Source organism: Cellvibrio japonicus Ueda107, from assembly GCF_000019225.1.
GTDB classification, from domain to species: domain Bacteria; phylum Pseudomonadota; class Gammaproteobacteria; order Pseudomonadales; family Cellvibrionaceae; genus Cellvibrio; species Cellvibrio japonicus.
On the sequence record NC_010995.1, the window covers coordinates 2,388,944 to 2,504,286 of the forward strand.

97 protein-coding genes and 1 riboswitch (2 of these 98 running past the window's edge) are annotated in these 115,343 nt (G+C 51.1%); of the genes, 31 read left to right on the forward strand and 66 right to left on the reverse strand.

Annotation, left to right across the window (positions count from 1 at the left end):
- Positions 1-110, reverse strand: partial view of a cytochrome c biogenesis heme-transporting ATPase CcmA gene (gene ccmA, locus CJA_RS10050; RefSeq protein ID WP_012487676.1) — the beginning only. The gene continues 556 nt to the left of window position 1, outside the view; the window shows 110 of its 666 coding nt (coding positions 1-110); the start codon lies at positions 108-110; its stop codon lies beyond the left edge, outside the window.
- A 283-nt stretch (positions 111-393) separates the two neighbouring features.
- On the opposite strand from ccmA, the gene fliK reads away from it, so the two are divergent.
- Positions 394-2,103 (forward strand): flagellar hook-length control protein FliK, encoded by a 1,710-nt coding sequence (fliK, locus tag CJA_RS10055; protein ID WP_041551432.1) that lies wholly within the window; start codon positions 394-396, stop codon positions 2,101-2,103.
- 12 nt (positions 2,104-2,115) lie between these two features.
- On the forward strand, positions 2,116-2,418 hold the full coding sequence (locus tag CJA_RS10060) for an EscU/YscU/HrcU family type III secretion system export apparatus switch protein (protein WP_012487678.1): 303 nt from the start codon (positions 2,116-2,118) through the stop codon (positions 2,416-2,418).
- A 21-nt stretch (positions 2,419-2,439) separates the two neighbouring features.
- On the opposite strand, the gene CJA_RS10065 is transcribed toward CJA_RS10060, so the two are convergent.
- Both CJA_RS10065 and ald read right to left on the reverse strand, forming a co-directional pair.
- Positions 2,440-4,902, reverse strand: a complete 2,463-nt coding sequence (locus CJA_RS10065) for an EAL domain-containing protein (protein ID WP_041551433.1) — start codon at positions 4,900-4,902, stop codon at positions 2,440-2,442.
- Between the two features lie 129 nt (positions 4,903-5,031).
- Positions 5,032-6,141, reverse strand: a complete 1,110-nt coding sequence (gene ald / locus CJA_RS10070) for an alanine dehydrogenase (protein WP_012487680.1) — start codon at positions 6,139-6,141, stop codon at positions 5,032-5,034.
- Positions 6,142-6,437: 296 nt separating this feature from the next.
- On the opposite strand from ald, the gene CJA_RS10075 reads away from it, so the two are divergent.
- Entirely contained in the window at positions 6,438-6,950 is a 513-nt protein-coding gene (locus CJA_RS10075; protein ID WP_012487681.1) for a hypothetical protein, read from the forward strand.
- Positions 6,951-6,972: 22 nt separating this feature from the next.
- Here the strand turns inward: CJA_RS10075 and ttcA are convergent, their stop codons facing one another.
- Positions 6,973-7,881 (reverse strand): tRNA 2-thiocytidine(32) synthetase TtcA, encoded by a 909-nt coding sequence (gene ttcA, locus CJA_RS10080; protein ID WP_012487682.1) that lies wholly within the window; start codon positions 7,879-7,881, stop codon positions 6,973-6,975.
- 87 nt (positions 7,882-7,968) lie between these two features.
- Here ttcA and CJA_RS10085 point away from each other — a divergent pair, with 87 nt between their 5' ends.
- From CJA_RS10085 to bioA, 4 genes are all read left to right on the forward strand, one after another.
- Positions 7,969-8,166 (forward strand): hypothetical protein, encoded by a 198-nt coding sequence (locus CJA_RS10085; protein WP_012487683.1) that lies wholly within the window; start codon positions 7,969-7,971, stop codon positions 8,164-8,166.
- A 123-nt stretch (positions 8,167-8,289) separates the two neighbouring features.
- A complete protein-coding gene (locus CJA_RS10090; protein ID WP_012487684.1) occupies positions 8,290-9,081 on the forward strand; it encodes a flagellar brake protein in 792 nt (263 codons plus the stop codon).
- Positions 9,082-9,233: 152 nt separating this feature from the next.
- Positions 9,234-10,808 (forward strand): methyl-accepting chemotaxis protein, encoded by a 1,575-nt coding sequence (locus CJA_RS10095; protein ID WP_012487685.1) that lies wholly within the window; start codon positions 9,234-9,236, stop codon positions 10,806-10,808.
- A gap of 87 nt (positions 10,809-10,895) precedes the next feature.
- Entirely contained in the window at positions 10,896-12,212 is a 1,317-nt protein-coding gene (gene bioA, locus CJA_RS10100; RefSeq protein WP_041551434.1) for an adenosylmethionine--8-amino-7-oxononanoate transaminase, read from the forward strand.
- A 63-nt stretch (positions 12,213-12,275) separates the two neighbouring features.
- On the opposite strand, the gene CJA_RS10105 is transcribed toward bioA, so the two are convergent.
- The 5 genes from CJA_RS10105 to adk all read right to left on the reverse strand — a co-directional run bounded on the left by CJA_RS10105 (position 12,276) and on the right by adk (position 17,469).
- The gene (locus CJA_RS10105) at positions 12,276-13,283 is read right to left on the reverse strand and encodes a tryptophan--tRNA ligase (RefSeq protein ID WP_012487687.1); all 1,008 of its coding nucleotides are present in this window, start codon (positions 13,281-13,283) and stop codon (positions 12,276-12,278) included.
- Between the two features lie 90 nt (positions 13,284-13,373).
- Positions 13,374-14,405, reverse strand: a complete 1,032-nt coding sequence (locus tag CJA_RS10110) for a cyclic nucleotide-binding domain-containing protein (protein ID WP_012487688.1) — start codon at positions 14,403-14,405, stop codon at positions 13,374-13,376.
- 195 nt (positions 14,406-14,600) lie between these two features.
- Positions 14,601-15,938 carry a M18 family aminopeptidase gene (locus CJA_RS10115; RefSeq protein ID WP_012487689.1) on the reverse strand — a complete coding sequence of 446 codons (1,338 nt, stop codon included), beginning with the start codon at positions 15,936-15,938 and terminating at the stop codon, positions 14,601-14,603.
- Positions 15,939-15,994: 56 nt separating this feature from the next.
- A complete protein-coding gene (gene tsaB, locus CJA_RS10120) occupies positions 15,995-16,729 on the reverse strand; it encodes a tRNA (adenosine(37)-N6)-threonylcarbamoyltransferase complex dimerization subunit type 1 TsaB (protein WP_041552225.1) in 735 nt (244 codons plus the stop codon).
- Positions 16,730-16,815: 86 nt separating this feature from the next.
- Complete coding sequence (gene adk, locus CJA_RS10125) at positions 16,816-17,469, reverse strand: adenylate kinase (RefSeq protein WP_012487691.1); 654 nt, start codon at positions 17,467-17,469, stop codon at positions 16,816-16,818.
- Between the two features lie 351 nt (positions 17,470-17,820).
- Between adk and CJA_RS10130 the strand changes: the two genes are divergently transcribed.
- Positions 17,821-18,291 carry an Lrp/AsnC family transcriptional regulator gene (locus tag CJA_RS10130; RefSeq protein ID WP_012487692.1) on the forward strand — a complete coding sequence of 157 codons (471 nt, stop codon included), beginning with the start codon at positions 17,821-17,823 and terminating at the stop codon, positions 18,289-18,291.
- Between the two features lie 121 nt (positions 18,292-18,412).
- On the opposite strand, the gene CJA_RS10135 is transcribed toward CJA_RS10130, so the two are convergent.
- From CJA_RS10135 to CJA_RS10145, 3 genes are all read right to left on the reverse strand, one after another.
- Positions 18,413-20,050 (reverse strand): methyl-accepting chemotaxis protein, encoded by a 1,638-nt coding sequence (locus CJA_RS10135; RefSeq protein ID WP_012487693.1) that lies wholly within the window; start codon positions 20,048-20,050, stop codon positions 18,413-18,415.
- Between the two features lie 65 nt (positions 20,051-20,115).
- The gene (locus CJA_RS10140) at positions 20,116-21,582 is read right to left on the reverse strand and encodes an NAD-dependent succinate-semialdehyde dehydrogenase (protein ID WP_012487694.1); all 1,467 of its coding nucleotides are present in this window, start codon (positions 21,580-21,582) and stop codon (positions 20,116-20,118) included.
- A gap of 3 nt (positions 21,583-21,585) precedes the next feature.
- Positions 21,586-23,319, reverse strand: a complete 1,734-nt coding sequence (locus CJA_RS10145; protein WP_012487695.1) for a potassium/proton antiporter — start codon at positions 23,317-23,319, stop codon at positions 21,586-21,588.
- Positions 23,320-23,500: 181 nt separating this feature from the next.
- On the opposite strand from CJA_RS10145, the gene CJA_RS10150 reads away from it, so the two are divergent.
- On the forward strand, positions 23,501-25,495 hold the full coding sequence (locus CJA_RS10150; RefSeq protein WP_012487696.1) for an exoribonuclease II: 1,995 nt from the start codon (positions 23,501-23,503) through the stop codon (positions 25,493-25,495).
- A gap of 24 nt (positions 25,496-25,519) precedes the next feature.
- Complete coding sequence (locus CJA_RS10155; protein WP_012487697.1) at positions 25,520-25,984, forward strand: EVE domain-containing protein; 465 nt, start codon at positions 25,520-25,522, stop codon at positions 25,982-25,984.
- Positions 25,985-26,051: 67 nt separating this feature from the next.
- Here CJA_RS10155 and CJA_RS10160 read toward each other — a convergent pair whose 3' ends face one another.
- From CJA_RS10160 to CJA_RS10175, 4 genes are all read right to left on the reverse strand, one after another.
- A complete protein-coding gene (locus CJA_RS10160; RefSeq protein ID WP_012487698.1) occupies positions 26,052-26,639 on the reverse strand; it encodes a hypothetical protein in 588 nt (195 codons plus the stop codon).
- Positions 26,629-27,870 (reverse strand): RHS repeat-associated core domain-containing protein, encoded by a 1,242-nt coding sequence (locus CJA_RS10165; RefSeq protein ID WP_262369313.1) that lies wholly within the window; start codon positions 27,868-27,870, stop codon positions 26,629-26,631. Before CJA_RS10165 ends, CJA_RS10160 begins: the two co-directional genes overlap by 11 nt.
- Positions 27,871-27,950: 80 nt before the next feature.
- Positions 27,951-28,403 carry a hypothetical protein gene (locus tag CJA_RS10170; protein WP_041551436.1) on the reverse strand — a complete coding sequence of 151 codons (453 nt, stop codon included), beginning with the start codon at positions 28,401-28,403 and terminating at the stop codon, positions 27,951-27,953.
- Positions 28,404-28,407: 4 nt separating this feature from the next.
- Positions 28,408-30,462, reverse strand: coding sequence for an RHS repeat domain-containing protein (locus CJA_RS10175; protein WP_012487700.1), 2,055 nt, complete (start codon positions 30,460-30,462; stop codon positions 28,408-28,410).
- Positions 30,463-30,534: 72 nt separating this feature from the next.
- Between CJA_RS10175 and tnpA (CJA_RS10180) the strand changes: the two genes are divergently transcribed.
- Genes tnpA (CJA_RS10180) through tnpC (CJA_RS19765) form a run of 3 tightly spaced genes read left to right on the forward strand, consistent with a single transcriptional unit; the run spans position 30,535 to position 32,794 of the window.
- Positions 30,535-30,849: an IS66 family insertion sequence element accessory protein TnpA gene (gene tnpA, locus CJA_RS10180; protein WP_012486020.1), complete on the forward strand. Its 315-nt coding sequence runs from the start codon at positions 30,535-30,537 to the stop codon at positions 30,847-30,849.
- The gene (gene tnpB, locus CJA_RS10185) at positions 30,846-31,196 is read left to right on the forward strand and encodes an IS66 family insertion sequence element accessory protein TnpB (protein WP_012486019.1); all 351 of its coding nucleotides are present in this window, start codon (positions 30,846-30,848) and stop codon (positions 31,194-31,196) included. Before tnpA (CJA_RS10180) ends, tnpB (CJA_RS10185) begins: the two co-directional genes overlap by 4 nt.
- Before the next feature lie 38 nt (positions 31,197-31,234).
- Positions 31,235-32,794 carry an IS66 family transposase gene (gene tnpC, locus CJA_RS19765; RefSeq protein ID WP_049765381.1) on the forward strand — a complete coding sequence of 520 codons (1,560 nt, stop codon included), beginning with the start codon at positions 31,235-31,237 and terminating at the stop codon, positions 32,792-32,794.
- Between the two features lie 838 nt (positions 32,795-33,632).
- On the opposite strand, the gene tnpC (CJA_RS10195) is transcribed toward tnpC (CJA_RS19765), so the two are convergent.
- The 8 genes from tnpC (CJA_RS10195) to guaB all read right to left on the reverse strand — a co-directional run bounded on the left by tnpC (CJA_RS10195) (position 33,633) and on the right by guaB (position 44,878).
- Positions 33,633-35,216 (reverse strand): IS66 family transposase, encoded by a 1,584-nt coding sequence (tnpC, locus tag CJA_RS10195; RefSeq protein ID WP_012487702.1) that lies wholly within the window; start codon positions 35,214-35,216, stop codon positions 33,633-33,635.
- 38 nt (positions 35,217-35,254) lie between these two features.
- On the reverse strand, positions 35,255-35,605 hold the full coding sequence (gene tnpB / locus CJA_RS10200) for an IS66 family insertion sequence element accessory protein TnpB (protein ID WP_012485814.1): 351 nt from the start codon (positions 35,603-35,605) through the stop codon (positions 35,255-35,257).
- Positions 35,602-35,916 (reverse strand): IS66 family insertion sequence element accessory protein TnpA, encoded by a 315-nt coding sequence (gene tnpA / locus CJA_RS18675; protein WP_012485813.1) that lies wholly within the window; start codon positions 35,914-35,916, stop codon positions 35,602-35,604. Before tnpA (CJA_RS18675) ends, tnpB (CJA_RS10200) begins: the two co-directional genes overlap by 4 nt.
- Positions 35,917-35,984: 68 nt before the next feature.
- Positions 35,985-39,392 carry an FG-GAP repeat domain-containing protein gene (locus CJA_RS10210; protein WP_012487703.1) on the reverse strand — a complete coding sequence of 1,136 codons (3,408 nt, stop codon included), beginning with the start codon at positions 39,390-39,392 and terminating at the stop codon, positions 35,985-35,987.
- Positions 39,305-39,883, reverse strand: coding sequence for a SpvB/TcaC N-terminal domain-containing protein (locus tag CJA_RS20015; RefSeq protein WP_148208847.1), 579 nt, complete (start codon positions 39,881-39,883; stop codon positions 39,305-39,307). Before CJA_RS20015 ends, CJA_RS10210 begins: the two co-directional genes overlap by 88 nt.
- 170 nt (positions 39,884-40,053) lie before the next feature.
- Positions 40,054-41,598, reverse strand: coding sequence for a succinylglutamate desuccinylase/aspartoacylase family protein (locus CJA_RS18680; RefSeq protein ID WP_148208848.1), 1,545 nt, complete (start codon positions 41,596-41,598; stop codon positions 40,054-40,056).
- Positions 41,599-41,733: 135 nt separating this feature from the next.
- Positions 41,734-43,311, reverse strand: coding sequence for a glutamine-hydrolyzing GMP synthase (guaA, locus tag CJA_RS10220; RefSeq protein WP_012487705.1), 1,578 nt, complete (start codon positions 43,309-43,311; stop codon positions 41,734-41,736).
- Positions 43,312-43,402: 91 nt separating this feature from the next.
- Entirely contained in the window at positions 43,403-44,878 is a 1,476-nt protein-coding gene (gene guaB / locus CJA_RS10225; RefSeq protein WP_012487706.1) for an IMP dehydrogenase, read from the reverse strand.
- Between the two features lie 214 nt (positions 44,879-45,092).
- On the opposite strand from guaB, the gene xseA reads away from it, so the two are divergent.
- From xseA to CJA_RS10245, 4 genes are all read left to right on the forward strand, one after another.
- Positions 45,093-46,466, forward strand: coding sequence for an exodeoxyribonuclease VII large subunit (gene xseA, locus CJA_RS10230; protein WP_049765435.1), 1,374 nt, complete (start codon positions 45,093-45,095; stop codon positions 46,464-46,466).
- 23 nt (positions 46,467-46,489) lie between these two features.
- Positions 46,490-46,606, forward strand: a riboswitch (TPP riboswitch).
- Between the two features lie 74 nt (positions 46,607-46,680).
- A complete protein-coding gene (gene thiO, locus CJA_RS10235) occupies positions 46,681-47,784 on the forward strand; it encodes a glycine oxidase ThiO (protein WP_187422465.1) in 1,104 nt (367 codons plus the stop codon).
- A gap of 12 nt (positions 47,785-47,796) precedes the next feature.
- On the forward strand, positions 47,797-48,000 hold the full coding sequence (gene thiS, locus CJA_RS10240; RefSeq protein WP_012487709.1) for a sulfur carrier protein ThiS: 204 nt from the start codon (positions 47,797-47,799) through the stop codon (positions 47,998-48,000).
- 1 nt (position 48,001) lies between these two features.
- A complete protein-coding gene (locus tag CJA_RS10245) occupies positions 48,002-48,796 on the forward strand; it encodes a thiazole synthase (RefSeq protein ID WP_012487710.1) in 795 nt (264 codons plus the stop codon).
- Positions 48,797-48,830: 34 nt separating this feature from the next.
- On the opposite strand, the gene CJA_RS10250 is transcribed toward CJA_RS10245, so the two are convergent.
- The 17 genes from CJA_RS10250 to gyrA form a co-directional block, all read right to left on the reverse strand.
- Positions 48,831-49,580: an HD domain-containing phosphohydrolase gene (locus tag CJA_RS10250; RefSeq protein ID WP_262369314.1), complete on the reverse strand. Its 750-nt coding sequence runs from the start codon at positions 49,578-49,580 to the stop codon at positions 48,831-48,833.
- Between the two features lie 6 nt (positions 49,581-49,586).
- Positions 49,587-50,216 carry an HD-GYP domain-containing protein gene (locus tag CJA_RS10255; RefSeq protein WP_012487712.1) on the reverse strand — a complete coding sequence of 210 codons (630 nt, stop codon included), beginning with the start codon at positions 50,214-50,216 and terminating at the stop codon, positions 49,587-49,589.
- Between the two features lie 39 nt (positions 50,217-50,255).
- Positions 50,256-51,152 (reverse strand): AEC family transporter, encoded by an 897-nt coding sequence (locus tag CJA_RS10260; RefSeq protein WP_012487713.1) that lies wholly within the window; start codon positions 51,150-51,152, stop codon positions 50,256-50,258.
- Positions 51,153-51,335: 183 nt separating this feature from the next.
- Positions 51,336-52,649, reverse strand: coding sequence for an ammonium transporter (locus CJA_RS10265; RefSeq protein ID WP_012487714.1), 1,314 nt, complete (start codon positions 52,647-52,649; stop codon positions 51,336-51,338).
- Between the two features lie 448 nt (positions 52,650-53,097).
- A complete protein-coding gene (gene ihfB / locus CJA_RS10270) occupies positions 53,098-53,391 on the reverse strand; it encodes an integration host factor subunit beta (protein WP_041551438.1) in 294 nt (97 codons plus the stop codon).
- Between the two features lie 155 nt (positions 53,392-53,546).
- Positions 53,547-55,223 carry a 30S ribosomal protein S1 gene (rpsA, locus tag CJA_RS10275; RefSeq protein WP_012487716.1) on the reverse strand — a complete coding sequence of 559 codons (1,677 nt, stop codon included), beginning with the start codon at positions 55,221-55,223 and terminating at the stop codon, positions 53,547-53,549.
- Positions 55,224-55,454: 231 nt separating this feature from the next.
- A complete protein-coding gene (locus CJA_RS10280) occupies positions 55,455-56,867 on the reverse strand; it encodes a mannose-1-phosphate guanylyltransferase/mannose-6-phosphate isomerase (protein WP_012487717.1) in 1,413 nt (470 codons plus the stop codon).
- A gap of 38 nt (positions 56,868-56,905) precedes the next feature.
- On the reverse strand, positions 56,906-57,793 hold the full coding sequence (galU, locus tag CJA_RS10285; protein WP_012487718.1) for a UTP--glucose-1-phosphate uridylyltransferase GalU: 888 nt from the start codon (positions 57,791-57,793) through the stop codon (positions 56,906-56,908).
- A gap of 60 nt (positions 57,794-57,853) precedes the next feature.
- Positions 57,854-59,203 (reverse strand): phosphohexomutase domain-containing protein, encoded by a 1,350-nt coding sequence (locus CJA_RS10290; protein WP_012487719.1) that lies wholly within the window; start codon positions 59,201-59,203, stop codon positions 57,854-57,856.
- A gap of 202 nt (positions 59,204-59,405) precedes the next feature.
- Positions 59,406-60,071: a (d)CMP kinase gene (cmk, locus tag CJA_RS10295; protein ID WP_012487720.1), complete on the reverse strand. Its 666-nt coding sequence runs from the start codon at positions 60,069-60,071 to the stop codon at positions 59,406-59,408.
- 44 nt (positions 60,072-60,115) lie between these two features.
- Positions 60,116-60,826, reverse strand: a complete 711-nt coding sequence (pyrF, locus tag CJA_RS10300; protein WP_041551439.1) for an orotidine-5'-phosphate decarboxylase — start codon at positions 60,824-60,826, stop codon at positions 60,116-60,118.
- Positions 60,827-60,919: 93 nt separating this feature from the next.
- Positions 60,920-61,228, reverse strand: coding sequence for a ComEA family DNA-binding protein (locus tag CJA_RS10305; protein WP_012487722.1), 309 nt, complete (start codon positions 61,226-61,228; stop codon positions 60,920-60,922).
- A gap of 205 nt (positions 61,229-61,433) precedes the next feature.
- Positions 61,434-62,852 carry a sulfate adenylyltransferase subunit CysN gene (cysN, locus tag CJA_RS10310; protein ID WP_012487723.1) on the reverse strand — a complete coding sequence of 473 codons (1,419 nt, stop codon included), beginning with the start codon at positions 62,850-62,852 and terminating at the stop codon, positions 61,434-61,436.
- Positions 62,853-62,897: 45 nt separating this feature from the next.
- Positions 62,898-63,806 carry a sulfate adenylyltransferase subunit CysD gene (cysD, locus tag CJA_RS10315; RefSeq protein WP_012487724.1) on the reverse strand — a complete coding sequence of 303 codons (909 nt, stop codon included), beginning with the start codon at positions 63,804-63,806 and terminating at the stop codon, positions 62,898-62,900.
- Between the two features lie 106 nt (positions 63,807-63,912).
- Positions 63,913-64,827 carry a prephenate dehydrogenase/arogenate dehydrogenase family protein gene (locus CJA_RS10320; RefSeq protein WP_012487725.1) on the reverse strand — a complete coding sequence of 305 codons (915 nt, stop codon included), beginning with the start codon at positions 64,825-64,827 and terminating at the stop codon, positions 63,913-63,915.
- Positions 64,827-65,936 (reverse strand): prephenate dehydratase, encoded by a 1,110-nt coding sequence (gene pheA, locus CJA_RS10325; RefSeq protein WP_012487726.1) that lies wholly within the window; start codon positions 65,934-65,936, stop codon positions 64,827-64,829. Before pheA ends, CJA_RS10320 begins: the two co-directional genes overlap by 1 nt.
- Positions 65,937-65,976: 40 nt before the next feature.
- A complete protein-coding gene (gene gyrA, locus CJA_RS10330; protein ID WP_012487727.1) occupies positions 65,977-68,628 on the reverse strand; it encodes a DNA gyrase subunit A in 2,652 nt (883 codons plus the stop codon).
- 312 nt (positions 68,629-68,940) lie between these two features.
- On the opposite strand from gyrA, the gene CJA_RS10335 reads away from it, so the two are divergent.
- From CJA_RS10335 to CJA_RS10350, 4 genes are read left to right on the forward strand one after another with little or no spacing between them, the layout of a single operon-like run.
- A complete protein-coding gene (locus tag CJA_RS10335; protein WP_049765436.1) occupies positions 68,941-70,284 on the forward strand; it encodes a TRZ/ATZ family hydrolase in 1,344 nt (447 codons plus the stop codon).
- A 32-nt stretch (positions 70,285-70,316) separates the two neighbouring features.
- Complete coding sequence (ubiG, locus tag CJA_RS10340) at positions 70,317-71,039, forward strand: bifunctional 2-polyprenyl-6-hydroxyphenol methylase/3-demethylubiquinol 3-O-methyltransferase UbiG (protein ID WP_012487730.1); 723 nt, start codon at positions 70,317-70,319, stop codon at positions 71,037-71,039.
- Positions 71,040-71,045: 6 nt separating this feature from the next.
- Positions 71,046-71,717, forward strand: coding sequence for an HAD family hydrolase (locus tag CJA_RS10345; protein ID WP_012487731.1), 672 nt, complete (start codon positions 71,046-71,048; stop codon positions 71,715-71,717).
- Between the two features lie 40 nt (positions 71,718-71,757).
- The gene (locus CJA_RS10350) at positions 71,758-72,525 is read left to right on the forward strand and encodes a YciK family oxidoreductase (protein WP_148209008.1); all 768 of its coding nucleotides are present in this window, start codon (positions 71,758-71,760) and stop codon (positions 72,523-72,525) included.
- A 56-nt stretch (positions 72,526-72,581) separates the two neighbouring features.
- On the opposite strand, the gene CJA_RS10355 is transcribed toward CJA_RS10350, so the two are convergent.
- The 16 genes from CJA_RS10355 to CJA_RS10430 all read right to left on the reverse strand — a co-directional run bounded on the left by CJA_RS10355 (position 72,582) and on the right by CJA_RS10430 (position 88,934).
- A complete protein-coding gene (locus tag CJA_RS10355) occupies positions 72,582-72,986 on the reverse strand; it encodes a DUF2802 domain-containing protein (protein WP_148208850.1) in 405 nt (134 codons plus the stop codon).
- 16 nt (positions 72,987-73,002) lie between these two features.
- The gene (locus tag CJA_RS10360; protein WP_012487734.1) at positions 73,003-73,491 is read right to left on the reverse strand and encodes a chemotaxis protein CheW; all 489 of its coding nucleotides are present in this window, start codon (positions 73,489-73,491) and stop codon (positions 73,003-73,005) included.
- Between the two features lie 157 nt (positions 73,492-73,648).
- On the reverse strand, positions 73,649-74,659 hold the full coding sequence (locus CJA_RS10365) for a chemotaxis protein CheW (protein WP_012487735.1): 1,011 nt from the start codon (positions 74,657-74,659) through the stop codon (positions 73,649-73,651).
- Positions 74,659-75,483 (reverse strand): ParA family protein, encoded by an 825-nt coding sequence (locus CJA_RS10370; RefSeq protein ID WP_012487736.1) that lies wholly within the window; start codon positions 75,481-75,483, stop codon positions 74,659-74,661. Before CJA_RS10370 ends, CJA_RS10365 begins: the two co-directional genes overlap by 1 nt.
- A 223-nt stretch (positions 75,484-75,706) precedes the next feature.
- Positions 75,707-76,591, reverse strand: coding sequence for a flagellar motor protein MotD (gene motD, locus CJA_RS10375; RefSeq protein WP_012487737.1), 885 nt, complete (start codon positions 76,589-76,591; stop codon positions 75,707-75,709).
- 10 nt (positions 76,592-76,601) lie between these two features.
- A complete protein-coding gene (locus tag CJA_RS10380; protein WP_012487738.1) occupies positions 76,602-77,348 on the reverse strand; it encodes a flagellar motor protein in 747 nt (248 codons plus the stop codon).
- Positions 77,348-78,505, reverse strand: coding sequence for a protein-glutamate methylesterase/protein-glutamine glutaminase (locus CJA_RS10385; protein ID WP_012487739.1), 1,158 nt, complete (start codon positions 78,503-78,505; stop codon positions 77,348-77,350). The genes CJA_RS10380 and CJA_RS10385 overlap by 1 nt, the downstream gene beginning before the upstream one ends.
- 61 nt (positions 78,506-78,566) lie before the next feature.
- A complete protein-coding gene (locus CJA_RS10390; protein WP_012487740.1) occupies positions 78,567-80,846 on the reverse strand; it encodes a chemotaxis protein CheA in 2,280 nt (759 codons plus the stop codon).
- Between the two features lie 76 nt (positions 80,847-80,922).
- On the reverse strand, positions 80,923-81,726 hold the full coding sequence (locus tag CJA_RS10395) for a protein phosphatase CheZ (RefSeq protein WP_012487741.1): 804 nt from the start codon (positions 81,724-81,726) through the stop codon (positions 80,923-80,925).
- Between the two features lie 35 nt (positions 81,727-81,761).
- On the reverse strand, positions 81,762-82,145 hold the full coding sequence (gene cheY, locus CJA_RS10400; RefSeq protein WP_012487742.1) for a chemotaxis response regulator CheY: 384 nt from the start codon (positions 82,143-82,145) through the stop codon (positions 81,762-81,764).
- Positions 82,146-82,363: 218 nt separating this feature from the next.
- On the reverse strand, positions 82,364-83,107 hold the full coding sequence (locus CJA_RS10405; protein ID WP_012487743.1) for an RNA polymerase sigma factor FliA: 744 nt from the start codon (positions 83,105-83,107) through the stop codon (positions 82,364-82,366).
- 49 nt (positions 83,108-83,156) lie between these two features.
- Complete coding sequence (locus CJA_RS10410) at positions 83,157-83,981, reverse strand: MinD/ParA family protein (RefSeq protein ID WP_041551440.1); 825 nt, start codon at positions 83,979-83,981, stop codon at positions 83,157-83,159.
- Between the two features lie 187 nt (positions 83,982-84,168).
- On the reverse strand, positions 84,169-85,752 hold the full coding sequence (gene flhF / locus CJA_RS10415; RefSeq protein ID WP_012487745.1) for a flagellar biosynthesis GTPase FlhF: 1,584 nt from the start codon (positions 85,750-85,752) through the stop codon (positions 84,169-84,171).
- Positions 85,753-85,797: 45 nt separating this feature from the next.
- Entirely contained in the window at positions 85,798-88,008 is a 2,211-nt protein-coding gene (flhA, locus tag CJA_RS10420; protein WP_012487746.1) for a flagellar biosynthesis protein FlhA, read from the reverse strand.
- A 111-nt stretch (positions 88,009-88,119) separates the two neighbouring features.
- Positions 88,120-88,374 (reverse strand): hypothetical protein, encoded by a 255-nt coding sequence (locus CJA_RS10425; RefSeq protein WP_041551441.1) that lies wholly within the window; start codon positions 88,372-88,374, stop codon positions 88,120-88,122.
- Between the two features lie 5 nt (positions 88,375-88,379).
- Positions 88,380-88,934 (reverse strand): DUF2058 domain-containing protein, encoded by a 555-nt coding sequence (locus CJA_RS10430; protein ID WP_041552238.1) that lies wholly within the window; start codon positions 88,932-88,934, stop codon positions 88,380-88,382.
- A gap of 224 nt (positions 88,935-89,158) precedes the next feature.
- Here CJA_RS10430 and cfa point away from each other — a divergent pair, with 224 nt between their 5' ends.
- From cfa to efp, 3 genes are all read left to right on the forward strand, one after another.
- Entirely contained in the window at positions 89,159-90,340 is a 1,182-nt protein-coding gene (gene cfa / locus CJA_RS10435) for a cyclopropane fatty acyl phospholipid synthase (RefSeq protein WP_148208851.1), read from the forward strand.
- Between the two features lie 75 nt (positions 90,341-90,415).
- Positions 90,416-91,588 (forward strand): elongation factor P maturation arginine rhamnosyltransferase EarP, encoded by a 1,173-nt coding sequence (gene earP, locus CJA_RS10440; protein ID WP_012487750.1) that lies wholly within the window; start codon positions 90,416-90,418, stop codon positions 91,586-91,588.
- A gap of 136 nt (positions 91,589-91,724) precedes the next feature.
- A complete protein-coding gene (gene efp, locus CJA_RS10445; protein WP_012487751.1) occupies positions 91,725-92,291 on the forward strand; it encodes an elongation factor P in 567 nt (188 codons plus the stop codon).
- A 70-nt stretch (positions 92,292-92,361) separates the two neighbouring features.
- On the opposite strand, the gene CJA_RS10450 is transcribed toward efp, so the two are convergent.
- The 5 genes from CJA_RS10450 to rlmKL all read right to left on the reverse strand — a co-directional run bounded on the left by CJA_RS10450 (position 92,362) and on the right by rlmKL (position 98,814).
- Positions 92,362-92,901 (reverse strand): NUDIX domain-containing protein, encoded by a 540-nt coding sequence (locus CJA_RS10450; RefSeq protein WP_012487752.1) that lies wholly within the window; start codon positions 92,899-92,901, stop codon positions 92,362-92,364.
- Between the two features lie 188 nt (positions 92,902-93,089).
- A complete protein-coding gene (gdhA, locus tag CJA_RS10455) occupies positions 93,090-94,436 on the reverse strand; it encodes an NADP-specific glutamate dehydrogenase (protein WP_012487754.1) in 1,347 nt (448 codons plus the stop codon).
- A 486-nt stretch (positions 94,437-94,922) separates the two neighbouring features.
- Complete coding sequence (locus CJA_RS10460) at positions 94,923-95,243, reverse strand: cold-shock protein (RefSeq protein ID WP_012487755.1); 321 nt, start codon at positions 95,241-95,243, stop codon at positions 94,923-94,925.
- A 456-nt stretch (positions 95,244-95,699) separates the two neighbouring features.
- Complete coding sequence (locus tag CJA_RS10465; RefSeq protein ID WP_012487756.1) at positions 95,700-96,542, reverse strand: hypothetical protein; 843 nt, start codon at positions 96,540-96,542, stop codon at positions 95,700-95,702.
- 16 nt (positions 96,543-96,558) lie between these two features.
- Positions 96,559-98,814 (reverse strand): bifunctional 23S rRNA (guanine(2069)-N(7))-methyltransferase RlmK/23S rRNA (guanine(2445)-N(2))-methyltransferase RlmL, encoded by a 2,256-nt coding sequence (gene rlmKL, locus CJA_RS10470; RefSeq protein ID WP_012487758.1) that lies wholly within the window; start codon positions 98,812-98,814, stop codon positions 96,559-96,561.
- 296 nt (positions 98,815-99,110) lie between these two features.
- Here rlmKL and rmf point away from each other — a divergent pair, with 296 nt between their 5' ends.
- Positions 99,111-99,335, forward strand: a complete 225-nt coding sequence (rmf, locus tag CJA_RS10475; RefSeq protein ID WP_012487759.1) for a ribosome modulation factor — start codon at positions 99,111-99,113, stop codon at positions 99,333-99,335.
- A 76-nt stretch (positions 99,336-99,411) separates the two neighbouring features.
- Here rmf and CJA_RS10480 read toward each other — a convergent pair whose 3' ends face one another.
- The 4 genes from CJA_RS10480 to CJA_RS10495 form a co-directional block, all read right to left on the reverse strand.
- Positions 99,412-100,440: a quinone-dependent dihydroorotate dehydrogenase gene (locus CJA_RS10480; RefSeq protein WP_012487760.1), complete on the reverse strand. Its 1,029-nt coding sequence runs from the start codon at positions 100,438-100,440 to the stop codon at positions 99,412-99,414.
- A gap of 83 nt (positions 100,441-100,523) precedes the next feature.
- Positions 100,524-100,745, reverse strand: coding sequence for a DUF2835 domain-containing protein (locus CJA_RS10485; RefSeq protein ID WP_041551443.1), 222 nt, complete (start codon positions 100,743-100,745; stop codon positions 100,524-100,526).
- Between the two features lie 102 nt (positions 100,746-100,847).
- Entirely contained in the window at positions 100,848-103,445 is a 2,598-nt protein-coding gene (locus tag CJA_RS10490; RefSeq protein WP_012487762.1) for an alpha-amylase family glycosyl hydrolase, read from the reverse strand.
- 205 nt (positions 103,446-103,650) lie between these two features.
- Positions 103,651-108,501: an NAD-glutamate dehydrogenase gene (locus tag CJA_RS10495; protein WP_012487763.1), complete on the reverse strand. Its 4,851-nt coding sequence runs from the start codon at positions 108,499-108,501 to the stop codon at positions 103,651-103,653.
- A 172-nt stretch (positions 108,502-108,673) separates the two neighbouring features.
- Between CJA_RS10495 and CJA_RS10500 the strand changes: the two genes are divergently transcribed.
- The 6 genes from CJA_RS10500 to CJA_RS10525 all read left to right on the forward strand — a co-directional run.
- On the forward strand, positions 108,674-109,633 hold the full coding sequence (locus tag CJA_RS10500; protein WP_012487764.1) for an AAA family ATPase: 960 nt from the start codon (positions 108,674-108,676) through the stop codon (positions 109,631-109,633).
- Positions 109,634-109,637: 4 nt separating this feature from the next.
- A complete protein-coding gene (locus CJA_RS10505) occupies positions 109,638-110,597 on the forward strand; it encodes a DUF58 domain-containing protein (RefSeq protein WP_012487765.1) in 960 nt (319 codons plus the stop codon).
- Positions 110,598-110,610: 13 nt separating this feature from the next.
- Complete coding sequence (locus tag CJA_RS18685) at positions 110,611-111,171, forward strand: DUF4381 domain-containing protein (RefSeq protein WP_049765437.1); 561 nt, start codon at positions 110,611-110,613, stop codon at positions 111,169-111,171.
- Positions 111,164-112,120 carry a VWA domain-containing protein gene (locus tag CJA_RS10515; protein WP_012487767.1) on the forward strand — a complete coding sequence of 319 codons (957 nt, stop codon included), beginning with the start codon at positions 111,164-111,166 and terminating at the stop codon, positions 112,118-112,120. Before CJA_RS18685 ends, CJA_RS10515 begins: the two co-directional genes overlap by 8 nt.
- Positions 112,117-114,111, forward strand: coding sequence for a VWA domain-containing protein (locus tag CJA_RS10520; protein WP_012487768.1), 1,995 nt, complete (start codon positions 112,117-112,119; stop codon positions 114,109-114,111). Before CJA_RS10515 ends, CJA_RS10520 begins: the two co-directional genes overlap by 4 nt.
- A 78-nt stretch (positions 114,112-114,189) precedes the next feature.
- Positions 114,190-115,343, forward strand: the 5' portion of a protein-coding gene (locus tag CJA_RS10525) for a BatD family protein (protein ID WP_222862900.1). It continues 553 nt past the right edge of the window; the window shows 1,154 of its 1,707 coding nt (coding positions 1-1,154); its start codon is at positions 114,190-114,192; its stop codon lies beyond the right edge, outside the window.

Sequence of the window (115,343 nt, forward strand, 5' to 3'; positions counted from 1 at the left end):
TGAAGAATCTCGCCAGCGCCTAATGCCATGGATAAACCCGTGAATAGCAAACGCTGATCTCGCTCCAGAGCGAGATTACGGATTTCCAACAGGGGTGAGGATTGGCTCAAAAGTATCTCTCAATCAGGGTTGCTAACAGGTGCACGGTCGTTATTGGTTATACCTGATCTGCTTCGGCGGTCGCGAAAAGGCTTTACTGTACTCGCCCATATAAGATTCATATCGGCGCCAGTCGCTACGAGCATTCAGTTATCGCATATTTTGCCGCTATACTCACGGGCGAGCGGCGATTATAAACACCTCGCCCGACCCTGCGCAGCTGTAAATCGCATTTTTAACGGTTGCGCTATAAATATCCCTGCAGACACCTTTTACTCCTGTGGATTAGTGCCCATGGATCTCAGCAAAGTCAACGAGAGCCTGCTCAATAACCTGCAACAGCGCCAGGTAGAGCAAGTGCAGGTACTGAGCAAGGTGCTGGGCATTAAACTGGGTGATCAATTTCTGGCCCAGGTACAGCAATTAACCAACGTCACTGGTGAAGAGCGAGCCCAATTGCTGTCCCGGATAAACCAGCAATTACAGCAAGTTAACCAGGCATCAACCAGCCCCGCCGCCAAAGCGCTGGTTAACCAGCTACTCGCCCAGCAGGCGCTGGTGCAGTCCACGCCATTGCACTGGGTTAACCTGCAGGCATTAGCCAATCCATCCAACACATCGCCCGTCAATACATCGCTGGCCAATAAGCTGGCCGGCCTTGTGCTTTACACCAACCTGCCATTGGATACAGGCCAAACCCTACTGCTTAAGCTGGACGCCAACCACCGCCTGGTTATCCAGGGCGCACTGGCCACCGGGGTACAAGCGCAGTTGCCAGGTTTAAGTAGCCAGCCACTTTCCGTTGAGCAATTAAAAATCCTGTTAACCCAAGTAAAACCATTACCCATTCCGACTGCAACCAATCCCCCCACCCTACCCACAGATCCAAAGGCATCATCCCTGGAGGGGCTGCGGAACAGTTTGCTAAATCTCCTGCCGTATAAAGACCAGCAGACAGGGTTGCTCGATCAGCTGGAACAATTCATCCAGCAGACACGCCAGATTCCGACACAGGAGCGAGGCAATTGGCTATCGAGCCAGCTGCAACAGGCATTAAATAGCCTCGCCAACCAATTGCGTAGCGAACCACAATTGACGCATCCCAAATTACTGGGAGAAGCGCTGCGCAATAACGGGGTTTTCTTCGAGCATAAACTTGGCCAACTGGCAACCGGCAACACCGGTAATGCACTAACCAGCAAGACCAGGGGCGGAGAAAATGGAGCAGGCATAACCAATAACCCTGGACCTGGTAGCGGAGGCAAAATACCCAATATCCAGCCGCTGGTACGACAGGACGTAAAAGCCGGGTTGTTAAACCTGCTGCACTTGTTGGAAACCGAACTCACCAGCCTCGCCCTACCCGTTACACCAGGTCAACACCCACTTAACACTCTGGGCACGCAACCAACATCACCATTAGCAAACCTATTTGTATTGCTGATGGGAATGCATAGCGCCGGAGGACAGGATGCGCGCACCGACCACAAAGTATTACGCCAGCAATTACTGATGTTATTACACCAGCAAACCCTGGGCAGCCTTGCCAAGATTCAACTGCAACAACTCCATGCACTCAATTACCAGCAGGAACAGGCGGACACACCATTGCCTGGGCAATCCTTCCAACTGGATATTCCCCTCCGCCAGGGGCAGGAACTGCAACATTTGCAACTGCTGCTGGAATACCACTGGGTTGACGATGAAACCCGGGAACAACAGGAAACAAACAACAAGGTTCGCCAATGGCAAGTCATGCTGAACTTTGATTTATCCAGTGTTGGCAAATTCTATGTACAGCTGACCCTGCTGGGCGAAAACCTCTCCGCCAATTTTTGGGCGGAGCGCCCTGCCACCCTGGAAAAAACACGGGCAAGGCTCGCACAATTGCAAACACAATTGGAAAAGGAAGGATTGATGATCAAAAGCCTGCAATGCCTGCAGGGCTTGCCACCACAACCCAAAATGTCCCTCGGTTATGCACTGGTGGATGTTAAAACCTGAGAAAAGTCCTCCATGAAGACATCACAACAGGCTAAACCGGCGAAGGCTGTCGCACTCTTTTATGATGGAGTCAATGCGCCCCAGGTGACGGCAAAAGGTGCTGGTAAGGTTGCCGAGGAAATTATTGCCATCGCACAGGAACATGGCGTTCCTTTGTGTGACAATCCATCGCTGGTGGATTTATTGGTCAACCTGGAATTGGGCGATGAGGTTCCCGAAGCACTTTATATTGCGGTGGCCTATATCATCGCCTTTGCGTATCAACTGGAAGGAAAGACAGCGGAGGATATCCCCTCCGCAAAACCCGCACTTTAAGAACCTGTATCGGCATGGATGTCAGGCAGGTTCGAGAATACGCTGCTGATCCGTGCGCAAGATAGATTCAAATACTGCCAACTCAACCGGCATACTGAACAAATAGCCCTGATAAAAATGGCAACCAAAGGCCTTCAGGATCGCCAGCTGCTCCGCTTCCTCAACCCCTTCCGCCACCAATTCCATATCTAACAAGTTACCCATGGTAATGATGGTTTCCACCAATACCCGATCGTTGCGATCGACAATAATATCGCGCACGAACCCCTGGTCGATCTTCAGGGTGCTGACCGGTAAGCGTTTAAGATAACTGATGGATGAATAGCCGGTGCCAAAGTCATCCAGCGAGAAACTGATCCCTTTGTCGCTCAACAGCGTCATGGTGGCGATAGCGTCTTCTACCCGCTGTATCACTATGCCTTCGGTAATTTCCATATCCAGGGAGTTGGGTGGGATCGGGAAGCGCTCGATGGTATCAATCACATCCTGCACAAAGGCCGCGCGGCGGAACTGGCGCGGACTGATATTAATACTGAGTTTCATGCCCTCGTGCCAAAGCCCTTGTTCTGACCATTTCACCAGGGTTTTACAGGCATCCTCCAGTACCCACTGGCCAACATCGATGATCATGCCGGAGGTTTCAAGTACAGGGATAAAATCCACCGGGGATACCATACCCTTGGTTGGATGCTTCCAGCGCAAGAGCGCCTCGGCTCCCACAACCCGGCTGGAGATCACATCCATCTTGGGTTGGTAATAAAGCTCAAACTGCCCTTCCTCCAATGCCCGGTGCAGGTCACCTTCCATCACCAGCTGGCGGCTGACTTTATCGGCCATTTCCTCATTGAAAAACTCAATGGAATCACGGCCCTTTTCTTTTACCTGGTACATCGCAGTATCGGCATAACGCAACAATTCATGTACCGAATTGTTTTTATCCGGATAAACCACCACACCCACACTACAGGTCACGCGCAACTCCATGCTGTCGTAAACATAGGGCTGGGAAATAATACTGCGGATTTTTTCACTGATTTCACCGGCGCGCAGTGCGGCAGTTTCCATGTTTTGATCCAGCACGGTAAGCACTACCACGAACTCATCACCGCTGAGGCGAGCCACCAGATCCTCTTCGCGTACAGACTGCTGCAAACGCGTTGCCACGACTTCAAGCACCTTGTCGCCCACCGGATGGCCCAGGGAGTCATTGATATTTTTGAATTGATCCAGATCGATAAACAACACCGCCCCGTAATAGCCGTGACGCTCAGCGCGGCGCAATTCATGCTCCAGGCGCTCCACCAGTTGTACCCGATTCGGTAAACCGGTCAGTGCATCATGGTGTGCCATAAATTCCATTTTGGCCTGGGCATTTTTACGCTCGGTAATATCTACCGATACAATCAGCGCTACTTTTTCATCGTAAAATGCCAGTGGCATGATGTGTGTTTGCAAGAACAGTTGCTTGCCCGAGGCGGTGATAAAACGCTCTTCTATCACATCCAGCTCTTCATTGCCGCGAATCACGCGATAATCGTTTTGTAGCATGGTGTCTATATCAAACACCGAATTTTTCAAAAGTTGGCGCACATGCAAATTGCGCATTTGCTCGGGGGTATACCCCAGCTCATTGGCCAGTGCCTTATTGGCAAACAGGTAGTAGCCGGCAATGTTGCGCGCGCCAATCATAACGGGCAAGTGATCAATAATCTGCCGCAAATGCTCCTCGCTCTTGCGCAGGGCAAGCTCAACGGCACGACGCTTGGCAAGGGATAATTCCACCACATCAAGCAATTGGTTAAAGCTGGCAATCAATTGCGCCAATTCATCCTTGCGTTGCGAGGGTAAGGGAGTCAGGCGATTTACCCCGGGATGATCGGGGTTAATGCTGTTGATTTCGCGCGACAGGCGCACCAGGGGTTTGGTCAGGGTGAAATAGAAAACAAAAAACAGCAGTAATACCAAAAACATATTGCGAAAAATACCCGTCAGCATTCCCGTTTTGGAGCGGTTGTAAAAACCCTCCAGGGCCATATCCATGTCTACATAGAAGCGGATGCTTCCGGCAGTGCCATCGGTATAACCGGGCAATAGCAAGGTGGCAGTATATTCGCGGGTATTTTCACTGATCTTGCCGGTCAGCCAACGGGTCGGTAAATCCGGACGGGGGCTACTCCCCTGCGCGAGGATATTGCCGGTGTCATCGTAGATCACTACCTCATAGATAAAACCATAGCGTAATAGCCCATTAACCACCTCGTAAGACAATTCATCATCCAGGGTGGATACCGAGCGAACTGCCGGTGGCGTGGCCACCTGGATCACCCGGTCAATCAGGTTTTCCAGTTCTTTTTGCTGGTTGAGATAATCCAGATAGAGCTGGATGGAGCTGAGCAAAAAACTCAACACAAAGGCGAGAATGATGCCGATCTTGGCAAGCTGGAATGAGATGCCGTTAAAAAAGGATGGGGCTTTGTCTCTCATTGACGATGGGTTTCCAGGAATCGGTATCGTTGGCGTGCTGCTACTGACGGCTGAGTATAGTGCAATATTCAAATTTAGACGAAACGCTATAACTTTAGACCATATAAAAAATCAGTAACGGCCTACTTCTTATACAACACGCTCGATGGGTTGATAGCGCTTATTTAATGCTGAAGCCACTGTCGGGTGAGTTACCGCACCTCGACAAACATTCAACCCCTGGGCAAATCCTGCATCGGATTTGAGAGTATCCAGTCCCGCCTTCGCCAAACGCTGTACATAATCGAGTGTTGCATTAGTGAGACCAAGCGTTGCGGTGCGGGCAACTGCACTGGGGATATTGGCGACACAGTAATGAATTACCCCCTCCTCCACATAGGTCGGATTTTGGTGGCTGGTCGGGCGTGAAGTTGCAAAACACCCCCCCTGGTCTATAGCCACATCGACCAGGACACTGGCCGGACGCATGCGGGCAATATCGTCCCGTTCCAACAACCTGGGTGCCGCATCGCCTGCATTGAGTACCGCACCAACAACCAAATCCGCCCCCTGTACCAACTCCGCAATCCTGGTCCGGGTAGCATATTCAGTTTGCAAACGACCACGCCAGAGTTCATCCAGCTGGCGCAAGCGCCCGAGTGATGTATCGACAATGGTGACCTGCGCCCCCAATCCCAATGCCATAGCCGCCGCCTGGGAACCAACCACACCGGCCCCCAGGATCACGACTTGCGCGGGAGCAACACCGGGAACACCACCCAATAGAATCCCCTTTCCCCCCTGCGCCACCTCCAGGTGATGGGCGCCAGCCTGGATGGCCATGCGTCCGGCAATTTCTGACATGGGCGCTAACAGGGGTAAACGCCCCTGGGAATCCCTGACCGTTTCATAGGCGATACAACTGGCGCCCGAATCCAGTAGCGCCGAAGCCATCACAGGATCAGCGGCTAAATGCAGGTAGGTAAATAACACATGATGAGGTTGCAACAGCGAATATTCAGAGGGCTGGGGTTCTTTTACCTTGACGATAAGCCGGGCGGACGCATACACCTCCGCTATGGACGCTGATAAATGCGCACCTGCCCGCTGATAATCCATATCGCTAAAACCTGCGGCAATACCTGCACCTGTTTGAACCAGTACCTGATGCCCCAGGCGGGTTAATTCCGCCACCCCCGCCGGTGTCATGGCTACGCGATTTTCCCCCGCTTTCACTTCTTTCGGTACACCCAAATGCATGAAGACCTCCGCAAACACCCTTGTTTTCAAAGCACATTTAAGACCCTGTAGTTCGAGTATAGCCAGCCATGGATGGCAGTGCCTGCATCAGGGTAAGGATTACATCTGCCACCAGGGCGGACTGGCATGACCTATGCTGCACACTATTCAACCAGGAAAATACGCCAAAAAACGGTACAAAAAATCACCACTTAGTGGTTTACGTGCTAATAGATGACGAAAATTGTCACCCAAGTTATTTATTGTCACGCAATATGAGTGGTACTGGGAATCAGGTATTAATAAAGCGAGCGATCATGATCAATCACGCTGCCGAGCTGCAAGAGTATGTTATCCGTCCCTGCCTGAAGCACTTGGGGATAGAAGATCCGGCGATGGAATTGTTATTGTTGGGCACCGCCGCCAGGGAATCGTCGCAAGGTTTTCAATGTTGCTGTCCGGTCAGCGGGGGGCTTGGTCTCTATCACATCACCCCGGAGCGGCACCAGCAGGTTTGGGATCAAATACTGATCCGCAGTCCCGATATGGCGTCCAACGTGCGTGGGCTTGCCAGCCAGCAGGGGTTCCTCAAAGCACCGCACCAGGAGCTGGTGACCAACCTGCTCTATGCCACGGCAATCGCCTGGGCTATTTACTGGGGGGCAAACGTCTCATCTGCTGACCTGAAGGATGTTACGGCCATGGCCAATACCTGGGCCAGGGATTTTGATAATGGCAGCCGACAGCAGGATGGGAATTACAGTGTTGCCAGCTTTCTGCACAGCTATCGCAAATGGATATTACGCGATAAGCGTATGCGTGCTGCCTGATCCCGCTTTTCCTGCTCACCTATCAATGGATGTCCAACACATCCACATACTGAACCACCTCTTCTTGTGCCGGGCGATGCCAGTTGGGTACTGCACAGGCATCCGACGCATCCTCCACGGCGGTGGCGGTTTTATCGATGGCCAGGTTAACGAAATCAAACAATTCCAGATCCCCCAACTGCGATGGCTGGACGTTGCGGATTGCCGTGAAGATCGTCTCTGTGCGCCCCGGAAATTGACGCTCCCAGGCGTGCAGCATCTCTTTTACTGCCTGGCGCTGAAGGTTTTCCTGGGAGCCGCAAAGGTTGCAGGGAATGATCGGAAAACCTTTCAATCGGGCAAACTCAGCAATATCTTCCTCTGCACAATACGCCAGGGGGCGAATCACGATATTGCGCTTGTCATCAGACAAGAGTTTGGGCGGCATGGCTTTAAGCTTGCCGCCATAGAACATATTCAGGAACAGGGTTTCAATGATGTCATCGCGGTGATGGCCCAGGGCAATCTTGGTCGCCCCGATTTCATCGGCAAACCCGTAGAGGGTACCGCGTCTCAGGCGTGAGCAAAGACCGCAGGTTGTTTTCCCCTCCGGCACTACCTCCTTCACAATGCTGTAGGTATCGCGCTCAATAATATGGAAAGGTACGCCCAGCTGCGCCAGGTAATTGGGAAGTACATGTTCGGGAAAGCCCGGTTGCTTTTGGTCCATATTCACCGCAACCAGCTCAAACCTGATCGGCGCGGTTTGTTGCAAACTCAATAGGATATCCAACATGGTGTAGGAGTCCTTACCGCCGGACAGGCATACCATCACCTTATCGCCATCCTCAATCATGTTGTAATCCACAATGGCACTGCCCGTCTGGCGGCGCAGGCGCTTTTGCAACTTGTTGAATTCGAGGCGATCTTTGCGTTGATTGAGACTGGTCATGCCGGGTACCCTGGAGTTACTGGCAAGCCGGGCCCATAGGCAGCCCGACTTGAAACAAGGCGCGCATTGTACGGATTTTAAGCCCCGGTGGAAAACGAATCCGATAAAGAGAAAAACGAATCCGGCAAGCTTGCCGTTACCTTCCCCCAGCAGGTTATTTTCAGCACAACGCCCGGCAAGGATTTGCCGCCATCTGCGCGAAACTTTCAACCGGAGCAACCCAATACCGATTCAGGTGACAATCTGCCGAATACCGCTATACACCAGCAATGGTGCGGCCTATGATCAATCCACATCCATAAATAAGTATGTTCGCGGCGGGGATTGCCCCAATAAATAGCCGGCTGGCATAGCGCTTGCTCCAGTGAATTCCGGATAGCCACTCTCGTGCAGGTTCAGGAGTTGACGATGTCGATTTTCAAAAAATGGTTTAACAAAGTCCCCTCCCGGGGTATGGCAGAGAGTCACCTCCCTGAAGCTGATACCAACCTTAGCCTGGCCAGCCATATTCCCGACCAATACCTGGTGCTCTGGCAACTCTATAAACAACGCCAACTGCTGGAGATACGCCTGGGCTCTGCCAGCCGTACCTATCAGTCCATGATCCTTGCCCTGGATATAGAGCGAGGCCTGATGTGGCTGGATGATTTATTCCCCCAACAGCTTATCCTGGACACAGGGGATGAAATTACCATCCGCCACCATCGCCAAAGCGAGCAATTGCTTATTCGCACCCACATTACGGCCCTCGGCAGCACTTATGGCGCCAGCGGCCTGGCAGTTCCCTTACCGGAACAGGCACATTACACCGCGCGACGCGCCTCCGCCCGTTTTCACGTTGCCAGCGAAACACCGATCCTGGTCAGAATCCGCACGCTTGGCCAGGACCCCTGCTGCGGAACCCTGCAGGATATTTCCAGCGGCGGTATCAAACTTCATGTCGCCGGTAACCTGCTGCCGCATTTACGCCACGGCGTACAACTCCCCTTGTGCGAGTTTCGACTCAACGATGAGTTGCAAATCCACTGTCGCGCACGCGTTTGTGCCTTTCGCCTGATGCGCGCTCCCTATCGCTGTACACAAATCAGCCTTGAGTTTCTTGATTTGCCGGTAGAAAAACGCATTGCCATTGAACATTACCTGCAATGGGCAAATCAGCAGACAGCACCTGCCAACCAGCGGCGCTTCCGGGTTGCCTAATCCACAGGCAGGTTCAATAAGCCCTTAAATTTATTGAGGAAAATTTCCATACTTTTTGCGCCAGGCATCTACACTGAAACAACAAAACCGCTAGCGTTTGTATTCTCCGCCATGCCATAGCATGGCGATTGCTTCACCCAAGGAATTACTTTATGCGTAACAATGGTCCAGTCACCGGGCGCGAAGTCCGCTTCAACGTCGATGAAGAACTTGTCTCTTCTACCAATACTCGTGGTGACATTCAATTTTGCAACGATGTTTTCCAGCGCATTTCCGGCTTTAGCCACGAAGAACTGATTAACCAGCCACATAACCTGATCCGCCATCCGGATATGCCTCCGGCAACCTTCGGCATGATGTGGGGAGCCCTTAAAGCGGGCAAACCCTGGATGGGGATTGTCAAAAATCGCTGTAAAAACGGCGACCACTACTGGGTCGATGCTTATGTCACACCGCTCAAGCAAAGTGGGCAAATTTACGGTTATGAGTCAGTGCGCGCCAAGGCTGATGAAACCATCCGCCGCCGTGCAGAAGTCGTCTACAACCGCCTGAACCAGGGCAAACCCGCTTACTCGGCCCTTGAAAAACTTTGGCACCTATGGGGTAACAGCCTGTTGATTGCATTGGGTGCCTGGGTGTTATTGCTTTTAACCACGTTACTCACAGGCAGCCTGAGCCTGAATACAGGTCTCGCCCTGGTATTGCCAGCCCTGCTCATCGGGTTCGTCGCACATGTCATGCAACAGCAGCGGATACAGCCGGCCCTGCGCTATGCACGCTCCATTATTGAAGATCCCTTTGCAGCTTATATCTACACCGGGCGGGCAGATGGCCTGGGCGAAATCCAGTTCTCGCAAATGGCCATACGCGCGCGCCTGCGCACTGCACTCGGACGTTTCCGCGAATCTGCAAACGAATTGCATCATAAGGCGGAGGATGCCCATTACCACGCCAATAAAACCCACACGGGCATGACCGAGCAGCAGCGCGAAACCGGCAATGTCGCCAATGCCATGCAACAAATGGCTCTGGCGGTACAGGAAGTCGCTACCGGCGCAACCCAAACCTCTACCGCAACCGGCCATGCCATTGATGAGGTTGATAAGGGACACCAGGTTATTGAAGGCGCCAAATTATCGATTGATGATCTTTCCCATACCGTCAGCAACCTCGGCCAAGTGCTGGCCAAGCTCTCGGAAGACAGCGGCAAGATTGCCAGTGTGGTCGACGTCATTCGCAGCATCGCCGAGCAAACCAATTTACTGGCACTCAATGCAGCAATTGAAGCTGCACGTGCAGGCGAACAAGGCCGAGGCTTTGCCGTGGTGGCCGACGAAGTGCGCTCACTGGCCCAACGTACCCAGGAATCTACCGGCCATATCCAGGAGATCATTGGCAACCTCGCCAAGGCCACCCAGGATGCCAGCAGCAACATGCAAAACTGCCTCAACCTCGCCGATCGCAGCGTAAGTGAAATGAGTAATGTGCGCGCGGCCCTGGGGACGATTGCCGACTCGGTCAATACCATTGACCAGATGTCACACCAAATTGCCGCCGCCGCCGAAGAGCAATCCTCCATGGCCATGGAAATCGAGCGCAATACCTCAGCCATAGCGCGTATCTCTGACCAAAGCCAGATTGAAATTGAGACGGCCGATGAATTGAACAACGAAATGGCACAGTTATCCCAGCGACAATTGGATTTAATTGTGCGTTTCAACTACTGATTGTAGATTTCGTAAAGGACTACAGGATTTTATCGCCAGTCTTGGCTATGATCCGGTCAGCAATACGAGGAATGATTGAGTTATCCCATGACCGAAAAAGCTGTATCGACGACACCACTCTCCCCGGATGAACTTAACCGTCTGGATCGCGCTCACCTCTGGCATCCCTACACCTCCTTTACCAACCCACCACCGGTAACACCGGTGATGGGTGGCGAAGGGGTTTATCTGCATCTCGCCGACGGTCGCAAACTGGTAGATGGTATTTCATCCTGGTGGAGCGCTGTGCATGGCTACAACCATCCAGTGCTCAATAAAGCCGTAACTGACCAACTGCACAAAATGGCCCATGTGATGTTTGCCGGCATTACCCATGAACCGGCCGTAAAGCTGGCTGCCACATTGGCACGTATCACACCCGAGGGCCTGAATAAGGTCTTTTTCTCTGACTCAGGCTCTGTTGCCGTAGAAGTTGCCATGAAAATGGCCGTGCAATACTGGCACTCACAGGGCCAATCCCAGCGCACCCTGTTCCTTAGTTTTAAACGCGGTTATCACGGCGATACCTTTGGTGCCATGTCAGTGTGCGACCCTCACTCGGGCATGCATCATATGTTTCACCATATGCTCAGCCACCAGTTGTTTGCCGATGCACCGGCAACAGGTTTTGAGGAGCCATTCCAGGAATCCCACATCGCCAAATTCTCCCAGATGATCCAGCAACATCGCCAGAAAATTGCAGCGGTGATCCTGGAGCCGATTATGCAGGGCGCGGGAGGCATGCATTTTTATTCACCGCAGTTCTTGCAGCGGGTGAAACAGCTCTGCGACCAACACCAGATCCTGCTGATTGCCGACGAAATTGCTACCGGTTTTGGGCGTACCGGAAAACTCTTTGCCTGTGAACACGCCAGTATCAGCCCGGACATTATGTGTATTGGCAAAGCCCTCAGCGGCGGTTATATCACTCTCGCAGCAACCCTGTGCAACGACAGGGTTAGCAGTGGAATATGCCAGGGCGATTACAGCGCCCTGATGCATGGTCCCACCTACATGGCCAATCCCCTCGCCTGCGCTGTTGCCAATGCCAGTATTGACCTGCTCATGAAAAGCGACTGGCAACAAAAGGTTAAGCGAATCAGCGAGCAACTCCATCACGAACTGATGCCCTGCCGGGAGTTTTCCTATGTGAAGGATGTGCGAGTGCTGGGGGCCATTGGTGTTGTAGAACTGGAAAAACCGTTTAATACCCATGAGCTAACCCAGGCTTTTGTTGCCCAGGGTGTTTGGGTCAGACCGATGGGACAGGTTATTTACCTGATGCCGCCTTTTATTATCAACCCGGAAGAGTTAAGCAAGCTCACCGCTGCAGTAGCCAAAGTGATTGCCAATATGGCGAAGTGATGTGCCGCCGAATAAAAATGGGCCTGATGGCCCATTTTTATTCGAGTCGAGTCAAGGGCACGGTCAACGAATCGGGCGAATACCTACGGCATCGCGCACCTTTCCCAACAGCGGCTTACTGTAAGCACGCGCCTTGGCCGCACCAGCCTGCAACACCTCTTCGACGTGGGCGGGATTAGCCAGCAGTGCTTCGTATCGATCGCGCGCCTCTGCCAATTGTCCATTAACCAGCTCAAACAACTGGCGCTTGGCCTCTCCCCAGGCAATACCCTCCGCAAATTGCTGGCGCATAGCAGCAGTTTGCTCCGGCGTCGCAAAGGCCTGCCAAATCTGGAATACCGGTGAGGTATCCGGGTCTTTGGGGTCGCCCGGCTCAAGCAGATTTGTCAGGATTTTATTGATGGATTTTTTCAACGGTTTTTCAGGTAAAAACAACGGAATAGTATTGCCATAGCTTTTACTCATCTTGCGCCCATCCAAACCTTGCAACACAGCGACATTGTCATCGACCAGCGCTTCGGGCAATACAAAATGCTCACCGTAATGGTGGTTGAAGCGGGCCGCTATATCGCGCGCCATCTCAATATGCTGGATTTGATCCCTGCCAACAGGCACCTTGTGGGCATTGAACATCAAAATATCCGCTGCCATCAGCACCGGATAAGAATAGAGTCCCATGGTAATCCCATAATCCGGGTCTTCACCTGCCTCCTGGTTGGCATCCACGGCAGCTTTATAGGCGTGAGCGCGATTCATCAACCCCTTGGCGGCCATGCAAGTTAATACCCAACAGAGTTCAGGGATTTCAGGAACATCCGATTGGCGATAAAAAATTGCATTATCGGTATTCAAGCCCAGGGCTAACCAGGTTGCCGCAATTTCACGGGTAGACTGCTGCACCTGCGCCGGATCCTGGCATTTGATCAGCGCATGGAAATCCGCCAGGAAATAAAATGACTGAACATCGGCGCGTTGGCTGGCTGTAATAGCGGGACGAATGGCGCCCACATAGTTTCCCAGATGAGGAGTACCCGTGGTGGTAATACCGGTGAGAACACGTTGTTTGGTCATGATGGGGCTTCTTACTTATTCGGTACAAAATAACAAGGCCGCCATCATACAGGCATAGGCTGTAAAAGCCAGCCTGATGACAGTGGCGAGCTAAAGCCCGGCGTAATACTGATCTGCATTTTGCAGGATGAGCGTATCCAGCCCGGCCTGGGTTAATAATTGCACCGCAACATCACAGCGACGCCCGGAATCATCGGTTACGACATACACCATACCCGAATCCAGTTCACGCAATTGGGCGCGCAATTGATTGAGGGGAATGTTGCGACTGCCAGGCACAGCGGCAAAGCGGCGCTCCAGTGACAAGCGCACATCAACAATTTGATAGGTTATATTTTCCGGTGGATGCTTCAGCTGCTCGACAGTGATAAATTTTTGTACCGGCTGCTGCAACAACTCGCGGAAATCCTCTTTCTTAAGCACCTTAAGCTTGCCCGGTGTCAGCATTTTGATAGTGGCGTTACGGGTGGTATCCCCTACCAGCGCCTCCTCGCCGAAATAATTACCCGGGCGCAAGGCCGCCAGTATCTGGCCGGAAGTATCCAGTACCACAGCGCTCCCGGACTCAAGCACATAGAAAAATTCGCCCCGTTCCCCCTGTTTGATAACAATTTCATCGGCTTGTACTTTCTGGGTGCTAAAACGCAAAAACAGCTGGCGAATATTGGCCGGCGGCAACTTGGTAAACAAAGGAGCCTGCAACAATGCAGACATCCAGTCGTTATCATCATCGCTCCCCACCAGGGTGTCATTAGCGGCATTCTGGCCATCGCCGCTCTCACTCCAGGCCATGACCAAATCGAGGAAGTCGCTATCAACCGCCAACAGGGTAACCGGTGACTTGGCGACAGCAGAAACCTGTGTGGGCTGGCTCATATTCAAGGGAGAGCGGCGCGACTCACTGGAGGGATTCAAGGTAGCAATCTGGAAAGCCGAATCAATCAGGTCAACCGTGCCACTGAGTAAATAAAGCTTCTCCGGAAAGGGGCGGCCCCGCTTAAAAATAATGGAGCCTTTGGGAAACTCGCGCAAAACCGCTTTCTCGGCTACCTGCACCAGGTACTCATGCGAAAGTGTATTGAAAGGTGTAAATGATGAGAGTACATCAAGGCTGATCGCCATGGTTAAAACTCCGGCAGCACCTGTGTTGGAAGATTATGAACCATAAAGGTCAATATAGGACAACAGGCGACAATAAAAGACAGCATGGGTCAAAAACTGCCGGGAATTATAATCAGGGCACTCTTACGATGCCCTGATTAGCTCACAGGATTTTGGACTGGTTCACACGTGATCTGATTTATATAGCGAAAAGGATTAAACACTCACCTGTGCCACCGGCGGCTTGTTAAACCTGAAAAAGGCTACAGCGGCTTTATAGAGGAGCCAGGCATCCCTGGTACCGGCCAGCTCGCGGATGGAATGCATACCAAAAGTGGGAACACCGACATCCAGGGTCTTAACACCAACCTCGGAAGCCACAATCGGACCAATCGTACTGCCACACCCCATATCAGTCCGCGCCACAAAACTCTGTAGCGGAACCTCCACCTGCTCGCAGAGCATACGGAAGATTGCACTGGTCTCACTGGTAGTAGCGTAACGTTGATTAGCATTCACCTTGATAACCGGGCCGCGATTCAGCAAAGGCCCGTGTTTTTCATCATGCTTTTCCATAAAGTTAGGGTGTACGCCATGGGCATTGTCAGCCGAAATCATCATCGAGCGCTCGATAACCCGCACGCGGGTATCCACCTCAGGCAACAAACGCTCCAGGAAATTCTGCAACATAGGCCCTTTGGCGCCACAACAGGAAGCACTACCCACCTCTTCATGATCAGTGCATACCAGTATGCTGGAAACCTCAGGATCAGCTTCAAGTAATGCGCGTAACCCCGTATAGCAGCTCAATAAATTATCAAGGCGAGCACTGGCAATAAATTGCTGTTCAAGGCCAATGACCGCCGCTGCCTGGGTGTCATACAGGCTAATCTCGTAATCCAGCACCTCAGTAACCCCTGCCTCAGGATGCTCATGTTGTACTCGGGCCAAAAGAATGGTGCGAACGTCTGGTGGACTTGCATCTTCTGTATCCAGCTGCAGCAATACCGGCACTATATCTTTCTGGGCATTGATGCTGCGATTGCTATTCGCCTCGCGATCCAGGTGAATAGCCAGGCTGGGTACCACGGCAACCGGGTCTTTGAAGTCAACTAACAGGCTGAATACTTCACCCGCTGCACGGCGACAGGTGACACGCCCCGCCATGGATAAATCCCGGTCGTACCAGGGCGCCAACAAGGCACCGCCATACACCTCTACCCCCAACTGGTAATAACCACGGCGATTCAATTCCGGGCGGGGCTTGAGCTTAAGGCAGGGGCTGTCGGTATGGGCTCCAAACAGGCGAATGCCCGTGTCCAGCAATGGCCGACGACCATAGACAAACGCAATAATGGACGAATCATTGCGTGTCACCCAATAGCGTCCGCCTGGTTTAAGTGCCCAGGCATCTGCTTCGCGCAAGGGTTCAAAACCGGCTGCCGATAAGACTGCAGACAGATTACTGGTGGCATGGAAGGGGGTGGGTGATTGGCTCAGGAACTCAAGCAATCCCTGATTGAAATCAGTGGGGAGTAATTGTGGCTGGATCATAGTCTTGCCTTAGGGTCTTTCACTGCTGGATAAAAATGATTCGCCGACTGCGGCTATCAATCCCGGTCGAGAACTAACGCCTGCTCGCGGATACGCTGGCGCTTTTGCCAGGATACGGAATCGCGCAAGTAAACCGGTTGGACAGCATGGATATCCTGAGTCCTGCCCGCTTCCACTACAGACACCGCCAAGAGCGCAATCTCTTCCGCGCGGGGCTGTATATCCAGCAAACAAGCTGTTGCCTGCCTGGAAGCCAGCGCCTGCATAAGAGGATAGTGCCACCCCGGACCGGCGGCTATAAACGGAGGCAGGTTTACCAGCGAAGCATGGGCCATAACATCCACAGGCTTCATCACATGCTCGCCACTGGGGTTGGCCAGGCTGTCATTACCGGCATATTCGAATAATCCCCAATACACCTCATCCATACGCGCATCCAATGCAACCATTACCGGACCCCGCCACTCAGGATGTTGGCGATACACCTGCAATGCCATAGCTTCCAGGGTTGAAACGGGAACAACGGGAATGCCTGAACCATAGGCCAGCCCTTGTACAATGCCCATACAGATCCGCAATCCAGTAAAGGAACCAGGGCCACGCCCGAATGCAATTACATCCACCTCGGACACGCTGATTCCCTCTTCACCCAACACCTCATCAACCATAGGCAACAAGCGTTGGGTGTGGCTTTTAGTGGCTATTTCATGGCGAATACCCAATTTTCCGTCACGATTGAGCGCGACCGAGCAGGCATCCGTCGAGGAGTCCAGGGCGAGAATCAAACTCATGGCAGGTGAGTCCACAACCAAAAAACACATCCGGAAAATAAAATAGGCTCCGTAGAGCCCATTTTCAGTACATCAACAGAGACCTGTTAACGCAATACATCAAGCAACTGCTGGCGAATGCTATCCACACTGCCGATACCATTAATGCGGGTATATTTGGGGGCTTTGACCTTACCTTCCGCTACCAGCTTTTGATAAAAGCCAACCAGGGGTTCCGTTTGTTCGTGATAAACCGCCAGACGCTTACGCACAGTTGCCTCATGGTCATCAGGGCGCTGCACCAAAGGCTCACCGGTAACATCATCGTGACCTTCAACCCTGGGGGCATTATGGATGATGTGATAAACCCGGCCAGAGGCTTCATGCACACGGCGGCCACTCAGGCGCGCAACGATTTCCTCGTCGGGAACATGAATCTCAATCACATGATCGATATGGACATCCGCTTCCAGTAAAGCTTCAGCCTGGGGAATAGTCCGGGGAAAACCATCAAACAGAAAACCATTGGAACAGTCGCTGGAGCTAATACGCTCTTTCACCAGGGCAATAATCAAATCATCAGAGACAAGGCCACCGGAAGCCATAATATCCTTAGCCTGCAAACCAAGGGGAGTACCCGCCTTAACCGCCGCCCGCAACATATCGCCCGTGGAAATTTGCGGAATACCAAAATGCTCCATTATCAATTGTGCTTGTGTTCCCTTGCCCGCACCCGGCGCGCCCAACAGTATTACTCTCATTTATGGATTGCTCCTCAGTCTTATTTTCGCGCTAACAGGTGTAAAGCTTCGTCGCTCAAACCTTTCTTGACCCGACAAATTAAATGTCAAATCAAGCCCCGGGACCCTGCCGATAGGGGTTGATCCGCTGGAATGCCCCGATAAAAGAGGCGTTACGATACACGTCAAGCCATGCAATCACAATACACCCTGTTTTGTGACCCAGTGCTGCCTTATGGGGATTTATATGCCAGCATCGGATATTCCTCGTCCGATCCCCTAAAACACATGAAGTACATCCTCATTTTATTGCCAGAAAGTGACACTCATCCTAGAATATGAGTCAAAGCCCCCGACCACTAGGATAAAAACATGGCACAAACCATAGAACTCGATGATTATGATCGCAAAATACTGCGCGCCCTCCAGGAAAATGCAGATTATTCCATGGCAGATCTGGGCAATATGATTGGCCTCAGCCACACGCCGTGCTGGCGCCGCCTCAAGCGGCTGGAAACGGAAGGGGTTATCCGCGGCAAGGTTACCCTGCTCGACCCCAAACTGCTCAATCTGGGGGTGACTGTACACGCCTATATCACGATCAAAAACCATGATGCCAGTTCACTGGAAGCCTTTGAAACGGCCGTGCAAGCCATTCCCGAAGTGGTGGAATGCTATTCCACCAGTGGTGAAAAAGATTATGTACTGCGGGTGGTGGTAGAGAGTGTCGAGCATTACGAACGGCTGATGAAACAAACCCTGATCCATTTGCCCAATATAGGCTCCATTAATTCTGCCTTTGCCTTGAAACAAGTAAAGTTCACGACGCAATTACCTATTTAGCCTTGCCTGTTGGTTCAAAAACCCTTTGCCAATTTTCCAGAAGACCGGATTGATAACCTCAGCCCCATACACAAAAGGCGCCCGCAGGCGCCTTTGTTGTCAGATTATTCCCAATACCTTATTAAACGCGAAACTGGCCAACCAATTGCCTCAGGTGTACCGATAAAGCATTCAACCTTTGGCTTTGTTCTGCTGTCTTGGAGGCATCCTTGGCTGTTGTCATCGCCAGATCATTAATCTGGACCAGGTTTTTATCAATTTCCGCCGTCACTGAACTCTGTTGCTCGGCAGCTGCAGCGATTTGCAAGGTCATGTCTGATATGGTTTTTACGGAAGAACCAATACCGGCCAGGGATTTACCGGCTTCATTGGCTGAGGTCACCACTTCATCCGACATACTGGCACTGGAGGACATGGCACTGACAGCCTGTTGCACACCCGTCTGGAGCTGCCCCAGCATCCCCTGGATATCCTGGGTTGAATGCTGGGTCCGGCTAGCCAATGTCCGCACCTCATCCGCAACCACTGCAAACCCCCGCCCCTGCTCGCCGGCGCGGGCGGCTTCGATTGCCGCATTCAATGCCAACAAATTCGTCTGTTCCGCCACACCGCGAATTACATCGATCACCGAGGTTACCTTTTGCGCCTCAGATTCCAACTGGCGCATGGTTTCCGCTGCTTGTGAAATGCGTGCAGCCAACCCTTGAACCCGCTCAACAGCCTGTTGGATACGCACTTGCCCCTGATCCGTTGTCGAGGCAACATCTTTGGTGTTTTGTGCAGTATCGCCGGTATTGCGTGCAACCTCCTGGATAGCCACGGTTAGTTCATTCACTGCCGTCACCACCATGGTAATTGCCTGACATTGCTGGTCAGCCGCTTGCTGGCTCGTAGTAGAAACCTCTAACAGGGACTCTGCAGCCCGCGATACTTCATTAGTATTGTGCAAAACGTCAGCAATAATACCTTGCAGCTTTGCCATAAACTGATTGACGTGCTGTGCCAACTGCCCTACCTCATCGCGGCTGTCCACATCAATACGAATGGTTAGGTCGCCATCGCCCTCGGCGATGTTCTGGATACGATCGCTAATACGATTCAGCGCCCGAATGACCAACAAAGGTAAAAAGACGACCGCCAGGGCACTGACCAAAACACCGAGGATCACCATGGTAAGCAGCTTGGCTGAAATGGCATGGGTCTCAGCCTCTGTTTGCCGGGTGAACAATTCCACATGCTCCAGGCGTTTTTCCTGCAACTCATCCAGATAGTTACGTACATCGCTGAACGCATTCGCAGCGCTGCCATAAGAGCGCTCAAGGGCCTGAGCCCTGGTACTAGCATCACCCGCGCGAATCAGACGTAACACCTCATCAGCCTCTCCGCGCCAAATCTGGTAACGGCGTAAAAACTCATTGCGCTCTGCAGTCGTTGAGGTATCGGATAGTTTCAGGGACTCCAGCACGCGGTCATGGGTCTGCTGCGCGTTATCCAACTGCTCTTTAAACAGGGCCGGATCATTATTGTTTAATTGCAGGAGACTGCGCTCCGCCACCAATGCCTGGTACAAATCGCGATCGGCTTGAATCATCAGCTGGATTTCAGGGAGATTGATAACCGCAATTTTTTCTGTGTTTTGCGTCAGGCGCTGGCTGGTATTGATTGCAAATATACCCAAGGCCAGCACAAGCAGCAGCAGGATGCTGAGTGGGAGAGTAAGCTTCCAGCGAAAGCTCAGGTTTTGGTACCAGGAAAACATAAGCCACCTCGATTATTGTCCATTTGTAGTTTTGGTGTGCATTAAGCGTAGTCGAGGTTTTGCAATCAGTTGTCCAAGTCCTCACAGATATATTTTATGGACAGGTAATCATCAAGCCCGTACTTTGACCCTTCCCTGCCCCAACCGGATTGTTTGACTCCCCCAAAGGGAGCCATTGCGTTGGAGATAACCCCGGTGTTCAACCCCAACATGCCGGTTTGCAGCTGTTGCGATAACCGCCAGCAACGCGTCCGATCCCGGGTATAAGCATAGCTAGCCAGACCATAGTCAGACGCATTCGCCAATTCGAGCACCTCATCTTCCGTATCAAAAGCGATCAAAGGTACAACCGGACCAAAAATTTCTTCAGAAGCCAGTACAGAATTTACCGGAACATCGCGCAATATTTGTGCTGGATAAAAATATCCCTGCTTGACCAGTCCTGCACTCAGGGCTTGGCTATAGGCAAGGGTGGCGCCCTCGGAAAGTGCAGCCTGTACAAGGTCGTGAACCTTTTGCTGAGCTTTGGGGGAGATCAATGGCCCAAGGTTAACCCCTTCTTCAAGGCCATTGCCAATATGCAGCTTTTCAACCGCTGCGATTAAACGCCCCAGGAATACCTCATAAATAGATCGCTGCACATAAAAACGATTGGCGCATACACAGGTCTGCCCCGCATTGCGGAATTTACTCGCAATAGCGCCGCTAACAGCCGCGTCAATATCGGCATCTTCAAACACGATAAAAGGTGCATTGCCACCCAACTCCAGTGAAATGCGTTTTACCTGGGATGCTATCTGACTGATCAGCTGTTTACCCACCGCCGTAGAGCCGGTAAAGCTAAGTTTTTGTACCTGGGGGTGATGGCAAAATACCTCCCCCAACGCCTGGGACCGGGTACTGGGAAGCACATTGATTACCCCATCAGGAATACCCGCCTCTTGAGCCAAATAAGCCAGTGCCAAAGCCGACAAGGGTGTTTCAGCCGCTGGCTTGGCAACCAATGCACACCCAGCCGCAAGGGCCGGTGCCATCTTGCGAGCCAGCATTGCATTGGGAAAATTCCAGGGCGTAATTGCCGCGACAACACCGACAGGTTGCTTGAGGGTCAGGATACGTTTTCCCCCATCCGGTGGCGGGATGACATCGCCGTATACACGCCTTGCCTCATCGGCAAACCAGTCAATGTAGCTGGCGCCATAGGCAATTTCAGCCTCAGCTTCTGCCAGCGGTTTACCTTGTTCCAGGGTTAGCAAATGTGCCAAATCGCGCTGGCATCGGGTAACCAGCCCAAACCATTTACGCAATAGATGGCAGCGTTGTTGAACGGGGATTGCGGCCCATCCAGCTTGAGCATGAGCCGCAGCCGAGATAGCACTCCCGGCATCATCTACAGAGGCATCTGCCACCTCGATAATTATCTTTCCTGTTGCGGGATTGAGAACGGGAAAGGTACTCGCCGCACTGGCATTGCGCCATTCACCGGCGATAAAAAGTTGGCTTTTGAGCAGTTCCGGCCTAACTGCAGACATCATCTAATCCTTGCCGGAAGGCTTGGCTAATGGCCTGACACCTATTTTGCGCACATGGTTACCTTCTACTTCAGCGATGGTCCAGGAGATGTTGCTCCATTCTGCATGGTCGCCCACAACCGGCTTGCCACCAACCAAATGGGTAACCAGCTCACCGATGGTTTTGTACTCCTCATAGCCTTTCATCTCCAGTGCATACAACATCGCCAGGTCAGCCAGCTCTGCTTCGCCCTGGATAATAAAATCACCAAAGAAGCTCAGGTCCATATTGCGTTTGGGCGCCTCGCTGAACAGACGCCCCAATTCCGACAAATCTTCTTCATGGCCAATGACACAAAGAATATCCCCCGCCATCAAGCGCGTACTTCCGGTAGGGTGCAGCAACTCTTTTCCACGAAACAAAGCGGCAATCCGGGTATTCTCCGGCATATGCAATTCGCGCAGAGCAGCATTAATACACCACTTTTCGGCACCTAACTTATAAATAAACAATTCCCATTGGCTCGCGACATTAATCTCAAGCCCAGCCCTGGAATATGGAGATGGAACCGATGGCACCTCCACATGTGCCAGCTTGGCCGCAAACCCAAGGGTTGTCCCCTGTAACAGCAGGGAAACCAGCACAATAAAGAACGCCACATTGAAGAAGAGTTGAGCATGCTCCAGACCTGCCATGAGCGGGAACACTGCCAAAATGACAGGAACAGCACCACGCAGCCCTACCCAGGAAATAAACAAACGCTCTTTCAAATTGAACGAGCGGAAAGGCGCAAGACCAATAAAGATCGACAGAGGGCGTGCAAACAGAATCATCCACAGTGACAGCAGAAGAGCCGGTACGGCAATCGGCAGCAGATGGCTGGGTGTCAGCAACAAGCCCAACACGAGGAACATACCTATCTGGCTGAGCCAGGCCAAACCATCAAACATATGCAGGATGCCATGGCGATTGCGAATGGGGCTATTTCCCAAAAACAAGCCACAAACATAAACCGTGATAATCCCACTACCGCCGATTACACCTGACAACGCAAACAACATAATACCGCCGCTGACAGCCAATAGAGGATAGAGGCCATCAGCAATATGGATTCGATTAATAATTTGCAATAACAACCAGCCACCCGCCAAACCCAACGCAATACCAACACCAAATTGCTGGATAAAGCTGGTCAAGACTCCCCAGCTAAATCCGGTTTCACCGGCCGCTATCATCGCAATCAGGGTGACGGTAAGAAAAACAGCCATGGGGTCGTTGGTACCCGATTCTATCTCCAGGGTAGAACCGACACGCTCATTGAGCCCTTTACCATTTAGCAGGTTAAAAACAACGGCAGCATCCGTAGAACCCACAATGGCACCAATTAACAGGCCTTCCAGCAAGCTCAAATCAAACAGCCATGCTGCCGCGATACCCGTGAGGCCCGATGTGATAACAACGCCCACTGTCGCCAGGGACATAGCCGGCCAGAGCGCCACCCGGAAAGTAGCCACCCTGGTACGCATTCCCCCATCCAGAAGAATAATGGCCAGCGCCAGGTTACTGACCAGGTAAGCCACTGAATAATTATTGAAGACGATACCCCCGGGGCCATCCACACCGGCAAGCATCCCAACGCCCAGAAAAATCACCAGGATAGGCACACCCACCCTGGTAGACAGCGAACTGAAAAGAATACTGGCAGCAACCAGAATAGCCCCGACAAACAATACTTGATTAACAGTAGTAGCGTCCAAAAATTTGCCCTTTTTTCAATGGGTTAAGTAAATACAATCAAAAAGCATGCCGAATTGTAACCCGATTATGGTTCCACATGTCAAAAAGCTGATCAAATATTCTGCCAATACGAATCCGGAATGCGGCAGCCGCAGATTCCCGCTATAATCGCCGGCCTTGTAAACTCTGTACGCCCTGCCCATGCTCAATAACGACGCCCTACAGCAACTGGCATCCCTCAAATCTAGCCTTGTTGCTCAAAAAGATATCGCTCAAGGCACCATAAGAACGACAACAAAACGCTTTGGTTTCATCCTGCTCGATGATGGCCGGGAAGCCTTCCTGGATCCGGAACAGATTCTGCGGGTATTACCTGAAGATCGCGCAGAGGCAGAGATCACCACCAACGCCAAAGGCCAATACGAAGCCAAGCTCACGAAATTACTGCATTCCAATTTGCAGGAATTTGTAGGTCGCTATGTCAGTAAGGGCACAAATTTTTTTGTTGAGCCGGATCTTGTCCACTTTAATCGCTGGTTATTTGTCCCGCCACAGGATCGCAAAGGCTTAACTGAAGGCGACCTGGTTCATTGCCAGGTTGCTCGCCACCCCTTTCACTGCGATGGAAAAGCCCAGGTACATATCCTTAAGCGCTTGGGCAATGTTGATGAACCAGGCATCGAAAGCCGCTATGCGATAGCCCGTTTCCAATTACCCTGTGAATGGCCTCCTGCTGCACAAAACCAAGCCAGCAGTATTCACTGGTCACCCTTGGTATTTGAAAACAATGAAGAGGATTTAACCCAGCTTCCCTTCGTTACCATAGATTCTGAAAGCACTCGCGATATGGACGACGCGGTTTGTATCCAGGCTACCGAGCATGGCTGGGAATTATTCAGCGCTATTGCCGATCCGACCAAGCACATTGATTTTGATAGCCCGCTGGAGCAAGCTGCACGGGAGCGCGCCAGTACCCATTATATCCTTGGCAATACCCTGACCATGTTGCCAGTCGACCTGTCCCAGGACACCTACTCGCTCGTCGCGGAACAAAAACGTCCCGCCTTAGTATGTCGTATACACATCAGAAACGACGGTCATATTGAATCCTTTGCATTTTCAGAGGCAGTCATTCGCTCTCGCCAAAAACTCAGTTACCAGGGTGTCTATGATTTCCTGACAACAGCGGCTGAAACCAACCTGAGTGATGAACTGCGTACACAACTGACCATGCTGCGCGATTTTGCCCTGGCTCGCAGCCAGTACCGCCAGCAACACAATTTATTGATGGAAGAAAAGCCGGACTATCAATTTATACTCAACGAACAGAAAAAAATTGAGCGCGTCGAAAAACGTGATCGCACCATTGCGCATCGCATCGTCGAGGAAGCCATGCTTGCCACCAACCTCTGTGCAGGCGAATTATTCAGCCAACACCCAGGCTATGGCATTTTTTCCGGTCATATAGGCTTCAGACCCGAGCGCGTTAATGATGCGGTGGCACTCATTCAGGAAGATCGCCCTGACCTTTCCCCGGGCGACCTCAGCCAACTGAAAGATTTTCTGAATCTGTTCCGCGAGCTGCGCCAGAATCCAGGCCAGCACCCGGCTAATGCAGCGCTCCACTCCCTGCTACAACGGCAATTACAAGCAGGTGCCCTTTCACAGGAGCCGGTTCCCCACTTTGGCTTGGGATTTAATGCCTATGCGATGGTGACATCCCCCATTCGCCGCTATAACGACTTTTTCAACCACTTGGGTATCAAGCGACTGCTGCGTGGTGAGCCACCACTGGCACTGGATAACCTCGTTGAATTTGTTGAAAGGCTGCAACATAAGTTAAACCTTGGCCGCCAAGCCTGCCGTTTTACCGAAACCTGGTTGGCATGCCAATACATGAACCAGCATATCGGCAGTGTACACACGGGTAACATTGCTCTTGTCAATTCCACAGGTATCGGTGTGCGCCTGGATGATTGGGGTATGGAAGGATTCATTCCATTAGTACCACGCGACAGCGACATCAAAGCCCAATTTGACTCGCGCCGCCTCAGTCTCAACGTCAATGGCAACACTTATAAATTGGATGAAGTCGTACAAGTTGTTATCGACGAGGTCGATGTCAGCAAACGCCGCGTTGCCCTGTCTCTGGTTGACGAAGCCACCGCTGCAAGATTGCGTGCCTGGCTGGAGTAATTTGCCGCAAGGAGAATATTGGCTATGACAGAAAAACACTACTGGCTATTCAAGGCAGAGCCACATATCTACGGTATTGAGCATCTGGCTGCCGCCCCCCAAAAAACGGGGCGCTGGGATGGGATTCGAAATTACCAGGCACGAAATTTTTTGCGCGACCAGGTTGCCGTTGGTGACGAAGTATTTATTTATCACAGCAGCTGCAAACAGGTAGGTATTGTAGGGACTGCCAGGGTGGTAAAAGCCGCCTACCCCGACCCCACCCAATTTGATCCGGAAAGCCCCTACTACGATCCCAAAGCGACTCCGGAAAATCCACGCTGGGTCTCGGTAGACATAAAACTCAGCAACATATTTTCACGTTTAATACCACTCGCTGAAATCAAGGCACAGCCAGCCTTGGAAAATATGGTGTTACTTAAACAAAGTCGGCTATCAACACAACCGGTGTCTGCCCATGAGTGGAAAATTGTTCACTCATTAATTTGAAAATAAAAGCCATTAGCCCATAATGTATTCATTGGGATTGTCCAGTTTTGGTGGTGGGGATCAATGGCTAAAACAGACCAAATTGTCCACACTCCTTATCACTCTTGAATACAAAATTCTTTTCCAATTTTTTATCCAGTGGACCAACGCCATACTTCCAATGTTCTTCATATAAATCAGGCTCTTTATCTTTGTATGCTATAAATGCTTTTAGGTCGATATCCAAGGAGGTTATCTTCTCTTTCTTTAAGCCATCCTTGTTCATCAGGTAATCCAATTTTAATACTGTACTATCCAGCTTGCTATTGAGCACACTAACTAAAAAAAATATTCCTTTGCTGCTTGCCTTACAGCCAAAGCCGGAATATCTGAAATAGCTGTCTTCTATACCAACCAATACAGTATGACCAAGGTATTTTGAACCATTCCAACCGTTAGCAATTTTTACTTTAAAATCTGTTCTGAAAACATCCCCCGTCATATATATCCGAATTCCGTATCGTGATGCATTTTCTGGAGTAATATTAATTTCACTGTAGCTTTGACTTACTCCCATAACATATGAAGACTTATCAAGTGCACTAGCCAATTGAACAGTTAATAAGCAAAAAAATATTAAAATTAAAATTTTAACAAAATTAGTTTTATTGACCATTTTTATATTTCCTATAATTTAGAACAGCTTGATGCCCTGCTTCATATGCATAGCTGTGTTCAGCTTTTGGATACTGATAATGATTAACTTCATGAGCTATCACATTAATTGCTGACTCAAGATTAGAATATTCCCCTTTAACATTAAATTTTAATGGACTTTTATATGTTTTAATTGATTCGTGCGTGGCACTGCGATAGATAGTGATTGATTCTGTTCGTGAGTTGTATAAACCATTAACAATAAATTTTCCTGTTTTTTTAGCATGATCTATAGCTTCAGCCCAGTCATCTGCAGTAAATTCTCTCGGTTCAACAAGATTTCCATTCTCATCAAAGTAAGCAACCATATACCCATCTTTATATTTTGCTTTACTTGCAAAGGATTTTTTTTGCCTAATTAATTCCTTTTGCGCTGCCTCAAAAGTTTCAACACCTTCCTTTCCATTGGGTTCTTTAACTGTTCCATTTGCATCTGCTTGATTACTAGATGCTATTCCACCTGCCTCATATTTGCTCATCCCCCACTGCATAGCAAATGCAAACGCCGCACTCGCCGCTCCATTACGAAACTTCCCTCCCGTCATCTCCGATATCGTTCCACCCACAACTGTCGCAACCACAAATCCACCAGGACCATTACCAAACCGGCCTCCCGCAAAGGTACCCAGGCCAGCCGAAATAAAACCATGCCCAAACTCGCCACCCGATATCATACTGGAGGCACCGCCCAAGACAGCACCCGCAACCAGGCGGGCAGCTTTCTCTACCGCATTACCCACGGGCATTCCCGACATGGCACCAGCCGTCACTCCCACTACAAACGCCAACCCAAGATTACCTGTCGCTCCATAGGTCGAACCAAAGGCTGCTCCCGCACAAATCGCTGCATTACCTGTCACACAACCCGCAACACTCGCCAATTGTGCCAACCAGCCAATATTATTCCTTTTGGCATAATCGCCCACCGCATAACTTATAACAGCAGCCGCCACAAAATTCCAAAAATAGCCACTCGGGTCTGTGGCACTCAATGGATTATTCCGTACATAGCTATAACGATTGTAACTTTGCGTATCCGATACTGCCTGGATAAACGGGTCTGCTTGCATAAAACGCGACAGGCGCGAATCAAATATCCGCCCGTTCATATGGATGAGGCCAGAATCATCCAACATCTCGTGACCCGTATAACCACGTTGGGTAATCGGCTGGGTGTAATTAGCCAGCACCAAGCTATTTGAGAAAAATACAAATTAAATCTGCCACTAGATTTATCGAAGACAACTTCACCATTCCAAAGCCATTATATTTATTTATCTTCAATCAGCTTTACATCAAAGGTTTTATTCTTATAAATCTTCACAAAAAGATATTTTAATGGGAGATTGCTTTTATCCCGCCTACTGCCAGAATGATCATTCTCCTCATCTGCCTCGATAAAAATATGCACGGCCTCACAGTCCTTATAATCTTTTGAGAATGCACAACTTACATAAACATTATCAGCATAAACACGCTTAATATTTAAACCGCTGAAAATATCCTGTATACCCAATGGATCTCCAGCCATAAATATAGCTGGAGCTGATGCACCTCTGAAGGATGAAAAACTCAACAACAGTTCTAAATTCCACTGTTTAACTCTATATACATAAGAAATATTACTTGGCGAAATAGGCTCTGGAAATGCAACAGAATTTGAAAAAGCAGATTCTGATAAAAAAAAAGTAAAGAACAAAGTTTTAAATATTTTCAGTTTCATTTTATCAGCACCCAATTGTGAACCCAGATCCGTACTCGATTGATCTTACATTTTGTTTATAACATTGAATGATAGACTCATGATGCCCCTGCACATCAAACTTACTATAACCAAATTCTGCAGCATGGTTGTTTTGCCACTCATAAGCACGCATTTCACTCTTAAAGTGTCCAAGAGTGCCCTCCCATTCCGCACCAGTGGTTACACCAGCTGCAAGCATATCCGCAATATGTATGTATTCATGTGCTAACGTGAAGGCAATACGAGCATCAGAAACAGAACTCACGAACTTTTTATTGAGTCGTACATTATTAATATCTACAAGTTCTGCAGCATTACGTGATTCAACGTCACCAACCCTAACGTTCAATACATGGTCTTTAGGGGCTCCCTGAGTATATCCCAATTCCTTAACACCTTTGTGGATACGATCAAGCCGCTGCTGAGTGGTTTCATTCGTAGGAGCAGGATTTTTTTCTTCATACTCCAGCCACTTCGCTGCAACCTTATTTTCTCTCACAGAAGATACCGCCCACTGCATCGCAAATGCAAATGCCGCACTCGCCGCGCCATTCTTGAACTTCCCTCCCGTCATATCCGATATCGTTCCACCAACAACTGTCGCAACCACAAATCCACCAGGACCACTACCAAACCGGCCTCCAGCCAACGTACCCAGACCCGCTGAAATAAAACCATGCCCAAACTCGCCACCCGATATCATACTGGAGGCTCCGCCCAATACAGCGCCTGCAACCAGGCGTGCTGCTTTCTGTGCCGCATTACCCACAGGCATTCCCGACATGGCACCAGCCGTCACTCCCACTACAAACGCCAACCCAAGATTACCTGTCGCTCCATAGGTCGAACCAAAGGCTGCTCCCGCACAAATCGCTGCATTACCTGTCACACAACCCGCAACACTCGCCAATTGTGCCAACCAGCCAATATTATTCCTTTTGGCATAATCGCCTACCGCGTAGGTCACAACAGCTGAAATCACAAAATTCCAAAAGTACCCACTGGGATCTGTCGCATTGAGTGGGTTGTTGCGGACATAACTATAGCGGTTATAGCTTTGGGTATCTGATGCCGCCTGGATAAACGGATCTGCTTGCAAGAAACGACTGGTTTTTTGATCGTATATCCGGCCATTCATGTGGATGAGGCCAGAATCATCCAACATCTCGTGACCCGTATAACCACGTTGGGTAATCGGCTGGGTATAATTGGCAAGCGACAGGCTCGATGCTGAGAATGATCCGCTCCAGTTCTCCGCACTCCGCCTGTTACCCCAGACATCAAAGCTCGCTGTATGGGTAATAGTGCCTGTATTATTAACAACAACATCCAGTGACCCCAGGTGATCGTTATAAACAAACGATTTATCGGTGCGCTGGATTCCGTAACTAATCCCGCTTCCATTGGTTGTCGCCGTAGTGCGCAGGGTGTAAATCGCTCCGGCGATATAACGTTTCCACTCTACGATGCCGCTGCCATGCACTTCAATACGCTCCACATTCCCCAAATACTGCGTATAGGTTTTCTGTAAACCTTTGGTGTCAATGCGTTGCCAGCGGGAACGGTCAGGGCCGTAATTGAACTCTGTAGTGGTTGTACCCTTGGCAATACTCGTCGGCTGGTCGTAACTGCTGTAGACAATACTGCGACCATAACCACCCACCTGATTGCCGTTATTATCGTAAGTATAGGTACCATCATTGGTAGTTGACGTTACTGCATGGGAACCCTTGCCAGAATAAGTGTAGTTGCCCACACCTGCTTTACGCGTAATATTGCCCAACCCATCATACTCAACATCCTGGTTCGCTACGGTGAGGGAACAACTGCCAACCAATGTGCTTGCATAGCTTTTGATTAAACGATTCAGTCCATCGTAACAAAAACTTTCCTGCAAATTTTTCCTGGCAGTACGACCAATGTTCGAACTTTGGTTCCAGCGGGATTTAAGATTGCCAACAACATCCCACTCATAACTTACATCCTGAATAGGTAAAAGTGCACCGGCAAGGCTGGATTTTTGATTTTTCGTAAGCACCTAACCAACAGCACTCTACCTACAATTCCATTTTTCAACTAGCGTACAGCCTCCCAACCAATAGGAGGCTTTATGAAAAAACGCACGCGTGACCAATGGCAGGAACTATTTACACAGCACAATACCAGCGGTGTATCAGCAGCAGAGTTCTGTAAACAGCATAATCTGTGCCCCAAATACTTCAGTCTGCGCCGCAAGCAATTGGTGAGGGCGGTTGGTAACATGGAAACCGGCTTTGTTCGTGTTAACGTGAAACCGGAAACGAAGCCTGGTGTTTCCGGGGTGATGACAAGTGCCCTGGTCATTCACAGTAACGCTGGCAAGCTGGAATTCGGTGTATTGCCACCCCCCCAATGGCTGGCCCACTGGCTCAGGGAGCTGGCATGATCCAGTGGGAAGATGTACCGGTCTATGTCCATCGTCTGCCGGTGGATTTTCGTAAATCGATTAACGGGTTGAGTGTACTGGTGCAGGAATCCATGGGTCTGGATGCATTTTCACCCGCCGTGTTTGTGTTTGGTAGTCGCAGCCGCAACAAAATCAAAATCCTGTATTGGGATAAAACCGGGTTCTGCCTGTGGTACAAGCGGCTGGAAAAAGATAAATTCAAATGGCCACGCCGGGGTGATGCTGTGTTATCACTGACTCACGAACAGTTTGATTGGCTGTTGCGCGGGTTAGATATTGAAAAGCTTCAACCACACACAGAAAAATATTTCTTCTCGGCGAATTAGTGCTATCAACCTGCGCAGGTTTTTTATAAGATGTGTGGATGGAAAACAAACCCGATCTTCTGCAAGAAAATATTGATCTGCAAAAAATAGTTGCCGATAAAGACGATATTATTTCAGCGCAGGAAAAATCCCTTCAAAACAAAGAAAAACGTATTCGTATTCTTGAAGAATATATCCTCTCGCTCCAGCAAAAACAATTTGGCAGCTCCAGTGAAAAGCAGGACGTGATCCAGTCGGAGCTGGTGTTTACCGAGGCGGAAGATACAGCGGAAGCTGAAGTCCCTGAGCAAGCCGATGCATTTGCCGATGCCACGGTGGTGGCAGAACACAAGCGCAAGAAAAAACGTGCATCTATTCCCAAAGAGTTACCCCGCATCGAGATTATCCATGATCTGCCCGAGGGTCAAAAATGTTGTCCGCACGATGGTGCTGAATTAAAACCTATCGGTTTTGAATCCCATGAACAATTGGACATTATTCCCGCCAGTGTTCGGGTGTTACATCACAAGCGTTTGAAATACGCTTGCCCGTGTTGCGAAAACTATCTTGTGACTGCAAGGAAACCTTCGCAACCCATTGAAAAAAGCATCGCCTCACCCGGCCTTCTGGCCCATATCGCCACGCAAAAATATGTGGATGCCTTACCGCTGTATCGCCAAACGGAGATCTTCAAACGTATTGGCGTGGAGATGGATCGTACGACACTTGCCAACTGGATGGTTCGCTGCGGCGCCATCGTACAACCATTGATTAATCTGATCCATGAAAGAATGTTGGAGCAAGCGATTCTTCATGCAGATGAAACGCGAGTGCAAGTATTGAATGAAACGGGGCGTGCGGCTGAAACGCAAAGCTTTATGTGGGTATTGCGCAGTACACAACCGGCTTGTGCAGCGGTGCTCTACCACTATGACCCCACACGCAGTGGTAAGGTGATCACGGAATTGCTGCATGATTTTGATGGCGCTCTCATGACCGACGGTTACGCGGCTTATAACGCACCCTGTGAAAAAAATAGTATTACCCATTTAGCCTGTTGGGCGCATGCGCGGCGAAAATTTATCGAGGCACAAAAAATCCAGAAGGCGGGAAAAACCGGCAAAGCAGATCAGGCGATTGCGTTTATCCAGCAGCTTTATGGAATAGAAAAATCGATAAAAGACAAAACGCCGGAAGAAAAATATCAGCTGAGGCAAACACAATCGCTGCCGATGTTACAAAAAATAAAAGCCTGGTTAGATAAAAGTATAGCCCATGCGCTACCACAATCGTTAATTGGAAAAGCGTTGCATTATCTGCATGAGCAATGGCCAAAATTGATTTGCTATGTGGAGTCGGGGGATTACCCGATAGATAACAATGCGGCGGAGAATGCCATTCGTCCGTTTGTGATTGGGCGTAAAAACTGGCTCTTCTCTGCCAGTCCCAAAGGGGCCGCAGCGAGTGCGAATTTATACAGCGTGATTGAAACGGCCAAAGCGAATGGACTTGAGCCCTATACCTATTTGCGAAAAGTCTTTTCTGAACTTCCGCAGGCTACGAGCCTTGAGCAAATCGAGGCATTGTTGCCATGGAATGTCAAAAGTGGTGTTGATTAGGCGCTTACGATTTTTCAGTACACCGGTACGATCATCATAGACATAAGTCACAACACCAGCACCACCGTTGTTACGCAATTCTTCTTTTACCTGACCGCGCGCGTTGACCGATACCGTTTTTTGCAAGACATCACCAGTGGCCAAATCCCTGATTTGCTCGCTATAACCATAAGCATTGAACAATGTGGTAGTCCCACTATTGCTGGAAACCAAGCCGTTCAATACGTCTCGCGTCTCATACACTCGACCGACAGAATCGTATTTCACCGAGTTGATATAGCCCTGGCTGTTATTGGGCAGATAGGTGACCGTATCCGTGACACGTGATGAATTATCATAGGTGTAGGTTTGGCAATAGTTGCTACCACCACACGTTTCATTTACTCCACCATAACTGGTTACTACGGCGGTAAGCCTGCCCTGGGTTTTTAGTTGGGCAGTTGATTCACCATAAACCTTGTCGTAATACCATTTGGTATGCGTATCTACAGCGCCGCCAGTAAATTTGTCTGTGCGGGTTACCATGCGCCCTAAGGCGTCATAATCCATAGACTGCACTTGTTTCTTGGTATCGGTTTGCTCAATCAGCTCTCCAAAATCGTTGTAGCGATAAAACCACCAACCAGCCAATTTAGATGAAGCCGGTGATGCCAGGTAATCGTCTACTTGATCACAAGCCACTGTCGCATTACCCAGAAAACCGCCCTTATCCGGATCATGCATGGCGATTTTTCGCCCCAAACCGTCATAACACATTTGCACTTTAACGGTCTTATTACTTGCCGCTGTTGTAGCACTGGTCAAATTACCCAGAGCATCATATCCATAGGGTAAACGCCTAACTAACCCCATCCTTGTAATTCCACGGTAATAATGCCTCGATCTGTTCGAGGCTTGTCGCATTGGGTAATTCAGTGAAGATTGTTTTTAAATACCCATAAGGCTCCAGCCCATTGGCCTTGGCGGTTTCAATCACACTGTATAAATTTGCACTCGCCGTGGCCCCTTTGGGACTTGTGGAGAATAGCCAGTTTTTTCGCCCAATCACAAACGGGCGGATTGCATTCTCCGCTGCATTGTTATCAATCGGATAATCCCCCGATTCCACATAGCGAACCAGCTTCGGCCATTGTTCATGCAAATAATGCAATGCCTTTCCAATCAACGATTGTGGCGGTGAATGTGCCAAGCTTTTATCCAGCCAGACTTTTATTTTTTGTAACACCGGCAGCGATTGTGTTTGTCTCAGTTGATATTTTTCTTCCGGCGTTTTGTCCTTAATCGCCTTTTCTATTCCATAGAGCTGCTGGATAAACGCAATCGCTTGATCTGCTTTACCGGTTTTTCCCTTCGCCTGGATTTTTTGTGCCTCGATAAACTTGCGACGCGCATGTGCCCAACAGGCTAAATGGGTAATACCCTTTTTTTCACAAGGTGCGTTGTAAGCTGCATAGCCATCGGTCATGAGTGCGCCATTAAAATCACGTAGCAATTCCGTGATTACTTTTCCACTGCGTGTCGGTTCGTAGCGATAAAGCACTGCTGCACACGTGGGTTGCGTACTGCGCAATACCCACATAAAACTCTGTGTTTCAGCCGCACGACCGGTTTCATTCAACACCTGCACACGCGTTTCATCCGCATGAAGAATCGTTTGTTCCAACATTCTTTCGTGCAGCAAGTTAATTAATGGCTGCACCAGGTTTCCACAACGGATCATCCAGTTGGCGAGTGTAGTGCGATCCATCTCCACACCAATACGTTTGAAAATGTCCGTCTGGCGATACAGCGGCATGGCATCTACATATTTTTGCGTGGCAATATGGGCCAACAGCCCGGGTGAGGCGATACTTTTTTCAATCGGTTGTGCGGGTTTCTTTGCGGTCACAAGATAGTTTTCGCAACAGGGGCAGGCGTATTTCAATCGTTTGTGATGTAACACCCGAACACTGGCGGGGATAATGTCTAATTGTTCGTGGGATTCAAAACCGATGGGTTTTAATAACGATCCATCGTGCGGACAGCATTTTTGATCCTCAGGCAGATCGTGGGTAATCTCGATACGATGTAGCTCTTTGGGAATGGATGCACGTTTCTTCTTGCGTTTATGCTCCGCTACAACAACCGTGTCATCGGCAAAGGCATCCACTTGTTCAGGGGCTTCGGCTTCCGCGGTATCCTCCGCTTCGGTAAAGACCAGCTCCGCTTGAAGCACTTCCTGCTTTTCACTGGAACTGCCAAATTGTTTTTGCTGAAGCGAGAGGATGTATTCCTCAAGGAGGCGAATGCGCTTTTCTTTGGCGTGAAGGGATTGTTCTTTTTCTTGAAGGGATCTCTCATGCAATGAAATAATGTCGTCTTTATTCGCAACTATTTTTTGCAGTTCGATATTTTCTTGCACAAGGTCAGAAATATTTTTCATGGGTATATTTTATAAAACCCATGCACAAGTTGATAGCACTAATTCGCCGAGAAGAAATATTTTTCTGTGTGTGGTTGAAGCTTTTCAATATCTAACCCGCGCAACAGCCAATCAAACTGTTCGTGAGTCAGTGATAACACAGCATCACCCCGGCGCGGCCATTTGAATTTGTCTTTTTCCAATCGTTTGTACCACAGACAAAACCCGGTTTTATCCCAGTAGAGGATTTTTATTTTATTGCGGGTGCGATTGCCAAACACAAACACGGATCGGGAAAATACCTCCAGTGCCATGGACTCCTGCACCAAGACACTCAACCCATTAATGGATTTGCGAAAATCCACCGGTTGCCGGTGTACGTATACCGGCACATCATCCCACTGGATCATGCCAACGCCCTGAGCAATTGGGCCAGCCACTGAGGTGGCGGTAGTGTGCCAAATTCAAGCTGGCCTACATGATGGCGAATGGTCAGTGATGCAGCCTTCACACCAGAAGCTTCGTGCGGTATTTTGGGCTTTACTTTTACACGAACAAAACCGGCTTCCTCTTTACTGGCCATCTTTGCCAATTGTTTGCGGCGCAAGCTGAAGTATTTGGGGCACAGCTCGTTCTGCTTACAAAAAACGGCTGCTGATACACCGCTGGCGTCGTGCTGCGCAAACAGTGCTCGCCATTGTTCTTCGTTACGTTTTTTCATAAGGCCTCCTGGTGAATTTAGGAAAAGTACCTTAGTAAAAAAACAATTAACTCGATAGATGGGGTTAGTTAGGCGCTTACTCCATAGGTAATAGTCCCACCCAGATGATCAGCTACCTTGACTACATGCCCCAGACTATTTTTTTCTTCAATACGTGTTTGCCCCAAGGCATTGGTAATGATGGTTTTATATCCGTCATAGACAGTTGTTGTGATACTGGTATCAGGTGCAATCAGCTTTACTACCCGCCCAAGCAAGTCATATTCAAATACCGACCAATAAACCGGGTCACCAGAGAAATAAGGTTCACTCTTGCGAGCAATGCGCCCCTGCCGGTCATACTCGGTATCGACGTAACTTTCCCTACCATCGAACATCACCCTGCTGGAACGAACAATCCGCTCCAGCCTGTCGAAGTAATCGGTTGACTTTCCTCCACCGCTGGCCAGGCTTTCTACGCGATACCTGGCTCCCGCTGGGCATACCACTGAGGAACCATCGCAGAATGCCCTGTTAACATGGCTCCAGGCGCCTGTGCTATCACTACGCTGATACTCCCTGCCATCGACGGTATAGAGAATATTGATCAGGACACCATTGGTATCCTTGATTTGCGTAGGCAGACCAAGTGTATTACGTGTAACAACGCCTGAAACCAAATTGCCTAAACTATCCTTTGTGGTCTCCACAAAACGCCTGCTTGAATCATAAACAGTTTCTGTTTTTCTGGTTTGTGGTACACCAGGTTTAACAGTGGCGGTCTTGCGTGCAACAGTGGGGTTACCCACATTATCGTATTCATAGGATACCGCCAGCTGATTAACACCTGGCTCTATGATTTCTGTCTTTAGCATACCCGGCCAGGTGTCCGATTGACCATAATATTCAAATTGGGATAGTCGAGTTACTGCTGGAGAATTATTTTTGGTGGTTTCAGTTCTCGTACTTTGTAAACGCCCCCGGCGCTTCTCCCAAACACTGGAGTAATAGGTGTTGAAGGTTGTTTTGACGGAGGTGTTAGCACTTCCTGATGCGATAGCCATTATCTTGGTAACATTGCCATACTCATCATAATCTGTATCGGTCTCGACAGTTTGTAAGCTCGCCCCCTGCGCCAGGCCATTATTATTAAGACCATAATTTACCTCTTTCACTTTATCCAGAAAGACACGATAAATCCCATTATTAGCCTCATCGCGTGCCGAAGCCCAAGTATTATCAGCCTCGGACAAAATGATGGGCTGACCTGCAACCAAATTGCCGCTATACACTTTTGTTTTCAGAGGCATTCCAAGATACGGCCAGTCCTGATGATAGGATGTTTCCGTTTGTATACCAGTTTGCAGATCTATTGTTGTTAATTTTTCAAACCCCAGGAAACCACGCCCGCCCGCCTGCGCCCGTGCATGATGGTAACGATATAAGGTACGCGCTTTAAACGCAGGATCATTTGCTGCCGGCATACTCCTGTCGACCGACGTAACCACATAGTTGGGACTCCCTACCACTTCCAATACGGGAATGGAATAGTCCGGCACAGGTGCTGAAGCACCAAGGTAGGAAAATGGGTTGTTCATTTGCTGGTAAAAGCCAACAACATCTACAGAATTACTAAAGGTTTTAATACAGGTAGTGATCGATTGATTGTAAGTTAATGGATAGCAAGAAGTTGTTATCTGTTGCGAACTATTAACCCCCCAGATTGTGGAGTAATGATCACCAGAAGCATTTAGCCTTTTATAATCAATAGATAACTCACGATTCAAGCCATCCACGACGCCAGTTAACAGCCAAGGTTTTTTATAGGAGTTTATACTTGGTAAAGATCTTTTAAGTGTAATGCGTGTATTGTTAGAGCCTGAAATCGGTGAAAGCTGAATGAGATCAATCCAACCATCACCTGTTGCATCCAGAAACTGGTAGGTATCGTCAGACGTGGTCTGGCCAGACAAAAGAGGATATTGGGTAGAAAAATAATCATAATCTTCAGTATGAGAATTCCACAAACCATACCTTATCATCTTGTTAAAAGTATCATTCCAAACAACATCCAAATATCCGTCCTGGTTAATATCAACACGCTGAACACCAGAAATAGATGTCGATGCAAAATTTACAGAGAAATTTATCGGGTCGGAAAATCCAGCGCCAGTGTTTAATTGAAAAGAATTACCACTAACTTTATCCGGCAATCCATCACCATTAATATCTATCGGTTTCTCTGCAGTAATAAAAGAAAAAAACTCAAAATCGGGACTATCGAACTCGCCTTTGGTAATAAAGATAGCATCAGCTGTTATTGTTGTTATTTGGGGAGGGTAGGTATTGTACTGTGTAACAGTCCTACGCAGCCTAAGAACAATATCCACTCTGCCGTCACCATTATAATCAGCAGATTTTTCCGGATATGAACTATCAATTGTCCATGGACTTGATGAAATGGCCGGAGGAACATTACCTAATGGAATGGTTAACTCTTTCATAAAGGAAAACTGATATCTCATGTTACTTGCATGAGACGCAGCATTATCCCTGGGAACAAGCTTATAAAGCTGCAGTTTTTTCGCACCATCAATAAAATAGGCATCCGTCAAGCCGTCGCCAGTAAGATCCACAAATCCAACATGCCTATTTTGAAAAGGAATTCCAGGAGCAATCCCAAAAGTCCACTCACCTGTAACCATCGGCTGAGCTACCAGAGCATGCCATCTATTATCATAACTTCTAACCAATAAGTCTTGGCGACCATCAGCATTGTAATCAATAACATGCAATGTGGTATCACTGGGCAAATTCCCATAAAAAACTCTTTCATAAGATTTTTGCAGGTATCCCACGCCAGTACCCAGTGCAAATTTGACAACATGCTTGTAAGCAAAGTCAGCTGCATTGATTGGATATTGACTAACCCATGCAATATCCAGAATTCCATCACCATTAATATCAAAAAATTTATAATCTATAAGATTTTCAACATCCAAACTACTGCCCCCGTTACTGGATATTTGGTAATCTCTTTCGGGCGTATACGAGAAGCTCATTCGTGGATAACAGTCAGTTCCAAAACATTCTTCAACCTGATCCAATCGTTCAGCCAGTGATTTAGCGGGTTTTGTTTGATAATAAAAATTATAGGTACGTTCCAAGGCATTATTGTTATAGGTTTTAATATTGGTCAGCTTCTTTGAATAACGATATGAATAACCACTGATGTAAACCCTATAGGTGTCAGTACGATCTGCATAGTCAAACACTATTGATGCTTTGGCATTAGTGCTGGTATTTACCTGGGCATAGGCATAATTAATTCGTTTGATACGCTGACCGGTGGTGTTATCACCTTCGTACACATAATCAATGCGGTTACCCAGATTATCCTTAAAACGACTTAATGCCCATGCCAGATTGGAAGTACCTGTAACCTTGGAATCAGCTGTACCGCCAAAGGTACTGGTTGAACCATCCTTTGCTTCCACCTCAAAATAATCAGGATTACCTGTCGCCCCCCCCTGGCAGTCACCACAACATAAGCGTCAATCTCGGTTTTATATGTACTTCCTGCCGCACCATAGCTGCCAGACACCAACATAAGTCGTTGTCCATTCAGACAAAAGCGATCACTCTCGCCCCAACTCAATGGAAATGCAGCAGAGTCTTGCAAAAGGGTCTGGCGACATCGGCTAATGCCACCTAAACCGCTTAGGTTCATACCATAACCCACTAATCCAGCCCCTCCCTGACTGCTGTAATTAATCGATAACTGCGGTGCAACACCTGCAACACCAGAGGGTGAAAGAATAGGAATGGTATAAGTGGCCGCCCCAGACTCATCGACACGAAAGCTACTCGCTGTTGCGCCAACAGGAACTACTGATCCAGAACTAGAGGGAGGTAAAGATTGGGCGCTAACATGAACACACCCAAGAATAAGAATAATAGTAGTGAAAAAATTAGCCCACGAAAACATTCTCGAAATCCTTGACTTATAGAAATTATAAAATTGATCAGGGGACTTAATCAGAAAGGCATAGCGGTAGATAAAACAACTTCCCCTGTTTTTATTCCTGCGGAAATTTACTATTGGCAACTAAGAACGTTAATATTAATCTCATATATAAATTAACAATTAGATTTTCTCTAACCATCTGCCATCCGATCCTGAGCCTTGCTTACACCGGTTTCCGGTTCTTGCATATCATCTGTGGGATCTACACCGGCATCATCGCCATCTTCTTCATCAACTTCCGGTGCTGGTGGCTCATTGAGCTGGCTTTCCTCGATCAGGATCGACTCCGGTGTTTGTATGCCTATGTGATAAGCCGCAAACCCCGGCAGCACTACCTGGTCCAGAGCCATCCCCAATACACGGCCATCATAGGGTGAGTAAATACTGGTACGGGCATTGGTGATGGGATCAGTCACGGTTCCCAGTAATTCGCCCTCTTTCACTCGCTTGCCCAAGGTGACTTTACTGAAAAGGATTCCGCTCTGGTTGGCCCGCACCCAAACGGATCGGTAATACACAGGGGCAATTCGGTTCCAGCGCCGCTGCTTGCCATACATACCCGTTTTGGCAAGCAGTGTATTAATCGCCGCAACACCGGCAACGACAACATCACTTTGCATTGCCATAGGCTCACCCGCTTCCAGTGTCACTGAGGGAATGCCAGCGCGCACGGCGGCAGCACGCAAGGAATTGGGATTGCCGCGACTGTTTAACACCGCAATATCGCCAAAACTTTGCGCAAGGCGTGCGACATTCTCATCGGCCAGGTCAGCCCTTAATTGTGGCAAGTTGGTGCGGTGAAACGAGCCGGTATGCAGATCCACTAATGCATCACAGTGAGTGATTACACGGGTAAAAAATGAATGGGCAAGCCGGGATGCAGAACTGCCATAGGTATTACCGGGAAAATAGCGGTTCCAGTCGCGGCGATCGGGCAAATAGCGGGAATTACGACGAAACCCCATGATATTTGCCACAGGAACACCAATGATCGTCCCCGTTAATTTGGAAGGTTCGATACTAAAAACCACTTGGCGAATCATCTCGATGCCATTCAACTCATCGCCGTGAATGGCACCAACCAAGCAGAGTGTTTTTCCCGGGCTTGCACCATTCACCACCAGAACCGGTGTTGCTTCACTAAAGCCACCAACCGCAACATCGGAATTCCAGGTTAGGCGAACATAACTATTAGGGTTGATTTGTGTATCCAGGATTGTTTTAGTGCCCAGCAAGGTTTCCATATCAACCAACTTGTTGACCTCAGGCACTTCAGCTGCAAGGCCAGCGTCACTTGAGTTAACAGAACCATCAACTGATGATACAGATGAAACACTGGATGCAGCTTGTGCGAGCGGGTTTTCTACAGGGCTTACCGCCGATGAAGCGTAACCATCAACACTGGAAGATGCATTGGCAAGACTGCTACTCGCATGTACCGATGCAGTGGTACCTGCTGCCGCAAGGGTCAGCATTTCCAGTTTTTGCTGCGGCTCTTGTGCAATAACCTGTGTCGCCACAGAAGATGCCTGGAGCAGTTCCTTGCTATCAGAAGCAACTGCCGTTTCCGTAGTTACCGCAACAGCCTCAGGGGTTTGGTTTACCGATGGAATGGACAGAGAGGGTTCATCAACAGCGGCAGATGCATTAACAGATGACTCCGCGGCAGAAACCATTGCCAATCCAAATCCGACAACAAAACACAAGCTCGTATTAATAAAAGACAGAATTCTTGGCATAAACAGGTCACAGAAGAATTTATTGTTACCGCCTGGCACAACACCAGGCGGTCAGACAGCTTCCTGCCATATTTATTCCCATTCAATGGTAGCGGGCGGTTTGCTCGATACGTCATAGCACACACGCGACACACCGGAAATTTCATTGATAATCCGATTGGACACTTTTTCCAACAGTTCGTAAGGCAGGTGAGCCCAGCGCGCTGTCATAAAGTCGACCGTCTCTACCGCGCGCAGTGATATGACCCATTCATAACGGCGACCATCACCGACAACACCAACCGACTTGACCGGCAGGAAGACAGCAAATGCCTGGGAAGTTTTGTGGTACCAATCGGCTGCGCGCAACTCCTCCAGAAAAATAGCATCAGCTTCGCGCAGAATATCGGCATATTCTTTTTTCACTTCGCCAAGAATACGTACCCCCAAACCCGGGCCCGGGAATGGATGGCGGTACACCATGTCATAGGGCAGGCCCAACTCCAAGCCAATAGCGCGGACCTCATCTTTAAAAAGTTCACGCAGGGGCTCCACCAATTTAAAGGCCATGTCTTCCGGCAAACCACCGACATTATGGTGGGATTTAATCACATGGGCTTTGCCGGTTTTGGCGGCGGCGGACTCGATCACATCCGGGTAAATGGTACCTTGGGCCAACCACTTCACTTCTTGTAATTTGGTCGCTTCAGTATCAAATACATCGATAAAGGTACCGCCAATGATTTTGCGTTTTTTCTCCGGGTCACTCACACCAGCAAGCTTGCCCAGGAACAGCTGTTCCGCATCCGCACGAATCACGCGCACACCCATGTTTTTGGCAAACATGTCCATCACCTGATCGCCTTCATTTTTGCGCAGCAATCCGTTATCCACAAACACACAGGTGAGCTGGTCGCCAATAGCACGGTGTAACAACGCTGCCACTACAGAAGAGTCTACCCCACCGGAAAGGCCCAGCAGCACTTTATCGGTACCGACTTGTTCGCGCACCTTTTTGATAGCGTCTTCTACAATATTGGCAGGGGTCCAGAGCTTTTCGCAGGCACAGAGTTGCAATACAAAGTGCTCAAACAAACGCTTGCCTTGCAAGGTATGGGTTACTTCCGGATGGAACTGCACACCGTAGAATTTTTTCGCCTCGTTATACATGCCGGCAATGGGGCAGGAGGGCGTAGACGCCATCAGTTCAAAACCTTCCGGCATTTTGGTGACTTTATCACCATGGCTCATCCACACATCCAGTAACGCAGAGCCATCCTGATCCACATGATCTTTAATATCCTGCAACAATGAGGACTGACCATGAGCCTTGATCTGTGCATAGCCGAATTCACGAATAGCGGAAGACTCTACCCAGCCCCCCATTTGCATCGCCATGGTTTGCATACCGTAGCAAATACCCAGGACAGGAACTCCCAGTGCAAATACCGCTTCAGGTGCTCGGGGTGCCTCCTCTTCCGTGGTAGATTCAGGACCGCCGGCGAGGATAATCCCACTGGGCTTATAAGCACGGATTTCATCGTCGCTCATATCCCAGGCGCGAATTTCCGAGAAAACACCGATTTCGCGTACGCGGCGCGCAATCAGTTGAGTGTATTGCGAGCCGAAATCCAGGATCAGAATTCGCTGGGCGTGTATATCGTGAGTCATGCTAGTTCCTGAGTAAAAAGAAAAAGGTTTCGCGGCTTAAATGAAAAACTCGGGCAAGCCCGAGTTTTTCGTGTTGCGGAGCAGTTGCTGATTAACGCCCGCCAATCGGATAGTTAGGTGCTTCTTTGGTGATCTGCACATCGTGCACATGGCTCTCGCCCATACCGGCAGCAGTGACACGCACAAACTCCGGCTTGGTACGCATGGATTCAAGGTCGGCACAGCCGGTATAGCCCATTGCTGAACGCACGCCTCCCATCATCTGGTGCACTATGGCTGCCAGTGGGCCTTTATAGGGCACCCGGCCTTCGATGCCTTCGGGTACCAGCTTTTCAGCGCCGGCGCTGGCATCCTGGAAATAACGATCACTGGAGCCTTGGGTTTGCGCCATAGCTCCCAGAGATCCCATACCCCGGTACGCCTTATAGGTGCGTCCCTGGTAGAGTTCGACTTCGCCCGGGGCTTCCTCGGTACCGGCAAACATGGAGCCCATCATCACCGCGTGGGCACCCGCGACTATGGCTTTTGCAATGTCACCCGAATAGCGAATACCACCGTCCGCGATGGCGGGAACCCCTGTACCTTTCAGTGCGGCAACTACATTGGCGATCGCAGAAATTTGCGGCACACCTACACCGGATACGATACGGGTAGTACAAATAGAACCGGGACCAATCCCGACCTTCACGGCATCAGCGCCCGCCTCTACCAGCGCCAGGGCTGCAGCACCGGTCGCAATATTGCCGCCAATCACTTGAACGTCGGGGTATTTGGTTTTAATGGCACGCACACGATCCAATACGTTTTTACTGTGGCCGTGGGCAGTATCCACCACCAGCACATCAACACCTGCTTCAACCAGCGCATCAACACGCGCATCGGTATCGCGGCTGGTGCCCACACTGGCACCGACACGCAGACGGCCCTCCGGGTCTTTGCACGCACTGGGGTATTTTTCGGCCTTGTTGATGTCCTTAACGGTAATCAGGCCACGCAGCTCGAACTTGTCGTTTACTACCAGCACTTTCTCAATGCGGTGTTTGTGCAACAAGTTGCGCACTTCTTCGGGAGTGAAGCCTTCCTTCACGGTGACCAGTTGGTTTTTGGGGGTCATGATGCTGGATACACTGGCATCCAGGTTGGTTTCAAAACGCACATCACGGCCAGTGACTATGCCCACCAGATCGCCCTTATGCAGCACAGGCACACCGGAAATATTGTTTTTGCGTGTCAGTGCGATCAGCTCGCGAATAGTCGCCTCGGAATCGATAGTGATGGGGTCCTTCACCACGCCGGCTTCAAATTTTTTCACCGCGCGCACTTCGGCAGCCTGCTGCTCGATAGGCATGCTTTTGTGGATGATGCCAATACCCCCCTCCTGCGCAATAGCAATAGCCAGGCGCGCTTCGGTAACGGTATCCATTGCGGCAGAAATCAGCGGAATGTTCAGTTGAATGCGGCGTGTCAATTGGGTTTTCAGTGACACATCCTTGGGGGTAACCTCGGAAAGGCCGGGCACCAGCAACACATCATCAAACGTGAGCGCTTCTTCAACAATTCGCAACATACTTCAACCCAACCTCTGCAGGATTCAAATCCGGTCGACTGCCAGTTCGCTAAAGGCCGGGATCCCAAAGCCCTTATGCAGCAGTATTTTGTCCGGTAAAAATAAACGCGGGATTATACCGGCTCACCCGCCATGGGTAAACACAAGATCTTGTGCTGGCAACAGGTTTTCGGGCAAGACAAGACGCAGGCATAGGCCCTAGAATGTGCACCCTATGAGCCATCAAGACCTGTTTACATCGACCCCTGCACACTTTTCCCCCGAGCGGGAAATCATTAGTGTCAGCCAACTCAATCGCCGCGCCCGTCAGCTGCTGGAAACCCAGTTTCCGCTGCTGTGGGTAGAGGGCGAGTTGTCCAATGTATCCATTCCCTCCTCCGGCCATTGGTACTTCACCCTCAAAGACGACCAGGCCCAGGTGCGCTGCGCCATGTTCCGCAACCGCAATATGCTGGTGCGCTTCAAGCCCCAACAGGGACAACAGGTACTGATCCGTGCACGTGTTAGCCTGTACGAAGGGCGCGGCGACTATCAAATTATCGTGGAACACATGGAGGAAGCCGGTACAGGGGCCTTGCAGCGCGCCTTCGAGCAGCTTAAAGCGCGCCTCGGCCAGGAGGGTTTATTCGACCCCGCCTATAAAAAACCACTACCCGGCCTGCCCGGGCGCATAGGGGTTATCACATCCCCTACTGGCGCTGCCATTCGCGATATTTTGAGTGTACTGGAACGGCGTTTTCCTGCTATTCCCGTTACCCTTATCCCGGTCGCCGTGCAGGGCAAAGAAGCTGCGCCGCAAATTGTGCGCGCCCTTGAGCTGGCCAATCGCAGCGGACTGTTTGATGTGCTTATAGTGGCGCGTGGCGGCGGTTCCCTGGAAGATTTATGGCCATTTAACGAGGAGATAGTCGCACGCGCCATCTTTGCCAGCCGGGTTCCTGTCATCAGCGGCGTAGGCCACGAGGTGGACTTCACCATTGCCGATTTTGTCGCTGACCTGCGCGCCCCTACACCATCGGCTGCGGCAGAACTGGTGGTACCCGATGGTAACGACTGGCTGGATAAATTTATCGGTTTTGAAGTGCTGCTGGAGGAAGCCATGTTGCGCAAATTGCGCCATTGGCAGCAGCGATTAACCTGGCTGCGCCAGCGCCTCCGCCACCCGCGCGAGCGGCTGGAGCAGCAGGGCCAGCGGCTCGACAACCTGGAACTGCGCCTCAAAGCCCATATCCAGCACCAGTTGGGTAACTACCGGCATAAGCTTGAGCAACTACGCTTGCGCTTGCAGCCCCATCATCCACAGGTGCGTATTGTGCGCCTGCATGAAAAACTCGCACAGCAACAACAGCGCCTGGTATCGCTGCAAAAACAACAACTCCAGGGATACAAACAGCGCTTTAACGCAGCCCTGCGCCTGCTGAATACCCTCAACCCATTGAATACCCTGGAGCGCGGCTACTCCCTGACCAGCCATGCCGAGAGCGGCCAGCTGATTTCCAGCAGCAAGCAAATCGTCACTGGCGAACTGGTTAAAACCCGCCTGGCAGAAGGCGAACTCATCAGCCGCGTTGAACGCACCTTGCCCTGACCCCTGGTGACCAGTATATTGGCGCCCTCTTGTCGGGGCGCCTTGGTAGCACAGCTATTGCGAAGGCTGAGATGGGTTCGGCCCAACCCGTAGAACCTGATCAGGTTGAGACCTGCGGAGGGAACAAGTGCTGCCCATCCGGTACCAGCCCTTCCTCACACACCTCAGCTCACCCGTAATTTGCCCAAGAAAGCAGCCCCAAGAGACAAGCAGCGTGAACCCATCCTCCTTGCATATTGCCATTGCTGGCGCCGGCCTTTTAGGGCGCCTGCTTGCCTGGCGGCTGGCTGTCGCAGGTCATCACATCAGCGTGTTTGAGGCTGGCAGCTTACTGCAACCACCGCAAGGCCAACGCGCTGCCGCCTTTACCGCCGCCGGTATGGTAGCTCCCCTCAGTGAAGCAGTGGTATCCGATGCGGATGTCTATCGCATGGGGCTATACGCCTTGCAGCGCTGGCCCGAGTGGCTGGCAGGCCTTCCGCCACAGGAAACCCCATTGTTCCATTACCAGGGCAGCCTGGTGGTAGCCCACCCACAGGATTACCCGGAGCTGGATCAGTTCGAGCAGGAACTGCGCTTTGTTATCCCTGAGTGTCGGGGCTATCAGCGACTCGATGGGGTTGCCATTCAGCAACTGGAGCCAGACTTGAATCCGGGGTTACAGCAAGGGCTTTTCCTTGCTGAAGAGGGTCATATCCACAATCGTGAACTTATGCAGCAACTAGGGGTGGAGTTACAGCGACTGGGAGTCGCGATCCACGAAAGAACAGCCGTAGCGGTAGCGCCTTACCGTGTGCACAGCCAGGAGCGGCAATGGCAAGCAGATTGTGTCATCGATTGCCGCGGCCTGGGTGCCAAAACGCAAATGCCAGCACAAGCCTTGCGTGGAGTGCGCGGTGAAACATTGCATGTCGAGACACGTGAAATCCACCTGCAACGCCCCGTCCGCCTTATGCACCCGCGCTACCAATTGTATGCAGTGCCAAAACCAAACCATCGCTTTATCATTGGCGCCACCCAAATTGAAAGTGAAGACAGCTCACCGGTCAGTATCCAATCCAGCCTGGAACTGAGCAGTGCGCTTTACACATTGTCACCCGCCTTTGCCGAGGCGCGCATTATTGAATTGGATACCAACCTGCGCCCGGCGTTTATGGACAATATGCCCCGGGTTATCCAACAGCCTGGCCTGATTACCGCCAATGGTTTATTCCGCCACGGCTATTTGTTGGCGCCGGCAGTAGTCGACAATGTATTAGCGCTGGTTCACGAGCAAAAGGACGTCCCTTTTAGCCATCCATTGAACCGTGTTTTATAAGGCATCCCCGCTATGATCACTATCAGTCTAAACAACGAGGCCCGCGAGCTGGCTACCGACAGCCTGCTCAGCGAAGCTATCGACCTCTGGGGTTATGGCGACAGCAAAATCGCTGTTGCTATCAATGGCGAATTTATACCCCGCTCCACCTACACCAGCCATCGGTTACAGCACGGCGACCAGGTAGACATTGTTAAACCCGTGGGAGGTGGCTGATATGAGCCAAACCAAAGATTTTGTCCTCTATGGCGAGCACTTCAATAGCCGTTTCCTGTTGGGGACCGCCCTCTACGCCTCTCCACAGCTAATGCGCGATTCCATTGAAAAATCCCGCTGCGACATAGTTACCCTGGGGCTGCGCCGACAAAACCCTGCCAACCGCGATGGCGATACCTTCTGGCAATACATCCAGGACAGTGGCTGCCGCCTGCTCCCCAATACCGCCGGCTGCAAAAGTGTCAAAGAAGCCGTAACCCTGGCAGAAATGTCACGCGAAATTTTCGATACCGATTGGATCAAACTGGAAGTGGTTGGTGACGACTACAACTTGCAACCCGATCCATTCGGGCTGGTAGAAGCCGCCGGGATACTGATCAAGCAGGGATTCAAAGTACTGCCCTACTGCACGGATGACTTAATCCTGTGCAAACGCCTGCTGGATGTCGGCTGCCAGGTACTCATGCCCTGGGGTGCACCTATAGGCACAGGCCAGGGACTGCTCAATCGTTACAACCTGCGCAGCCTGCGCGAGCGCATCAAAGATGTCCCGATGATTATTGACGCCGGGCTGGGGGCTCCGTCACAGGCAGCCGAAGCCATGGAGATGGGATATGACGGAATCCTGCTCAACACGGCTGTCGCCAAAGCGCATAACCCACCTTTGATGGCAGAAGCCTTTGCCGATGCTATTGATGCAGGACGCAAGGCCTACAACGCTGGCCTGATGCAGAAACGCCAGACAGCCAGCCCCAGCACACCTACACTGGGACAGCCTTTCTGGCATAACCAGTAACCCTGAAAAAACGCTGCCAACCGGCAGCGTTTTTTCATCGATCGACAGATTGCTCCAGATAACCGCTAATCTGCCCAAAGCAGGCTTCCAGCTTGCTTTGAATCAGTTCATCTGCGCTACCACCGGCAGCCAGATACTGCTGTAACATCAAACTGAGCCGGCGCAGATGGAATACGACCTCCAATTGCAACAGGCAATGGTCCTGCAAATCCTGGGGAATCTCCGTTGCTGGCTGCTCCATGAGATTCACCAACTGTCGATCCAGGGCCGGCTGCTGTGCCACCACCCCTTTGTAGGCCGTCGCCAGATGCAACACAACGTTTTGCAGTGAGTGAAGGCGCCTGTCGCGGTGGGTAAACCCAATCTCCAACAGACACCCCTTGAGCGCATCAAACCAACATTGGAGCCGCTCATGCTGGGAATGGAACTGCTGCAAAAAATCGGTGACCGCCGAGCCGGATACTACACTGGCTACCGGTAAATCGCTGCGTCGCACCAATGCCGACAGCAGATCAACCGCCCGGAATAAATACTCCTGGGCACTGCGCTCAATGATCGGAATAGCATCGCGCCAACCACGACCATAGGGCAATAAACGATTGAAATAAATCGCGACTACCGAATCAGCCAGTGCCAGCAGCTGCCCCAACAAACTTAATTCACTGTCCAGCTTGGCGGCGGGATAACCCGTGCCATCACAGCGCTCCTGGTGTTCCAATACCGCAAGTCCGACGGAATCAGGCAGCCCGGGAATCAACATCATCAACGCCTGGGCAATTTCCACATGCAACTAGATATGGAACCACTCATCCAAGGTAAGCGGCTCGACTTTATGGAGAATCTCCGGCTCGACATAAAGCATACCAATATCGTGATAAAGCGCCGCCCAGAAAAGCGCTCGGCGATCGGCAGGCGATAAACGCATTTCATCCCCAAGCAACACCGCCATTAATGCGGTAAACAGCGCCCGCTTGTAGAGACCAGGCATTTGACTCGCCATCACACTGAGATGCTGCTGCAGCAATGGATGCTCGGGCAGCGATTCTGCATGGGTCGCCAATTGCTGGAGAAAGGGGCGATGCTCTTCCAGCACGACAAAAAAGCTATCCTGGCGCGCCCAATCCGTCAGGTCGCGCCTGAGCATATCTACCGTCAGGGGAGAAACCAGGGTCACTGAACGCGCCAAAGGCTCAGCTAACGACCTACCCTGCAGCGCAGCAAGCGCATCAGCATCAAAAGGCTGATGGGGGGAAAGCAGCAAATTACCCTGGACATCCAGGACAGGCCGCACAATCAATACACCCGCAGGCAAGGTGCCCGCGCTATACGCAGCCAGGTAGCCACCGTAGGCACCTGCCGCACGCAAACCTAATCGATCCCAGACATTATCTGGCAATGGACTTGAGAGCCCGCTAACCATATTCACCTTCCAGGCCCAACAACCTCGTTCAAGCCACTGCTAAACCACCACGAACCGCCAGAGCCACACGCTGACCAGGGCTAACATCAAGCTATACCCTACCAGTGAGGACGCCAACCGTGGCGCTAAATTATGTGATATAGCCAATACTCCCGCTGAAATCATCGCGGGCATGGCCGCCTCTAACACGACTACCTGGGCTGCCAAACCGCGAATTCCCAACAGCAGACAAACTCCCAAGGCAAACGCTGGTGCTAACACCAGAATATAAACCAAGCCTATCCCTAAAGGCTCAAGGTGATCCGACTCCAGCCGCAATTGCCACTGTAATCCGACCGCCACCATGACTACAGGCACAAGTGTAGATGAAATCCGTGGCAGTACATCCAGTAACCAATCAGGATAGCCCATACCACGCAACAGGAACGCAAAAATCAGTGCAATAAAAGGAGGAAAACGCAGAATATTTTTACACAGATCCAGCCAATGACTGGAGGTATTGGCGTAATAACCCGCAACCAGGATCCCAAATGTATTCAGCGCAATAAATGTTCCAAATTGATCATAAAGGATCGCATAGGGAATTGCCTCCGCGCCCAAATGCGCTTCAATCAATGGAATTCCCAGGAAACCGCTATTACCCAGGGTTACCACCAATAACATGGCACCGGTAACCTCCGAAGACCAGGCGCGCCAACGGGCAGTCAGGTAGGTAATCAACGCACAAAACCCCATAACCAGCCAGGCGGCAACCACCGGCAATACCGCATGATGATCAAGGCGCAATTTGGGAATTTCGTTGAGGATCAATGCAGGCAATGCCACGTAGATTACATAGGCATTTAACGAAAGGGATGCATTAGGAGGAAACGCCTTAAGCCTCTGGAACAAAATCCCAAGCAACAGGCACAAGATAATCAATACAAGATTGGACATAACGCCCCGACAACCACACAAAACAGCACAGGTATAACCCTAGCTCAATATCCTCCAGGGACAAAACACGTTAACACCTGCAGAAAGCTTTATGACCTAATTAAAACGCCCATACCTCTGGAGCAAAGGTATGGGCGCAATCGACAACAGCCGGATATTAATCAACGGCAGATCAAATATCTGTTAGAGTTTGTAGCCATCCTCTTCATGCAAACTCAAATCGAGACCAATAATCTCTTCCTCGCGAGTCACACGCAAGCCGTTGGTAAAAAGCCCTGTCAGCTTGAGCAACACATAAGTCACTACCGCGGTATACACCAGGGTCACCACTACACCCAGTAACTGTACCCCCATCTGATGCGCAATAGTAACGCCCTCAGCCAACCCCTGGCCGCTAAAGGCGCCAAGTCCTGTCGCTGCAAAAACGCCCGCCAGCAAGGTGCCGAGGATACCGCCAACGCCGTGCACCGGGAACACATCCAGCGAGTCGTCGATCTTCCACACACGCTTCACCATATGCGTCATCACAAAGCAAATAACACCCGCACTCAAACCAATCACCAAGGCTCCGCCCGGGCCAACATAGCCGGATGCCGGTGTAATAGTTCCCAAGCCTGCCACCATGCCAGTGACAATACCGAGTACGCTGGGCTTCCTGAAGCGAATCCACTCAATGACCATCCACGCCAAAGAACCTGCTGCCGCAGAAATATGCGTAACCAGCAGCGCCATAGCGGCATTTTCATTGGCCGCCAGGGCACTGCCAGCGTTAAACCCAAACCAGCCGACCCACAGCATACCGGCGCCCGTCACCGTCATCGTCATGTTGTGCGGCGGCATAGCTGTAGTCGGAAAACCCTGGCGCTCACGCAATACCAGCGCCGCGACCAAGGCCGCCACACCGGCGGTAATGTGAACCACCGTTCCACCTGCGAAATCCAGCAGCCCCATTTGGAACAACCAGCCACTGCTTGCCCATACCCAATGGCAAATGGGGATATATACCGCAAACAACCACAGCGCCGTAAACAGCAACATGGACGAAAACTTCATACGCTCCGCAAAGGCTCCCACAATCAATGCCGGGGTAATAATGGCAAAGGTCATCTGGAAAGCGGCATGGAGGCTCAGGGGGATATCTCCTGCCAGGCTGGACTCTTCGATACTCGCCATCATGAACATACTGAAATCGCCAATCCAGGCATTACCTTCACCAAAAGCAAGGCTATAACCGGCCACCAGCCACAACAGCGATACCAGGCAAGCGATAGCAAAACATTGCATCAACACCGACAAGATATTTTTGACGCGCACCAGGCCGCCGTAAAACAGGGATAGACCCGGCAATGTCATAAACAGAACCAGGGCGGTTGCAGTGAGAACCCAAGCAGTATTAGCCCCGTTAATCCCGGTATCCTGTGCCATAGAGCCCGAGGCCAAAACCGACAGGCACAAACCTGCCAGCATAGAAATGGACATAGAGTTCAGCTTCTTCATGATTACCTCATGTTATTGTCAGGCATATATGCCCTTATGAAATTGGAGTGCCCGTACTAGAAAATCCCACTAATAGCGCACCATTATGGGAAAGATATCCGGATCAATAAGTGCCCACGGGAAATTTACGGCCAATCGAATGCACCAAATAAATGCAAAATACTGCCCAAAATCCCCATTTTGAAACTCGGCCGCGGCGCTGCAATTTTCACTCCAGAAAAAACTATTCCAATAAAAATCAATAAGATAAATATAAATACATATCCAAGTAAGAAACTTTTGGCACCATGAATGAACGAAGCAAATACTCCTGCACCACAACAGGACAAAGCATAGATTAAAAACAGAAGCGCAAAACTCGCACTGGCAAGCGGAAAGGGAGATGCTACGAGAGCAAAAGCGGGAGAAGACTTATGAGCGATGATAATCGCCCGGCAAGCGGGATATTTTAAACGCGTGAAATACTTTCGTTGACACGGTCGCGCATTTCCTTACCCGGCTTGAAATGGGGAACATACTTTCCATCAAGCACGACCGATTCACCCGTTTTCGGATTACGGCCAGTACGCGGGGCGCGGTAATGGAGAGAAAAACTGCCAAAACCACGAATTTCAATGCGCTCACCAGAGGCAAGTACGTCAGACATATGATCAAGTAGCAACTTGACAGCCATCTCAACGTCTTTAATCGGGAGTTGATTTTGTTTTTCGGTGATGAGTTCAATTAATTCCGATTTTGTCATGATGAGCTCTCTGGTCCAGGTCAGAATCCATACTGCAAGAGGAATATACCCTCGGCAACTATAGCAAACCACTCAATAAATGCGAAATAAACCCTTGAAAATGAACAGCTTAAAAACAACAGTGGCCAGATTATCTGGCCACTGTCCGTCAAAGATTACTCTTTGTTTTGCATTTGAGCCTTGATCAAGTCGCCCAGGGTTGCGGGTGCAGCCTCTGCTTGCTTGTTCGACAACTCTTTCATCGCCACCTTCTCGTCTTCAACGTCTTTTGACTTCACAGACAGAGAAATAGTACGGTTCTTGCGGTCCACGGCGATGATTTTGGCTTCCACCTCATCACCGGCTTTCAGCAGATTGCGCGCATCTTCGACCTTCTCACGGCTCAACTCAGACGCTTTGAGAACGCCTTCTACGTCATCTGCCAGGGTCACTACCGCCGCCTTGGCTTCAACTTCTTTCACGATACCCTTCACCACAGCACCTTTGTCGTTGGACGCTACGTACTCAGAGAAAGGATCTGCTTCGAGTTGCTTGATGCCCAGTGAAATGCGCTCACGCTCAGGATCGATTGCCAATACAACGGTTTCGATCTCGTCACCTTTCTTGTACTTGCGTACCGCTTCTTCTCCCGCTTCGTGCCAGGAGATATCAGACAGGTGAACCAGACCATCGATACCGCCATCCAGGCCAATAAAGATACCAAAGTCAGTGATGGACTTGATTTTGCCAGTGATCTTATCGCCTTTGGCGCAAGTACGGGCAAATGCATCCCATGGATTTTCCTGGCATTGCTTCAGGCCCAGGGAGATACGACGACGTTCTTCGTCAATATCCAGAACCATCACTTCAATTTCGTCACCCAGCTGAACCACTTTGGACGGATGGATGTTTTTGTTGGTCCAGTCCATTTCAGAAACGTGGATCAAACCTTCTACACCCTCTTCCAGCTCAGCGAAGCAGCCGTAATCGGTCAGGTTGGTTACCTTGGCCTTAACACGGGCACCTTCCGGGTAACGCTTGGTGATTTGGATCCATGGATCTTCACCCAGTTGCTTCAGACCCAGGGACACACGGTTGCGCTCACGGTCAAATTTGAGCACTTTAACTTCAATTTCGTCACCCACGTTTACGATTTCACCGGGGTGCTTGATGCGCTTCCACGCCATGTCGGTGATGTGCAGCAAGCCATCTACACCGCCCAGGTCAACGAAAGCACCGTAGTCGGTCAGATTCTTAACGATACCCTTAACCGCTTGGCCTTCCTGCAGGCTGCTCAGCAGCTCATCGCGCTCAACAGAGTTAGCCTGTTCAAGCACAGCGCGACGGGAAACCACAACGTTGTTGCGCTTCTGGTCGAGCTTGATTACTTTAAATTCCAGCTCTTTACCTTCCAGGTGGGTCGTTTCGCGCACAGGGCGAACATCAACCAGAGAGCCTGGCAGGAAGGCGCGGATACCGGCCACGTCAACGGTGAAACCACCTTTAACCTTGCCATTGATAACGCCTTTGATAACTTCTTCAGCCACATGAGCCGCTTCGAGGATCTTCCAGGCTTCAGCGCGCTTGGCCTTCTCGCGGGACAGTTTGGTTTCGCCGAAACCGTCTTCCACACTTTCCAGGGCTACCTGGACTTCGTCACCGATCTGGAGATTCAACTCACCCAGTTCGTTACGGAATTGTTCTGCGGGGATCACACCTTCAGACTTGAGGCCTGCGTGTACAGTTACCCAGTCTTTATCAATGTCGATCACTACACCGGTTACGATGGTGCCTGGCACCATATCAACGGTTTTTAAACTCTCTTCAAATAATTCAGCAAAACTTTCGCTCATGGGGATACCTATAAGAGGGCCAGGCCATAGACCTGCCTTTGCCGCACGGCCAGTCGCACGGGTCAGTTAATATGGGGCGGGAATTCCCTCAGGCTGGGTTTGACAACCCCCGCCACTGCCATTCCCATCTGTTTTGGCGCTCTGCAAAACATAGGGTAATTAGCAGGCGCGGGAGGGTAGCAGATGCTGCGCCATACTTCAACCGATTATGCGGTTTAGTGATAAAGCAGGTCAGGATCTGCCGTAGCTGTCCTCGAAGCGGATAACATCATCCTGTTCAAGGTAGGGACCGGATTGCACTTCGACGATTTCCAGGGGAATTTTTCCGGGGTTACTCAGGCGATGCTGAACCCCTACGGGGATGTAGGTAGACTCATTTTCCGACAGCAACATGGTGTCCTCACCGCGCTGTACCAGGGCAGTTCCCTTGACGACAATCCAATGCTCTGCCCGATGGTGGTGAAGCTGCAACGACAAACTGCCGCCCGGTTTAACACGAATACGGTTTACCTGGTAGCGCTCGCCATTATCCACTACATCATAACAACCCCAGGGGCGATAGATTTCCCGGTGCTGGAGATGCTCAGTACGCTTTAGCTTTTCTATTTTTCCAATTAGCGACTTGACCTGCTGAGCCTGGGACTTGTGAGCCACCATCACTGCATCCGGTGTGTTGATAATCATCAAATTATCAACACCCAATGTCGCTACCAATTTATCCTGGGAAAAAACCAGGGTATTGGTCGACCCCACATCCAGGCTGTCGCCAATAAAACTATTGCCCGCAGAGTCTTTATCGGATAGCTCCCAATAGGATTTCCAATCTCCCACATCACTCCAGCCGGCATCCAAAGGGACACAGACGACATTAGCGCTCTTTTCCATGAGCGCATAATCAATGGATATATTGGGTGCAGCGGCAAAAGACTCCCGATCCACACGGATAAAGTCCAGATCGCGTGTCGCCCAGGTTTTAGCTTGCTCCGCAGTTACCACCACATCCGGTGTCTGCACCGCCAGTTCTTGTAAAAAGATGTCCGCCTGAAACACAAACATCCCGCTATTCCAGAAATAACATCCCGCTGCCAGATAAGATTGCGCGGTGATGAAATCAGGTTTTTCAACAAATTGCTGAACCGGCAAATAATCTCCCTGACCATTGTGGGCTTGGGTTTTTATATAGCCATAGCCTGTTTCCGGATGGGTTGGCGTTACCCCAAAGGTAACAAGATGCCCTGCCCTTGATGCCCGGACCGCAACATCAACCGCCGTCTGGAATGCGGCCACATCACGAATCATATGATCCGCTGACAACACCAATAATGTTGGAGATTGCTCAACCTCCTGGGCATACATAGCCGCCAGGGCCAATGCAGGTGCGGTGTTTCGCCCCACAGGCTCCAGGATGATCTTGGCATCGGCAATCCCAAGCTCCTGCATCTGCTCAGCCACCATAAAACGGTGCTCCTGATTGCAGACAACGATCGGGGACAATAACTCGGGTAATCCGCTCAGGCGCAGTATCGTTTGTTGCAACATCGTGTAATTACCAAACAGCTTTAACAGCTGCTTGGGATAATGCTGACGCGACAATGGCCACAAACGCGTACCGGAACCGCCCGCAAGAATTACCGGAATAATCATCCCAACATCTCCTTAGCCCATGAATACATTTTCAATACCTAGCGAGATTCCTGCAAAAATGCTGAAAAAGCAGGCCCCACATCGGGATGGCGAGCGCCATAGGTTACTATGGCTTTCAGGTATCCCAGCTTGGAGCCGCAATCATGACTGCGACCAACCAGTTGATAGGCTTCAATAGTTTCAAGTTGTATCAGCGCATCCAGGGCATCGGTCAGCTGAATTTCCCCGCCTGCGCCCGGCAGGGTTTTGGCCAATAAATCCCAGGTGGTTTTTGATAGTACATAACGCCCCACAATCGCCATATTGGATGGTGCTTCATCGATCGGTGGCTTCTCGACCATGGCCTTAACAGGCGCTGTTTTACCGGCGGGAATAGTGACTCCGGAGCAATCAACAACACCGTATTTATCCACCTGGTCATGGGGGACCTCTTCAACCAGGGTTTGGCTGTGACCCGTTTCATTAAAACGCGCCACCATACCGGCCAGATTGTGCTGTTTGAGATTAGCCTCGGCATTATCAATCAACACATCGGGCAGCAGTACGGCAAACGGTTCATCACCTACAACCGGACGTGCGCAAAGAATTGCATGCCCCAAACCTTTTGCTTCCGCTTGACGCACCGAAATCACGGTTAACCCAGGTGGAGTGATTGAGCGCACCTCCGCCAGCAGCGAGCGCTTCAAACGCGCTTCAAGCTGGGCTTCCAACTCGAAGCTGGTATCAAAATGGTTTTCAATAGCATTTTTACTGGCATGCGTTACCAGCACGATCTCCTTAATACCTGCTGCGGCTGCTTCTTCAATAACATATTGAATCAGCGGCTTATCAACTACCGGCAACATTTCTTTGGGAATTGCCTTGGTAGCGGGTAACATGCGCGTACCCAAACCAGCAACAGGAATCACCGCTTTTTTTATTGACATAAAGAATTCCTTGATAAATAAAATTGAACACTGGCAACACACACTTTACCGCATTGGCGATTAATGTCTTAACATGGCAAGCACTTCGGCAGTCTTTTGGTTAACCAACTCAAGATTACCGCGAGACTCTACATTCAGACGAACCACTGGCTCGGTATTGGACATGCGCAAATTAAATCGCCATTCCGCAAACTCCAAACTGATACCGTCTGTTTTATCCACCACCAAGGCATCAGCCACATAATGATCAAGCACTTTCTGAATAGCGGCTTTTGGATCTGTCACATGGCTATTGATTTCACCTGGGGATGGAAACTTGGCGATACGATCCTGTAACAGGAACGACAGTGTCCGGTTTTTACGGCACAGCAACTCTGCCACTAACAACCAGGGAATCATTCCACTATCACAGTAAAAGAAGTCGCGAAAATAATGGTGTGCACTCATCTCACCGCCATAAACCGCATCTTCCTCACGCATACGCTCTTTTATAAAGGCATGACCAGTTTTTGATTGTACTGCGATACCGCCTGCAGCGGTAACAACATCCTGCGTATTCCAGGTCAGGCGTGGGTCATGAATAATCTTGGCACCGGGATTTTTCAACAGGAAGGACTCTGCTAACAAACCCACAATGTAGTAACCCTCAGTGAACTCACCGCGCTCATCAAACAGGAAGCAGCGGTCAAAATCACCATCCCAGGCAATTCCCATATCAGCCTTGTGTGCAATAACGGCTTCACTGGTTGACGCACGATTCTCAACCAGCAAGGGATTGGGAATACCATTAGGGAAAGTACCATTAGGTTCATGGTGAATCTTGATAAATTCAAAAGGCAGGAATTTTTCAATAGCATCAATAACGTGGCCTGCCGCGCCATTACCGGCATTGACAACCAGCTTGAGCGGTCGGAGGTTGGCAACATCAACATAGCCCAACAAATGCTGCACATAGGCATCCAGGGTAGACTGTTGTTGATAATAACCGCGCTCGGTTGTCGCGGGGCCAAATTGATTTTCTTCCGCCAGGTACTTGATTTCATTCAAGCCGGAGTCGCCGCTAATCGGCTGGGAACCAGCGCGCACCAGCTTCATACCGTTGTAATCAATCGGGTTATGGCTTGCTGTTACTTCAATACCCCCATCTGCCTTTAAATGGCTGGTCGCAAAATAAATTTCTTCAGTGCCGGCCATGCCTATATCAACAACATTAACGCCTTCATCACGTAAACCATCACTTAATGCAGACTTGAGTGATGCAGACGTTAAACGCACATCACCGCCGACAACAACATTGCGAGGCTGTAAAAAACGCGCATAAGCGCGTCCGATCCGATAGGCGATATCCTCATTCAGCTCAGTACCCAGCTTGCCGCGAATATCATAGGCTTTGAAACAGGTCAGACTCATATCAGGTTCCGTTCTACATCGATGTTAGTGGAAGCGCCTGGAGTGGCGCGTCTATGCGCTGATCCGATGTCGGTTTTTGGGTGCGGGCATTATTATTCAGGCAGGGGCACATCAAGCCACCAGGATATCGCTGCTAAATTAATGCCAATTATTCGCCGCCCGCCAGGCTATAGCAGTATTTTTACTATTTAGTGTCAATTGGTCAACGCCGGACAATATCCAGCATGGCTGCAAAAACCTCATCGATTGTCATACGGGTACTATCGATAACCACAGCGTCTATGGCTGGTTTTAACGGAGAAACACTGCGATTGATATCCCGCTCATCACGGGCCTGGATATCGCGGATCACTTCATCACGGTTAACGAAAATACCCTTGGCAGAGAGCTGTTTACAGCGGCGATCCGCTCTCGCCTCAGCGCTGGCAGTCAGGAAAATCTTATGCTCAGCGTCGGGAAAAACCGTGGTTCCCATATCGCGCCCATCAGCCACCAGGCCAGGTATTTGGGCAAACCCGCGCTGGCGTGCCAGAAGTGCATCCCTAACCGCAGGATAGGCAGCCACTTTGGATGCTGCCATGCCAACGTCTTCCGTTCTAATCGCATCGCTAACGTGATTACCATCAAGAAAAATGCGGGTAGATTGACCATCTGTTTCAAAACGCACATCCAATGCTGCTGCGATGCGGGCAAGGCCGCTCTCATCATCAAGTTCCTGTTTTTTATTGAGCGCCGCCAATGCAACCAACCGATAAAGAGCACCACTATCGAGCAAGTGGTACCCTAATCGACTAGCCAGCATTTGGCTAAGCGTCCCCTTTCCTGAGCCACTGGGGCCATCAATCGCAATAACCGGTGCCACTACCATAAAAACCTTTAACCCTGTTAATTACGCTGAAAACTTGAGCCAGATCACACCAGATGAGCGACTGATTGCAAAATTGACTGGCAGCTTGCCATGGGATCACCTGCCTGGGTAATGGGGCGGCCAATAACCAAATAGCTACTGCCCGCCGTCAATGCCTCTGTAGGTGTCAAGGTGCGACGCTGGTCATCCGGCGGGGAATCAGGCAGGCGAATACCCGGAGTCACCAGGCAAAATTCTGTGCCGTAGAGTTGACGCATCAAGGCGGCCTCACGTGCAGAACAGACGATTCCATCAAGACCTGAAGCTTTGGTCAAATCTGCCAATAGCCTGACCTGCTCTTCTACAGAATGCGATATACCAACCCCGGCCAAGTCATTACTTTCCATACTGGTCAGTACCGTTACCCCGATTAGTAAGGGGCGCTTACCAGGGCAGCCTTCAAGAATTTCGCGCGCTGCCATCATCATTCGCTGCCCGCCGGAGGCATGGACATTGACCATCCAGACCCCCAACTCAGCAGCAGCCTTGACCGCCTTGGCTGTCGTATTGGGTATATCGTGAAATTTAAGATCCAGAAAAACCTCAAAACCAAGGCCCATTAAAGACTCAACAACCGCTGGACCACAGGCAGTAAAAAGCTCCTTGCCCACTTTAAGGCGACAATCACGGGGAGATAAGCGTTGCGCCATCGCCAGGCAATCCTGACGGTTATCGTAATCCATAGCCACAATAATGCGTGAAGCAGCAACCTGCATAGGAGTTCCCACCTGGATAAAAAAAGGCCCGGGGGTTACCCGGGCCTTCTATTAAAGCAAAAATCGCTTGGCGACGCATCTATCTTTATCAGATTAAATGCTGAGCTTAGCGCGGTTTGCTTCAAAGGTGGCTTCACCAATCCCTTTAACATCCATCAGCTGTTCAATGGTTTTGAACTTACCATTGGCATTGCGCCAGGCGATGATGGCTTCTGCCTTTTTGGTCCCAATACCTTTCAACTGTGTCAGGGTCGCCACATCCGCTGTATTAATATTAATCAGCGAATGGGCTTGTTCTGCAACAGGTTTATTGGCTGGAATTTGAGTGTCTGACGCAATTGCAATTGACTGGACACCAAGGAAAAAAACAACAGAAGAGATGAGGGAAAGAAAAGTTTTCATATAAAGTTCCTTTTACATATGTGTACATATTGTGATTAATTAAACGCACAGTCATCCAACTGCACGAACGGCATCATAGTCTCCTTAACTACGATGAAATAGCCGATATTAACGTTATTTTTTGTAGGAAAAGTCTCACACCAACTTATATTCAGTACAACAAAAAGCCCCGCATTACGGGGCTTTTTGGCAAAAACAACTTAAATTATTTGAGCAACTTACGTAAGTCCGCCGCGCCCCAATGAGGGAAATGCTTGCGAACCAGCGCATTTAACTCCAGCTCAAACTCACTGTAGTTAACCGGGGTCGTCTGCTCCGCCTGCAATTGTTCAACTACCATGCCAGCACCAACCGTGATATTGGTTAAACGGTCAACAACGATAAAGGCACCGGTAGCACGATTCTGCTGGTACTTGTCCGCGACAACAGACTGAGTCAACAGCACATCCACCAGGGCTATGTCATTAAGCTGCAAATGTGTAACCTGTGAGTGTTCCTGTGTATTAACATCAACACGGTAACCAATGGACTCTATCTGGCCACTCACCAACTTACTGGCGAACTTAAACAGATATTCACTCCCTGGCTGCATGAATTTTTCTGTCATCCACACCAGGTGGGCACGCACATGATTTGACTGCGGAACCTGGTCGCGGGCCAATACCAACATGTCGCCTCGACTGATGTCCACTTCGTCGGTTAGCGTTAGCGTGACTGCCTGACCGGTAAATGCCTCATCAAGATTAGCGTCATAGGTAACAATGGATTTCACATGACTGGTTTTCCCTGATGGCAAGACGCGTACTTCATCACCCACTTTCACAACCCCTGAGGCCACGTTGCCACAAAAGCCTCTGAAATCGAGATTGGGACGATTGACATACTGTACCGGAAAACGAAAATCCGTGTAGTTCTTGTCACCGGCAATTGGAACAGTTTCCAGGATTTCCATCAGTGTCTGCCCCTTGTACCAGGCAGACTTCTCCGAGCGATTTACAACGTTATCACCATCCAGTGCAGAGATAGGCACAAACATCACATCCTTCATTCCCAGCTTGGCTGCAAATGCCAGGTAATCAGCCTTGATGTTTTCAAACACGGATTCATTGAAATCCAGCAAATCCATTTTGTTAATAGCGACCACGATGTGCTTGATGCCTAACAGTGATGCGATATAACTATGGCGGCGGGTTTGCGTCATGACACCATGGCGCGCATCAATCAGGATAATCGCCAGATCACAGGTAGATGCACCGGTGGCCATATTGCGCGTGTACTGCTCATGCCCGGGAGTATCGGCAATAATGAATTTCCGCTTGGAGGTTGAGAAATAACGGTAAGCCACATCGATGGTAATGCCCTGCTCCCGCTCTGCTTGCAAGCCATCGACCAACAGGGCAAGGTCAATTTTCTCGCCTGTTGTACCGTGCTTGGAACTGTCAGCGCGAACAGCTTCGAGCTGATCTTCGTAGATCATTTTTGAATCGTGCAGTAAACGGCCTATCAGCGTACTCTTACCATCATCAACGCTGCCGCAAGTCAGGAAGCGCAGCAGCTCTTTTTTCTCGTGTTGCGCCAGATACGCATTAATGTCCTGGGCAATTAATTCGGATTGGTGACTCATAACGTGCTCTTGGCAATCGGTAATGTGATATTTAACAGTCGGTGATTAGAAATAGCCTTCCTGCTTTTTCTTTTCCATGGAGCCGGCGCTGTCATGGTCAATCACCCTGCCCTGGCGCTCCGATGTCGTTGTCAACAACATCTCTTGAATAATATCCGGCAAGGTTGCGGCTTCGGATTCCACTGCCCCCGTTAATGGATAACATCCCAATGTGCGGAAGCGCACCATTTTTTCCTCGATCTTCTCATCGGGGCCAATTGGCATGCGATCGTCATCGACCATGATGAGTACACCGTCGCGCTCAACCACCGGGCGTTTGGCGGCAAAATACAAGGGAACAATGGGAATACTTTCCAGATGGATATATTGCCAAATATCCAGCTCAGTCCAGTTTGACAAAGGGAATACACGGATACTTTCACCTTTATCAACACGGCCGTTGTAGATATTCCATAATTCGGGGCGCTGGTTTTTCGGATCCCAGCGATGGTTCCTGTCGCGGAAGGAATAGACCCGCTCTTTGGCACGCGACTTTTCTTCATCGCGACGAGCACCACCAAAGGCGGCATCAAAACCGTATTTATTCAACGCCTGCTTGAGTGCCTGGGTTTTCATCACATCGGTATGCTTGGCACTGCCATGGGTAAATGGACCAATGCCCATATCCACACCGTCCTGATTAATATGCACAATCAGATCCCAACCCAATTCTTTAACCCGGTGATCGCGAAACTCAATCATTTCCCGGAATTTCCAGGTGGTATCCACATGCAACAATGGAAACGGTGGTTTACCGGGATAAAAAGCCTTCATGGTGAGATGCATCATCACCGCAGAATCCTTACCAATCGAATAAAGCATGACCGGATTATCAAACTCAGCGGCCACTTCACGGATGATATGGATACTCTCAGCTTCAAGTTGCTTGAGATGAGTCAAGTTATAATTTGACATTCAATAGCTACCAGACGAAACGTTGCCCACAGGCAACAGAGTTAACAACAGTGGCCCCCAAATACAGGCTCGCCACTGTCAATCAAAGTACAACCAAATACCGCCCCTAATTCAGGCGTTTGTGCACTGCACGCTGGGCCAGCATTTGGGTAAAATCATCGCGCGCTTCCTTGGCACGACTAAAAACACGCAGCAATTGTTCACTGTCTTCATGCTCAATGCTAGCGCGCAGGCGCGATAGATTATCGATAAACAAATCCATCGACGCCAGGATGGCAGCCTTGTTCGCACGCATAATGTCATGCCACATCACCGGGTCACTGGAAGCGATACGGGTAAAATCGCGAAAACCGCCAGCGGCATAGCGAAAAATATTAGGGTTGCCAATATCCTGCGCCAGGGTATCCACCAGTGAATAGGCAATCACGTGGGGCAAATGGCTGGTTGCACCCAATACCTGATCGTGTTCCTCCACTGACATACTCAACACCTCAGCACCTACGGCTTGCCACATGGCGGTAACCTGCTGGAGATGTTCAGGTGAGCTATTTTCCAGGGGCGTTAGTATCACGCGATGATGCTCATACAAGTTAGGATTCGCTGCTGTAACCCCACTTTTCTCGGAACCGGCGATGGGATGCCCGAGGATAAATTGCGCGGGAACTTTACCAAATACAGATTCTGCAGCTTTTTGGACACTGCCTTTTACACTGGCACCATCCGTCAATGTCACGGCGGGATCGATAACCTCTTGGATTTCTTTGAGTACCGCCGTAACCGCCAAGGTTGGCACGGCAATAAAAATAATATCGCCTTTACCCAATTCACTGGCCACCTCTCGCAGTGAGGTATAGGCGCGATCGACAACACCATGGCTGATTGCATCCGCACAGGATTGCGGCGTGCGTGAAATACCGATGACTTCACGGCATGCGCCACGTTGTTTCAGGCCAGTCGCCAGGCTGCCACCAATAAGGCCTATTCCAACCACGACAAATTTGTTGATCAGCGGCCCGGACATTACATCACCGCTTTGGGATAAGACCCCAGCAATTTGAGATCAGCGCAACGAATGGATACTTCCTTCATGACTTCACTGATCAGGGGATCATCCACATGCCCTACGAAATCAATAAAGAACACATAAGTCCAGGCTCCGGTGCGCGATGGACGGGTTTCTACACGTGTCAAATCAATACCATGGCGATGGAATGGCTCCAGCAAGTTATGCAAAGCCCCGGGCTCATTGCGCATGGCGACAACAATGGACGTTTTATCCACACCACTGGACGGTACAGATTGGGCCCCAATAATCAAAAAACGCGTGGAATTATCGGGCTGGTCCTCAATTTTTTCCGCAATCATTTTCAAGCTATACAACTCAGCAGCCATAGAACCTGCAATAGCGGCGGCATTCCACTCCCCCTTGAGGCGCCTGGCTGCCTCCGCATTACTGCTTACCGCAATTCGCTCTGCCTTTGGATAGTTGGAGTCGAGCCACTTGCGACATTGGGCCAGGGATTGGGAGTGGGAATAGATGCGCGAAATACTGTTGATGTTGGTTACATCAGACACCATCAGATTGTGGTGAATACGCAGCTCAACCTCACCACAGATCTTCAGGTTGGAACCCATAAAATTGTCCAGCGTATGGTTCACTACACCTTCTGTAGAATTTTCCACGGGCACAACCCCGTAATTCACCGCACCTGCCTCTACCTCACGGAATACATCGTCGATAGCTGAAAAGGGGATGACAACTGCCGAATGCCCGAAATGTTTCAACGCTGCCTGCTGGGTAAAGGTACCTTCCGGCCCCAAATAGGCAACCTTAATAGGCTGCTCAAGCGCCAGGCAAGCTGACATGATTTCGCGAAACAGGCGCGCGATCTCCTCATTGCTGAGAGGACCGCGGTTGCGCTCCATCGCCTTGCGCAACACCTGGGCTTCTCGCTCGGGGCGATAGAACAGGATACTGGTATCGCTGGGCAAATTGGCTTTTTTAACCTCAGCCACCTGCTGGGCACATTCAGCGCGGGCGCTAATCAGGCGACCGATTTCCTCATCGATCGCATCAATTTGATCGCGCAACGCCAACAGCTTTTCCGCTTCAGTTTTTTCGGTGGACATGATGGAACCAGTGTTAATCGTAAAACGTTTTTACCAACGACTAGTCGTCAGCGGTCTCGTTATTCTGGCTATCGGCCTGGGCATCCAGGTCAATATCAGATTCATCAGAGATTTCGACATCCCCCTCTTCCGCATTGGCGAGTTCGCGCTTGGCGTTTTCGTCAGCACTTTCTTCAATGCGCTCAATACCCTGCATGCGCTCACCGTCTTTGAGCTTGATGAGGCGCACGCCCTGGGTATTACGGCTAAGCAGGGAGACCTCATCTACACGGGTGCGTACCATGGTGCCCTGATCAGAGATCAACATGATCTCTTCACCATCAAATACCTGCACCGCACCCACTAACTCACCATTGCGATCCGTGGTTTGCATACCGATAACACCCTGCGAACCACGACCTTTGGCGGGGAACTCATCTACCGGGGTGCGCTTGCCATAACCATTTTCACTGACAGTCAGTACCTGCCCTCCCGCCAGCGGAATCACCATGCCGACAATAAATTGGCCTTCGGCAATCCGTATACCGCGCACACCGCGCGAGCTACGGCCCATGGCGCGAACCTGGCTTTCACGGAAACGCGCTGCCTTGCCGCTGCTGGAGAAGAGGATAACATCGCAAGCGCCGTTGGTAACGGCAGTACCTACCAGGGTGTCACCCTCATCCAGCTCAATAGCGCGCTTGCCATTGGCACGCAGGCTCTGGAACTCGGTCAATACCGTTTTCTTCACAGTTCCCTTGCGGGTTGCCATAAAGATAAAGTGGTCATTATCGTAGGATTTTACCGGCAGGATCGAGGTAATACGCTCGCCCTCTTCCAGCGGCAAGAGGTTTACCACAGGGCGACCACGGGATTGGCGGCCCGCCTCGGGAATCATATAAACCTTAAGGGAATAGACCTTACCCACGCTGGTAAAACACAGGATAGTGTCATGGGTACTGGCGATCAGCAGGTGCTCAACAAAGTCTTCGTCTTTGACGGCTGTGGCTGATTTACCCATTCCACCGCGACGCTGTGCCTGGTAATCGGCCAACGGCTGGCTCTTGGCATAACCGCCATGGGAAATAGTCACCACACGATCTTCGACCGCAATCAGGTCTTCGGTGGTCAAATCCAGGCTGGAGGCAATAATTTCTGTGCGGCGGGCATCGCCGAAATCGGCAATGACCTGCTCAAGCTCTGCGCGAATCACTTCCATCAGGCGAATCGCATTGCCGAGAATTTCCAGGTATTCGGCAATTTCTTTGATCTTGTCATCGTACTCGGCCAGCAGCTTGTCGTGCTCCATGCCGGTTAAACGGTGCAGGCGCAAATCGAGAATGGCCTGCGCTTGCGCCGCCGACAAATAATAGCGTCCGTCGATAACACCGTAATTGCCTTCCAGATCTTCCGGGCGGCAGGCGTTATCGCCCGCGCGCTCCAAAAATGGCAACACAGAATCGGCGGCCCAACCGCGCGCTTGCAGCGATTCCTTTGCCTCAGCAGGTGAAGGCGAGCGTTTAATCAGTTCAATCACCTCATCGATATTGGCGATGGCAACCGCCAGCCCTTCGAGAATATGGCCGCGCTCGCGCGCTTTGCGCAGCAGGTACACCGTGCGGCGAGTTACCACTTCGCGACGGTGGCGAATAAACGCCTCCAGCATGTCTTTCAGGTTGAGTAGCTTAGGCTGGCCGTCATCCAGCGCAACCATGTTGACGCCGAAGGTGGTTTGCAATTGCGTTTGGGCAAACAGGTTGTTTAACAGAACATCGCCCGACTCGGTTTTCTTAACTTCGATAACAATGCGCATGCCGTCTTTGTCAGACTCGTCACGCAGCTCACTAATACCTTCAACCTTTTTCTCTTTGACCAGCTCGGCAATGCGCTCAATCAGGCGCGCCTTGTTAATCTGATAGGGGATTTCAGTAACGATAATGGTTTCACGGCCAGTCTTTGCATCGGTCTCAATCTCGGCTTTAGCACGCATTACCACACGACCACGGCCAGTGCGGTACGCTTCCACAATACCCGCACGGCCATTGATGATGGCGCCAGTCGGGAAATCAGGCCCCGGGATATACTCCATCAACTCATCGATAGTGATATCGGGATTGTCGACCATCGCCAGGCAACCGCGCACCACCTCACCCAGGTTGTGGGGCGGAATATTGGTCGCCATACCCACGGCAATCCCCGAGGAACCATTGACCAGCAGGTTGGGGATACGGGTGGGCAATACCGCAGGGATCTGCTCTGTACCATCGTAGTTGGGTACAAAATCAACGGTTTCCTTGTCCAGGTCCGCCATCAGGTCATGGGCGATCTTGGCCATACGGATTTCGGTATAACGCATGGCTGCCGCATTGTCGCCATCGATAGAACCGAAGTTACCCTGGCCATCCACCAGCATATAGCGCAAGGAGAAAGGCTGGGCCATGCGCACAATGGTGTCGTAGACGGCAGAGTCACCGTGCGGGTGGTATTTACCGATCACATCACCGACCACACGGGCAGATTTCTTGTAGGGTTTGTTCCAGTCGTTATTCAGTTCGCTCATGGCGAACAGCACACGCCGGTGAACCGGCTTAAGGCCATCGCGGACATCGGGCAGTGCACGACCGACGATTACGCTCATGGCGTAGTCGAGATAGGATTGTTTTAATTCGTCTTCGATACTGACCGGTAAAATTTCTTTGGCTAAATCACTCATGGACTAGCAATTTCCTTCATTTTTATGGGCGACAACGCAGGACGGGATTACCCTGATCAAACCCTGTACAGGTGACAACATACACAGACAGGGCTCGAACACAAAGCCGCGGATCTTACCATAAAAACAAGAAGATAAGGCCAAAAAAGCGTTTTAGGCCATGGCCCGGATGACAAGCGCAGATAAAAGGCAAAACTATGGCGCGATAGACATTCATTAACCCTTGCAATAGATCATCCGAAGCGCAAGGAAGCCCCGATAACCAAGGGCTTGGGTTATACTCGCCGCCCCCAACTGCATTCCGGACAGGCTATGACCCAGGCATCCCCGACATCTGCACCGCAAGAAATAGACCTCTTGATTAATGCCGGCTGGATTCTCCCTATAGTGCCTGCGAATACCCTGCTCGAGCACTGCGCCCTGGCCATCCATGGTGGCAGGATTATCGCACTGGTTCCGCAACAGGAGGCCGCCAAACGCTTTGAGCCTCGCCAGACCATTCATTTAAGCAACCATCTGTTGATGCCCGGCCTGGTCAATGCCCACGGCCATGCGGCAATGAGCCTATTGCGTGGCTTCGCCGACGACCAGCCACTACACACCTGGCTGAATGACTATATATGGCCTGCTGAAGGACGTTGGGTTAGCGAAGACTTCGTCAAGGACGGCACCGAACTGGCTATCGCAGAAATGATTCGCAGTGGCACCACCTGCTTCGCGGACATGTACTTCTACCCCGAGCAGGCAGCCCAAGCTTGTGCAGAAGCCCATATCCGCGCGCAGTTGGCGTTTCCCATCCTCGATTTTCCCACCGCCTGGGGAATCGGCCCGGATGAGTACCTGCACAAGGGCCTTGGCCTGCACGATAACCTGCGCGGCAGTTCATTGCTGCACGTTGCTTTCGGCCCCCATGCCCCCTACACCGTTTCCGATGCCCCCCTGCAAAAGATTGCCGTACTCTCCCAGGAAATGGATATGCCTGTTCATATCCACCTGCACGAAACCGCGCAGGAGGTGGCAGAGTCCCTGGATAAATTTGGCTGCCGCCCCAGCCAGCGACTGATGGACCTGGGTTTGCTATCACCCCTTACCCAATGCGTGCATATGACCCAGGTTGACGAACAGGATATAGGGCTCCTGCAACAGAGCGGCGCCAGTGTAATCCATTGTCCGGAATCCAATTTAAAACTGGCCAGCGGCTTCTGTCCGGTAGAGAGTCTATTGAAGGCAGACATCAATGTCGCCCTGGGCACCGATGGGGCCGCCAGCAACAATGACCTGGATCTGTTCAGTGAATTGCGCAGTGCAGCCCTGTTGGCCAAGGCAGTCGCCGGCGATGCCGCCGCACTCAATGCCCATGCCGCCCTGCGCATGGCCACCCTGAATGGCGCCAGGGCACTGGGGCTGGATGAAAAGATCGGCAGCCTTGAGCCGGGAAAGTCAGCGGATGTGATTGCGATTGATATGGGCGACCTGGAGCTGCAACCGCTCTACAATCCAGTGTCCCAGCTGGTCTACACCCATGTCGGGCAACGCGTCAGCCACGCCTGGGTTGCAGGCAAGGCACTGCTGGCTGATCGCCAGCTACAAACCCTGAATGAGCGTGAATTGCTTGGCAAAGCCAAGTGGTGGCGCAAGCAAATTGCCAATCGCTAGTCCCCCGGTATTTACCTGACGAGGAAAACAACATGAGTACAAGCCACAGCGCCAACGTTGATGCAGCAGAAATTGCCAAATTCGAAGCCCTGGCGAGTCGCTGGTGGGATAGAAACAGCGAGTTCAAGCCCTTGCATGACATCAATCCACTGCGCGCCAACTTTATCGACCAGCGCTCTCCGGTCGCCGGCAGGCAACTTCTGGATGTCGGCTGTGGCGGCGGCATATTGGCGGAGTCCCTGGCCCAGCGTGGCGCCACGGTAACAGGCATTGATATGGGCGCAGCACCACTGGCCGTAGCGCGCTTACATGCCCTCGAAAGTGGTGTGGAACTGACCTACGAACAAACCACAGCAGAAGCCAAAGCCGCACAAATGCCCTGTGCCTTCGATATTGTCACCTGCCTGGAAATGCTGGAGCATGTCCCCGACCCTGCCTCTGTTATCAAGGCCTGTGCAGACTTGGTGAAATCTGGTGGTGATGTCTATTTCTCAACCATTAATCGCAATCCTAAAGCCTATGCCTTTGCCATTGTGGGTGCAGAATATGTTTTGAAATTGCTTCCCAAGGGCACCCATGAATACGCGAAATTTATTCGTCCGTCGGAACTGGCCCAGTGGTTGCGCGCCGCCGGACTGGAACTGCAGGCCATCACAGGGATGACCTATAACCCGCTCACCAAACACTACAGGTTAAACCCCCATGATGTGAGCGTGAACTATCTGGTACACGCCAAAAAAGTGAGCGAGCAGTAAATGAAAATGAACAAGCTGCCTTTGCGCGCCGTGATGTTTGACCTGGACGGTACACTGCTCGATACAGCCCCGGATTTTGTGGTGGTCGTTAATCAGTTACTGCTTGAACAGCAGCGACCTGTGCTGCCCGATGCCACAATTCGCGCGGGCGTCTCCAATGGCTCCAAAGCACTTATCAGGCTTGCCTTTGGTATCGACGAATCCAATACTGATTTTGAGCCTTTGCGCCAACGCTTGCTGACGCTTTATCTGCAACACATAGCAGTTCACACCAAACCCTTCCCCGGTATTGAGCCTCTTCTTGAAAAAATTGCCGAACACCAACTGGCCTGGGGAATTGCAACCAACAAACCCGAGGCTTATACCACACCGCTGATGGATGCGTTGAATATCCGCCCCGCTCCCGCCAGTGTTATTTGCCCAGAGCATGTCCAACGCAGTAAACCAGACCCCGAGTCGATGTTCCTGGCGGGGAAGCATTTAGGATGCGAACCGCAACAAATCATTTTTATTGGCGATCACAAGCGCGATATCGACTGCGGCAGGGATGCAGGCAGCATCACCATTGCCGCTGCCTATGGCTATGTCGATGAAGGCGATGATCCCACCCAATGGAATGCGGATTACTGCGTAAACCATGCTGATGAAATCTGGCCAATTATCCAGCAATACCTTTGATCGCAGGCCATCGGCACCAACACTGATTGAGATTTCTGTTATGCAACCTGTCCCCCTGCAATTGCCCGAAGGCTTTGCGCTCACCGCCGAATCCCTTTCACAAAAAGTTATCCTGGTTACCGGCGCCGGCGATGGTATCGGCAAAGTCGCCGCGACAACCTTTGCCCGCTGCGGAGCGACGGTCATACTCGCTGGCCGCACACTTGGTAAATTGGAACAGGTCTACGACAACATAGAATCTGCCGGACATCCACAAGCCGCGCTATTCCCGATCAATTTCGAACATGCCGTAGAGCAGGATTACGATGCGCTGTGCAATGCGCTCTTCGATACCTTCGGCCGACTGGATGGCATATTGCACAATGCTGCCGACCTGGGCGAGCGTACCCCCATCAGTAATTATTCTCTTGGTGCCTGGCAGCGCTGTATGCAGGTTAATGTCAACGCGCCCTTTATGCTAACCCGCGCCTTATTGCCATTACTGGAAAAATCCCCTTCAGCCAGCGTGTTATTCACCAGCTCCAGTGTGGCCTTTAACGGACGTGCGTATTGGGGTGGATATGCTGCATCAAAAGCGGCCCAGGAAAACCTGATGCAAACCCTGGCGGACGAGCATGAAGGTATTAGCAGGATTCGCTTTAACAGCATTAACCCCGGCGGTACCCGCACTCGCATGCGGGCCAAGGCCTATCCGGCAGAAGACCCAACCAGCATCAAAGCACCTGATGCATTAATGCCAGCCTATGTCTATTTATTAGGAGATCAATCAGCGGGAACGAGTGGAGTATCCTTCCAGTACAGGGCGTAAACACCAAAAGGACTATCAAGAAAACAAAGGGGCCATCAGGAAAAGAAAAAGAGTGGCTACGAACCACTCTTTTGCATCACTTCCAACAACGACGCTTCGGCGCGAGACAGGCCACAACGGCGCGCCACCTCGTCTGCATCCAACCCCAGTTTAAAAAGCTGGGCTGCCTGGGCATAAGGCTGGAACTCTTCATCCTGATAATAATCAGGTTTTTCCGTTTTGGGTTGGGCCTCGGTAACCTGAAGGCGTTTCTCCATTGCCAACAGGCGCTGCCCCATTCCCACCGAACCGCTGCTGGATGCGGCTACCTCACGGGTTAAACGCTGGAGCAATCGCTCTGTCTCATGGGCTTGATGGCGCACCTGCTTTACACAGTAGAGTGCCAGCAGCAATGCCAGCAAGCTCAGCGCCAAACATCCCAGCAAACTCCACTCCAGCAAACCCCATGCCTGTATTGTCATGACCACTGTAACTAACTCAGATATCTTCCAACTCTGACCATTCTTCACTGGTCAGCAGTTTGTTGAGGTCAATCAGAATCAACAATTCATTGTTCTTGTGGCAGACCCCCTGGATAAATTTGGCACTTTCCTCATTGCCAACATTAGGCGCCATTTCAATTTCGGATTGGCGCAGGTAAACCACCTCCGCCACACTGTCTACCAGAATACCGATGACGTGGCGATCCGTTTCAATAATAACGATGCGGGTATTATCGGTAACCTCGCCACTGGGCAGGTTGAAGCGATGGCGGGTATCAATAACCGTGACAACGTTACCGCGCAGGTTAATAATCCCCAGTACATAAGACGGTGCACCAGGTACTGGAGCAATTTCTGAGTAGCGCAAAACCTCTTGCACCTGCATCACATTGATACCGTAAGTTTCACCATCCAGGCGGAAAGTAACCCACTGGAGTACGGGATCATCAGTTGTTGTTTTATTGTTTGCGATATCTTTGGCCATGCTCGGTATCCTCTAGGCCCCTGCCCGGGGGCGACACTTAAAACGGGCATCATCAGCTAAAACAGGCACATAAGCCAGGCAATGCTGGCACTGTAATTTTCAGACTTACTAACTATAGCCAAGCGATGCGCTACCGCCAGCCAGTATTGCTGGTGACTTAATGGGTAGCGGCAGGCCGGAAATTTTTATCGGCATCAATCAGCATTTGGCCAATCCGCGGAATATCCAGCAGCGCACACATATGCTCCTTGACGGTACCGGCCAACCAGGGACGCTTGCTGCGATCCCCACGCCATTTCACATCATCCGGGTGCAAGCTAATCGGTTGGTTCACAGAGTCAACCGCCAGCCCCCAGGGCACACCGTTAATCGAAACAACGTACTTTGCTGTAGCAAGAAAGTTTTCATCGTAACGCTCAGGCATTACGAACCTGGCCGTGTTAACGGTGCGGATTTTACCGGCACTGGTAGGTTGCAACCCCATAAACCAATCTGCCTGGCCAAAAAGCGGGGTTAGCTCATCGGTCAGGGGCTGTATCTGCCCCAATGAAATCAATGGAACCGCCAATGTCAATCCCGACACCGAAAACAGCAGCACATCAAAACGGGATTGCGCCCATAGCGGGCGGCCATTGTCTAACCACTCAACACCCTCCAGTTGATAGGCAGCCCGCTGCTCTTCCACAGCGACCGCAGAAGCAAGCTGATCACCTGCCTGGTTCTCAGGGATACCGACATCCCACGCCTGGATTTCATCCGGGCGTTCCTGAAAAGCGGTAACCGTTTGCGGCTGTACGGGTTGCTCTGCTACAGCAGTTTCAGTTGTTGAATCGATTAATAGCCGGGTGCGAGCAGATTGAAACAGCTTCTCCAGTTTTTGCATTTGCTCAGGGGAGGCCGCTGAGGTTTCAGGCTCCCCATATACGGGTGCCGGTGTTACCAACGGCGGGGCGACAACCAAATTCGGCTTTGGAGAACTGGAGGATGCTTTATCCGCTGAGGATTTTCCGGCAGGACTTTTTTGCGGTAAGGCCACAACACGTGCAACACCCGCTGCCAACTTTGGCTGAAGCGTCAGGGACTGCACCATATATTCGGATTCATCTCCACCCAATAACTCATCAAAATAACTGGCGAGGCTGTCCTGGGGTGCTTTGATATCTGCCATCAACCCACCCCCGCTGTATTCGCCGGTGCTGCTGCGTCGGCTTGCTCCTGTGTCAACAGGGATTTTTTAAGCCACGTCCAAAGCGAGGAATAGGCATCCACACCACGAGCAGCAGAGTCAAACAGATGCGGAGGGACACCCGCTTTGCTCGCATCGCGAAAACGGGTATCTACAGGAATATGGCCGGCCCAGGTATGCTCGGGATAGGTATTGCGAATCGTGCGCAAGCTGGTCACAGAGGCCTGCGTACGACGATCAAACATAACCGGCACGATACTGTAATACAGCGGTTTTTTGCGTGAACGCGACATCATCGACAAGGTATTTACCATTTTCTCCAAACCCTTGAGTGCCAGGAACTCTGTTTGTACCGGCACAACCAACCACTGGCAAGCGGCCAGGGCATTGATCATCAATACCCCTAACAAAGGCGGTGAATCGATAATGACATAATCATAATCCTCCCGGATCTGCGCCAGGGCTCGCTGGATAACCAACCCCATACCATCTTGCCCTATGGCTTGACGCTCAAGGGTGGCCAGAGCCGTTGTGGCAGGCAGTAAATCCAGGTTGGGAAAGTCCGTTGGCTTAATTAAGCGCCGGACAGATTCACGGGTAAGGCTCTTACGCTCCTGGAATAGCGTATAACTGCTAAGTTCCTGAACGTCGGGGTCTTGACGGAAATAGGTAGAAAGCGAGCCATGCGGATCGAGGTCCAGCAGTAGCACACGCTGCCCTTCTGCAGCAATCAAGCCGCCCAAGGCAACGCTGGAGGTGGTTTTACCCACACCACCCTTTTGATTTGCTACGGCTATTACACGCACAGGTTAATCCTCGCCTGCGTCAAGGTTCAGGCAGTATTGAATGGCACACATTAACAGTCTAGCAAGCTCTATGCCTACTCTCCTTAACAAAATCAAACTCTTAGCCAGGATAGCTAAAGCGAAACCTGATCCAGGTTAATTCCGCTAAACCCCCTGGAAAACTTACGGGGGAATAAAAGTTTAGCAGTTGTACAGGTAAGCAGAGGTGTAAAGCGCAAGGCAACTATTGTCCGTTTGGCGGCAGGCCCGGCCCGGAAGAGGAGGGAATAATAGATTCAGTGCGCGCCTGGGGACGCTCCATTTTACGCTTGGCTACCATGATGGCTACCCGTCGATTCTGGGCGCGCCCCTCGGGTGTCGCATTGGATGCAACAGGCTGGAACTCCCCATAACCCACCGCCGCCAAGCGCTCGGGTGCTATGCCCTTACTGGCCAGTATCTTCACAATCGCACTGGCGCGTGCGCTGGATAGTTCCCAATTGGTGGGATACCTGGCACTGTTAATCGGCACATTATCGGTAAATCCTTCAACCTGTATAGGATTCGAATAGTTTTTCAGTATCCGGGAGATCTCATCAAAAATCACCATGGCCTGGGCACTGGGATCTGCATTACCGGAAGCAAATAAAATACTGTCTTTCAATTCAATTTGTAGCCACAGTTCATTACTGGAAACCTGAATTAATTGCTCATCGATCAATTGGCTGAATTTTTCAGTCACCAAATCTGAAATCTGGGCCAGTTCATCGCTGGTTTTAACGGGCTTTTCCAGCTGCGGGGTTGTATCCTTGGGGGCCTGATCACTGATGATTGGAACCTGCTCATCATTGGTGACCTGTTCAACGGCTGTTTTCCCCAGATCCACAGGGGTAATAACATCATTGGACGGGGTTAGTTGCGCGGCTGGCTCCTGATTGGATTGAATATCGGTGGTTGGTTTAAAAGCCTGTACAAAGGTTTGTGAAAGAACCCGGTATTTACTTTCACTAACCTGGGATATGGAATACATCACCACAAAAAATGCAAACAACAAGGTAATGAAGTCTGCGTAGGACACCAGCCAACGTTCATGGTTTACATGTATGTCTTCGCGACGACGGCGCGGCATGACAGGACTCTCAATGAGGGTGTAAATAACCGTTGAGCTTCATTTCGATCGAGCGGGGATTTTCGCCATCTGCAATCGCTATGATCCCCTCGATAATCAGCTCACGGTATTGGCTATTTTCATTCACACACATACGCAATTTGTTGGCGATGGGGATCAATAGCAAGTTGGCTAGCGCAACACCATAAATGGTGGCAACAAAAGCTACTGCAATGCCGGGCCCGAGTGTAGAGGGATCAGCCAGGTTATTCATCACATGGATCAACCCCATGACCGCACCAATAATGCCGATAGTCGGCGCATACCCGCCCATGGACTCATAGAATTTGATCGCATCCAGGTCGCGCTGCTCATCGACGATCATATCGGTTTCCAGCACACGGCGGATAACTTCCGGCTCATTGCCATCAACCAGCAATTGCAAACCTTTTTTGGCGAACTTGTCTTTCTCACGCTCGGATACAGATTCAAGCCCCAGTAAACCATCTTTACGCGCAGCGGCCGCCCAGCGGGAAATATTATTGACGCCCTGTTTGAATGGCACATAAGGAGGTTTAAATACCCATCCTAGAATTTTAAGCGCACGCCTCAAACTATTTTTGGGGGTTTGCAATATAGCAGCGCCCAGAGTACCGCCAATAACAATAAACGCAGCCGGACCATTGACCAGCGTAGACAGGCCTCCCCCCTCCATCAGATTGCCACCAATAATGGCGGCAAATCCAATAATCACGCCGATAATGCTGAGCACATCCATTACATCACCTCACGCACCAGACGTGGACCAATTTCCTTCAGGCTTAACACCTTGTCAGTCAAGCCTGCCTTGGCAACCGCCATGGGCATACCGTAAATCACACAACTGGCTTCATCCTGTGACCAGATTGCTGAACCACTCTCTTTCAATAAGCGCGCCCCTTGGCAGCCGTCTGACCCCATCCCTGTCAATACGACACCAAGCACTTTATCGCCAAAGGCATTGGCTGCTGAGCCGAAGGTAATATCCAATGAGGGCTTGTAATTGATGCGATCATCGTCGGCAAGAATCCTGACACAACCGTTGTTGCGCTTATCCAGCATCAATTGCTTACCGCCTGGGGCAAGCAATGCCAAGCCCGGCTCCAGTAAATCGCCTTCTATCGCCTCGCGCACACGGATATGGCATTGCTTGTTTAAACGCTCTGCAAATGCCTTGGTAAAGTTTTCTGGCATGTGCTGCACTAATACGATGGGCAATGGGAAATTAGCCGGCAAGGTGGTCAACACTTCTCCCAATGCAACAGGTCCACCGGTCGATGCGCCAATTACCAGGATTTTAGGCTGCCTTTTAAGGCGGTAGCTATCGTTTACTCCGGGTTTTGCAGAAACGGAAGAGTGATGCGAATAACCACTGCCCGCCGAGGAAATGCTGGTAGAGCGCGCCAGGGCGGAAGTGGCCGCACTGGTCGCTGATGGCGTTGGCGCCATCACCGGCGCTTTCGTATCCGTTGTATAGTCCGTCGATGGCAGGCGCACAGAAGAACCTGCCAAGGTCAATAAACGCTCATGGAGTTTTTGCTTGAGCGCAGCAGAATTCCGCGATACCTCCGCAAAATCCTTGGGAATAAAATCCAATGCACCTGCTGCCAAGGCATCCAGGGTTACCTTGGCCCCCTCATAGGTTAGCGAGGAGAACATCAAAATAGGTACCTTTCGATGTGCCATGATATGGCGGATAGCCGTCACACCATCCATAACCGGCATTTCGAAATCCATAGTGATGATATCCGGCTTTAATTCCGCTGCCTTATCCACGGCTTCGCGGCCATTACTGGCGATACCAATCACCTTCAGGTCGGGATGCTCATTAATTATTTCTTTCAGGCGATGCTGAAAAAAATTGGAATCATCAACAACTAATACCCTGACAGGCATTGATTGTACTCCGCAGCACGGGCTGCTTGCCAAGCGTATCAGTGCTTACCGATACGCAACATTAACTGTGTCCCCAACTGGTTGAACCGCGCGCATAGCGTCGCAGCAAGCTGGGAATATCAAGAATCAAGGCGATAGTGCCGTCACCCGTAATGGTAGCGCCCGCCATACCGGGAGTCCCTTGCAGCATTTTCCCCAAGGGTTTGATGACAACCTCCTCCTGGCCAATCAGCTGGTCGACAACAAACCCGACCCGGCGAGTGCCCACGGTGACAATCACCACATGAGCGTTGTCGGGATGCTCACCATAAGCGCCTTTCACTAGCCAGTCTTTCAGGTAAAACAAGGGAATAGCCTGGTCGCGAATCGCAATACAATCCTGGCCATCCACCACATGGGATTTAGTGAGATCCATGTGGAAAATTTCATTCACGCTAACGAGTGGGAAGGCAAAAGTCTGCCCCCCCAGCATAAACATTAAGGTGGGCATAATAGCCAGCGTCAACGGCACTTTAATTACAAAGCGCGTTCCCTTACCCAACTCGGATTTAATTTCTACGGTACCGTTCAGTTGGGCAATTTTGGTTTTCACCACATCCATGCCCACACCGCGACCGGACACATCAGAAATTTCTTTTTTGGTAGAAAATCCCGGTGCAAAAATCAGGTTATATGCTTCCGTATCCGACAGGCGGTTCGCTGTGTCTTCATCAAACATGCCTTTTTCTACGGCAATACGACGCAGCCTTACAGGGTCCATACCCGCACCATCATCACTGATGGACAACAGGATATGGTCACCTTCCTGTTCAGCCGCGAGCACTACCTGCCCGGTGCGAGGCTTGCCATTTGCTTCGCGCACATCGGGGAATTCTATACCGTGGTCAACCGAGTTACGCACCAGGTGTACCAAAGGATCAGCCAGTGCTTCTACCAGGTTTTTATCAAGGTCTGTTTCTTCACCCACCAATTCCAGGTTAATTTCCTTGCGCAGGCTGCGCGCAAGATCACGAACCACGCGCGGAAAACGGCCGAATACTTTTTTAATCGGCTGCATGCGGGTTTTCATCACTGAGGTTTGCAGATCGGCAGTGACAACATCAAGGTTAGCCACTGCTTTAGCAAGGGCCTCATTGTTGGATGAACTGCCCAGGCGCACCAACCGATTGCGCACCAGCACCAGTTCACCCACCATATTCATGATGTCATCCAGGCGCTGGGTATCCACACGGACCGTAGTTTCTACTTGCGGTGCATCAGCTGCAGCCGCCGCAGGCTTAGCAGGTTCGACTTTTTTACCTGTGTCCCTGTCAGGTTCGGATTTAGCCGGTTTAACCTCTGGAGCGACTGTGGATGATGCCTTTACCGGTGCAGGTTTGTTAATCGCAGGGGCAGCAACAGATGCAGCGCTTGCGTTTGCTTCTGAACTGGGCCCCTTGCCTTTACCGTGCAATTGATCCAGCAAAGCCTCAAACTCATCTTCGTTGATGGCATCGGAACCGATTGTTTCCGGTGCTGGAGCAGATACAGTCGATACTGAAGATGCCACCGGAACTGCCGGAGCAGCTGCCACCGCCGGTGAAGTACCGGGCCCCTTCCCTTTTCCATGCAATTGATCGAGAAGCGCTTCAAATTCATCTTCGGTGATTTCATTACCGGACGCGGGTGTATTGGCGACAGGCGCAGGTGCTGGTACAACAACACCAGGCCCTTTTCCCTTGCCATGCAACTGGTCGAGTAATGACTCGAACTCCTCTTCCGTGATTTCATCGCTACTGGCAGTCACCGCAGCAGCAGGTGTAGATGGATTGGCAGGTGTTCCGGTAATTGCATCCAGTAATTGTTCAAACTCTTCGTCGGTAATGTCGCCTTCAGCTACCGGTGCTGCTTTTCCCTGAGCCGGAGAAGGTGCAGGCGTAACCACCGATGCCGGTGCAACTTCCACCAGATCAGCACAAGAAACCAAACGCTCAAGTGCAGCAATTAAAGTCGGATCAACCGGAGGCAATGCCTCACGTTGGGAAACCAGCTCAAACTGCTGGTTTACCATGTCCAGTGCCTGTAGCACCACATCCATTAATTCAGACGTGACTGTGCGCTTTCCGTTGCGCAATATATCGAACAAATTCTCGGTGACGTGACAGCATTCCACCATAGGAGTAAGTGACAGAAAACCTGCGCCGCCCTTAACCGTGTGGAACCCACGGAAGATGGCATTGAGCAGGTCTTTATCTTCAGGTCGCTGTTCAAGGTCTACCAGCTGCTGGTTAAGGCGTTCGAGAATTTCACCCGCCTCTACCAGAAAGTCCTGAAGAATATCTTCGTCGTCACCAAAACTCATTCATTGTTCCTCATAACCCTGATTTGTGTTGCTCCGCTTATGGCGAGGCTTATTGAAACCCGACCAGGGTGGGATATTAAAAGCCCAGGCTCGATAAGAGGTCATCTACCTCATCCTGCCCGGAAACTACATCGGCACGTTCTTTATTTATTTGAGGGCCTTCCGGCTCGGTTTTACGTTTTTGAACGATCAGGCGATCCTGCTCATCCTGTTCAACATCATTGACCAGGCCCGTAACCTCCTCCACCTGTCCCGCAATACGAACCAGGGTAACCAGGTCTTTTTCAACATCATTGATCAAACCAATGACTCGCTTAAGTACCTGGCCAGTGAGATCCTGAAACCCCTGCTCCAAAACGATATCTTGCAAATTCTTACTGAGCTGTCCGGTACCCGTGACCATTTGCCCAAGGAAACCGTCCATGCGCTCATAGAGCTGGCGGAATTCATCGGCGGTCATCTCGCGACGCTTTAAACGCGCCCACTCAGTACGCAAACTGGATGCTTCTTGCCCCAGGTTCATTGCAATGGGGGCGGCCTCATCAACCATATCCATGGTTTTTTCCGCCGCCTTTTGCGTTAATTCCATAACGTAATTCAAGCGATTGGTAGCGTCATGGATATCGGAGTTGGCAATTTTGGGAGGTTCTTTGCTCAGGTCGGCATCAACATTGAAATTGACAATAGCATCGTGCAAACCGCGGGTAAGGCGCCCGACAGATTGGAAGATATGCTGATCCCGGGTTTTGGTCAGCGCCTGGATCAGTATCGAGGCCGCCTCATAGTCACTATGGTGCAACTTGTCAGCGAGGAGCTTGGCGCATTCTTTCAGCTCCGAAATAAACTCGGTATGGGCAGATACATGAATGTCGGATGCCATTGCAGTGCCTTAATGTATTGTTGGTGTGCGACAGGCTAGCCTACGCGATCAAAAATCTTCTCGATTTTTTCTTTGAGCGCCTGTGCAGTAAACGGCTTGACCACATACCCATTAACGCCAGCCTGGGCTGCTTCAATGATTTGGTCGCGCTTGGCTTCTGCGGTGACCATCAACACTGGCAGGCTGCGCAATTTTTCATCTGCGCGCACTGCTTTAAGCAAATCAATACCTGTCATTCCCGGCATATTCCAGTCGGTTACCAAAAACTGGAAATCACCATTTTTCAGCATTGGCAGCGCTGTAACACCATCATCTGCTTCATGGGTATTGGAGAACCCCAAATCGCGCAGCAGATTTTTAATAATCCGTCGCATTGTCGAAAAGTCATCAACAATCAGGATTTTCATGTTCTTATCCAATGCAACCTCCACTCACCCTGGCGGGAAATTCGTTTATTCATAGTCTAGTCGGCGTTGACACTTAGGCCAGCCACGCTGGCGGAAAATATCAACTTTTGCTGCCAATCATAGCCCAAAACCTCTCGGCAGTAGCCCGGTTTGCCATCTTTACACCTGTTGAACCAGGCGACTGCACACTTTTCCATCAAACTGCATTGCCCCTGTGCAAACCGCATTGTTCAGGGATTGTGCCAAGCCGTCATTTTTTGCCGCAAACGCGCCGCTGCCTGGCTGTGAATCTGGCTGATGCGGGACTCACTCACACCTAATACCAAACCGATTTCCTTCAGGTTTAGCTCTTCATCGTAGTAAAGCGCCAGCACCAGGCGCTCACGTTCGGGCAACAAGGCGATAGCATCCGCCAGCGCACGTTTCAGGCCATCCCGCTGGATACTCTCTAATGGACTGGCAAAGACACTGCTGTGATCAGAGCCATCAATATTGCTGTCCTCTTCCCCGAAGGTTTCTTCGTAGCTAAACAGGCGACTGCCGGAGGAGTCCTGCAGCATTTGATAATACTCATCAAGGCCGACATCCAGTTCAGCCGCAATTTCTGTGTCACTGGCATCGCGCCCCGTGCGCGCCTCGACGGCGGCCATGGCCTGTGAAATACGCCGACCATTGCGATGTACGGAGCGAGGAGCCCAGTCACCACGGCGCATTTCATCGACAATAGCCCCGCGAATACGAATACCCGCATAGGTTTCAAAACTGGCCCCGCGCGAGGCATCATATTTTTGTGAGGCTTCGATCAGGCCGATCATGCCGGCCTGGATAAGGTCTTCCACCTGCACCGAGGCAGGCATACGCAGCATCATGTGGTAAGCAATGCGCTTTACCAAAGGCGCATAGTCTTCGACATTGATGGGATTATCGAGAAACTGCTTCTTATCGTACATGGTTAAACCGTTGACTGCGGCCATTACCCAGCACCTTCATAACTCGCACGCTTCAATTGACTCCGAGTACCGGCTAGCGCGCATTGGCAGCGAGCAGCAAGCGCTCGACGAAAAACTCCAGGCGACCGGTAGGAGAGCTTGGCAATGGCCAGCGATCCACCACCTGGGCAAGGTTGCGAATCGCTACCGCAGCCTTCGAGGCAGGGGCAAATTCCAGCAACGCTTTTTGTTTTTGCACGGCTTTACGTACGTTTTCATCAAAGGGAACCTGCCCAACGAATTGCAAGGTTACATCCAGAAAACGCTCACAGACACTATTGAGCTTATTGAACATATTCTGGCCTTCTGCCGCAGTGCGAGTCATGTTAGCGACCACGCGAAAACGCATCATGCCGTATTCTTTATTGAGCAACTTGATCAGGGCATAGGCATCGGTAATAGAAGATGGCTCATCACAAACCACAATAACGACTTCATTGGCGGCGCGTACAAAACTGATGACGGTATCGGAAATACCCGCTGCCGTATCTATCACCAATACATCAACTTGATCAGATAACTCATTGAAAGCATTAATTAATCCAGCATGCTCGGCAGCGCTGAGCTCCGCCATACGCTGGACACCAGAAGACGCGGGTACAATTTTGACACCGCCAGGCCCGGTTACCAGGACTTCGCTCAGGCTATGGGTGCCTGCCAGTACATCAGCCAGGGTATGAGTGGCCTTGATGCCCAGGAGCACATCGACATTGGCCAGCCCCAGATCAGCATCCAGCAACACTACGCGGCGGCGCATCTCTGCCAGGGCAATACTCAGATTGACAGAGATATTACTCTTGCCTACCCCGCCTTTTCCGCCGGAGACCGCGATCACTTGTACTGGCCGCATTTGACTCATCACTCTTGACCCATCAAGGTTTAAACATCATGCGAGAACCCTGCTCGCCGGGAGTTTTTTTACCGGGTATAAATGTGAACTGATTATAGTTAGAGATTAAAAAGCTGCCCGATTAATTTCTTATTTCCCAGAAAAATTAATCACTTATAACCAAACTCTAATCAACTTGTTCAATTTTTTAACACCCTTAAAGCACTGCCGAGGCGGGATTCGCCTTCAGTAGCGCTGCGGCCCGCGATACTAATTGATGGGCACGGGCTACTTCTATGTTTTTAGGGATATCTTGTCCATCGGTGGTATAGGCAACCGGTAACCGGCTCTGCATAACAACCCCTAACGCCTCGCCCATACTGGCAGTTTCATCCAATTTGGTCAGGATGCAGCCCTGTAAGCGCGCTGCGCCGTAGGCATGGATCGATGCTTTCAACATCTGTGCCTGACTATTGCAAGACATTACCAGATAGGTATTGACCTGCTTCAGCTCTGCCAGCGCATGCAGCTGCGCCTTGAGGTGGGGGTCACCATGGCGGAAACCGGCGGTATCAATAAGCACCAGAGAACAGTGGCGCAGGCTGCGCAGTACCATGTCCAGGGAGTTGGCCTCATCAACCACCTTGACCGGTACACGCAGGATACGCGCCAGGGAGCGAAGTTGGTCATGGGCAGCAATACGATAGGTATCCGTAGTGATCAAAGCCACTTTATCAGCGCCATGTTGCAATACATAACGCGCAGCCAGCTTACCGATAGTCGTGGTCTTGCCGACGCCGGTTGGTCCGACGAACGCAAAAATCCCCCCCTGGTCCACAATATCACGCCCGTGGATAGGTAGCTGGTGAGCCAGGTTAGCCAGGGCATCAGGCCAGGCTTCGGCAAGACTTTTATGCTTGTTGCAACGGGCGATCACTTGGGTAATAGCATCTTTGGCCAAGCCCATACGCTCCAGGCGTCGGCTAATACTGGCCAATACAGGGGAATCAGCTGCCTGGGCAGTTTCGCCGGTCAGGCGATCCAGTTGCTGTTCCAGCAAAAAACGCATATCGGCAATTTCCGCCTGGAGCTCTGCCAATTGTGTATTGGCATCCGGGTTGGCTTTCGCCACGGGTTCAACTGCTGCAGGCTGCATTGAACTGGCTGCCGGGGCAATAACCAGTGGTGATTCTTCATCAACCAAGGGATATTTTTCAGCAGCGGTAAGGACTTTTTTCTCCGCACTTCTGGTGCGGGAAAGATTGGCAGCGGCTGCCAGGTCTGACTCAACACGTGTGCGGCGGCGCTCGCTGGATTCATGACGGGGAATGGCCGCATTGACACGGGTAATGGCTGCCGGCTCTACCTGCTTCTGGCGGGCTTCCGCCTGTTTACTGAGCAGGAACTCTTTTGCAGATTCTTCCGCTTTGCGCGCGGCCAGCATGCGCTGGTGGGCCCGCTCGATTTCCTCGACCAGCTGGCTACCGGTTTTCCCCGCATTGGGATGATCCTGTGCCGGCATTAATACGGCCCCCTTGGGAGGAACAGCCGTGCGCTCGGCCACCAGGCTTTGTCCCACGGCGGCATCACTTAACAGGGGCTGGGAATGAACCAGGGCGGCACGACCGGATGTTTGGCGTTGTAGCTGGGCCAGCTCACTGTCTGATCCCAGGGTGGTCAACAGCTCTACGCCTTCAGGGATACGGTTGCTGGACAGAATAATCGCCTCTGGTCCCAGCTCCTGGCGAACCAGTTCCAACGCACGACGCATATCAGCAGCTACGAAACGTTTGACTTGCATATTCCACTCCCACCCACACCCGGGGCTTTAAATCGATTGGGGTATCTAGCGATTGGCACCGACACTGGCGTCCACACTGATCTGCTTGTTATCCGGCACTTCGGTGTAGGCCAGGACTCGCATATCGGGAACACTGTGCCGGACAAAGCGTGCCAACATCATGCGCAGAGGTGCTGCCACCAGGAGAATCAAGGGTTTGCCTGCCATTTCCTGTTTCTGCGCCGCGCTGACCAGCGATTGCTGCAAACGCTCCGCCAAGCCAGGCTCAATAAAGGCGCTGTCATCCGCGCCGGCTTTTTGTGCCTGTTGTACGCTACCCAGCAATAACTGTTCCAAAGCCGGCTCAAGCGTGATAACAGGCAGGCTCGGCTCGTTTCCAATCAGGTTTTGTACGATTTGCCGGCTCAGTGATACCCGCGCCAGTGCCGTCAAAGCGGCGGGATCTTGACTCCTGGAGGTATTACCCGCCAAGGCTTCGGCGATAGAACGCAGATCGCGGATAGGTACACGTTCACGCAACAGGTTCTGCAATACCTTCAGCAGCATATTCAGGGTGATGGTATTGGGTACTAACTCTTCCGCCAGCTTGGGCGACGACTTGGCCAGCATATCCAACAGTTTTTGGACATCCTCATGACCAAGCAATTCATGGATGTGCTGTTGCAGGATCTGGTTGAGATGGGTAGCTACCACTGTACTCGGATCTACAACGGTATAACCCAGGGTTTGAGCTTGCTCTTTCAGGTTGTTATTGATCCACACGGCATCCAGGCCGAACGCCGGGTCTTTGGTCTTAATGCCATCCAAAGTACCAAATACCTGCCCCGGGTTAATGGCCAACTCGCGGTCCGGGTAAACATCGGCTTCAGCCATGGCGACCCCCATCAGGCTGATGCGATAACCCGTGGGATTCAAGTCCAGGTTGTCACGGATATGCACCGAGGGAACCAGGAAGCCCATTTCCTGTGATAACTTTTTACGAACCCCTTTAATCCTCCCCAACAATTCCCCACCCTGGTTCTTATCTACCATGGGAATCAGGCGATAGCCTACCTCCAATCCAATAACATCCACCGGCTGTACATCGTCCCAACCCAATTCCGGTGTTTCGGGTGTCCCGGGGGGTAATGCAGGTGCAGCACGCTGCGGTGCCAGCTGGGCACCGGCTCCGGGCGAGGGATCACCGGGCGCACGGGCCCCGGCCGGGATAAAGTTTTTATCCTCTACCACCGCAGGCTGTTGCTTGCGCCAATGGATGTAATACGCCAGGGCAACGCAAACCAGGCCCAACCCTACGAAAGCAAGGTGAGGCATGCCCGGTACTGCGCCCATAATGATCAGGATGGCAGCAGCTATGGCCAGGGCTTTGGGAGAAGAGAACATCTGCCCGACAACTTGCTTGCCCATGTCCTCAGAAGAGTTGACACGGGTTACCAGGATAGCCGCCGCAACAGACAGCAAAAGCCCGGGAATCTGTGCCACCAAACCATCGCCAATGGTCAGGATGGTGTATTTTTGAAAGGCATCGCCCGCCTCCAAATCGTGTTGGAGCATACCAATCGCGAAGCCGCCGAAGACGTTGATAAACATAATCATGATGCCGGCGATGGCATCGCCGCGAACGAATTTGCTGGCACCGTCCATTGCACCGTAGAAATCCGCTTCGGCAGCCACTTCAGTGCGCCGTGTGCGCGCCTGGTCCTGATCAATTAAACCGGCATTCAGGTCGGCATCGATCGCCATTTGTTTTCCCGGCATGGCATCCAGGGTAAAACGTGCACTCACTTCCGAAATACGACCAGCACCTTTGGTGACTACCACAAAGTTGATGATCATCAGGATAATAAAAACCACCAGGCCAACAGCAAAGTTACCGCCAATCACCACATTGCCAAAGGCTTCAATTACCTTGCCTGCAGCATCTCCACCCTGGTGCCCTTCAAGCAATACCACACGCGTGGACGCGACGTTTAATCCGAGGCGCAATAGCGTCGCCACCAGCAAAATCGTTGGGAACGCAGCAAAATCCAGGGGCCGGAGGGCATAAACAGCCGCCAGCAGCACGACCAGTGACAAGGCGATATTAAATGTGAAGAAAACATCGAGCAGGATCGCCGGTATAGGCAGGACGATCATTGCCAACAACATTAATAGCAGGATGGGAATCCCGAGATTACCGCGCGCTAATCCCTGCAATGAGGATAAGGCTGTACGGCGATCAAGGTTATTTAGCTGGGCAAATCCTGGTAAGGCCATAGTCAGAATCTTGACGTTTTTATGGAGTTACCCGCTTTACCGCAAGAAGCGTACCTATATGGATTTTTCCAGGAACCCTATGCAGGACAACACCCACTGGCCAGGCCTGTATCAGCGTTTGTTCTTCTTATTCAATAGGTTGTCCCATATCAGCAAGAGCATACCTGCCACAAAACCCACATGGCCAACCAACGCCCCAAAAGCAAACAACAGCCCCAAGCCAATCGGGTTACCGTCCTCTGGCCCTAACACAATGTAAAACATGATAGGCGCAGCAGACACCAGCACCACCAACAAGCTTAAGGCAATGACCTTGATGCCCCTTGGCGAGTTGCTGCGCAGTATGTAGCTGATGGGATTAAACATACGGGCTACCACATGAGATCGTCAGGAATGACATAGTCCTTATAGGGATCATCGTCATCCTGCGGCAAAGAGGACTTACTATTAGCGACCACAATAGCCGCGGCATCCCGCTGGGAAATTTTGTCAGCAACGATACGCGGTACTAATTCATACCCCCCCTCCAGAGCCACAATGACCAGTACGCCGCGTACAATTTGCTCCTGAACCAGGGGCGATACACGCATTTTCTTGATGTGCTTGCCGTGGGTAAAATTGTACTCCACCGCTTTTTCATCACCGGGTTTCACCCCTTTGGACTGACGATGGTTTTCTATTAATTGCCGTATCTGGGCCGCAATGGCTTTTTGCTGCTGGTCCTGGTCACGCAGGCGATTTAATGCTTTATCGCGCGCTATTTTTTCCTGGCGTACCTGCTCGGCCGCCTGTTTAACCTCATCTACCTGAGGTTCGCCTGTACGGTGGGCGATCTTCGTTTCCTTGCGCTTTTCTTTATTGGCTTGTTTGGCTTTTTTTGCATCAATCAAACCGGCTTTCAGCAATTGATCTTGAAGCGAGGCCATGGAGGTTCCACTCATCAGGGAGGCTACAGGGACAGATATTATGCCCGGTTCCTGCCACGGCGTCATAGCCCGGAATTGAACAGGACTATTCGTCTCATTGAAACAATTAAATTTACCCCGACGGGAAAGCTGCAATAAGGTCGCCATGTTGTACGTGTATAGACCTGTGCTATGAACGTCGGCGAAAACCGGCGGGTTTCAGCTTGTTATTCAAGGAAATCCCTATGAACTTCCAGTCATCCCCTGCCAGCCAAACCAAATTATCCCGTCCTCGCCCCCAGCAACCCCATCAACAACTTCTACAGAATCTACTCAACAGCGCAGATATTCGCATTAATGGCGATCGCCCCTGGGACATGCGGCTCCATCATCCGGATACAGCCAAGCGCATCCTGCTCAAAGGCAGCCTGGGACTGGGGGAGAGCTATATGGATGGATGGTGGGATTGCGAGCAAATTGATGAAATGGTCAGCCGGGGGATGCGCGCAGGCCTCCACCAGCAAATACGCAACCCGGGGTTGATGCTGTTTGTCCTCAAAGCTACCCTGTTCAATCGCCAATCCCAGGATCGCGCCTGGCAAGTGGGCAAGGAGCATTATGACCTCGGCAATGATCTGTTCGAAAAAATGCTCGACCCCTACATGGCCTACAGCTGCGGTTACTGGGAACAGGCAAGCTCATTGGAGGCTGCGCAGCAGGCAAAACTCGAACTCATTTGCCGCAAGCTGCAACTAACACCCGGTATGAAAATCCTGGATATCGGCTGTGGCTGGGGAAGTTTTATGCGTTACGCGGCCGAGCACTATGGCGTGGAATGCATAGGACTTACCATCTCGCATGAACAGGCAGAGTATGGAAAAAAACTGGCAGGCAGCCTGCCCATCCAGTTTGAACTCACTGACTATCGCCAAATGACTCCCGGCCACTATGGCCGGTTTGACCGGATTGTATCGGTAGGCATGTTTGAGCATGTAGGCCACAAAAATTATCGCCAGTATTTCCAAGTCGCCCGGCACTGCCTGAAAGATGACGGCCTGTTTCTGTTACATACCATTGGCAAAAAAACACGCGGCCCCGGTGTCGACCCCTGGATTGAAAAATATATCTTCCCCAATGGCGTACTACCCTCGGTAGCCGAAATTGCCGATGCCTGCGAAGATAAATTTGTTATTGAAGATCTGCACAACTTTGGCAGTGACTACGACAAGACCCTGATGGCATGGCACCACCGCTTTGAAGCGGCCTGGCCAGAATTACAGCATCACTATTCTCCTCGTTTTTATCGTATGTGGCGCTTTTACCTGTTACTTTGTGCAGGCAGTTTCCGCGCACGCGATAACCAGCTGTGGCAGTGGGTACTCGCCCCCAAAGGGGTCGATGGCGGATATCGCCGCCCTCATCAATAAGCCCCGCACAGGCTAGCCAGTAGCTCTGTTACTGTTACACTGCGCGCTTTTCCATAAGCGCCCTATTCTTAATTTATGTCCACCCTCTCCACGACATACCGCTGGGATATTTTTTGCCGGGTTATCGACAACTATGGCGATATTGGTGTCTGTTGGCGATTGGCGCGACAGTTATCCAGAGAGTACGGCCAACAGGTGCGCTTGTGGCTGGACGACCTGCACGCATTACAACGCCTGTGGCCACAACATCCCATCCGGAGCCAACATCAGGTTGAAGGTATTTATGTCTGCCAATGGGGAGAACACTTTCCCAGCAATACAGAACCAGCAGATATTGTCATCGAAGCTTTTGCGTGCAATATCCCTGATACCTACCTCACCGCTATGGCCACCCTCAAACACACAGGCAAGATGCCCTTGTGGATCAACCTGGAATACCTGAGCGCTGAAAGCTGGGTGGATGACTGCCACAATATGACGTCCATCCATCCGGCAACCGGGCTGCGCAAAACATTTTTCTTCCCCGGATTTAGTCCCCGCACTGGCGGTCTCCTGCGCGAGCAATCCCTTCCGGCAGAACGAGACAGTTTTAACGCTAATGCCTGGTTACGTCAGTTGGGCATATCTCCCTGGAAAAACGCCCTGCGTATCTCCCTGTTCAGCTACGAAAATCCGGGTATAGCCCAGTTGCTGGATTGCTGGCGCCATTCGTCCACTCCGATACATTGCCTGGTACCCAATGGCAAGGTGCTGACCAGCCTGCAGGAGATCCTGGGAGCCCCTCTACTGCCCGGCCAGCCACAACAGCTAGGCTCATTGCGCCTGGAAGCTATGCCGTTCGTCAGCCAGACAGAATATGACCGACTGCTCTGGAGTAGCGACCTCAACGTTGTTCGTGGTGAGGATTCGTTTGTCAGGGCGCAATGGGCGGCCAAGCCTTTTCTCTGGCATATCTACCCCCAGGAAGAAGCTGCCCATATCGCCAAACTTGATGCGTTTCTGGCGCGCTACACCCGCGATATGCCGCCAGAGCTGGCGCAGTCCCTGGCCGGGTTATGGCATGCCTGGAATCAGCCCGAGCCTGGCGGCAACATCGCCCTTTATTGGCATAAATGCCTGGTACACCGGGAGCCCTGGCAAGCCCATAGCCAAGGCTGGTATCAGATGTTGCTAGTGCAACCTGACCTGGTGAGCCAACTAGTAGCACTGGCAAAAAACACTACAGAAACCCGCCAAACAACTGTATAGTAGCGCGCCTCTTTTAAACCCCGGAGCCAGGGCAGCGCAGCTGCACAGCGGGGCGCTCAGCGTCGGGCACGGCTCCTCCGGTTGTATGTTGAACCATAGGGCTCCCGCAGGAGCTCCCTAACGATTGGGAAATACCATGAAAATTGCTCAAGAATGCCGCGCCGGCAACGTTGTTATGATCGACGGTTCACCCTGGGTGGTCCAAAAAGCTGAATACAATAAATCAGGCCGCAACGCAGCCGTTGTCAAAATGAAGCTGAAAAACCTGCTCAGCGGCATCAACACCGAAACGGTGTACAAAGCCGACGACAAATTCGAAGACATCCTGCTCGACCGCAAAGAAGTTACCTACTCCTACTATGCGGATCCTATGTATGTGTTTATGGATGGCGAGTACAACCAATATGAAGTCACCAAAGAAGATTTGGGTGACCTGCTTCCCTGGATTGAAGATGGAATGGAAGACGTGTGTGATGCCGTTTTCTACGAAGGCAAAGTGATTTCTGTTACTGCACCGACATCTATCGTACGTGAAATCGCCTACACCGAACCTGCCGTGCGTGGCGATACCTCGGGTAAAGTGATGAAAGTTGCCAAGCTGAAAAACGGTACCGAGCTGTCTGTTGCTGCATTCGTAGAAATTGGTGAAAAAATCATCATCGACACACGTACCGGCGAATACAAATCACGCGCGAAAGACTAATTGCTTGCGCAGTGAAGCCCTAAAAATGGCGACCTTATGTCGCCATTTTTATTGAAGTTTCCTGAGCGCGCTAGAGTCGCCCTTTCAACTTTAATAAACCCAACGCCGCCACTGTTGTAGCATCTTTAATACGACCGTCCACAATCATCTGCTCAACCTCTGCAATACTGAATTTCTGCGCAACCAACCCCTCCTCTTCCGGATCGGTGTCACTACTGGATTGCCGTAAATCTGTCGCGTAAAAAACATCATAGCCCTGATCTGAATAGCCATAAGCTAAAAACAAATGCCCCAAATGTTCCATCGAACAGGCAACCAACCCGGTTTCCTCCCTCAGCTCTGCGGTCGCCAACGCCAAAGGAGAAATATCTGATTTTTCCCAGGATCCCTGAGGCAGCTCCCAATAGCGCCCCGCTACCGGGTAGCGATATTGTTCAACAAGATAAATATAATCGCCCTGCACTGCCGCAATGACAGCAAAATCCGGTTTGTGAACAACACCATAAATGCCCTCCTGGCCCGACAGGCGTAAAACTTTATCCTCGCAAACGGTCATCCAGCGATTGCTATACACCAATTTGCTTTCCAATGTTTCAATTTCTTTTTTCATAAAGAAGCTCACAGGAAGAGAACAACAAGGCTATATTCAATATCGCGCAAAAATGCTGTACGCCAATGATAACCGGATCCCGAAAAGATAAATATATAACTCACGTGTTTACATAGAATGGCAGGCATAAAAAATGGCGACAGAAAGTCGCCATTTTTTATGCTGATCAACGCAGGATCGATCGTTTTTTAAATAACACCAAATGCCAACATAGCTTCTGCCACACGGCGCAGGCCTACAATATTGGCACCCAATACATAATTGCCTTTATGCCCATATTCTTCTGCCGTGTTAAAACAATCCTGATGGATATTTTGCATGATAGTTTTTAACCGCTGCTCGGAAAACTCAAAATTCCAGGAGTCGCGACTGGCATTTTGTTGCATTTCCAATGCAGATGTAGCCACACCACCAGCATTTGCCGCTTTGCCAAGCCCATAGGCAATACCAGCATCCTGGAATACACGAATAGCCGCTGGCGTAGAAGGCATATTGGCGCCCTCACTCACCGCAATCAGTCCGTTGCTGATCAAGCTTCGCGCGGAGGCTTCATTCAATTCGTTTTGGGTTGCACAGGGTAATGCCACATCACAGGCAAGATCCCAGATATTGCCATTAGCAACATAGGTGGCACCCGAGCGAAGATTGACATACTCGCTGATACGCTTGCGTTCAACCTCCTTCAGCTGCTTAACAATCGCAAGGCTAATACCATTGGGATCGTGAATAAAACCATTGGAATCCGAACAGGCAATAACCTTGGCACCATATTGCTGCAGTTTTTCAATCGCATAGATGGCTACGTTACCAGAACCGGAAACAATTGCGGTTTTCCCTTCCAGTGCAATACCGCGCACTTTCAGCATTTCTTCAAGAAAGAAAACGGCACCATAACCTGTCGCTTCTTTGCGAACCAATGCGCCCCCCCAGGTAGGGCTTTTACCGGTTAATACGCCGGATTCATAGCGGTTAGTTAAGCGTTTGAATTGACCAAACATATAACCGATTTCGCGCGCACCTACACCTATATCACCGGCGGGAACATCCGTATATTCGCCGATATGACGCCATAACTCAGTGACAAAGCTCTGTGTAAAGCGCATCACCTCTGCATCTGATTTACCTTTGGGATCAAAGTCCGAGCCGCCTTTCCCGCCGCCAATCGGCATACCGGTAAGTGCATTTTTGAAGATTTGCTCAAAGCCCAGAAATTTAATCGTGCCCAACGTCACCGAGGGATGGAACCGAATACCGCCTTTGTAGGGACCAAGCGCGCTATTGAATTGCACACGAAAGCCGCGATTAATATGGACTTCACCTTTGTCATCGGTCCAGGGTACCCGGAAAATAATTTGGCGTTCAGGCTCACAAATGCGCTCAATAACTTTTTGTTCTGCATATTCAGGATGTTTCTGTAATACAGGGCCAAGCGTTTCAATCACTTCCTTTACTGCCTGGTGAAATTCCAGTTCGCCCTGATTTCTTTGTACGACTTGATTGTAGATAGCTTCCAATCTTGCATTCACATCACTCATGTTTTTATAACTCATTGATGAATAAATATTAATTTCGTTTGCACTTCATCTCATGCAAAGTCACCAATGCCATATCCTCCAGAGCACAGAACCCTGTTGTATGGCGGTTTTTCATAGGGGAAAACCTAGAAGTGGGATGTTGTAACCAAGGGAGTAACGGGTTAAAAATGCACACTATTTGATCACTAACATAGCTATTATGAGAGCAAATCGTGCATTGCTCAACACCAAAATGGTGCAATTTGCCGTATTTTGCACAAAATTAGTGCTTTGTTTATACTAATAACCCTATGGGATAAACGGGGTTGCATTGCAAATCTTAATAAGACGGGAATAGAAAATGCGGTGGAACTCAGGGGCCGAAAGTAAAAAGCCACCTGGCCGGGGCCGGTGGCTTTGATAAACGCTTATAAGTGTAAAGGACTAAAGACGGCAATCAATTTTCAATTAACCGAAACTTTCAATTAGCCGAAACACAGGCGTCACTTATCGATTCATTTGACGATAAGAGTTCCACGTGGATGGCTGTGAAAAATATTGCTTGTTGTCGAATCGGGATGTCGGTTGTTTGTTATCAAACCGGGTGTGGGAAGGCTGGGATTGCTCTTCGTAAACCAGATGGACATTTTTTGCAATCAACCCTTTTTGGTTAAAATCACAATCGAACTCAACGGTTCTGCCAGGCTTTAAATACTCGCAATTTTTTAACTCAGAAACGTGAACCATAATATCCTTGGAAAACTCACCGCCGTTATTAAGAAAGCCATAACCCTTATCGGCAAACCAGCATTTAACTGTAGTTTTCAAGAAAACACCTCTATATTTTTAACAGACATAATTGATTGTGAATTGATAAATTATTTTGCTTACACATTAAAACTTAACGCGCCATCCCTTGCATGATTGCCTTGTAATTATAAAGTATCTCGCTTGTAAAAAAGATTAATTTTTATCAAAAATGATTAATATTTCGTATAAAAATGCAGAAACAGGATATTTTCAACCATCATAGACTATTTATTGAACGCCGCATAAACAGCAAATTAGTCTGCGCAGTATAACGCAATGTTTACCCAATATGCACATCAGGCAACATATAAGATCCATTCAGCGTCGCAACATATAATACTTTTGAATATGCCAATATAGCTTTATGGCCAACAAAAAAATATTACTCGCTTTAATCAGCACCTTTGACCTCGACCTGGAAAATCACTATAGCAAGGGGACCGATAAAATACCGCATTGTTGCAATCTTTACACTTATTGCCTTACATACACCAGGTTTCGCCCCGCCATCTCACATACGAAATAGCGATCACGCAGCAAGGCACATTGTTCAATACCCAGCCCGGCGGTATCAGGAAGAGTCTCACTAACCCCCATGGATGCTTTATCTTTTTTTAAAAAACTAAACATGGTTTCAAAACGCTGGGAAAAATTAAGGCCTTTTGCCCGAACGTCCTGATACAGATAAGCAAATTTTCCATAAGTCATGGTGACCCCGCACAGACCGATTTCACACATTTTGTGAATGTATTGACCATACGCCTGTTCCAGGTATGGCTGCAAAGGCAAATCAACCTGTTCAGGCAAAGCCATCTTATTTTCTGTATCCAAGACCCCACTACGCAAGCGAGTGTTAGTTTTGTTGCCTGTCAACTGGTAACCAATACCGTTGCACTCTATGTAATGCGTCCGGTATAGACACCCGGAGGTATCAGCTATCAATGATGTATTACGCAGGTAATCGTCGACCGGCTCAGTTCGGGCAGATGTTTTTGAACGCCTGCCCGTGGCAATTTCGCTTTTCACACTGAAAGATGTGGTTTCTGTATCTGTTGAGGCAACAACAGGCTTTGCAACAGCCGGTAACTTAATACCATTTCGCTCTGCCGGGCGTCTTAGCAGGGCAGCCTGAATAGTTTGATTGTTTTTCCTGAATTCGTGAAAGGAAGGTAATCCTTTTGTCTGGGCCCTTGCCTGTAACTGGCAATACACTTGCTCATAATAAGTTTCAGCAAGGGCAAAACAAAAGGATTGCCCTTGCGCACTCCAGGCAGTTCCCATCATAACCAATGCGAAAACACCATAGATCCAGCGCATCTGCCCTGCCCTCATATCAATGCCGGATCAGCCAACACTGGTGGATTTTGGGGTTGCGCTTAAAGTCTTCATCAATGGTTCGAGCGCTAATATCCTCAATGTTATAAGCCCCCAACGCTTCCAGGTCCAGTTTAAAATTGCGCAAGTTATTAGAAAAAATAAGCGTTCCTTCTTCACTTAGTGAACGCATGGCGTTGTGAATCATCTCTACATGATCACGCTGTATGTCCAAAATATCTTCCATACGTTTTGAGTTGGAAAAGCTGGGAGGATCAAGCAGGATCAGGTCAAATTGTTGATCGTTATTTTCCAGCCATTTGAGGCAGTCAGCTTGCTCCAGGCGGTTGCGAGCTTCGCTCAATCCATTGAGGGCAAAGTTTTTTCGCGCCCAGTTCAGGTAAGTATTGGACATGTCCACACTCACGGTATAGCGCGCGCCCCCCATGGCAGCATGTACGCTGGCAGTCGCGGTGTAACAAAACAGATTGAGGAAGCGCTTATCCCTGGCCATATTGGCAATCATGTGTCGCACCGGACGGTGATCCAGGAATAAACCGGTATCAAGATACTGCCAGAGGTTAATGTGTAATTTTGCCTGACCTTCCTGCACACTAAACAGATCGCCCGTCGGGCGCTCGTTGAGTTTTTCATACTGGCTACTGCCCTTGTTACGGCGGCGTTGCTTGTAGCTGATGTGGCTGACCGGAATATCCAGGGCATAGGGTACAGCCGCTTCAATATCAGCAAAACGCTGGGCAGCGCGCGCTTCATCGACTGACTTGGGCGCAGCATACTCTTGTACATGAGCATAAAGCTGCGGCGCTCGATTAGGTGGGGTTTGGCCTAAGTAAAGATCAATAGCAGCAGCATATTCCGGCATATCAGCGTCATACAAGCGATAGCAGCTGACTTCATTTTTTCTGGCCCATTTTTCCAATTGCTTGCGATTTTTTTGCAAACGGTTGACCAACATCTGCGCGCCATTGGATAGCGCCGCTGCTTGCTCTTCTTTAGCCGCTGCTTTTACTTTTTGCTCAGCGGCATCGCGCTCTACTTCATCTTTACTAAAACGTCCATCCTGCTCTACCCGACTCTGCACAAACACGTCAGTATTAATACTGAACATCAATAATTCACTGGCGATAGTGCCATTAAAAAATTTGTATTTTTTATCGGCGCGCAAGCCCATTTGCTTGCCCAGTTCCGGATTGCCCGTAAATACACCGGCGCGCCATCCCGGAAACTCATTGCGCAATCGCTCGCCCAAATGGGCGTAAAGCAATTTCAGGGATTCAATTTCCCCCAAACGTTCACCATAAGGCGGGTTACTGAGTACCAAACCATAATCCATGGCACGGTGTGTGGGCTTTTTAAATTCCGCCAACTCTTTACGGCTCACCCGCAGCCAGTGGTCCAACTCGGCACTAATAATATTTTCTTCTGCCGCACGCACTACACGCACATCGGCATCGTATCCGCGAATCTCCGGCAGGTTCACCTTCGCCAAACCCAGCTTACGGCGATGATGGGCCTCTTCCCGCAGCGTCAGCCACAGGTCATTGCGATGGTTAAGCCAGCGCTCAAAGCCAAAGCTGGCACGCCCCAAGCCTGGCGCTATATCAGCCGCCATAAGTGCCGCCTCCACCAGGAAGGTGCCAGATCCACACATGGGATCGAGTAATGCGCCGCCCTGGGCAGCAACCTCAGGCCAACCGGCGCGGATCAGTATCCCAGCAGCCAGGTTTTCCTTGAGCGGCGCACTGCCCTGTTTCAAGCGATACCCGCGGCGATGCAGGCTTTCACCGGAAAGGTCAATGCTCAGCACCAGCTTGTTTTTACTCAGGCGTGCATTGACCAGCAAATCGGGATCGCGCTTGGCGATATTGGGGCGTACCCCGCTAAAATCGCGCAGGCAATCCACGATCGCGTCTTTTACCTTGAGGGCGCCAAACTGGGTGTTGCGAATGGCGTCATTGGTACCGACAAAATCCACCAGCAGGCTGCCGCTGGGGCTCAGGTGGTCTTGCCAGGGTAACATCCGCACCCCTTCATACAGGTCTTCCTGGCTATTGACCTCAAAATTGGCAAGGGGCAGCAGAATCTTGTTGGCTAAACGCGACCAAAGGCAGGTGCGATACGCCAGGTTCAAGTCTCCATTGAAATAAACACCCGCAATAGTTTCACGGGTATCCGTGGCTCCCAGGGCTTGTAGTTCCTGGAGCAGCAGGCCTTCGAGCCCTTTGGGGCAGGCAGCAAAATATTGATGAATCATGAAGTTAGGATCAATTAATCAAAAACAGGGAAACTTTTTTAACCCACACTGGACTAAACCAAAGTGTTTGTCATTTATTTGTCAAACTTATTTGCTAGGCCGTTAAGCCATATAGAACGGCACTTGTATAAAAAATTAATCGTTCACGGCGCAAACCAAATCTGGTGTACTCGCCGAACCTGTCCACGCAAAAGGAGGATTCCTTCCAGTTTCCGCAAGACCGCTTCCATCGGAGCAACCGGCCCATATTGGCCGGAAAATGACCGATAAACCACAACAAAGAGGTGCAATAACTGATGAAACGCCAAAAACGTGACCAAACAGAACGCGCATTCGTTAAAGGGTATCAAGCAGGTATTGAGGGGCGTTCAAAAAGCCTATGTCCACATGAGTCCGGCCTGGCCCGTCAGCAGTGGCTGAATGGCTGGCGCGAATCGCGCATGGACCAGTGGGATGGCTACAGTCGTTTGGCACAGGTTCAAAAAATCACCAATTTACATCCCATGTCTATGAGCGGCTAACGCCCATATTCTCGCTATACACAGATTCCTTTCACACGCCTGAATCATTAAGCCCGCTCTTGCGGGCTTTGCGTCTTTACTGGCCTTGATGGTAACTGGCAATCCCTGCCGCAGCCGCGGCGATCAGTGCCGGCCCCTCATAAATAAACCCGCTGTAGACTTGCACCAGGCTTGCACCTGCACGCACCTTATCAGCAGCGCTGGCACCGTCAAAAATACCTCCAACACCGATAATCGGCAGCTTACCGCCCAGGCACTGGTTGAGGGACTGGATGACAGCCGTACTCTTGTCACGCACTGGAAGACCACTTAAACCACCGGCCTCTTTGCCAGTATCGTAGCCCTCTACCCCTTCGCGACCAATGGTGGTGTTGGTAGCAATAACGCCATCCATACCCTCCTGGAGCAGCACACCTGCCACTTGGGCGATTTCGCTGTCATCCATATCCGGCGCAATCTTCACCGCGATAGGAACATAGCGGCCCCCAGCTTGCTGTAATACTCCCTGCTCTTTTTTGAGCGGCGCCAAAAGCTGGCTGAGGGAGTCGCCAAATTGCAAGCTGCGCAGGCCCGGAGTATTGGGCGAGGAAATATTCACCGTGATGTAATCGGCATGGTCGTAGACCTTGCGCAGACAGGTCAGGTAATCGTCCACTGCATTTTCAACCGGTGTTGTCGCATTTTTACCGATATTGATCCCCAGGATACCTTGATATCGACGCTTTTTAACCTGTGCGACCAGGTGATCCACACCTTTGTTATTAAACCCCATGCGATTGATGATGGCTTTGGCTTCAGGGATGCGAAACAAACGCGGCTGGGCATTTCCCGGCTGTGGGCGAGGAGTAATAGTGCCGATTTCGACAAAACCGAATCCCAAGGCTCCCAGAGCGTTAAAATAATCGCCATTCTTATCCAATCCCGCGGCCAGACCGACAGGATTGGGGAAGCGCAATCCCATTACCTCTACCGGCGTCTCGGGTACCTTGGCAGCCATCAGGCCAATCAACTTGAGCCGCTCGGCGGCACCGAGCATATCCAGGCTGAATTCGTGGGAGGTTTCAGGGTTTAAACGGAACAGCAGGTCGCGAACATGGGAATACATAGAACACTCAGGCTAGTGGACTGGGGTCAGCGGGTAACAAAGGCGGCAAGGATACTGGATTCGGGCGAGCAGGTCGATTTTAATCAAGCCATACGCTCAATGGATTTGAAACGGTGATGCTCATCAAAGTGGATACGGAACCAACCGCGGATGCCATCGTGTAATACATAGGGGCGCAAAATCGCCGCCGGAAAACGAATACGGCGACCATCGTCAGCAATGGCCAGCACATCGCGGACACTGCCTTGGTAGAGGTGCTGGAACTCCTCGGCAGAAATGGACAGGTGTACATCAATACTCTTCACGACTGGCCCCGACAGTGGTTTACAGAAAATGCCTACCCTATAGAGCGCGCCGCCAAAAAACAAACCCCCGTTGAACGGGGGTTGTGTGAAGCAGATTATTGCCTAGCGCGGCTTGCGAAACACAGTTACGGCTGTTCCCTCCACCAGGGCCACGGCGCTGATACCGGTGATATGGGTAGCCCCATTGGTATCCGCTATTTGCGTCCAGCTACCCGGTGGCAGGCTGACGTAACGATTGCCGCCGGAGTTATAAACCACAAACAAGTCATGGTTGTCGCGCGGGTTGGTGATATGGCCAGTCACTACCTCACCGCCAAACTCCGCCGGGCGCGCCACAGCCAGATACTGGGCAATTTCGGCATTGGTATTCATGCGCAATCCCGCATGGTTGCGCCGCAGGCTGATCAGATCCCTGAAGTAATTGAATGTAGCGGCATTACTCACCTTGTTCTGCCATTTGATACTGTTGAAGCTATCAGGTGCATCATAGGTATTGTGTGTACCGCCATGGGCACCATGGTTCCAGGCAGACGCAACATGTATCTGTTGGTTATTGGTTTTGGTGCGCAAAAATTCATCGCCGGCATGCACAAACGGAATCCCCTGGCTGGTCAGCACAATCCCCATACCAAAATTGGCAATGCGCCGGGCATAACCCAGGTTGGCGGGTGGACTCAGGCTCAATACCTGGTGCGAACTGTTTTGCACCACATTGGTCGCCAGGCTTAAATAAATCTTATCCCAGAGACCGAAATTATCGTGGGCGGAAATATAGTTGATGCTCTGCTCGGGGTCGGCAGCAAAGTTGCGAAACCAGGTTCCATTGCGGCTATCGCTGGCGTTATAGGGTGAACCGCGCAGGCCATCGTAAATAGCCCAGCCGGAATCAGCGGGACCGACATGGTTAAACATGTAGGCAGTGGCTGTACCATCATTATTGCCTTTAATGGCTTCGCGGAAAGCGCCGTTGAAAACCCCTACATGTTCCTCAACCATAAAACGCGTGGTGCCATAGCGCACGCGCTGGCCTTCTTTGGCATCAGAGGCATAACCATTCCAGGGTTCGCCGTAGAGCAGAAGATTGCGGTCGGCAAATTTATTATTCAGATGACGCCCCCACTTCTCCACTTCCGCATGGGAGAAGATACCGATCAGATCAAAGCGGAAACCGTCGATACCGTATTCCTCCACCCAGTATTCGAGTGAATCCTGAATCATACGGCTCACCATCGCCTGATCGGCATCAATGGAATTACCGGTACCTGATAGATCGGTCGGGGTGTAGTAGCGGGGCGATATCGCCTCAAACATGTCTTTGGAATAGGTGTGGTTGTAGACCACATCCATGATCACGCGAATACCAGCCTTGTGAAATTCATTGACCATGGTTTTGAATTCACGCACCCGGTTTTCATAGTCCAAGGGTGTCTGTGAATAACGCTCTTCCGGCACATTGTAATTGCGCGGATCATAGCCCCAGTTGTAACAGGGATCATTATCCGGCAAGCCATCACAGGTAGCGAAGTCATAAACCGGCAATAACTGCACATGGGTTACGCCCAGTTCCTTGAGATGATCTATGCCCGTTTTTACTCCATTATAAGTGGTACCCTGCTCCACCATCCCCAGGTATTTACCGCGCTTGCCTGCACTGACACCGGAACTGGTGTCTATGCTGAAATCGCGCACATGCACCTCATAAATGATGGCATCCTCACGCGCGACCAGTGCCGGCCTGGTCGCCCATCCATCGGCAACCTGGGTACGTGCCAAGTCCATCACGATATTGATATTGGTTTGCGCTTTAACCATCACTCCATAGGGATCGCGCACCGCTACACCATCGAGCAGGAACTGGTATTCCGCGAGGTGCAAATCGCCCTCGACACTGACTTGATAGACGTTGCTATAACCGTTGAAATCTGGCACGGCTTGCAAATTATGGATAACCCCGTTGACCTTGACCGCAACATTGCCAGTCTCCGGCGACCAGATCGAAAATGTGGTTGCCGTGTTTGAGTAAACAGCCCCTAAACGGTTCACCTGGGCCGGACAGTTGACCGTGCATGGCATGGCTTCAACGGTGTAATGGCGCGTTAGATCATTGACCGTGATTTTGTATTGCCCTGTACCTGTCTGATAAATATCCGCACCGGTCTGGTCAAGAATATTGTCGCTATTGTTATCGCCATAATTGGTTGCCCAATTACCGCTGACATCAAACTTGAAACGCTGATTGGCCTGGCCATCGAAATTAACGGTCAATTCCCAAGTATTGTTTGCCACCAAAGCCATAGCAGTAGTTCCCCAACTATTGGGTGTACCACGAAAATACAGCGATGGAAAAACCTGGCTAAAACCGGTGTCCTGGCAATGGTTGACAGCCTGGGCACTAATCGCCCTGGTGCTGCTGTTGAAGGTGATTTTGTAATGGGTATTGGCGCTGACCGCGTAGTCGGCTGAGGGATAGTTTTCTGTCCAATTGCCATACCGGTCAATTTTGAAACGCGGCCCGCCGTTGGCATCACCACCAGCAAAGTGCTGGCAGGTTTCATAAAGATTGGATGCGGTTTGTGTCAGGGCCACAGTGCCCCAGCTATTGGGTGTACCGCGAAAAAACCAATCGGCCTGGACACAAGTAGAAAAACTGCAAATAAACAGACAACTGGCAAGAGCCAGTCTGTAATTGACGGTATGCATGATGATTGCCTCTATTTTTATCATTATTGTTAAGGCTTGTGTGGCTAGCTAGTGCTGTAATAGTTATGTTAATTAGCCGACAGTGTCCCTTGTAAAAGCAGCAAGCCTTGTCTGTCTCGCCAGCCATTGGCCAGGATTAGCGCAATAATCGTTGATAAACCTGGCCGATAACAAGCATACAACTCGCTGCTGCATACGTATTCATCTATTTGCAATGCTGACTGACCTGTGCCAAATCCAGCAGCTCGCGCAAGGCCACCGAAAAAATAGCAAAATCCGGGGCATTAATGGACTGCAACTCCATAATCATTTGCTGCCAGCGTGTCACCAATCGCTGATGAGCTGTGCTCCAACGCTCTATGCGCTGTGTCATCAGTAAAGTGCCATCCTGCTGATCGGTACTACACTGCATCAGCGAAATACTCAAACTGCGCAATTGCGACTCCAGGTCACCCAGGCAAGTCTCGCGTGCCATAGCCTGCCAGACATTATCCACCGGGATATTGGCGATTTGCCCATAAAACCAGGGCAGGTTGAGATGGTCCCCAATGGCAAAATACGCATGCCCCAGCTCACTCACCGGTAATTGTGTTACGCGGGCTGCCTCAACCACACTCAAACCGGAATACAAGTCCGCCGGCTGGGCCAAGCGATGTACCAGCCTATCGGGTAAACCCGCTCGCTGTAATTCATCGACCTGGGATTGCCATTCCAGTAATAATTCACTGCCTACATATTTGGGCAGGTCCAGCGCTAATTGTTGTAAAGCCGGGGCAAAATAAGCCACCTCGGCAGCAACATCCAGGTTGCCGCGCCGGTTGCGCAAGAACCAGCGCGTTGCGCGCCTGACTTTGCGCATCATGTTGTTAATCAAACGCCATTGCAGTGCTGGCTCCAGAACAATCCGATCCAGAGCTGACAATAATTCAGGTAAGGTGTAAATATCCCGTGCAATCACATACGCCTTTGCAATATCCACCAGGCCGGCACCGGTGGATTCCTGCAAACGCAGCGCAAAACTGATTCCCATAGTGTTAACCATGTCGTTGGCCAATTGGGTCGCCAGTATTTCACGGCGCAAAGGATGTTGATGCATAACCTCCCGGTAACCTTCACCAATCACAGCGGGAAACGCACTGTCAACAAATGTCACCAGATAATTATCTTCGGCCAAATCGCTGTGGCTAAGCTCATCCTTTAACAAGGCTTTTGCATAGGAAATCAATAGTGCCAACTCCGGCCGGGTCAGCCCCGTACCTTTTGCCTGGCGCTCCAGCAAGGCATCGTCTTCCGGTAAAAACTCCAGCGCACGATTTAAACGCCCCTGGTTTTGCAGCGCATTGATAAAACGGCGATATTCAGCGCTGCGCTTCAGCGCATCCTGTTGTGCCACACTGATTGCCAAGGTTTGACGGGTGTTGTTGTGAAGCACCAGCTCCGCCACACTATCCGTCATCGCAACCAATAACTGGTTGCGTTGCTTGGTCGTGAGATCACCCTGTGCCACCAGGATATTTAACAGGATCTTGATGTTAACTTCATGATCCGAACAATCAACACCAGCGGCATTATCAATAAAGTCCGTGTTGCAGTTGCCCCCCTTGAGGCAATATTCCACACGACCGCGCTGGGTCATCCCCAAATTGCCACCTTCGCCAAATACTTTACAGCGCAATTCATTACCGTTGACACGCAGGTTGTCATTGGCCTTGTCACCAACCTCTGCATGGGTTTCATGGCTGGCCTTCACATAGGTCCCTATACCGCCATTCCAAATCAAATCAACTGGCGCCTGTAACAAGGCATGGATCAATTCATTCGGTGTCAGGGTTGGTGTATCCAGCATTAAAAGCTCGCGCAGCTGTGCACTCAAGGCGATGGATTTTGCACTGCGACTAAAAATATCTCCCCCCGCACTGATGAACTGCCTGTTGTAATCGGCCCAGGTAGTTTTGGGTGTAGTGAATAAACGCTGCCGTTCTAAAAAACTGGTTTCCGGATCGGGAGTCGGATCGATAAAAATGTGTTGGTGGTTAAATGCCGCTACCAATTTGATAGCGCGCGATAGCAACATACCATTGCCAAATACATCGCCCGCCATATCGCCAATACCGACAACCCGGATGGACTCACGCTGCACATCGACACCCTGCTCCCTGAAATGGCGCTGCACCGAAATCCAGGCACCGCGCGCGGTAATTCCCATGCCCTTGTGGTCGTACCCCTGGCTGCCGCCAGACGCGAAAGCATCTCCCAGCCAGTGGCCATAATCTGCCGAAATTTGGTTGGCAATATCGGAAAAACTGGCTGTCCCCTTATCGGCAGCGACCACCAGATAGGGATCAGGTTCGTCATAGGCCAGTATCTGTACGGGAGAAACCAGTTCGCCCTGGCAATAGTTATCCGTCAGATCCAGCATGCCGCGAATCATGGTTTGATAACAGCGAATCGCTTCCGCCAGGATGGCTTCACGGTCGGCATTAGCAGGCATTTGCTTGCACACAAACCCACCTTTGGCTCCGCTGGGCACGATCACTGCGTTTTTTACCTGCTGGGCTTTTACCAGGCCCAGTATTTCGGTGCGGTAATCCTGTAAACGATCCGACCAGCGCAGCCCACCGCGGGCGACTTTGCTGGTGCGTAGATGCACAGCTTCCATATGGGCCGAAAAAACAAAAATTTCAAATAGCGGACGCGGCTCGGGTATATCGGGAATATGTCGCGGACTGAACTTAAAGGAGAGATAGGCTTTGGGCTGCTGCTGTTGATCGCATTGGAAATAATTAGTTCGCAGTGTGTATTCCATCAGCACCAGGTAACGGCGCAGGATACGGTCTTCGCTCAGGTTTTCCACCTTATCCAAGGCGGCCAGTAACTGTTCACGCAGCGCTTCAAGTGTTGCACCACGATCAGCACAGCTATAAGCGGGATCAAACTTACACTGGAAAAATGCCAGGAGCTGCCGCACCAATCGCCAATTATGCTGCAATGCACTGGCAATATATGACTCGGCAAAGGGAAACAGCGTCTGGTGCATATAGCTGGCGTAAGCGCGCAACACCACTACCTGCCGCCAATCCAGTTGGGCCAGTGCAATCAACTTGTTAAAACTGTCGTTACTGGCCTGTCGATGCCAGATAGCAATAAAGGCATCGGTTACCGGTTGGCGAATAGCAGCCACATCCAAGGCCTGTTGCTGGTTTAACGACAGGCGAAAGTCATGCAGCCAAACCCTTTCCCCACTGCAGCGGCTAATATCATAAGAGCTTTCACTTTCTACGCGGAACCCAAGGTTTTCCAATACCGGGATAACATCCGATAAAGCCAGGCCGTGCGCATAGTGAAATAATTTGAATTGGCACTGGTGCTCTGCACATCCCAGGGGCTGGTAGAGTTGGATAGCAATGGGATTCTGTGCAGACAGGCTCACAACTGCGTGTAAATCCTGTGCGGCGACACGCGCGTCGAAACTATCCTGATACGCCGCTGAAAAACCCTGGCGAAAATCCTGTAACAGCCTATTGCCCGGCTCTTCACCATAGGTATCCAGGAGCGCGGTGCGCAGATGATCATCCCAGGTGCGAGTGATATTGATGATCCCGGCTTCGAGTGCAGACAGGTCTATATCTCCCAGCGCAATACCCTCAACATTAAATACCAGATAAAGCCGCGCCAATACAGATTCCGACAAATAACTGTTAAATTCACAATCCTGTGTCCCCAAGGCTTTGCCAATGAGTTCCTGAATAGATAAACGAATCCGCGTAGAAAAATTATCACGCGGGAGATAGACCAGAAAATTGACAAAATTACCAAATAAATCGCGCCGCATTAACAAGCGTACCATGGCGCGCTCATTGATTTGCGCTACGGTGGTCAGCGTCTGGAATAACTCCGTGCTGCTGCTGAGAAATAATTCGTTGCGCGGAAAGGTTTCCAGCAGGCGTCGAAAGTTTTTACCATCATGGGTATTCGGATCAAGGCCACTTAACTCAAATACCTTGGTGACCTTGGCGCGGATCAACGGAATCTGCCAGGGGCTTAGCAGATAAGCCTCCGAGGTATACAGCCCCAGCAAACGCGCCTCACCGATGACATTGCCCTGTTCATCAAAACGTTTGACAGCCAGGTAGTCCGCATAGGCAGAGCGATGGATACGCGCGCGTCCCGGCGCCTTGGAAAAAGCAATGGCCTGAGGCACCACATGAAAGCGCACACTGCCCTCGCTGAACTCATCGACCGCGACCTGGTTGAGGCAGGGATCACGCAGGGCAAAGCTGCCAAGGCGTGCCTGGGTGTTCTCCTGTAGATACCGGCGCCCGTCCTGCTCGACAAATTCGTACTCGCGATACCCCAAAAATGTGAAATGGTCGTCCGCCAGCCATTCAATAAATTCGCAGGTTTCCGCAATCACTGCCGCCGCTGGCGCCTGGGTTTGTCGGCGCAGGTTGTCCACCAACGCCAGTGCGGCAGTGCGCATAGCCGGATAATCGGCAACCACCTGTTCCAGTTCACGCAATACCTCCACCAGGCTATCCCGGATAAGATCCCGGTCGGCCTGCTGGCTATGCAGGCTGATCTCCATAACGACCAGGGCTTCCTTGGTACTGCTATCGCCCGGTATCAGCGACAGGAGTGTCCCTGCGCTGTCGCGCTCAACCGTCAGTACCGTACTTTTCATCACATAGATCGCAATGTTGCGGCGATTGAGCTCAATCCGGATCGAGTCCACCAAAAAAGGCATGTCTTTTTGCAAGACCATCAACAGGGTATGCGGGGAGAGCCATCCATGTTGGGCCAGGTCGGGGTTATACAGTTGGATCTGTGGGCCGGAACCCTCAAAGTGCTGCAGGAACCGCCAGGATTGGTAGAGGCTGCCAAACACATCACCCAGTGCGCGGCCGCGCAGTTCATCCAGGGGATAATGGCTGAAGTAACGTTCGGCCAGGCCGAGCAGGCTGGCGAGTTGCGGCGGCTCAAGGCGACTTTGGGCATAGCGTTGAAACTCGGCCCAAAACTCAGGAAAAGTCTGGTGACTGACAAGAGGGTTATTCATGGCATCCTCCTGGATTAATCTGGCCCCGGTTAGTTAAGACTAGACGAAAAAACTGCATAAACAGTTGAAATGATTGGGAACTGCCACCAGATAGGGCAGTCTATCGAGCGCCGCGTTCAGTGCCCTGAAGCACCCTGGCCAATTGCCAATAAACAAGAGAAGGTAGTTCAGCATGCATGCCTATCCACAGATACACGCCCTCAATAACTGGCTCAGTGAGCAGATCATCGGCCAGGAACACCTGCTTCAACGCCTGCTGATTGCCCTGCTTGCCGATGGCCATTTGTTGGTGGAGGGCGCTCCCGGCCTGGCCAAAACCAAAGCGATCAAAACCCTGTCGCAAGCCATTGCCGGCAATTTCCACCGCATCCAATTTACCCCCGACCTGCTCCCCGCCGACGTGACCGGTACCGACATCTACCGCCCGCAGGAAGGCAAGTTTGAATTCCAACCCGGCCCTATCTTTCACAACCTGGTTCTGGCTGACGAAATCAACCGCGCCCCGGCCAAAGTGCAATCGGCGCTGCTGGAGGCCATGGCCGAACGCCAGGTGAGTGTCGGCAGTCGCACCTATCCCCTGCCGCCCCTGTTTATGGTGATGGCGACCCAAAACCCGATTGAGCAGGAAGGTACCTATCCGCTGCCCGAAGCCCAACTCGACCGATTCCTGTTGCACGTCGTCGTGGATTACCCCAGCGCCGAGGCAGAGAAACGCATCCTGCGCCTGGCGCGCGCCGAAGCAGCATCGCAAAGCAGCAGCGCCCCGGAACCCATCAGCCAGGAAACCCTGTTTGCCGCCCGCCAGGAAGTCCTGGCCCTGCATATGGCGGAGCCGGTGGAGGAATACATTGTCCAGTTGATCAATGCGACTCGCCGACCATCTCTCTACGGTGAAGACCTGGCGCAATTGATCGAATACGGTGCCAGTCCCCGCGCCACCATTGCGCTGGATCGCTGCGCCCGCGCCCACGCCTGGCTCAATGGCCGCGACTATGTCAGTCCCGATGACGTCCAGGCTGTTGTGCACGATGTACTGCGCCACCGTTTAATCCTGAGTTTTGAGGCCGAAGCGCGCGGTATCAGTAGCGACCAGGCGATCGATAAATTACTTGCCGTTGTTCCGCTGAGTTAAGCCCATGGCCGCCCTGTCAAATCGCGACCTGGCACCCAACCCTTTCCTGCTGCCGCAAGGTGCCTACGCCCAACTCGATTGCCTGTTAGGCAGCCGCTTTATTGCGGAGGATCTAAGTCTCAGCAGTGTCAAACCGGCCAGGAGCCTGTTGGCTGGCAGCGTGCGCACCCGCTATCGCGGCCGGGGTATGGACTTTGAGGAAGTGCGCCTGTACCAAGCGGGGGACGATATACGCTCTATTGATTGGCGGGTTACCGCACGCACCCAGGTACCGCACACCAAACTGTATCGCGAAGAGCGCGAACGACCGGTCTTTTTATTGGTTGACCAGCGCGCCAGCATGTTTTTCGGCAGCCGGCGCTGCTTTAAATCGGTATTGGCTTGCTACATTGCCGCCACCCTTGGCTGGACAGCCCTGGGCAATAGTGACCGCATAGGCGCACTGGTTTTTGGCGATAGCGACCAGCGCGATATACGTGCGCGGCGCGGCAAGCACGCACAGTTGGAACTGATCCACCAACTGCAGGAATTTAACCGGCGCCTCACCAGCCCTATTGCCTCCGAGCACTCACTATCCCTGGCCGAATTGCTGGCGGATTTGCGCCGTATCAGCAAACCGGGCAGTGCCCTGTTTATCATCAGCGACTTCCGCGATATGGATGAGGCCTGCGAGCGCGAATTATTCAGCCTCGCCCGCCATGCAGACCTGACACTTATCCATGTGTACGATCCGCTCGAACAACAACTGGATAGCAACCAGCCACTCAGTGTCAGCAACGGCCAGGTACGCGTGCAACTACCTGCGCAACAGCGCAGTTTCCAGCAGGCCTATCGCGCCCTGTTCGAGCGCCGCCTGGAACTCTTGACGCAAACCGCCAAACGCCTGGGAATTGCGTTGCTCAGCCTAAGTACCCAGGACGATTGCGCCCAGCAATTGCGCCAGACCTTCGGTCGTCGTCGCTAAGGCAGGTGCAGACATGAAAACCCAAGCTTTGCCGCAAAACCTGCCCATGCCCCAATCCGCTTCCCCGTTGGATCAATTGGCCGATATACACCTGCCCGATCCAGTCAGCCTATGGCCACTCGCTCCCGGCTGGTATCTGTTATTGGTATTACTGCTGATTTTTATATGGGTTAGCTATGTCGTTTATCAGCGTCAACAGCGGCAGCGCTATCGCCGCGAAGCCATCCGGGCGCTACAGCAAGCACTTGCGGATTACCGGCAACACGGCAGCCTGGCCTCTTACCTGCAAGTACTCAATCTCACATTGCGCCGCACAGCCTTGAGCGCTGGCGCCTCCCAGGCTGTACTCAGCCTTACCGGATTGCCATGGCTCCAGTGGCTTGACCAGGGTGCCCAATTACCCGGTCGTTTTTCCGACCACACCAACCTGCTGCTGGTGGCGCCCTACCAGAAATCACCGGAGGTCGCCGGATTGGAAGACGTCCAGCGGCTGGCTTTAGCCTGGGTAAAGGGCCATAACCTCAAGCGCGCAGGCAAGCTGATAAAACCAGCCCGGGAGACCACCCATGTTTGAGCTGGAATGGCCCTGGCTGTTGCTGCTGGCCCCCCTGCCCTTATTGATACGCTGGTTGCCGCCCCTGGAGCGCAGCGAGGCAGCCCTGCGCGTCCCGTTCTTCGGTGCAGTAAACACCCTGGCCCAGTCCGGTTCCGGCAATAGCCACCGGCGCCTGGGGCGCATCCTGGCACTCTGGATCATCTGGCTTGCCAGTGTACTGGCAGCCGCCAACCCGCAGTGGGTTGGCGAAGCGACCAGCATGCCTAACAGTGGCCGCGACCTGCTCCTGGCCGTGGATATTTCCGGCAGCATGCGTGAGCCGGATATGGTCTATAACAATCGCCGCATTACACGCCTGATGGCCGTTAAAAAAGTGGTGGGCGATTTCGTGGCGCGCCGCCAATCCGATCGACTGGGGTTAGTCCTCTTTGGTACCCAGGCTTTTTTACAGGCGCCGCTGACCTTCGATGTAAAAACCGTGCAGGAAATGCTTATCGAAGCCGAATCGGGTTATGCCGGGGAAGCAACCGCCATCGGCGATGCCATCGCACTCAGCATCAAGCGCTTACGTGAACAACCCAATGCCAAGCGGGTTATCATCCTGCTGACCGATGGTGAAAATACTGCCGGCGAACTGGGCATTGCGACTGCCACGGATTTAGCGGTTAAAGCCAACACCAAGATTTATACCATCGCGTTCAGTCCCTATGATCGCGAAGTGGATTCACACAGCATGCAACAAATTGCCGAGCAAACCGGCGGCGAATTCTTTCGCGCACGCAACACCCGCGACCTGGAAGAAATCCATCGCCAGTTAGACCTGCTTGAACCTACAGCGCAGGATGAAGCGACATTCCGCCCGGTAGAAAGCCTATTCTATTGGCCACTGGCAATTGCCCTGTTAACCAGTTTGCTCCTCGCACTTGCCCCCATGGTGCGCATTCCTGTACGGGGAAATGAGGCATGACAGACCTGCTCAACCAATTTCATTTTTTACGCCCCTGGTGGCTAGTCGCTATAGTGCCCGCAGCACTATTAATTATCGGGTTGTGGCGCCGCCAGTATCAGGCACAAAGTTGGCAACAATTGATCGCACCGGATTTACTGCCCTATTTACTGGATGGCAAAACCACCCATATCAATCCGCGCTACCTGCTCGGTTTACTGTTGGGCTGGATCATTGCCTGCACTGCACTGGCCGGCCCCACCTGGGAAAAACGTCCGGTAAGCCTGGAAAAAAACCAACAGGCACTGGTGCTCTTGCTCGACTTGTCGCCTTCTATGTTGAGCGAAGATTTAAAGCCATCCCGCCTGCTGCGGGCACGCCTGAAGATTGCCGACATCCTCAAGCGCCGCCAGGACGGCTATACCGGCCTGGTGGTGTATGCAGGCGATGCCCATGTAGTGACACCGCTGAGCGATGACAGCAAAACCATTATCAACCTGTTACCCGACCTGACCCCTTACATCATGCCGTTATCGGGCAGTAATACCGAAGCAGCCATCGGCCGCGCGCTGCAAATGATGCACGACAGCGGTATCAGCCAGGGCGATTTATTGTTGCTAACCGATGGCGTCACGGCAGATGCCCAGGCACGCATTGTTGAGCTGATGCAAGCGCACAAGGATATTCGCCTCTCTATCCTGGGTGTGGGGACTACCAGCCCAACCCCGATCCCTGCCAGTAAAGGCGGCTTTGTGCGCGATCGCGCCGGCGGCATCGTCACAACACAATTGAATATCAGCGAGCTGCGCGATCTGGCACACAAAACCGGTGGTCGCTACCAAACCTTTGTCGACACCACGGCGGATATCGATGTGTTGTTAAGGGATGATCCACACCGTTCTCCTCAACACCAAACCGATAAAACCCAGCGCGAATTTGATAGCTGGTATGACCGGGGGCATTGGCTGGCGCTGCTGCTGTTGCCCATTGTCCTCTACAGTTTCCGCCGCGGATTGCTGCTCAGCCTGCTGTGCCTGCCCTTGTTGGGACTGACGCCGCAAAACAGTTATGCCTTCGGCTGGGACGATTTGTGGCGCAACAAAAATCAGCAGGCCTACCAGGCCTTGCAAGAAGAACAGACACAAAAAGCAGCCGAGTTGTTTAACGATCCCAACTGGAAAGCAACCGCAGACTATCGCGCCGGGCATTACGAACAAGCCGCCCAGGGTTTCGCCAAAGATGATTCTGCCCGTGGCCATTACAATCGCGGCAATGCCCTGGCCAAGGCAGGCAAACTGGATGATGCTATCAACGCCTACAACCAGGCCTTAAAGCGCAACCCCCATTTTGCTGATGCGCAAAAAAACCGTGACCTGGTAGAACAGGCCAAACAACAACAGCAACAGCAACAGCAAAACCAATCCCAGAATAGCCAGTCGCAAAATGACGACTCGCAAGATAACCAGCAGGACGGTCAACAACAGGATAGCCAGCAGCAGAATACCGGCAACCAAGCCGATAAACAGGATCAATCTTCCGGTGAGCAGCAGGAGCAAGACACGCAACAACAAGACACCTCACAACAAAACCAGAGTGAACAACAAGGCCAAACCGAACAGCAAAACAGTGAGCAAACATCCCAGCAGCAGAGCGCACAGGATGAAGAAGGCCAGGAGCTGAGCGAGGAAGAAAAAGCGGAAGAAGCGCGTCGCCAGGCAGAAGAACAGGCACAGCGTGAGGCTGAGCAGGCGCAGCAAGCTAATGCAGCGCAAGAGCAGTCATCCGATGAGCAACAATCCGACGAACAACAGGCACTGGCCCGGCAAATCCAGCCGGATGATGGTTTAACAGACGAAGAGCGCCAGGCTATGGAGCAATGGCTGCGCCGGGTGCCCGATGAGCCGGGTATGCTGCTAAAAAACAAATTCAAAGACCAGTACCGCAAACGCCGTATGCAAATGTTCAATGGCGAATGGGAAGCACCGGAAAACGGTGCAACTGACCGCTGGTAATCCATCAAGGGATAACAACTGACTATGCAACATCCGATCGCTAGCACAACATCCCGTATTAACCTTTTGCCAAGCGCAATGAAGGCCTGGCTTTGTCTATTGCTGGTGCTATGCCTGTGGCCCTCTGCCTGGGCAGCCAACCTGACAGCCAGTGTCGATAAGAACCTGATCGGCCTTAATGACACCTTTACACTGCGCTTACAGTACGATGAAATCGACAAAAGTGTTAGCCCGGACCTGAGTTCACTGCAACACGATTTTGAAGTACTGAATACGCAAAGCGGCTCTGTCGTCAGCATTGTCAATGGCCAATCGCAAAGCTATACCCATTGGACCATTGATCTGGCACCGCGCAAAATCGGCAAATTGATTATCCCGTCCTTCAATATCAAAGGTGCAGTCAGCGATGCCATTGAAATTACCGTCGAAGGTAAAAGCAAACGCGCGCAGGCCGATAATATCCAGGTAGAAACCCTGGTCGAAAAACCGTCCCTCTATGTACAGGAACAATTGTTTGTCACCGTTCGCCTGAAAATAGATGCCAACCTTTCACTGAATGGCGGCAACATGGAACCACTGCAAATCAAGGATGCACTGGTCATTCAATTGGAGGACAAGAAATATCGCATGAATGAAAATGGACGCCTGGTTGACATCATCGAAAGTCGTTTTGCCGTCTACCCGCAAGTCAGCGGTGAAATGATTATCCCCGCCATTTTGTTCCAACTGGATGTCGGCGGTAACCAATGGGATATGCGCAGCTTCTTCGGCACCAATCGCGGCAACCTGATACGCCTGCGCACGGAAGAACAGCGCATTACCGTTACGCCTTCACCACAGGACCCCAAAGCCCAACCCTGGCTGCCAGCACAAAACCTGCAACTGGAGGAACACTGGAGTACCAACCCGGAAACACTCAAGGTAGGCGACCCTATCACCCGCACTATTACTATCCGTGCCCAGGGACTCAGTGCCGCGCAATTACCGCCGCTGCCAACCCTGGATATCCAGGGGTTAAGCAGCTATCAAGACCAGGCACAAACCGAAGACCAGAAGCAAGACAATGGTGTTACAGGTTCCCGTGTTGAAACTACGGCGATAGTCGCCAACCGCAGTGGCAGCTACACCCTACCCTCCATCAAGTTACATTGGTGGGATACCCAGGAAAAAGTCTTTAAAACGGCAGAACTTGCCAGTACTCGCCTTAACGTGAGCAGTGGTGCCAACAACAT

Bases quoted from the DNA above. Each gene is read 5' to 3' on its own strand.
- CJA_RS10130 (WP_012487692.1), top strand. From the start codon at position 17,821: ATGGCACAAACCATAGAACTCGATGATTATGATCGCAAAATACTGCGC.
- CJA_RS10065 (WP_041551433.1), bottom strand. From the start codon at position 4,902: ATGAGAGACAAAGCCCCATCCTTTTTTAACGGCATCTCATTCCAGCTT.
- CJA_RS10170 (WP_041551436.1), bottom strand. From the start codon at position 28,403: ATGAAACTGAAAATATTTAAAACTTTGTTCTTTACTTTTTTTTTATCA.
- CJA_RS10495 (WP_012487763.1), bottom strand. From the start codon at position 108,501: ATGAATAACCCTCTTGTCAGTCACCAGACTTTTCCTGAGTTTTGGGCC.
- rpsA (WP_012487716.1), bottom strand. From the start codon at position 55,223: ATGAGCGAAAGTTTTGCTGAATTATTTGAAGAGAGTTTAAAAACCGTT.
- CJA_RS18680 (WP_148208848.1), bottom strand. From the start codon at position 41,598: ATGGTTTCTGCCGCGGAGTCATCTGTTAATGCATCTGCCGCTGTTGAT.
- CJA_RS10360 (WP_012487734.1), bottom strand. From the start codon at position 73,491: ATGGCCAAAGATATCGCAAACAATAAAACAACAACTGATGATCCCGTA.
- CJA_RS10365 (WP_012487735.1), bottom strand. From the start codon at position 74,659: ATGGCAGATATCAAAGCACCCCAGGACAGCCTCGCCAGTTATTTTGAT.
- CJA_RS10265 (WP_012487714.1), bottom strand. From the start codon at position 52,649: ATGAAGAAGCTGAACTCTATGTCCATTTCTATGCTGGCAGGTTTGTGC.
- CJA_RS20015 (WP_148208847.1), bottom strand. From the start codon at position 39,883: ATGTTTTCGTGGGCTAATTTTTTCACTACTATTATTCTTATTCTTGGG.
- CJA_RS10505 (WP_012487765.1), top strand. From the start codon at position 109,638: ATGGCCGCCCTGTCAAATCGCGACCTGGCACCCAACCCTTTCCTGCTG.
- CJA_RS10520 (WP_012487768.1), top strand. From the start codon at position 112,117: ATGACAGACCTGCTCAACCAATTTCATTTTTTACGCCCCTGGTGGCTA.
- motD (WP_012487737.1), bottom strand. From the start codon at position 76,591: ATGCCGCGCCGTCGTCGCGAAGACATACATGTAAACCATGAACGTTGG.
- tnpC (WP_012487702.1), bottom strand. From the start codon at position 35,216: ATGAAAAATATTTCTGACCTTGTGCAAGAAAATATCGAACTGCAAAAA.
- CJA_RS10350 (WP_148209008.1), top strand. From the start codon at position 71,758: ATGCAACCTGTCCCCCTGCAATTGCCCGAAGGCTTTGCGCTCACCGCC.
- CJA_RS10410 (WP_041551440.1), bottom strand. From the start codon at position 83,981: ATGAGTCAAATGCGGCCAGTACAAGTGATCGCGGTCTCCGGCGGAAAA.
- ihfB (WP_041551438.1), bottom strand. From the start codon at position 53,391: ATGACAAAATCGGAATTAATTGAACTCATCACCGAAAAACAAAATCAA.
- CJA_RS10385 (WP_012487739.1), bottom strand. From the start codon at position 78,505: ATGCCTGTCAGGGTATTAGTTGTTGATGATTCCAATTTTTTTCAGCAT.
- CJA_RS10425 (WP_041551441.1), bottom strand. From the start codon at position 88,374: ATGTTTAATCCCATCAGCTACATACTGCGCAGCAACTCGCCAAGGGGC.
- CJA_RS10380 (WP_012487738.1), bottom strand. From the start codon at position 77,348: ATGGATGTGCTCAGCATTATCGGCGTGATTATTGGATTTGCCGCCATT.
- cfa (WP_148208851.1), top strand. From the start codon at position 89,159: ATGAACTTCCAGTCATCCCCTGCCAGCCAAACCAAATTATCCCGTCCT.
- CJA_RS10480 (WP_012487760.1), bottom strand. From the start codon at position 100,440: ATGTATTCCCATGTTCGCGACCTGCTGTTCCGTTTAAACCCTGAAACC.
- CJA_RS10320 (WP_012487725.1), bottom strand. From the start codon at position 64,827: ATGTCCGGGCCGCTGATCAACAAATTTGTCGTGGTTGGAATAGGCCTT.
- tnpB (WP_012485814.1), bottom strand. From the start codon at position 35,605: ATGATCCAGTGGGATGATGTGCCGGTATACGTACACCGGCAACCGGTG.
- CJA_RS10490 (WP_012487762.1), bottom strand. From the start codon at position 103,445: ATGCATACCGTCAATTACAGACTGGCTCTTGCCAGTTGTCTGTTTATT.
- cmk (WP_012487720.1), bottom strand. From the start codon at position 60,071: ATGGTAGTGGCACCGGTTATTGCGATTGATGGCCCCAGTGGCTCAGGA.
- cysD (WP_012487724.1), bottom strand. From the start codon at position 63,806: ATGTCAAATTATAACTTGACTCATCTCAAGCAACTTGAAGCTGAGAGT.
- CJA_RS10260 (WP_012487713.1), bottom strand. From the start codon at position 51,152: ATGTCCAATCTTGTATTGATTATCTTGTGCCTGTTGCTTGGGATTTTG.
- adk (WP_012487691.1), bottom strand. From the start codon at position 17,469: ATGAGAGTAATACTGTTGGGCGCGCCGGGTGCGGGCAAGGGAACACAA.
- tnpB (WP_012486019.1), top strand. From the start codon at position 30,846: ATGATCCAGTGGGAAGATGTACCGGTCTATGTCCATCGTCTGCCGGTG.
- earP (WP_012487750.1), top strand. From the start codon at position 90,416: ATGTCCACCCTCTCCACGACATACCGCTGGGATATTTTTTGCCGGGTT.
- CJA_RS10090 (WP_012487684.1), top strand. From the start codon at position 8,290: ATGTCGATTTTCAAAAAATGGTTTAACAAAGTCCCCTCCCGGGGTATG.
- CJA_RS10390 (WP_012487740.1), bottom strand. From the start codon at position 80,846: ATGAGTTTTGGTGACGACGAAGATATTCTTCAGGACTTTCTGGTAGAG.
- CJA_RS10355 (WP_148208850.1), bottom strand. From the start codon at position 72,986: ATGACAATACAGGCATGGGGTTTGCTGGAGTGGAGTTTGCTGGGATGT.
- gyrA (WP_012487727.1), bottom strand. From the start codon at position 68,628: ATGAGTGATTTAGCCAAAGAAATTTTACCGGTCAGTATCGAAGACGAA.
- CJA_RS10135 (WP_012487693.1), bottom strand. From the start codon at position 20,050: ATGTTTTCCTGGTACCAAAACCTGAGCTTTCGCTGGAAGCTTACTCTC.
- tsaB (WP_041552225.1), bottom strand. From the start codon at position 16,729: ATGAGTTTGATTCTCGCCCTGGACTCCTCGACGGATGCCTGCTCGGTC.
- cysN (WP_012487723.1), bottom strand. From the start codon at position 62,852: ATGAGTCACCAATCCGAATTAATTGCCCAGGACATTAATGCGTATCTG.
- pyrF (WP_041551439.1), bottom strand. From the start codon at position 60,826: ATGCAGGTTGCTGCTTCACGCATTATTGTGGCTATGGATTACGATAAC.
- CJA_RS10150 (WP_012487696.1), top strand. From the start codon at position 23,501: ATGCTCAATAACGACGCCCTACAGCAACTGGCATCCCTCAAATCTAGC.
- galU (WP_012487718.1), bottom strand. From the start codon at position 57,793: ATGTCAATAAAAAAAGCGGTGATTCCTGTTGCTGGTTTGGGTACGCGC.
- tnpA (WP_012486020.1), top strand. From the start codon at position 30,535: ATGAAAAAACGCACGCGTGACCAATGGCAGGAACTATTTACACAGCAC.
- CJA_RS10075 (WP_012487681.1), top strand. From the start codon at position 6,438: ATGATCAATCACGCTGCCGAGCTGCAAGAGTATGTTATCCGTCCCTGC.
- CJA_RS10095 (WP_012487685.1), top strand. From the start codon at position 9,234: ATGCGTAACAATGGTCCAGTCACCGGGCGCGAAGTCCGCTTCAACGTC.
- CJA_RS10280 (WP_012487717.1), bottom strand. From the start codon at position 56,867: ATGATTATTCCGGTAATTCTTGCGGGCGGTTCCGGTACGCGTTTGTGG.
- CJA_RS10115 (WP_012487689.1), bottom strand. From the start codon at position 15,938: ATGATCCAGCCACAATTACTCCCCACTGATTTCAATCAGGGATTGCTT.
- CJA_RS18685 (WP_049765437.1), top strand. From the start codon at position 110,611: ATGAAAACCCAAGCTTTGCCGCAAAACCTGCCCATGCCCCAATCCGCT.
- CJA_RS10305 (WP_012487722.1), bottom strand. From the start codon at position 61,228: ATGAAAACTTTTCTTTCCCTCATCTCTTCTGTTGTTTTTTTCCTTGGT.
- ald (WP_012487680.1), bottom strand. From the start codon at position 6,141: ATGCATTTGGGTGTACCGAAAGAAGTGAAAGCGGGGGAAAATCGCGTA.
- guaB (WP_012487706.1), bottom strand. From the start codon at position 44,878: ATGTTGCGAATTGTTGAAGAAGCGCTCACGTTTGATGATGTGTTGCTG.
- flhA (WP_012487746.1), bottom strand. From the start codon at position 88,008: ATGGCCTTACCAGGATTTGCCCAGCTAAATAACCTTGATCGCCGTACA.
- tnpA (WP_012485813.1), bottom strand. From the start codon at position 35,916: ATGAAAAAACGTAACGAAGAACAATGGCGAGCACTGTTTGCGCAGCAC.
- CJA_RS10430 (WP_041552238.1), bottom strand. From the start codon at position 88,934: ATGGCCTCGCTTCAAGATCAATTGCTGAAAGCCGGTTTGATTGATGCA.
- CJA_RS10160 (WP_012487698.1), bottom strand. From the start codon at position 26,639: ATGGTCAATAAAACTAATTTTGTTAAAATTTTAATTTTAATATTTTTT.
- CJA_RS10155 (WP_012487697.1), top strand. From the start codon at position 25,520: ATGACAGAAAAACACTACTGGCTATTCAAGGCAGAGCCACATATCTAC.
- CJA_RS10395 (WP_012487741.1), bottom strand. From the start codon at position 81,726: ATGGCATCCGACATTCATGTATCTGCCCATACCGAGTTTATTTCGGAG.
- pheA (WP_012487726.1), bottom strand. From the start codon at position 65,936: ATGTCCACCGAAAAAACTGAAGCGGAAAAGCTGTTGGCGTTGCGCGAT.
- CJA_RS10140 (WP_012487694.1), bottom strand. From the start codon at position 21,582: ATGTCTGCAGTTAGGCCGGAACTGCTCAAAAGCCAACTTTTTATCGCC.
- rlmKL (WP_012487758.1), bottom strand. From the start codon at position 98,814: ATGATTCATCAATATTTTGCTGCCTGCCCCAAAGGGCTCGAAGGCCTG.
- CJA_RS10060 (WP_012487678.1), top strand. From the start codon at position 2,116: ATGAAGACATCACAACAGGCTAAACCGGCGAAGGCTGTCGCACTCTTT.
- xseA (WP_049765435.1), top strand. From the start codon at position 45,093: ATGAGCCATCAAGACCTGTTTACATCGACCCCTGCACACTTTTCCCCC.
- CJA_RS10110 (WP_012487688.1), bottom strand. From the start codon at position 14,405: ATGGCGATCAGCCTTGATGTACTCTCATCATTTACACCTTTCAATACA.
- CJA_RS10290 (WP_012487719.1), bottom strand. From the start codon at position 59,203: ATGAGTCTGACCTGTTTCAAAGCCTATGATATTCGCGGCAAGCTGGGT.
- CJA_RS10105 (WP_012487687.1), bottom strand. From the start codon at position 13,283: ATGACCAAACAACGTGTTCTCACCGGTATTACCACCACGGGTACTCCT.
- rmf (WP_012487759.1), top strand. From the start codon at position 99,111: ATGAAACGCCAAAAACGTGACCAAACAGAACGCGCATTCGTTAAAGGG.
- CJA_RS10500 (WP_012487764.1), top strand. From the start codon at position 108,674: ATGCATGCCTATCCACAGATACACGCCCTCAATAACTGGCTCAGTGAG.
- CJA_RS10335 (WP_049765436.1), top strand. From the start codon at position 68,941: ATGACCCAGGCATCCCCGACATCTGCACCGCAAGAAATAGACCTCTTG.
- guaA (WP_012487705.1), bottom strand. From the start codon at position 43,311: ATGACTCACGATATACACGCCCAGCGAATTCTGATCCTGGATTTCGGC.
- flhF (WP_012487745.1), bottom strand. From the start codon at position 85,752: ATGCAAGTCAAACGTTTCGTAGCTGCTGATATGCGTCGTGCGTTGGAA.
- CJA_RS10255 (WP_012487712.1), bottom strand. From the start codon at position 50,216: ATGGTTAGCGGGCTCTCAAGTCCATTGCCAGATAATGTCTGGGATCGA.
- CJA_RS10450 (WP_012487752.1), bottom strand. From the start codon at position 92,901: ATGAAAAAAGAAATTGAAACATTGGAAAGCAAATTGGTGTATAGCAAT.
- CJA_RS10515 (WP_012487767.1), top strand. From the start codon at position 111,164: ATGTTTGAGCTGGAATGGCCCTGGCTGTTGCTGCTGGCCCCCCTGCCC.
- ttcA (WP_012487682.1), bottom strand. From the start codon at position 7,881: ATGACCAGTCTCAATCAACGCAAAGATCGCCTCGAATTCAACAAGTTG.
- CJA_RS10345 (WP_012487731.1), top strand. From the start codon at position 71,046: ATGAACAAGCTGCCTTTGCGCGCCGTGATGTTTGACCTGGACGGTACA.
- CJA_RS10405 (WP_012487743.1), bottom strand. From the start codon at position 83,107: ATGGCCGCAGTCAACGGTTTAACCATGTACGATAAGAAGCAGTTTCTC.
- fliK (WP_041551432.1), top strand. From the start codon at position 394: ATGGATCTCAGCAAAGTCAACGAGAGCCTGCTCAATAACCTGCAACAG.
- tnpC (WP_049765381.1), top strand. From the start codon at position 31,235: ATGGAAAACAAACCCGATCTTCTGCAAGAAAATATTGATCTGCAAAAA.
- ubiG (WP_012487730.1), top strand. From the start codon at position 70,317: ATGAGTACAAGCCACAGCGCCAACGTTGATGCAGCAGAAATTGCCAAA.
- bioA (WP_041551434.1), top strand. From the start codon at position 10,896: ATGACCGAAAAAGCTGTATCGACGACACCACTCTCCCCGGATGAACTT.
- efp (WP_012487751.1), top strand. From the start codon at position 91,725: ATGAAAATTGCTCAAGAATGCCGCGCCGGCAACGTTGTTATGATCGAC.
- CJA_RS10245 (WP_012487710.1), top strand. From the start codon at position 48,002: ATGAGCCAAACCAAAGATTTTGTCCTCTATGGCGAGCACTTCAATAGC.
- thiS (WP_012487709.1), top strand. From the start codon at position 47,797: ATGATCACTATCAGTCTAAACAACGAGGCCCGCGAGCTGGCTACCGAC.
- gdhA (WP_012487754.1), bottom strand. From the start codon at position 94,436: ATGAGTGATGTGAATGCAAGATTGGAAGCTATCTACAATCAAGTCGTA.
- CJA_RS10465 (WP_012487756.1), bottom strand. From the start codon at position 96,542: ATGCGCTGGATCTATGGTGTTTTCGCATTGGTTATGATGGGAACTGCC.